Origin of the sequence: Kitasatospora sp. NPDC094028 (assembly GCF_049543595.1) — a bacterium.
Classification (GTDB): Bacteria; Actinomycetota; Actinomycetes; order Streptomycetales; family Streptomycetaceae; genus Kitasatospora.
Genome location: NZ_JBMVFA010000004.1, coordinates 30184 through 142882, shown reverse-complemented (window position 1 = coordinate 142882; position 112699 = coordinate 30184). Strand labels below are relative to the sequence as shown.

Genomic DNA, 112699 nt, shown 5'->3' with positions numbered 1-112699 from the left:
CGCTCGCCTGCGGACATCAGGTCCACCTGGCCGACGCGGCGCCCGGGCTGTTCGGCGACGGTCTCCAGGAGGCGCAGCAGTCGGGCCAGGATGCCCTCGGCCGCCGCCCGGTCGAAGAGGTCGGTGCGGAAGGTCAGGCGGACCTGCAGCTGCCGGCCCGGGATCCCGGTCAGGTGGAGCGGGTAGTGCGTGGCGGTGACGGCGTCGACGCCGCTGAGGCTCAGGCCGGTGCCGGGCAGGTCGAGGATCGTCGAGTCGAGGGGGTAGTTCTCGAAGACGGTCAGGGTGTCGAAGAGGTCCCCGAGGCCGGTCATCTGCTTGATCTCGGTGAGACCGAGGTGCTGGTGCTCCATCAGGTCGGCCTGCTGGGCCTGCAGGCGGGCGAGGAGGCCGCCCAGGGTCTCGGCCGGGTCCAGCCGGACCCGGACCGGCAGGGTGTTGATGAACAGCCCGACCATCGTCTCGACGCCGGGGATCTGCGGCGGGCGGCCGGAGACGGTCGCGCCGAACACCACGTCGTCCTGCCCGGTCAGCTGGCCGATCACCAGCGCCCAGGCGGCCTGGAGGACGGTGTTCAGGGTGACCCCGGCGCCGCGGGCGTAGGCGGTCAGGTCACGGGTGAGGTCCTCGGAGAGCTCGGTGGCGATCCGGTCCGGGGTGCCCGGCTCTCCCGCGGAGTCGGCGGCCGCGACCAGGGTCGGGCTCTCCAGGCCCGCGAGCACCTCGCGCCAGGCGGCGACGGCCGCGCCGCGGTCCTGCTTGGCCAGCCAGACCAGGTACTCGCGGTACGGGGTGACCCGGGGCAGCCCCAGGTCGTCGCCGCGCCGCTTGTACAGCTCGAACAGCTCGCCGACGAGCACGGGCATCGACCAACCGTCCAGCAGGATGTGGTGGTTGGTGAAGACCAGCAGGTGGCGGTCGGTGCCGAGCCTGATCAGCGTCAGCCGCAGCAGCGGCGGGCGGCGCAGGTCGAAGCGGCGGTTGCGGTCCTCCTCCAGCACCCGGGCGAGCTCGGCCTCGCGCTCGGCCTCGGGCAGGCCGCCGAGGTCCAGTTCGGACCACGGCAGCGCGACCTGGCGCGGGATCACCTGGACCGGGTCGTCCAGCCGCTCGTAGACGAAGCCGGCGCGTAGGTTGGCGTGCCGCCGCAGGAGTGCGGCGGTGGCGAGCCGCAGCGCTTCCGCGTCCAGCGCGCCCGTCAGCTCGAACACGAACTGGACGGTGTAGGCATCGGCTTCCCGCTCGTCGTAGACGGCGTGGAAGAGCAGCCCCTGCTGCAGCGGGGACAGCGGCAGAACGTCCTCGAACCCCGGCTTCGTCACTTAAAACATCCCCCACTCGGCTTCCAGCAGATTGATTTGGTCCTGGTTCAGACTCACCAGGGGGAGGTCGGACGGTGTGTAGCCGCCGGCCTGGGGACCTTCCGCGTGGTCCACGACGGCACGCAGGGCCCGGAACCAGGTCTGTGCCAGGTCCTCGATCTCGGCCTCGGTGAACAGCTCGCCCGCCCAGCTCCAGTTGGCGACCAGACGCGGGCCGTCCGGGTGGTCCTGGGTGATCGCGTTCATCACCAGCGCGTGCGCCGCCGGCATGCCCGGGTCGTGGCTGTCGCCCAGGTCCACGTCCGAGCGGACCGACCACTCCTCGCCGGGCCCGTCCGTCGACCTGGTGCGGCCGAGGTAGTTGAAGGCGATCTGCGGGGTGGGGAGTCCGGCTAGGGCGGCCGCGGTCTCCGGGTTGAGGTAGCGCAGCAGGCCGAAGCCGGCGCCCTTGTCCGGCAGTGCTTGCAGCTGTTCCTTGACGGCCTTGATCGCCCGGCCGACGACCGGTCCGCCGTCCCACACCTCGGCCCACTCGCCCGGTTCCACCCCCGGGTCCAGCCGGACCGGGAAGAGGCTGGTGAACCAGCCGACCGTACGGGACACGTCCGCGCCCGGCACCAACTCCTCGCGGCCGTGCCCCTCCAGGTCCACCAGCACGCCGGAGCCCTCGCCGAGGCCGCGGCGCTCGCGCCAGCCGGCCAGCGCCAGGCCGAAGGCCGTCAGCAGCACGTCGTTGACGCCCGCGTTGAACAGCGTCGGGACGCTGGTGAGCAGCGGATCGGTCACCTCGGTCGGCATGGTCAGCGACAGCGTCCGGGAGGCCCCGGACAGGTCCCGGGCCGGGTCCAGCGCCCGTGCCCCCAGCACCGGGTCGGCGGTGGCCAACACCTCCTGCCACAGGCCGAGTTCGGCGACGCGCCGCGGGTCCCGCGCCGCCTCGACCAGGCCCGAGGCCCAGCCGCGCAGCGAGGTCGCCACCGGCTCCAGCACCGGCTCGCGGCCCGCCGCGACGGCCTCGAAGGCCGCCCGCAGGTCCGGCAGCAGGATCCGCCAGGAGACCCCGTCCACTACCAAGTGGTGGACCATCAGCAGCAGTTGGCTGCCGCCGTTCGCACCGGCGTCGAACCACACCGCCTGCACCATCCGGGCCTCACCGGGCGCCAGCCGCGCCTGGGCGTGGCGCGCCTGCCGCGCGACCTCCGCGCGCCACGCCTCGCCCGCGAGCCCGGCCGCGTCCACCCGGTGCACCACGTCGGCGGCCCGCACCGAGCCCGGCGCCAGCACACGCATCGACCAGGCGTCGCCTTCGCCGCGGTCCAGCCGCAGCCGCAGCGCGTCGTGGTGGTCGAGCACCGCCTGCACCACCGGGACCAGCCGATCCTGGTCCAGACCGGCCGGGACCGGGGTGACGACGGCCTGGTGATAGCCGTCGACGGTCCCGCCCAGCTCGCGCAGCCAGTGCGCGATCGGGGTGAGCGGCACCTCGCCGACACCGTCGTCCGGGTCCGCCACCGCCGCGAGTTCGGCCACCGCGGCCACCGCGGCGAGCTCCGCCACCGTCTTGTACTGGAACACCTCGCGCGGCGTCAGCACCAGCCCGGCCTTGCGGGCCCGGCTGACCAGCTGGATCGAGACGATGCTGTCCCCGCCCAGCTCGAAGAAGCTGTCGTCGATGCCGACCGACTCCAGGCCCAGCACCTCGGCGAACAGCGCGGCCAGGGTCTCCTCGCGCTCGTTCCGCGCGGCACGGCCGGTCGAGGTGTACTCGGGGGCGGGCAGCGCCCGGCGGTCCAGCTTGCCGTTCACCGTCAGCGGCAGCACCTCCAGCGACACGAACGCCGAGGGCACCATGTACTCCGGCAGCGCGGCCGCGACGTGCGCCCGCAGCGCGTCGTGCGACAGCTCCGCACCCGCGGCCGGCACCACGTACGCCACCAGCCGCTTCACGCCGGGCTGGTCCTCGCGCACGATCACCGCGACCTGGCCCACCGCGGCCTCGCGGGCCAACGCCGCCTCGATCTCGCCCAGTTCGATCCGGAAGCCGCGCACCTTCACCTGGTCGTCCGCGCGGCCGACGTACTCCAACTGACCGTCCCGGCGCCACCGCACCACGTCGCCCGTGCGGTACATCCGGGACCCGTCCGCACCGAACGGGTTCGCCACGAACCGCTCGGCGCTCAGCGCGGCACGGTTCAGGTAGCCACGCGCCAGACCGGCACCCGCGACGTACAGCTCACCGGCGACACCCGGCGGCACCGGGTTCAGGCCCTCGTCCAGCACGTAGAGCCGGAGGTCCGGGATGGCCCGCCCGATGACGCTGTTGCCGCCGGACGCGGCCGCCGACTCCCGGTCGAGCGCGATGTGGGTGACGTGGACGGTCGTCTCGGTGATGCCGTACATGTTGACCAGCACCGGCGCGGTGTCGCCGTGCCGCGCGTACCAGTGCTCCAGCCGCCCCAGCTCCAGCGCCTCGCCGCCGAACACCACGTAGCGCAGGGCGAGTTCGCCGCCCTGGGTGGGGTTCTCGGCGTCCGCCTGGACCAGCTGGTAGAAGGCCGAGGGCGTCTGGTTGAGCACGGTGACCCGCTCCCGGACCAGCAGCTCCAGGAACTCCTTGGGCGACCTGGACACCGCGAACGGCACGACCACCAGCCGGCCGCCGTGCAGCAGCGGGCCCCACAGCTCCCAGACCGAGAAGTCGAAGGCGTAGGAGTGGAACAGCGTCCAGACGTCGTTCTCGTCGAAGTGGAACCAGTGCTGTGTCTGCCCGAACAGGCGGACCACGTTGGCGTGCTGGACCGCCACGCCCTTGGGCCGGCCGGTCGAGCCCGAGGTGAAGATCACGTACGCCGGCTGCGCCGGGTGCAGTGCCTGCCCGCGGTCGGCGTCGGTCAGGTTCGCGGCCGGGGCCTCGCGGCAGTCCCGGTCGGTCTCCGGGGCGTCGAGCACGAGCAGCGGCACACCCGTCCCGGCCATCCGGGACTCCGTGCCGCGGGTCGTGAGCACGCACACCGGCCGGGCGTCCTCCAGGATGAAGGCGATCCGGTCGGCCGGGTAGTCCGGGTCCACCGGCACGTACGCGGCGCCGGCCTTCAGCACGGCGAGCAGCGCGACGACCAGCTCGGCCGAGCGCTCCATCGCCACCGCGACCAGGCTCTCCGCGCCGACGCCGCGGCCGACCAGGACCCGGGCCAGGCGGTTGGCCCGCTCGTTGAGTTCCGCGTAGGTCAGCGCGACGTCCTCGTAGGCCACCGCGACCCGGTCCGGCGTCCGCGCCGCCTGGGCCTCGAACAGCTCCGGCAGCGTCGCCCGGACGGGCTCCGCGGCGGTGTCGTTCCACTCCACCAGCAGCCGGTGGCGCTCCACCGCCGACAGGACGTCCACGGCGCCGACCGGCAGGGCCGGGTCCGCGGTGACGGTCTCCAGCAGCCGGGCCAGCCGCTCGGCGATCAGCTCCGCCGACTCCCGGTCAAACAGGTCCGTCGCGTACTCGACCGTGCCGCGGATCCCGGCCGGCGTCCCGTCGTCCTCGTGGGTCTCGGCGAGGACGAAGGACAGGTCGAACTTGGCGGTCTCCAGTCGCACCGGCTGCTCGACCGCCCGGATCCCCGGCAGGTCCAGCACGGCCCGGGCGTTGTTCTGGAACGACAGCACCACCTGGAAGAGCGGGTGCCGGGCCAGCGAGCGCTCCGGGCTCAGGATCTCGACCAGGCGCTCGAAGGGCACGTCCTGGTGCGCGAAGGCCGCGAGGTCGGTCTCCCGCGCCCGGCCGACCAGTTCACGGAACGTCGGGTCGCCGGAGACGTCGGTGCGCAGCACCAGCGTGTTGACGAAGAAGCCGACCAGTTCGTCCAGCGCCTCGTCGGTGCGGCCGGCGATCGGCGAGCCGATCGGGATGTCCGTGCCGCAGCCCAGCCGGTTCAGCAGCGCGGCCAGACCGGCCTGCACCACCATGAACACGCTCGCCCCGCACTCACGGGCCAACTCCACCACCCGCCGGTGCGCCTCGGGCGAGAGCCCGAAGTCCACCGAAGCGCCGCGGTAGCTCAGCTCCGCCGGACGCTGCCGGTCCGCCGGCAGCGCCAGCTCCGCCGGCAGATCCGCCAACTCACGCTGCCAGTAGGCGATCTGACGCGACAGCTCGCTCGACGCGTCGTCCTCGCCACCCAGCACCCGCCGCTGCCACAGCGTGTAGTCCGCGTACTGCACCGGCAGCGGCTCCCACCCAGGGGCCGCACCGGCACACCGGGCCGCGTACGCCACCGACAGGTCCCGGGTCAGCGGCGCGAAGGACCAACCGTCCCCGGCGATGTGGTGGATCACCAGCAGGAGCACGTGCTCGGTCGGGCCGAGCACGAAGAGCTGTGCCCGGAGCGGGAGTTCACCGACGATGTCGAACCCGGTGGCGGCCGACGCCGCGAGCGCGTCGGCCAGCAGGTCGGGGCTGGTGGGGATCACCTGGAGGGTCGGCATGCCCGCCGCGCCGTCCAGGACCAGCTGCCGGGGGTGGCCGTCCGTGTCGGGGAAGACGGTGCGCAGGCTCTCGTGCCGGGCGACCACGTCACCCAGGGCCGCTTCCAGCGCCGCCACGTCCAACTCGCCGGTCAGACGGGCGGACTGGCCGATGTTGTAGGTGCCGCTGGGGCCGTCGAAGCGGTTGAGGAACCACAGCCGCCGCTGGGCGGCGGACAGCGGGATCTCCTCCGGACGCTCCATCGCGGCCAGGGCCTGGCGGGTCTCCCCCGCCTCGCCCAGCCGCTCGGCGAGCAGGGCCACCGTCGGCGTCTCGAACATCTGCCGGACGGGCAGCTCCACCCCGAGGACACTGCGCACCCGGCTGGCGAGCCGGGTCGCCAGCAGCGAGTGGCCGCCGAGCGCGAAGAAGCTGTCGTCGATGCCGACCGACTCCAGGCCCAGCACCTCGGCGAAGAGCGAGCACAGCTGCGCCTCGCGCTCGGTGCGCGGGGTCCGCCCACCGGCAGGGCCGTCGTACTCGGGGGCGGGCAGGGCGCGGCGGTCGAGTTTGCCGTTGGGGTTCAGCGGCAGCGCGTCCAGCACCATCACCAGGTTCGGCACCATGTACGCCGGCAGCGACGCACCCGCCGACGCCCGCAACCGCGCCGCGTCCACCTCCGCACCCGCGGCCGCGACCACGTACGCCACCAGCCGCTGGTCACCGGGCTGGTCCTCACGCACCACCACCGCGACCTGACCCACCGAGGCCTCGCGGGCCAACACCGCCTCGATCTCACCCAGTTCGATGCGGAAACCACGCACCTTCACCTGGTCATCAGCCCGGCCCAGGTACTCCAGCTCGCCCGCGGCGGACCAGCGCACCACATCACCCGTGCGATACATCCGCTCCGCCGAACCGAACGGGTTCGCCACGAACCGCTCAGCCGTCAGCGCGGACCGGTTCAGATAGCCACGGGCCAGGCCCGAGCCCGCCAGATACAACTCACCCGCCACACCCGGCGCCACCGGACGCAGCCACTCGTCCAGCACGAACGCCCGCGTGTTCTCCACCGGCCGCCCGATCGGCGGCACCCCGTCCACATCCGCGTCCGTGAACCACGCCGTCGCATACACCGTCGCCTCGGTCGGCCCGTAGATGTTCGCCACCCGCGCACCCGGCACCGCCGCCCGCACCGCGTTCACCGCATGCGCCGACAACCCCTCACCCGCGAACACCACCGAACCCGCGGCAAGCTCCACCCCACCCTGCGCCAGCACCGACGACAACGCCGACGGCACCGCACTGATCAGGCTCCCACTCCACCGCCCGCCAGGGACCTCCAACAGCGCCAGCACATCCCGCACCAGCTCGATCGACCCACCGCACAACAGCGGACCGAAGATCTCGAACACCGACACATCGAAGTTCAACGACGTCGCCGCCAGCACCCGCGACAGACCCGACTGGCCGAACTCCCGCCCGGCCCAGGCCGCGAAGTCCACCACGCTCTGCTGCGACACCACCACGCCCTTCGGGCGCCCGGTCGAACCAGACGTGTAGATCACGTACGCGGGGTTCCCCGGAAGCAGCTCACCCCGACGCTCGCCAACCAGCAGGTCCGCATCCGAAGACCCGGCCAACACGGCGGCCAGCGCCGGATCGTCCAGCACCACCCGGCCCGCCGCGACCGCGTCCCCCAGCACACCCTGAACATCACCGGACGTCACCACCAGCACCGGGCGGGCGTCCTCCAGCATGAACGCGATCCGGTCCGCCGGATACCCCGGATCCACCGGCAGATACCCGGCACCGGACTTCACCACCGCCAGCAACGCCACCATCAGGTCCACCGACCGCGCCAACGCCAGCGCCACCAGCGCCTCCGGCCCGGCACCCCGCTCCACCAGCACCCGCGCCAACCGGTTCGCCCGCGCGTTCAACTCCCCATAACTCAGCGAGACTCCGCCGCAGACCACCGCCACCGCGTCCGGCGTCCGCGCCACCTGCGCCTCGAACAACCCCGCCAACGTCCCCGCCGGCACCGCGCGCGCCGTGTCGTTCCAGTCGGCCAGCACCCGCTGCCGCTCGGCCGGCAGCAGCACGTCCACCGACCGGACCGCGTCGTCCGGGGCAGCCGTCACCGCCTCCAGCAGCCGCGCCAGCCGGACGCCGACGAGCTCCGCCGTCGCCGCGTCGAACAGGTCCGTCGCGAACTCGACGTGGCCGCCGATCCCGGCCGCGGAGCCGTCCGGCGCGAACTGCTCGCACAGCTGGAAGGCGAGGTCGAACTTGGCGGTGCTGGTGTCCAGGGTCCGCGCGCGGGCCGTCAGGCCCGGGAACTCCAGGACCGGGGCGGCGTTGTCCTGCAGGGCCAGCGTCACCTGGAAGAGCGGGTGGCGCGCGAGCGAGCGCTCCGGGTTCAGCACCTCGACCAGCCGCTCGAACGGCACGTCCTGGTGCGCGAACGCCGCCAGGTCCGTCTCCCGCACCCGGCCCACCAGCTCACGGAACGTCGGATCGCCCGACACGTCGGTGCGCAGCACCAGCGTGTTCACGAAGAACCCGACCAGCTCGTCCAGCGCCTCGTCGGTCCGGCCGGCGATCACCGTGCCGATCGGCACGTCGGTCTCCCCGGCGAGCCGGCCCAGCAGGGCGGCCAGGCCGGCCTGCAGCACCATGAACACGCTCGCCCGGCTCTCCCGGGCCAGCGTCACCACCCGGTCGTGGACGGCGGCGGGCAGCTCGAAGGGCACCCGCCCGCCGCGGTAGGAGGCCACCTGCGGGCGCGCCCGGTCCACCGGCAGCGCCAGTTCCTCGGGCAGGCCGGCCAGCGCCCCGCGCCAGTAGTCCACCTGCCGGGCCAGCATGCTGCGGGGGTCGCCCTCCTCGCCGAGGACCTCCCGCTGCCACAGCGTGTAGTCCGCGTACTGCACCGGCAGCGGCTCCCAGGCCGGCGCACCGTCGGCGCACCGGGCGGCGTACGCCGCCGACAGGTCCCGGGTGAACGGCGCCACCGACCAGCCGTCACCGGCGATGTGGTGCACGACGAGGAGCAGCACGTGCTCGTCCTCGGCCAGGCGGAAGAGCCGGGCCCGGACGGGGATCTGCACCGTCAGGTCGAAGCCCTCGCGGCCGGCCTCCGCCAGGGCCGCGTCGAGCGCGTCCGGGGTGGTCGGCAGCACCCGCAGGTCGGCCTGCGCCGGGTCGGCGGCCAGGACGAGCTGCTGCGGCTCGCCCGCGACGTCGGGGAAGACGGTGCGCAGGCTCTCGTGCCGGGCGATCACGTCGGCCAGGGCGGCGCGCAGGGCGTCCTCCCGCACCGGGCCGGTGAGGTGGACGGTCATGCCGTCGTTGTAGGTGGCGCCGTCCGCGGCCATCTGGTTGAGGAACCACAGCCGGTTCTGCGCGGGCGACAGCGGCAGGACGTCCGGGCGCGGCATGACGCCGAGGGCCTGGCGCGCGCCGTCCGCGATGCCCAGCCGGTCGACCAGCTCGGCGACGGTGGAGGCCTCGAACACCGAGCGCAGGGACACCTCGACCTTGACGACCCGCCGGAGCCGGCCGACGAGCCGGGTGACGGCCAGCGAGTTCCCGCCCAGCACGAAGAAGTTGTCGTCCACGCCGACCCGGTCGACGCCGAGGACGTCGGCGAACAGCCCGCACAGCAGCTCCTCCTGCGCGGTGCGCGGGCCGCGCCCGGTGGAGGACAGGGCCGCCTCGGGCTCCGGGAGCGCGGCCCGGTCGACGGTGCCGTCCGCGGCCTCGGGCAGCTCCGCGAGCCGCACGAACAGCTCGGGCACCAGGCCGTCGGGGAGCTCGGCCTCGGCGCCGGCGCGGACGGCGATGAGGTCCAGGTCGGTGCCCGGCGCGGGCACCAGGTAGCCGACGAGACGCTCCCTGCCGGACTTGTCCGCCCGCAGCGCGACGGCCGCCCGGGCCACGCCCGGCCGCCCGGCCAGGACGGCCTCGATCCGCTCGCCGTGTTCCGCCCGGTGGTCCCCGGTCCGGTCCTCGGCGGCCTCGGTGGCGAGCAGGGCCACGGCGTCCGCCCTGGTCCGGCGGGCCCGCGCCGACACCTCGATCGCGGCGAGCGGCTGCCCGGGGGCCGATTCGGCGAGCTGGTGCAGGAAGTCGACGAACCCTTCCTGGTAGGCGGCGAGTTGGTCGTCGTCGTAGAGCTCCGGGTTGGCGTCGAAGTCGATCTGCAGCCCGGCGCCGGTGCCTCGCTCGTACACGATGAACGAGATGTCGTCGGCGGGGCCGATCGACAGGTTGTGCGGCCGGGCGTGGTGGCCGCCGAACTCCAGGCCGTAGTCGAAGGTCATGATGTTGACGTGCGGGCCGACCAGGCGCCGCTCCTCGGCAAGCATCCGCAGGTCCTGGCGCAGGTCCTCGAACTGGTAGCGCTGGTGGCGCATCGCCCCGCGCATCTCGGCGGCGGTCCCGAGCAGCAGGTCGGCGACGGTGGCGCCGGGGTGGACGGCGATCCGCAGCGGCAACACGTTCGACACCATGCCGGGGACGCTGCGGGCGGTCCTGCTCAGCCGGGTGGACACCGGCAGGCCCAGGACCACCTCGTCCACCTCGGTCAGCGCCTGCAGGTAGGCGGCGACGGCGCAGACGAGCGCGGCCGGCCAGGTCACGCCGACCTCGCGGGCGAGGTCGCGGAGCCGGTCGGTGTCCTGCGGGGGCAGGTGGACGGTCTTGCGGGCCAGCGCGGCCGCCAGCGCGGGCTGGCGACCGGAGAGGCTGACGGGGCTCGGGCAGCCTTCCAGGTGGCCGACCCAGTAGTCCCGGTCGGACGCGAACCGCTCCGAGGCGCGGTAGTCCGCCTTCTCGGCCAGCAGCGCGGTGAGCGGCCCGAACGGGTTCTCCGTCGCGGCCCGGCCGGCGACCAGCGCCGAGTACACCTCGGCGGCCCGGCCGGCCACCGCGGCCACGGTGAAGCCGTCGACGAGCAGGTGGTGGTAGCGGTGCAGCCAGAGGTAGCGGTCGGCGTCGATCCGGAAGAGGGCGAACAGGAACAGCCGGTCGCTCGTCGGGTCCAGCGGCCGGGCCAGGTCCGCGTCCATCCAGGCGCGGGCGGCGCCCCACGGGTCCGGTTCGGCGCTGACGTCGACCCGGTGCAGCGACCAGTCGAGTTCGTCGGCGGGCACCACCCGCTGGGCCGGCCCGTCGGCCGTCTCCAGGAACTCGACGCGCAGTGTCTCCATCTCGCCGACCACCCGGCGAAGGGCCTCCTCGAACAGGTCCGGGTCCACCGGCCCGCCGATTTCGAGGAACTCGCCGGTATTGAAGATCGTGTTTCCCGGGTTCAGTCGCTGGGCGAACCAGACGCCGGACTGGGCAACAGTCAATGGCAGCACATTGTCGCGTCGTTCGGACACAACCAGTCACCCTCAATCAGAGTCAATTACCCGGGCTTCGGCCCATGGGAGGCGAGAGAGAAGCCCGGAATGCGACCCGGCGCCGTGCGTACTCACACGGCGCTGTCCGGGGCGATCGACAGGCGACACCGCTTCGGCATGTCTAACAGTGGCCGCGAGCCAGCCACAACTTCGTTTGCAGTAACTTGCCACCCCGCCCGTGGAGTTCGATTCGGGCCCCACGAAAGCGGCGGCTTCCCGGGAACGGGGCAGCAAGCTGTCACCTTTCGCGGGAGCGGAAACACGCAGGCGCCACGAGCGGGGTTCCGCCGTGGCGCCTGCGCGGGTCCGGTACGGCCGGGAGGGCTACCATCCGACCCCGCTCAGCTGCTCAACTCCCGCATCAGAGCGATGAACTGACTGGCAATCGAGTTTCGGTAGAAGTCCTGGGCCTGGACCTTCGGCAGGCCCCGCGAGCGCATCTCCCGGAGCACCCGGATGACGAGCAGGGAATTGCCGCCGAGTTCGAAGAAGTTGTCCTGCGGGCCCACCTCGACGTTCAGGACGTGGCTCCACAGCTTCAGCAGCTCCTCGGCCAGCGGGTCGTACGCCTCCTCCTCGACCGCCTCCCGGGCCCGGGCCTGCGCCGGGGCGCCGGCCTGTCCCGCCGGGGCGGGGGCCGGCAGCTTCGCGGCGTCCAGCTTCCCGTTGATGGTCAGGGGGATCGACGCGACCTCGGTGACCGCGGTCGGCATCATGTAGCCGGGCAGGACGCTCCGGGCGCGGGCGAGCACGTCCCGCGCCGTGGCGCCGTCGCGGAGCACGGCGTAGGCGTCGATCCGGGCCGTCGCGGCGTCCCCGGGGACGTCGTGGCTGAGCACCACGGCCGCGCCCGTCACGGCCGGGTCGGCGAGCAGCACCGACCGGATCTCGTCCAGTTCGATGCGGTGGCCGCGCACCTTGACCTGGCTGTCCAGCCGCCCGAGGTGGTCCAGGCTGCCGTCCGGCCGCATCCGGCCGTGGTCCCCGCTGCGGTAGATCCGCTCGCCCGTCAGCGGGTCGGTGACGAACCGCTCGGCGGTGAGCTCGGGCAGCCCGAGGTAGCCCTCGGCCACCCCGGCGCCGCCGACGTGGATCTCCCCGGCGACGCCCGGCGGCAGCAGCCGGCCGCGCTCGTCACGGATCGACAGCGACCACCCGGGCAGCGCCCGGCCCACCGACCTCGACCCGGCGACGACGTCCGCGGGCAGCACGGTCCGCTCGGTGACGTGCACCGTGGTCTCGGTGATGCCGAACATGTTGACCAGGCGGCAGCGGGTGTGCGAGTGCCGGGCGAACCACTTCGCCAGCATCCGCACGTCCAGCGCCTCCCCGCCGAACACGACCAGGCGCAGCGCGAGGTCCCCGCCCAGCTGCCGGTCCGCCTCGACGAGCTGCGCGAACGCGGACGGGGTCTGGTTGAGCACGGTGACCTGCTGCTCGACCAGCAGCTCGTGGAACTCGTCCACGGACCGGGTGACCCAGTACGGCACCACCACGAGGCGGCCGCCGGTGAGCAGGCAGCCCCAGATCTCCCAGACGGAGAAGTCGAAGGCGCTGGAGTGGAACAGCGTCCACACGTCCTCGGGCCCCAGCCCGAGGTTCCCGGCGGTCGCACCGACCAGGGCGGCGACGTTGCGGTGCGGCACGGGCACGCCCTTGGGCCGCCCGGTGGAGCCGGAGGTGTAGATGACGTAGGCGGTCGCCGAGGCGTCGCCGGAGGGCTCGGCGGCCTCCGCGCCCCGACCCTCCCCCAGCGCGAACAGCTCGCCGGGCTCGACCACCCGGGTGCCGTCGACGGCGGGGAACCGGCCGCCCACGCCGATGACCACGGAGACGGCCGCGTTGCCGGTCGTGTAGCGCAGCCGCTCCTCGGGGTAGCGCAGGTCCATCGGCACGTAGGCGCAGCCGGCCTTGAGCACCGCGAGGAGCGCCACCACGAGCTCCGCGTCGCGCTCCAGCGCCACGCCGACCTTGGCGCCGGGCCGCACGCCGAGCGCGCGCAGGCCGGCGGCCATCCGGCTTGCCCGCTCGTCCAGTTGACGGTACGTCAGACGTTCTGTGCCGGCGACCAGGGCCACCGCGTCGGGCTGCCGGCGCACCACCTCGGCGAGCAGTTGCGGGATGGTGCGGTCGCCCGCGCCCGCCTGGGCGTCGAGGGCCGGGGTGCTGCCGGCCCGCAGGACGTCGCGGGCCTCCTCCTCGGTCATCAACTCGGCGGCGGACAGCGGGGTGTCCGCCGGGGCCGCGTCCAGCCAGGTGGCGATCCGGGCGACGTGCGCGGCGAACCGGGCGGCGGCCTGCGCGGAGACCTCGCCCTCGTCGATCCACCAGGTGCCGCGCGAGGTTCCGTCCGGGAGCCGTTCCCAGTGCAGGGTGAGCGGCGCGAGCGGGGCCAGGCAGGGCCGGTGGCGCAGCTCGGCGGCGGCGTCGTCCAGCAGGACGGCGGCGGTCACCGGTTCGGTGGCGCCCGCGTCCGCACCCGGACGGGCCGGGCCGGCGAGCCGGTCCAGGTAGTCCTGGACGCTGCGCCCCTCGTCGACCTCGACGGTCCGCGCCGTGATCCGGTCGTCGGCGTCGGTGCGCAGGTCGCGCACCCCGACCCGGACGGTGGCGCCGGAGCCGTACCGGGTCAGCGCCAGGGCGACGGCGCCGACGACGAGCTGCTCGGGCGTCCGCCCGAGGGCGGGGAGTTCGAGCGGCAGGGCGGTGACCCGGCCCGCCCGCCGGGGGTCGCCGAGGCCCCAGTCGGGCACCGCCCGCTCGGCCGCCCGCGGTCCGGACGGGACGGGCGCACCGCTGCGCACGCCGGGCAGCTCGCCCGGGGCCGGGCCGGTGCCGGTCGTCAGCACGGCGGCCACGGCGGCCAGGACGGGCCTCGGGAGCGCCCGCCGCTCGGCGACCAGGACCAGGTCCGCGGCGCCGTCGCGGTAGCGCAGGAGCACCGCGCGGACCTGGCCGGCGGCCGCCCGCAGCGGGCGCCCGGCCTCCAGCTCCGCCCGTTCGCGCGCCTGGGGGGTGTCCGCGTCCGCGGGCACGGTCTGCTCCCAGAGCCGCAGCGACGCGAGGTCCGGCCAGGTCGCGGCGGCGAGGGCGAGGTTGCGCTCCAGCACGTCGGCCGGTGCCGCCTCCGCCATCCGTACGACCAGGCTGTGACAGGCCCGGGCCCGGTCGCGGGCCCGGGTGGTCCGCAGCGGGTGGTCGGTCGGCACCGGCGGTCTCCCGGCCCGGATCGGCGCTGCTGTCGCCATGGAAGGACTCCTTCGGAATGAGGTGGAGTGCGTCGGCACGGGTGCCCCGGGTCAGCGCGCGCTGAAGCCGCCGTCGACGGTGAGCACGCTGCCCGTGACCTGGCGCGAGTCGTCGCCGGCCAGCCACAGGGCCGCGCCGGCGATGTCCTCGGGTTCGATCAGGGCGTTCATCGGCTGGGCCTGCACGAAGATCTCCTCGTGCTCGTCGACCGCGACGTCCAGGGAACGGGCGATCTCCGAGAGCATCCGGCCCTCGTACACCGGGTCGTCGCGGACCGAGCCCGGGCACAGGGCGTTGACCCGCACCCGGAAGGGCGCGTAGTCGAGCGCGGCGGCCTTGGTCAGCCCGACGAGGCCGTGCTTGGCGGCGACGTAGCCGGCGAAGTTGCGGTACCCGACCAGCCCGGCGGTCGAGGAGACGTTGATGATGCTGCCCGAGTGCTGCTCGATCATCGACGGCGCGACGGCCTTGATCATGCGCCAGGCACCGGACAGGTCGATGTCGATCATGAGCGACCACTCGTCGTCGGTGATCTCGTGCGTCGCCTTGCCCGAAGGGGCGGCGATGCCGGCGGCGTTGAGCAGGACGTCGATGGTGCCGAAGCGGTCCAGCGCCTGGTCCACCACCGCTTCGGTGGCCGCGCGGTCGCGCACGTCCGCGTGCGCGACGACCACGGAGGCCCCGTGCGCCCGGCACAGTTCGGCGGTGTGCGCCAGCTGGCCGGCCGAGCCGAGCGGGTACGGCACCCCCGCCAGGTCCTCGCCGATGTCGACCAGCACCAGTTCGGCGCCCTCGGCGGCGAACCGCTCGGCACAGGCCCTGCCCAGTCCGCGCGCGGCGCCGGTGACCAGGATGTTCTTGCCCTGCAGCAACATGCTCCGACCTCTTCGTCCTTCTCCGGGTCCTCGTCTCGGGTCCGCTGCTCGCGCGGCGCCCGTCAGGCGCGGAGGGCCCGTTCGACCTCGTCCAGCAGCGGCACCGGGGAGTCCACCAGGTACATGTGCTCGCCCGGGAGTTCGACCCGGGCGAAGCCCGCCGCGGTGGCGGCCCGCCACTGCTCGGCCTCCTCGCCGGACACCAGCTCGTCGTCCGCCCCGCGCAGCGAGGTGATCGGGGTCCGCAGCGGCTGGTCGGAGACCGGCTTGTAGTCCTCGTGCATGGCGACGTCGGCCCGCAGGATCGGCAGCAGCAGCTCGCGCATGTCCGGGTCGGCCAGGGCGTCGTGCTGGTAGCCCGCGAACTCCCCCACCCGGGCCAGGAATCCCTCGTCGTCCAGGCCGGTCGCCCGGGCGGTGCGCCCGGTCCAGGGCCCCGGCGAGCCGCTGACGAACAGGTGGCGCAGTTCCTCGACGCCCCGGGCTTCGAGCTGGCGGGCGGTCTCGTAGGCGAGCACCGCGCCCAGGCTGTGCCCGAAGAGCGCGATCGGGCCCTGACCACGGGTCAGGTCGAGGACCTGGTCGGCGAGTTCCGAACCGGCGGCGACGGCGTCCTGGTACGGCTCGTCGATGAAGCGCTCCTCCCGCCCGGGCAGCTGGAGCGGGACGATCGCGAGGTCGTCGCGCTGGAACTGCTTCCAGGCCCGGTAGAAACTCGCGCCGCCGCCCGCGAAGGGCAGGCACACCAGGGAATGCTTCACAGCCGGATTCGCTTTCTTCGTGTGGGGAGTGGTCCTTGCGCCGGGGCGCGGGTCGCGGCCGCCGCGCGCCTGCGGGCAGCCGCCGGGAGGCGCGGGAGGCGGTCGGTCCTCCCGGCACTCGTCGGAGCCGCGGCCGGTGACCGACCGTCAAGCAGGGTTCGGGCTACGGAAGGTGGCGTCGTCGCCGGCAGGCACCGGAACCGCCGCCGGTCGATTCGCCGGTCGGTCCCGGGAATGCCGCGGACGAATTCCTCGGTATTCGAGGAACCCTCTTCGAACGCGCCCGTTCCGATCCAGCTCCCGTCTTCGGGCCATTCCCTCTATTGGGGATCGCGGCGTCTCGGTCGATCTTCGCCACCCCCCGAAAGCGTCGGCAAGGCGCTCCGCAGCAAGATGCCAACACTTCCGGGAGAGGACCGTCCAGGAATTTCACACCTGACAGGAAGCGGCCTTCCCCCCTGTCGCGCCCGGGACTTGGCGGCGCGGAGCCCAGGGGGGGTCCAGATAACCGGACATCACCGGCGGAAGCGGTCCAGACCGAATGACGGGTTCGCGTCACGCGACTCGGGCGCGAACGGGATGCCGGCGGCGAGCGCCCGCCCGCCGACCACCAGCGCCTCCCCCAGGAAGCCCACACCGATGGACAGTTGGACCGGCCGGGCGTCCGCGGCGAGGCCCTGGTGCTCGGCGAGCGCGGCGAAGCCGGCCATCGCGACGAGCGAGACCGCCGCCACCAGCAGGGTCCAGCCGCGGTAGCGCTGCCACAGCACGCCGTCCCGCTCGTAGACCCGGATGGTGGCGCCGCGGCACGCGCCGAACGCGGTGCCGAGCACGGCGCCCGCGCCCACCCAGCCGTAGTCGCCGGCGCCGAGCCCGTGGTGCTGAGCCAGGGCCCACACGCCGAGCCCGGTGAGCACCACCGGCGGCGCGAAGAGGTCCCGGGCGTTGAGCGGTTCGCCGCGCAGCCGCCGGATCACCACCACGACCACCACGGCGGCGATCAGTCCCACGTGCACCCAGCCGTTCATGTCCCACTCCCCGAGTTTTTATAGCTTGACCGTGCTAAATCAGCAATTTAGCCCGCCCGTGCTATAACGGCAACATGCCGAAGATCGTCGACCCCGTGGAGCGCCGCCAGGCCGTCGCCGACGCCGTCCTGCGCGTCGCCGCCCGGGAGGGCCTGGAGCACGCCTCCCTGCGCAACGTCGCCGAGGAGGCCGGGCTGGCCATCGGCTCGGTGCGGCACTACTTCGCGGGCAGCTCCGAGCTGATGCTCTTCGCCATGGGCGAGCTGGCCCGGCGGATCGACGAGCGCGTCCGCGACCACGCCCGCGCCCTGCTCGACCCGGCCGCCGGAACCGACCGGCGCGGCCGCACCCGGGACCTGCTCGCCGAGGTCCTGCCCCTGGACGCCGAGCGCCGGGAGGAGTCCGCGCTCTGGCTCTCCTTCGTCACCGCCGCCCGCACCCGGCCCGAACTGCGGGCCCGCTCCGCCGAGATGCAGGCCGGGCTGGACGACCTCGTCCGGCGCGTCCTGGTCGAGATCGAACGAGCCGGCGCCCTGACCCCCGGCCTGGACCTCGACGTCGAGACCCGCCGGCTCTCCGCCCTCCTGGACGGCCTCACCCTGCAGGCCGTCCAGCACCCCGACCTGGTCGGCCCCGACGAGCTGCGCGCGGTGCTCCGCCGCCATCTGGACACCCTGACCGCTTCCTGACACCGCGCCAACACTCTTGCCACAATGGCCGGATGACCCTCACCACCACCGAAGCGGACAAGATCCTCGCCGAGCACTTCGCCCCCTGGGTTCAGGAGCTCGGCCTGACCACCACCGAGACCGGCGCGCAGCACGCCGTCCTGCGGCTGCCGTGGACCGACCGGCTCGCCCGCGAGGGCGGCGCCCTCTCCGGGCAGGCACTGATGGCCGCCGCCGACACCGCCTGCGTGATCGCCGTCTCGGCGGCCCGCGGCGGCTTCGGGCCGATGACCACCGTGCAGCAGTCGACCAGCTTCCAGCGCGCCATCACGGACCGGGACGTCCTGGTGCGCGCCCGGATCACCAAGCTCGGCCGCCGGATCGCCTTCCTCGACGTCACCCTCACCGCCGAGGGCACCGAGGAGCCGGCCGCGCACGCCACCGCGGTCTACGCCCTGGGCTGACGACCGCGCCCGGGCAGGCCCGGAGGCCTCCCGGCCCTGCCCGGAAGGCCTCCCGCCCGCCCCGCTCAGGCCTGCAGCGCCTCCTTCCGGGGCGGCTGCTCCGCGGTCACCGCCGCCACGAACTCCGCGAGCCGCGCCTGCGGCAGCCCGCGCGCGATGTCCGCCTCGCTGATCATGCCGACCAGCTTGTGCTCGGGGTGGTTGATCACCGGCAGCCGGCGGACCTGGTACTGCTCCATCACCCGCAGCACCTGCTCGCAGTCCTCGTCCGCCTCCACCGTCATCGGCCGCCCCAGGGCCAGGTCGCCCGCCGTCACCCGCGCCGGGTCGAGCCCCTCGGCGACGCAGCGCAGCACGATGTCGCGGTCGGTCACGATGCCCAGCAGCTTGTCGTTCTCCCCGCAGATGGGCAGGGCGCCCACGTGCCGTTCCCGCATGATCCGGGCGGCGGCCGCGAGCGTCTCGTGCTCGCGGATGCACTCCGCGCCCGGGTGCATGATGTCGCTGGCTCTGGTCATGGTCCGCCTCCTGACCTTGCTTCGCCCCCTCGTCCATCCTGGTCCGGGCCGACGGCCCACGCCACCGGGCGCCCGTCAGGGCGCCGCCGCCGGCCCCGCCCGGTCGCCCGTCGCGCCGTCCGCACCGCCGCCCTCCAGGTCCGCGCCCTCCAGCGGCGAGTGGGACAACAGCTCGTCCAGCGGCGGGAGTTCGTGCTGCGGCGGCTCGCTGTCGAGCCGGGCCGCCGGGGCCTCGCCGGCCTCCACCGCCTGCTCCGCGGACTTCGCGGCGGCGGCGACCGCGGCGGCCGCCAGCAGGTCGCGCTGCTGGGACTCGGTCGCGCTGTCCAGGAACCGCAGCAGCTCCACCGGGAACGGCAGCACCAGCGTCGAGTTCTTCTCCGCCGCGACCTCCACCACGGTCTGCAGCAGCCGCAGTTGCAGCGCCGACGGCGTCGCGCTCATCACCGCGGCCGCCTCCGACAGCCGGGCCGAGGCCTGGTACTCGCCGTCCGCCGTGATGATCCGCGCCCGCCGCTCCCGCTCGGCCTCCGCCTGCCGGGCGATCGAGCGCTTCATCGACTCCGGCAGGGCGACGTCCTTGATCTCCACCCGGTCGATCTGGATGCCCCAGCCCAACGCCGGGCTGTCGATCATCAACTCCAGCCCCTGGTTGATCGGCTCGCGGTTGGCCAGCAGGTCGTCCAGCTCGCTCTTGCCGATGATCGACCGCAGCGAGGTCTGCGCCACCTGCGACATCGCGAAGTGGTAGTCCTGCACGTTGACCGTCGCCTTCACCGGATCGAGCACCCGGAAGTAGACCACCGCGTCCACCCGCACGGTCACGTTGTCCCGGGTGATGCCCTCCTGCGCCGGGATCGGCATCGTCACGATCTGCACGTTCACCCTGCGCAGCCGGTCCGCGATCGGCATCAGCGCGACCAGCCCCGGCTCGCGGATCTCCTCGCGCACCCTGCCGAAGCGGAACACCACGCCCCGCTGGAACTGCTGGACGACCCGGATGCTCAGCCCCGCCCAGATCGCCCCCAGCCCGGCCAGCCCCCCGAGCGCCCCCAGCACCGCATCGACGATCATCGCGGCCTCCTCGCGGCTCCGCGCACACCCGCACGCCCGGCCGCCGCCGACCCGACCGGGCCGCGGCCGCCGGAGCGACTGATTCCACGCTACGCCTGACCGGAAGCAGCCGGAACGAACGGCCGGAGCCCCTACCATCGTCGCCATGCCGCCGCAGTCCCCCGCCGACGACCCGGGCCACCCCCGCCACCCGGCCGAGGCCGCCGCCCGTGCGGCCGGCCTGACCGAACTCGACCACGTCGTCACCCACTGCCGGGCCTGCCCCCGGCTCGTCGAGTGGCGCGAGGAGACCGCCCGCACCAAGCGCCGCGCCTACCAGGACTGGGACTACTGGGCCCGGCCCATCCCCGGCTTCGGCCCGCCCGACGCCCCGCTCGTCCTGGTCGGCCTCGCCCCCGCCGCGCACGGCGCCAACCGCACCGGCCGGATCTTCACCGGCGACCCCTCCGGCGACCTGCTCTACGCCGCCCTGTACGAGCTCGGGCTCGCCAACCGCCCCGAATCCGTCCGCTCCGGCGACGGCCTGGAGCTCTCCGGCGTCCGCATCACCGACCCGGTCCGCTGCGCCCCGCCCGACAACAAGCCGAGCACCGCCGAACGCGACACCTGCCGCCCGTGGATCAGCCGCGAACTGCGGCTGATGCGCCCCACCGTGCGGACGGTCGTCGCGCTCGGCGGCTTCGCCTGGCAGGCCGTGCTCCCGGTGATCGCCGACGCCGGCTGGCAGGTCCCCCGCCCCCGCCCCGCCTTCGGCCACGCCGCCCGCGCCGACTTCCCCGCCCGCGACGGCGGCCCCGCCCTGCGGCTGTACGGCTGCTACCACGTGAGCCCGCGCAACACGAACACCGGCCGCCTCACCACGACGATGCTCCTCGACCTGCTCGGGGACGCGGCGCGCTCGGCCGGACTCGCCCCGACACCCCGATCGACCTCCGGAGGACCGACCCCTTGACCCCGCACTGCTGCGAGTCGATGACCGCCCAGCTCAACCGGCCCTGCGACCGGCACGAGGACCCCTTCGACTGCCCCGACGCCCTGATCCACTTCTCGCCGAAGTTCCAGGAGTACGGGATCGTCATCCACGACGGCGGCGCCTCGGTGTCCGTCATCGAGTTCTGCCCCTGGTGCGGTCACCGGCTGCCCGAGTCCCAGCGGGACCGCTGGTTCGAGGAGCTCGAACGCCGCGGCATCGACCCGTGGCAGGACGACGTCCCCGCCGAGTTCGAGGACGACCGCTGGCTGGCCGTGGGCTAGAACCGCGCGAGCCGCCGCTTCCGCGCCCCCGCCCACACCTGCGGCAGCCGGCCGCGCGCCGCCTGTGCGGCGGCGAGCTCGCGGGCGTACAGCGCGCCGTAGCCGAAGGGCTCGCCGCCGGCCGCCGCCTGCCCGGCCAGGGCCGCCGCCGCGACCACCGCATCCTGGTGCTCGCCCAGCACCTCCTGCACCGCCTTCATCCGCTCCGCGTACCGCTCGGCCCGCCGGCCGACCGCCGGGGCGGCGGTCTCGCCCGCGTACCGGGCGCGCTTGGCCGCCTTGCGGGCCTCGTGCAGCGCGGCGTCCCGCTCCTCGGCGGGCGCCGCCAACGCCGCCCGCACCCGGTCGCGGACCCGGCGCTGCTCGCGGGCGGCGACCCGGGCGAGCTCGGGGCCCGCGGCCCGGCCGGCCCGGCGGCGCAGCGGCGGGTCGGCGAGCAGCGCGCCGAGGTCGGCGCCGAGCGCCCGGCGGCGCGGGCTGTCCAGGGCGGCCACCACCTCGGGCCACACCGCCCGGTACTCCGCCCGCCCCCACCGCTCCAGCGCGGCCGCCACCCGCTCCGGCCCGCACTCGGCGGGCAGCTCCCGGGCCCGGCCGGCCAGCCGCTCGGCCAGCACCTCACGGTCCCGGGCCCCACCGAGGGCGGCGGCCAGCCAGCGCAGCTCGCCGACCAGGTGGTCGGCGGCGCCGGGGGCGAAGTAGCGGCGGAAGGTGCGCAGCGCGCTGCGCAGCCGCCGGCAGGCGACCCGCATCCGGTGCACCGCGTCCGGCTCGTCCGCCCGCACGGCCTCGTCGAGGCCGGCCAGCACCACCGCCTGCGCCTCGACCCGGGCCAGCACCACCTGCCCCACCGTGACCCTGCGCTCGGCCATGCACGCTCACCCCCTCGTCGGGGCCGCCGGGAACGATTTCCAGGCTAGTCGGCCCCCGCCCACCGGGCCCCTGCCGCGCGCCGTCCGGCGGTCAGGTGTGCCGGGCGAGGAAGGCGCCGGCGTGCGCCGCGGCCTCCTCCCGGCTCGGGTGGCCGCCCGCCGCCCTGCCGAGCGTCCCGTCCGCGCCGGTGGCCGTCCAGGACCAGCCGCCGGAGGCCGCGTCCTCGTGCAACTCGGCGATCCCGCCGAACAGCTCGATCGCCCCCGGGCGGGCCGCCGGGCGGCTCACCGCGTCCGGCCACTTCTTCCGGGCGCCCTGCCGGGTGATGCCCCAGGCGGCGCCGAGCTGCTCGTAGTTCGCGCCGTACGAACCGGCGGTGGCGGCCGCGACCGCGGTGAGCCGCTTGACCTCGGCGTCCAGCAGCTTCCAGGCGGACAGGACCGAGAGGGCGATCTCGGCCGGGTCCGCGTTCCACATCCGCTCCTCGGGCAGTCCGGTCGTGCGTGAGCGCACGACGGCGGCAAGGGGGTTGAGCGCGTCGAGCAGAGCCTGGGCGAGCTCGTCCTGCTCCGCGCGGGTGATCTCCACAGAAGTCATGCCGACAACTCTAGTTACCGATCCCCGTTTCGACAACCGACGTTACCGGCCGGGGCGGCCCGGCGAACGGAGTCCGCACGCGGCCTCGTGCGCGGTGTGAGGGCCATGGCATACTCCGGAGCGTGACGACCTCCAGCCATGCGATCAGGGCCCTGCGGGCCGCGGTGTTCACCGCGCTCGCCGTGCCGCTGTCCGCGCTGGGCCAGGTGGTCATCACGGGTCGTCCGCTGCCGCTGTCCCTGGTGGCGACCGCGACCGCCGTCGTCTTCCTGGTCTCGGCCGCGCTGGCCGGCGGGGAGCGGCGGCTGCTGCACATCACCGGCGTGATGGTGCCGGTCGAGCTGCTGCTCAACACGACGTTCAACCTGGGCCAGACCGGCTGTGGGCCGGCACTGTCCGAACAGGTCCCCACCCGCGGGGTGAACCTGCTGGTCTGTGGCGGCGGTTCGATGGACGGTTCGCTGCTGGGCGGCCCGCTGGGCCACGCCGGGCAGTTGGCCCCGGCCGTGACCCAACTGCTGCTCCTGCTGGCGCACCTGGCGATCGCACTGGCGGCCGCGACCTGGCTGCGGCTGGGCGACGCCGCGCTGTCCGGCCTGGCCCGGGCGCTGCGCGCGCTGGGCGAGGCGCTGGCGGGCCCGCTGCGCGCCCTGGTCCTGCTGCTGCTCCCGGCTCCGGTGCGCCCGGTGCTGCGGGTGCCGCTGCCGGTGTCGGACCACGAGCGGCCGCGCGTCGCGGACGTGGTGCTGAGCCCGGCGCCCCGGCGTGGTCCGCCGGCCTTCGCGCCTGCCTGCTGATCCCCTCGTACCCGGTCCCCGCGTACCGGATCCCCGCGTCCCCGGTCACCCCGTACCGGATCGCCGCGCACCGGCTCCCACCGTACTGATCACCTCCGTACGGCCCGCCCGTGCGCCCGCAGGCAGTGCGCCCGACTCCCGCGTCCGTCGAATCCCGACCGCACCCGGTGCGGTCTCCCGCGCGCATCCACGCGCGCCGCGTACAGGAGTTGACCCCATGGCTCAGACCACCAACAAGCAGGACAAGCGCATCAGCGCCCGGGAGCGGATCCAGGCCGCGCAGCTGCGCGAGCAGCAGGCCGCCAAGCGCCGTCGGCGGATCGTGACGGCCGTGTCGGCCGTGGCCGTGCTGGCCCTGGCCGGCGGGGTGACGCTGGCGATCACCTCGGCCTCGGGCAAGGACGACAAGGGCCGGACCGCGTCGAGCAGCGTGGTCGTCCCGGCCAACGCCACCGGCCAGGACGGCCTGGTGATCACCTACGGCAAGGCGGACGCCCCGCACACCATGGAGGTGTACGAGGACTTCCGCTGCCCGGTGTGCAAGCACTTCGAGGCGGCGAACGGCGCGGCCGTCGCGAAGCTCGCCGAGGACGGCCAGGTCAAGGTGGAGTACCACCTGGCGGCGTTCCTGGACAAGAACCTGACCGGCAAGGGCTCGCGCACCGCGCTGGCCGCCGCCGGCGCGGCGCTGAACGAGGGCACGGACAAGTTCAAGCAGTTCCACGACGTGCTCTACGCGAACCAGCCGGACGAGCGGGAGGACGGCTTCGGCGACGTCAACCACATCCTGGACCTGGCCGGCCAGGTGCCCGGGCTGAAGACGGACGCCTTCGTGAAGGCCGTCCAGGACGGCACCTACGCGCCCTGGGCCGCCAAGGTCGCGGCGGCGTTCAACGACAGCGGGGTGACGGGCACCCCGACCGTCAAGGTGGACGGCAAGACGGTCGACGTGTTCGGCGACAAGGCCCTGGTCTCCCCGGAGGAGTTCACCGCCCGGGTGAAGCAGGCCGCCGGCCTGCAGTAGGCACGGCACCGCCCCGGGGCCCCGTCCGACCGACGGCGCGGGCCCCGGGGGTCCCACCACGCACGGCACCACCGGCCAGGCCGACTACCCGGCCCGGCCGGCTCCTCCCAGCTTCCGGAGTGCAGCCATGTCCGCCGCCACCACCGTGCCCCTGTCCCGTCCCGCTCCCGACTCCGCCGGCGGCGCCCCGATCGGCGCCGGCCGGGTCTTCGCCCTGCTGCTGTTCCTCGGCGGCCTGGTCGGCCTGGCCGCCTCGGCCGTGCTGACCTTCGACAAGCTCCGCATCCTGGAGAACCCGTCCTACGTCCCGAGCTGCAACATCAACCCGGTGATCAGCTGCGGCTCGGTGATGCGCACCGACCAGGCGTCGGTGTTCGGCTTCCCGAACCCGCTGCTCGGGCTGGCCGCGTTCGGCGTGGTGACGGCGATCGGGGCGGGGCTGCTGGCCGGGGCGGCGTACCGGCGCTGGTTCTGGCTGGGCCTGCACGCCGGCCTCCTGCTGGGGCTGGGGTTCACGCACTGGCTGATCGTCCAGGCGCTGTACGAGATCGGCGCGCTGTGCCCGTACTGCATGGTGGTCTGGCTGACGGTGGTGCTGCTGTTCTGGTACACGACGCTGCACAACCTGAGCAGCGGCGTGATCCCGGTGGGCGGGCGGATGCGGACGGTCGTCCGGGAGGCGGCGCGCTACCACTGGGCGCTGCCGGTGCTGTGGGTGGCGGTGATCGCGCTGCTGGTCCTCAACCGGTTCTGGTCGTACTGGAGCACCCTGCTCTGACGGCGGCCGCCGGGCCGCTCACCCCAAGTACCCGGTGGAGTGCAGGAGTACGGGCGTGCCGGTGCGCCGCGCCTCCAGGGCGGCGGTGAGCCGGCGCGCCGCGCAGGGGTGCAGCAGGGCGGCGGCCCTGGCGGGGGTGTACCAGCCGTGGTCGGCGATCTCCTCGGCCTGCAGCCGGAGTTCGGCGCCGGCCGGGGCGGTGCCGCCGTCGAACATGAAGTGCACGGCGGGGTGGGCGTGTTCGCCCTGGTCGGGGATCGGGTCGCGCCATTCGACGACGAGCAGCCACAGCTCGCCCGCGGCCAGCCCGGTCTCCTCCGCCAACTCCCGCGCGGCGCACTGGGCCGGGCCCTCCCCCGGGTCCATCCCGCCGCCGGGGAACTCCCACTGCGGGCGGTAACTCGCCTTCAGCAGCAGCACCCGGCCGGCCGCGTCGGTGAGCAGCACGCTGCTGCCGACGTAGGCGCGGACCATCCGGGCCAGCCATTCCCCCTCCGGGAGTGCCCAGGTCCCCGCCACCGCCGCCTCCTCCGCCGAGCGCCCCGCCGGCGCCGCCGCCGTGGCCACTGTGCCGCGCTCCGGCTCCGGCGGAAGGTGGTTCGTGCCGAATCCACCCGATCGGGTGGCGCGCCGCGCTCAGCCGAAGACGGCCCGCCGGAAGGCGTTGCGCAGGTCGGTGAGCGGCTGGACGCCCCGGTCGTAGTGCACCTTGTTGGTGAGCAGCAGCGCCCAGCGGCCGAGCCGGCGGGAGACCCAGATGCCGGTGCCGGTGAAGCCGTAGTGGACGAAGGTGCCCTCGGCCGGCGTGGTGCCGGGGGCGTACAGCCAGGACAGGCCGCGGGCCGGGTCGAGCCCGCCGGTCTGCTCGCGCAGCGATTCGGCGATCCACGGTTCGCCCCACGCGAGTCCGGGCGGCGGGTCGAGCAGGGCGGTGAGGAAGCGGGCCAGGTCGCGGGCGGTGGAGAAGGCCCCGGCGTTGCCGGAGACGCCGCCGAGCAGCCGGGCGGAGGGGTCGTGCACGATGCCGCGCAGGTGGGCGCCGGTGTCCTCGTCCCACTCGGTGGGCGCGGTGCGCGCCGACTCGCCCTCGGGCAGCGGCCCGTAGCGGGTGTCGACCATGCCGAGCGGTACCCAGATCCAGCGTGCGGCGAGCTCGTCCAGCCCGGCGGCGCCGAGGTCCTCGACGACATGGGTGAGCAGCACGGCGGCCCGGTCGGTGTACTCGACGGCCGTCCCGGGCGGGCGGTGCAGCGGCGCGCCGACCACCCCGGCCCGGATGGCCGCGCGGTCCCGCCCGTAGAGCTGCGCGAAGCGGGTGTACGGGAGCATTCCGGCGGTGTGCGCGAGGAGTTGGCGGGCCGTCACCCCGCCGGCCGGCCGCCCGGCGGCGGGCTGCCACCAGCGGCCGAGGGGTTCGTCCAGCGGCAGCCGTCCGGCCTGCCGGAGCGCCCCGGCGCAGGGCCAGAGCGCGATGATCTTGGTGAGGCTGGCGAGGTCGTAGCGGGTGTCCGGCCCGGGGGCGAGCTCCCCGTACGGGCCCTGCCCGAGCGCGCCGTGGCTGCCGCCGCCGAGCGTGCCCCCGGCGTCGCCGACCGCCCAGACGGCGCCCGCGCCGACCGTCCGCACGCCGTCGCGGACCAGCCGGTCCAGCTCCCCGCCGGGCGCGGCCAGGGCGGGGAGCCGCTCGGCTCCGGGCGCTTGCGGGTCCATCCCGTCACCCCCTCAGGCTGACCGGACCCTACCCGGCGGGGCGGCCGCTCAGACCGCCCCCGCCCAGCCCGCCGCAGTCAGCTCCTTGCCAAGGCAGATACACAGCTCGCTGTCCCGGTATATGCCGAACTTCTCGATCGCGGCGTAGCCCTCGGACCCGTACAGCGCGACGGCCTCCGGCTGCTCGGTGCCGGTCTCCAGGATGAAGCGGGTGCGCCCGGCGTCGACGGCGGTCTCCTCCAGGCGGCGCAGCACCGCCCGGGCCAGGCCCCGGCCGCGGGCGGCCGGGACGACGAACATCCGCTTGACCTCGGCGTCGCCGTCGCGCAGCCCGTGCGGGCCGGCGCTCTTGGCCCGCCAGCCGCCGCACGCGACCGGGCGGCCGTCCAGGTAGGCGACCAGGAACAGCCCGGCCTCGCCCTCGAAGTCCTCGGGGCGCATGACCGTGTCGTCCGGGTCGCCGTAGCGGCGGACGTACTCCTGCTGCACCTCCGCCGACAGGGCCTGGGCGTCGGGGTGGGCGTAGCCGGTCACGCGGAACTCGACGGTGCCGGTGGCCTCGGGGGCGGTGGTGTCCATGACGGAAGAGCCTACGGCCCGGGCTCAGCGCGCCTCGAAGCGGGCGACCAGGTGTTCCTTGCCGAACATCCGGGCCGTGTCCAGCGCGCTCGGGGTGCCGGCCGCCGGGTCGGCGCCGCCGGCCAGCAGCGCCCCGACGACGTCGTCGGCGCCCTTGAAGACGGCGCCGGCCAGCGGGGTCTGGCCGCGGTCGTTGGCGCGGTCCGGGTCGGCGCCGTGCGCGAGCAGGGCCGCGACGGCGGCGGCGTGGCCGTGGTAGGCGGCGAGCATGAGCAGGGTGTCGCCGCGGTCGTTGGTGAGGTCGGCCGGGGCCCCGGCGCCGAGGGCGGCGCCCAGGGTGGCGGTGTCCCCGGCGCGGGCGGCGTCGAAGAGCCGCCCGGCGAGCGCGATCACCTCGGCGTCGGGGGCGTCGGCGGGCTGCGGGCTGGCGGCGTCGGTCATCGGGGCGGCCTCTCGTGGTCCGGGTCGGGCGGTTACGACACGCGGCCGCACCGGTGCGCGGCCATTGGAGCGAACTTCACCGACCCCCCGGAAACTTCCCGGCCACCGACCGGGAATGCCTCGGCGCGCCGGACCCGCACCGGAACCGTGCGGCACAAGGCGATCGCCCCGGGCCGGTTCGCATACCTCCGCCCGCCCCCCGGGGCGGTGCCACACGGCAGAACCACCCATTCGCGCCGTTCCATCATCTATGACTATTTGTCACGATTAGTGCACTTTGCGTGACACTGCCCCCTGTCCCCCTCCCCGAGGAGCAGACCGTGATCCTCTCGATTTCCGGCATCGTCCTGTTCGGCACCATCGCCTTCCTGTTCTTCCGCAGGGACGGACTGAAGGTCTCCCACGCCATCGTCTGCGCCCTGTTCGGCTTCTACGTCGCCGGCTCCTCGATCGCCCCGAGCATCACCGCGGGCGGCGCCAGCCTGGCGAGCCTGCTCGGCGGCATCCGCTTCTAGGCTCCGCCACTCCTCCGGTACGGGCCCGGGCGCGGATTCCCACCGCCCCGGGCTCCGTCGTACGCCGGACGAGCCCCACCCCCACCCGTCCCACCCGCCCGGGGAGTCAAGGAATGCCGCTCCACCGCCATCTCAGCAAGGGCCGCGAGATCGCCCGAACCGCCGGGGACCACGCCTCCGACATGTTCGCGCCGCTCACCGTGATCGGCCGCGGGCTGCGCCACCACGCCGACTGGGCCAAGGGCCGCTGGCAGGCCACCCCGAAGGACCGCCGCGGCCCGACGCTGTTCCTCACCGCCGCGATGCTGGTCGGCATCTACCTGCTGCCGCACGGCCTGCTGTTCGCCCTGATCGCCCTGATGGCCACCGCGGCCTGGGCCGGCCGGGCCCCCAAGACGCCGCCAGCCCCGCCCGCACCGGACGTCGCGGACGTCAAACTGGGCGCCCTCTACTCGGCGCTCACCCCCTACCTGTGCGGCCCCGAGGACGCCAACCCGCTGTACCACTTCGAGGGCAGCTACAAGAGCGCCTTCGGCTCCTGGGAGTTCGACGGCGAGGGCCGGCTCAGCCGGCTGGAGCTGGGCTACCCGGCCTACTTCACCGACACCGAGCCGGCCGCCCGGGCCCGGATCGAGCAGGTCGTGCAGGGCAAGGCCGGCCGGGCCCGGGAGTACCGCTTCGACTGGGACGAGGAGTCGAACCGGCTGCGGATCGCCGCGCTGACCCCGCTGCCCACCGACATCGCCGCCCAGCGCTTCGTCGCCGCGCCCGGCGAGATCGTGCTCGGCTTCACCGACGAGGACGGCAGCGCCCGGACCATCCCGGTCGGCCGGGGCGGCGCGACCGTCCAGCAGCCGCCGGTCGTCTGGCGCACCGGCCCCCGCTCCTCCGAGCCCCACCTGCTGGCCCTCGGCGCCACCGGCTACGGCACCTCCAGCCTGCTCCGCTCGATCGCCCTGCAGGCCCTGCCGTACGCCGACCTGGTGGTGGTCGACGGCGCCGGCACCGGCGAGCACGCCTGCCTGGTGAACCGCCCCGGCGTGCACACCGTGGAGACCAGCCTGCACGGCGCGCTGGCCGCGCTGCAGTGGGCCGCCCAGGAGACCGACCGCCGGCTCACCGCGCTGAACGCCGCCCGGCACGCCGGCACCGCCCCGCCGGAGGACGCCACCCGGCCGCTGTGGCTGCTGCTGGACCACCCGACCGAGCTGAGCGAACTGGCCCAGGCGGAGGGCCGGCCGGACCCGCAGGACCTGCTGGAGCTGCCGCTGCGGCACGGCCGGGCCGCCCGGGTCACGGTGGTGATCGCCGACGCGGTCGAGGCGCTGGACCGGCTCACCCCGACCGTCCGGGCCACCACCCGGGCCCGGGTACTGCTCGGCCCCACCGGCCCCGAGGACGCCTACGCCGCGCTCGGCGCGCCGCTGGACATCGTGCCCGCCGCGCACGCGCCGCTCGGCCGCGGCTACGCCCGGATCGGCAACGCCCCGCCCGTCCGGCTGCAGGTCCCGGCCACCGTCGACCCGCTGGACGAGGAGGCACCCGCCCAGCTGCGGGACGCGGTGATCGCCCTGCTGCCGCACCGGGACACCCGCACCGAGGCCGCCGCCGGGGCGCCGCCCCGCCCGGACCGCCCGCCGGTCGTCCCCGCCGCCGATCCGGCCGCGGCCCGGCCCGTCGACCTCGGCAAGGGCGAGCCGATGATCCGTTCCCGACCGATCTCCTGACCCCCGCATTCCGAAGGCGATCCGGGGCCGCTCCCGAGGATGTTCGGGGGCGGCGAGCCGCGCCGATTCCCTTCCCGGTACGCTCGTCACAGAAAGTACGCACGATCACCAGATGTGAAATAGGTGACACCTGGGGTGATATCACCGGCCAGATGTGACAAATCGGGCGCCGGTGGGTACAAACAGGGGCGGCACGACAGACGACGCATGTCCCGGGACGGGAATCTTCGTCGGAAGCCGAGCGTTGACCGAACGACGAAGAACAGCGACCACTAGTCCTGTGGGCCATGAGCCCGGGAGGCACGATTCATGAGCGAGCGAGCTCTCCGCGGCACGCGACTCGGGGCCACTAGCTACGAGACCGACCGTGGCATTGACCTGGCGCCCCGCCAGACCGTCGAGTACGCATGTCAGAACGGACACCGCTTCGAGGTTCCCTTCTCGGTCGAGGCGGAGATCCCGTCGACCTGGGAATGCCGCTTCTGCGGCCAGGAAGCGGCCCTCCTCGACGGCGACGAGCCCGAGGAGAAGAAGGCCAAGCCGACGCGCACCCATTGGGACATGCTGATGGAGCGCCGGACGCGCGAGGAGCTGGAGGAGGTGCTGGCCGAGCGGCTGGCCGTGCTCCGCTCCGGCGGGATGAACCTCGCGGTGCACCCGCGGGACACCCGCAAGAGCGCCTGACCCCGCCCCCGCCCCGCGCGGGAGCATCCGAAAAGGGACCCTGGTCACCAGGGTCCCTTTCGCGTTGTCCGCTTCCGGTCGGCTCCGTCTCGCCACCGCCCGCTCGTGACCGCACGCCGGGAGGCCGCGGCGAGCCGCCGCGGCCCGGGCGTTCGCTCAGCCGGCGAGCGGCGGGCGGTAGCCGGCGTCCGGGTCCTGCGGGTCGCGCGGGCCGGCGCCCGGCTCGACCACCTCGCCCTGGATGACCTTGCCGTCCGGGCGGTGGATGCGCAGCTGCTCCTGCAGCCGCATCGCGTCCGCGAACGGGTCGGCGCCGACCGGGCCGGCGGCGCGCATCGCCTTGCCCGCGACCCGGCGCCCGGCCGCCCGCCAGAGCGCCCGGGTCGGCGGGAACAGCAGGGTCAGCGCGACCAGGTCGGACAGGAAGCCGGGGAGGATCAGCAGCAGGCCGGCCAGCACGGTCAGGCTGGTGCCGGTCTGCGGCTGCTGCGACTGCGGGTTGCGGCTCTGCTCGATCGCCGCCGACAGCGCCTTCGCCCCGGCCCGCTTGATCAGCGAGCCGCCGATCAGCCCGCCGGCGACGAGCAGCAGCAGGACGGTGAAGCCGCCCAGCCACGAGCCCACCTGGACCAGCAGCCAGATCTCCAGCACCAGCCAGGCGGTGACCAGCAGCGGCAGTGCCCGGCGGAGCCTGCCGCGCGGAGCCGGACGGGTGGGGGTAGCTTGCTGCGTCACGGTACGGATCCACTCCAAGCGGTGCTACGGCGCGCCGCACGGGAGGTCCGGGCCGGCTACGGCACCACCTGGTCCAACGATTCCCCCTCGGCGGGTGTTCCAGCCGCCCGCTTCCGGGCGCGGCCGATCAGGACCGCCGCGCCGCAGGCCAGCAGGCCCGCGACCGCCAGCGTCCACTCCGGCGCGGCGCCCACCCGGTCGGCGACCGTGGTGCCGTCGCGCAGCGGGACGACCGCCGACAGCTCGGCGGGGGTCAGCTCCTCGGTGCGCTGCTGGACGGTGCCGTCCGGGCCGATCACCGCGCTGATGCCGCTGGTGGCGGCGATCAGCACCGACCGGCCGTGCTCGACGGCGCGCAGCCGGCTCATCGCGAGCTGCTGCTCGGGCTGCCCGGTCTTGGCGTAGGTCGCGTTGTTGGTCTGGACCACCAGGACGCGGGCGCCGCTGTCCACGGTGTCCCGGACGATCTCGTCGTAGGCGACCTCGAAGCAGATCACGTCGCCGATCTTCGCCGGGCCGAGCTGCATCACGCCGTTGTGGTCGCCGGGGTAGAAGTCCCGGGCGACCCGCTGGAGGCGGGTGATCACCTTCATCAGCTGGGCCCGGAACGGCACGTACTCGCCGAACGGGACGGGGTGCTGCTTGGTGTAGGAGGCGCCCGGGCCGGTGACCGGGTCCCAGACGATGCCCTCGTTCTGGACGTGCTGCGCGTCCGGGCCGTCCACCAGGGTGCCGACCAGGGTCGGCACGCCGATCGCCTTGACGGCCTCGTCGATGCGCTCGCGGGCCAGCGGGTCGCTGAACGGGTCGAGGTCGGAGGAGTTCTCCGGCCAGATCACGATGTCCGGGCGCTGGACCTTCCCGTTCGCGATGTCGAGGGCGAGGCGCTCGGTGGCCGCGGCGTGGTTGTTCAGGACCATCATCGGGCGGCCGAGGAAGTCCATGCCCGGGTTCGGCACGTTGCCCTGGACGATGGCGACCTTCACGGTGTCGTCGGCGGCGGTCGGCACCGGCACGGCGTAGCCGGCCAGCAGCGCGGCCACCGCGCCGAGCGCCGCCAGCGCGGCCGCGCCGCGCGCCCGCCCCGGCCCGCGCACGCGCAGCACGGCCCAGGCCAGCAGGGCGCCGGAGAGGGCGACCGCGAAGGTCACCAGCGGCGCGCCGCCGAGCGCGGCCAGCGGGGTGTACGGGGTGGCGGTGTTGGCGAAGGCCAGCCGGCCCCACGGAAAGCCGCCGAGCGGCAGCCGGTCGCGCGCCCACTCCTGGGTGATCCACAGGCAGGCCGCCCACAGCGGCCAGCCGGGCAGCCGGGAGGTCAGGGCCAGGGCACCGCCGAGCACGGCCAGGAACAGCGCCTCGACGACCGACAGGCCGACGGTGGCGTCCCAGCCGACCACCCGCAGCCAGCTGAGCAGCATCAGGAAGAACGGCAGCCCGAAGGCGAAGCCCGTCCAGGCGCCCTGCCGGACGGTGCGGCCCCGGGTGAGCAGCGAGAGCGCGGCCACCCCGAGCAGCGACAGCGGCCACAGGTCGTACGGTGGGAAGGCGAGGGCGAGCAGCAGGCCGGCCAGGGCGGCGAGGCCGGTCCGGGGCAGCCCGGCACGGACCTTGGCGAGCCCGCGGGCCGCCCGGCCGCGCCGGTGCGCCGGCTCCTGCGGCTCGGGGGCGGTCCCGGACCGCTCCTGGGTGACGGGCATGGCCACCGGCGCACCATCTTCCTGGGGCTTGCTTGTTCGGACGCTGTCCGAAGAAGGTACCCCGGAAGGACGGCCGGACGTGCGGTGAGGGTGGTAGGGAACGGACCTCAGCGCGCGGCGTACCGGAAGGCTCCGAGCGGCCAGTGCCCGGTGAGCCAGGCGGAGACGGCGCGGTGCAGCGGGGCGTCCAGCTCGGCCCGGTCGGCGCGGACCCAGGAGCTGACCGAGACGACGGACCGGTCCTCGCGGTCCGGGCAGATGTAGACGCAGCCGATCACCTCGTCGCGGTCCGGCTCCAGGACGGTGTAGGTGAAGCCGGTGCGGGCGGCGAAGTCGGCGGCGTGGCGGCTCAGGTCGGCGAGGTTCCGCTCCGGCGTCATCCCGCCGACCGGCGGCCAGTCGCGGCCGGCCCAGCCGGGGGTGGCGCGGATGTGGTCGATGCTGCTCGTCCAGGCCGCGAGGTCGGAGGCGTTGTGCTGCTCGCCCAGGGGCTCCAGGCGGAACCCCGGGGCGAGCAGTTCGCGCGGGACGGTGAACTCCGCGGGCACCAACGGGTCGGTCGTCATGGTGGTCAACCTAGGCCGTGGTGCCCGCCCGCCTCACCCGGTCTACCGCTGGTGGACGGTGCGGCCGCGGACCACGGTGCGCAGGCAGACCGGCAGGTCGCGGCCCGGGGTGAGGTCCGGCAGGCCGGGGGTGCCGGAGCGCGGGTCGGTGGACCAGCCGGCCACCCGGGAGTCCGGGGCCTGGACGACCAGGTCGTCGGCCGCCCAGATCGCGTAGCTGGCGACCGCGCCCGGGACCAGCACGCCGTCCTGGTCGCGGCCGATCGCGCGCCAGCCACCGCGGGTGTGCGCGGTGAACGCGGCGCGGACCGAGATCCGGTGCTCCAGGGTCCGGTGGAAGGCCGCGGCGCGGACGGTGCCCCACGGGTCGAGCGGGGTGACCGGCGCGTCCGAACCGAAGGCCAGCGGGACGCCGGCCCGCAGCAGCGCCGCGAACGGATTGAGGGCGGCGGCCCGCTCGGCACCCAGCCGCCCCACGTACATGCCGTCCGGGCCGCCCCAGGCGGCGTCGAACGCGGGCTGGACGGAGGCGGTGAGGCCCAGCTCGGCGAAGGCGGCGATGGCCTTGTCGTCCAGCGCCTCGGCGTGCTCGACGCGGTGGCGCAGCGCCCGGACCCGGGCGGCGCCGACCCGCTCGCCGGCCGCCCGGACGCCCTCGACGACGGCCGCGACGGCCGCGTCGCCGATGGCGTGGAAGCCGGCCTGCAGCCCGGCCTCGGTGCAGGCGGCGACGTGGTCGGCGATCTGCTCGGCGGTCAGGTAGGCGGTGCCGGTGTGCGCGGCGTCGGCGTACGGGGTGTGCAGGCAGGCGGTGCGCGAGCCGAGCGCGCCGTCGACGAAGAGGTCGCCGCCGGCGCCCGTCGCGCCGAGCCGGCGGGCGGTCTCGACGCCACCCAACTCGCCCCAGTAGCCGAAGACTTCGGGGCCGTCGCCCTCGGCCGCGAGGGCGAGCAGGGCGGTCAGGTCCGCCTCCGAGGAGATCTCCGGTCCGGCGCACTCGTGCACGGCGCCGATGCCGAGCTCGGCGGCGCGGGCCAGGGCGGCGCGCTGGGCGCGGCGGCGCTGCTCCGGGGTGAGGTGGGCGAGCGCGGTCCGCCGGACGGCGTGGTGGGCGTCCTTGGTGAGCGGGCCCTCGGCGTCGTAACCGGCGCGCTCGGGCAGGCCCTCGGTGAGGGCGCGCAGCGCGCTGGTGGCGACCGCGGAGTGCACGTCGGTGCGGGAGAGGTAGAGGGCGGCGCCGCGGGCGGCGGCGTCGAGTTCGGCGCGCGTGGGCGGGCGGCCCTCGGGCCAGCCGGACTCGTCCCAGCCGTGGCCGATCAGTACGCCGCCGGGCCCGTCCTGGCCGTCGACGAAGGCGGTGACGGCGGCCAGGGCGGCGGCCAGCGAGGGGCTGCCGGTGAGGTCGAGGCCGGTGAGCGCCAGCCCGGTGGAGGTGGCGTGCACGTGGGCGTCGACGAAGGCGGGGGTGACCAGCGCGCCGTCCAGCTCGACGATCTCGTCCGCGGTCGCGGCGTACGCCTCGGCGGCGCCGTCACTGCCGACCCAGGCGACGTGCTCCCCCTCCACGAGCATCGCGGTGGCGAAGGGGTCGGCGGGGCTGTAGACGGCGCCGCCGCGCAGCAGGACGGTCCGTGGGCCCCTCCTGCCCGAGGGCGGGCAAGGAGGGCGGGTGCTTTCGGTCATGCGCCCAAGTCTGCACCCCTAGGAGACCAGGTCGGAGCCCCGGGGCTGGATGCCGGGTCAGAGCTTCGGGGGTCGCGCCTCGTACGGGGTGGAGAGGACGACCGTGGTCCGGGTGGAGACCCCGGCGGCGCTGCGGATGCGGGCGAGCAGGTCCTCCAGGTCGCCGGGGGCGCCGACGCGGACCTTGAGGATGTAGTTCTCGTCACCCGCGACGCTGTGGCAGGCCTCGATCTCGGGCAGGCCGGCGAGCCGCTCCGGGGTGTCGTCCGGGGCGCTGGGGTCGAAGGGCTTGACCGAGATGAACGCGGTCAGCGCCAGATCGACGGAGTCCGGGTCGATGATCGCGGTGTAGCCGCGGATCACCCCGCGCTGTTCGAGGCGGCGCACCCGCTGGTGCACCGCCGAGGTGGACAGGCCGGTGGCCTTGCCCAGGTCCGTGTAGCTCATCCGGCCGTCCTCTAGGAGCAGCTGGACGATGCGTTGGTCGAGATCCTCCACAGCCGCCAACCTACCGGCTCCGGCGCACGGGGGGCGCACGCGGTGGCACCCCGTGCCGTCGCAGGTGCCGGGGCACATGCCGGGCGAACATGGCAGCCGGCCCGGCGGCCGGTGTGGCGAAGGACACACCCGGTGCATCACGGTGCGCCGGACCGCAGGATTATGAGTCCGAGTCGCAGGGAAGTGCTGGTTGTGGCCCTGGACGACCACGTCGGGCCCGATCCTAGGGGGATCTTCATGCCTGCTACTGACCAGCGCGCGCTGGGTGCCGACGAGACCGACGATATGACCGGCCGCGAGGACCTCGCGGCCGACCACGCGCCCGGCACCGACCCCGGTGAGGCCGAGACCTGGGACATCTTCCGGGTCAACTGCCCCGAGTGCCGGCGTCCGATCGCCCTGGTGGCGGACGAGGAGCGGCTTCCGCAGCACGCGCTGCTCCCGACCGCGTGGAACCCGTTCGCGCCGGCGATATGCCCCGGCTCGGGCACGCCCACGGACGACCTGGCCGAGGTGGAGACCCCGGCGGACGCCGACCCGGCCGGGCTGGCCGCGCTGTTCAAGCTCCCGAGCCAACTCGACTGGCGCACCCAGCCGTTCTCGCACGCGGTGCTGCACCGGCCGGTGCGCACCACCACCCAGGCCGCCCCCGCGCGACCGCAGCTGGGGGCCATCCCGGAGCAGCGCCGCCGCCTCGTCCGGCGTTGATTCCCGCGCCGCACGGGCGACTTGACGCCTCGTCAGGACAAACCTCCGGCCGCCACTCCGCACCCTGGAGTGGCGGCCGGAGGCCGTTCGGGGGAGGGAGGGCTTAGCCCTTGGCGCCCTTGGCGAGGTGGCGGCCGATGACCAGCCGCTGGATCTGGTTGGTGCCCTCGACGATCTGCAGCACCTTCGCCTCGCGCATGTAGCGCTCGGCCGGGAAGTCCTGCGTGTAGCCGTAGCCGCCGAGCACCTGGACGGCGTCGGTGGTCACCCGCATCACCGTGTCGGTGCAGAACAGCTTGGCCATCGCCGCCTCCTTGGAGAACGGCCGGCCGGCGTCCCGCAGACGCGCGGCGGACAGGTACAGCGCCCGCCCGGCCTCGATCTGCGTCGCCATGTCGGCGAGCATGAACGACAGGCCCTGGAAGTCGCCGATCGCCCGGCCGAACTGGCGCCGGGTGGCGGCGTAGTCGACCGCGAGGTCGAGCGCGGCCTGGGCGACGCCGATCGCGCACGCCGCGATGCCGAGCCGGCCCGAGTCCAGCGCGCCCAGCGCGATCTGGAAGCCCTGGCCCTCCTCGCCGATCAGCCGCTCGCGGGAGATCCGGGCACCGTCGAAGTTCAGCTGCGCGGTCGGCGAGGAGCGCATGCCCATCTTGTGCTCGGGCTGCGCGGCCGACAGGCCCTCGGTGACCCCGGGGATCAGCAGGCAGCTGATGCCCTTCGGCCCGTCGACGCCGGTGCGCACCAGGGCGCTGTAGAAGTCGGCCTGCCCGCCGTGGGTGATCCACGCCTTGGTGCCGTTCACCACGTACGCGTCGCCGTCGAGCTCGGCGCGGGTGCGCAGCGCGGCCGCGTCCGAGCCGGACTGCGGCTCGGAGAGGCAGTAGGCGCCGAGCTGCTCGCCGGAGAGCATCCCGGGCAGCCACTTCTCGCGCTGCTCCTCGGTGCCGAAGGTGGCCAGCGCGTGGCAGGAGAGGGTGTGCACGCTGACGCCGAGGCCGATCGCGAGCCAGCCGGCCGCGAGCTCCTCCAGGACCTGCAGGTACACCTCGTAGGGCTGCTCGCCACCGCCGTACTTCTCGTCGTACGGCAGGGACAGCAGGCCGGCCTCACCGAGGGTGCGGAAGACCTCCCGGGGGAAGCGGCCGGCGGCCTCGTCCTCCGCCGCGCGCGGCTGCAGCTCGCGCTGGACCAGCTCCCGGGTGAGGCTCAGCAGCTCGCGGGCCTCCTCGGTCGGCAGCTGGCGCTCCACGGCTTTCACAGGGGAGGGGGTCATGGCGGCGGTCGCCTCCTCGATCGGGCGCCGGGCCTCGGTGTCGGCGCGGTCCGGCGCGGGTGTGGCAGGTCGGCCCGACCGTCACCGGGTTGCGGTGAACGGCCGTTCACAGGCGTGGCGAAGGCGAGTATGCCTGAAACCCGGGCTGCCGTCACGACCAGCACGGATCAACTGTCCGCAGTGGCGGGATACGGCACCGTAGGGTTGCCGTTGTGGCTGCTTCCGGACCCTTTTCCACCCCTTCGACGCCCTCGACGCCCTCGGCACCTTCGACGCCCTCGACGCCCTCGACGCCCTCGACCGCCGACGACGGGCTGGGCGCGCTCGCGGCCGAGCTGAGCGCGCTGCCGCCCTCCTGCGGGCCGGTGCGGCTGGTCGCGGTGGACGGGCACGCGGGCTCCGGCAAGACCACCTTCGCCGCCCGGCTGGCAGCGGCGCTCGGCGGCGCCCCGGTGGTCCACCTCGACGACCTGGCGACCCACACCGAACTCTTCGAGTGGACCGACCGGCTGCGCACCCAGGTGCTGGAGCCGCTGGCGGCCGGGCGGGACGCGCAGTACCGGGTGTACGACTGGACGCTGCGCCGCTTCGCCGGCCCGGCCGCCGTGCCGGTCGCCCCGGTGGTGCTCGTGGAAGGCGTCGGCGCGGGGCGGCGGGCGGTGCGGCCGCGGCTGGCCCGGGTGATCTGGATGGAGCTGGACGCGGCGGCCGCCCGGCGGCGCGGGGAGCTGCGGGACGGGCCGGAACTGGCCGAGTTCTGGGCGGGCTGGGCGCGGGCCGAATCGGCGCATTTCGCCGCCGACCCGAGCCGACCGTACGCGGCGACGCGGGTCGACGGGGTGACCGGGAGAATCGTGCCGAGCACCCTGGGTGAATCTTAAACAAGCCCTTGACCTGCGGCGTTGTCAGGATCTAGGTTCTCCTCAGCCGCCGGAACGCGAGATTCCGGCCGCTGTGGACCCGGCGCCCCCGGCTTGTTCCCCCGTGAGCCGGGGGCGCCGTCCCCAGCCCTTCCGAAACTCGCCCCCCGCGCCGCCCGAGCCGCCTCCCGCCCGCTCAACGGCCGCTCGCGCGATCGCATTTGACCCCGTGCGACACCCTTCCGGATCAGCCCCGCGCCGGTACGATTCCTGACAGGCGCGGATGCGCCCCGGGGGCACCACGACCACCGGCCCGGCGGCGCGCAGCCGACCCGCAGGGCCGAGGCCCCGGGCCACACGGCGGGGGGCGTGAGTGACGACGGTGGACAGTTCCGACAGCACGGCGGGCGGCCCGGACCGGCTCGCCGACCGCGCCTGGCAGCGCGCGATGGACGCCTACACGGCCGGCGCCTACACCCGCGCCGAGGAGGAGTTCCGCTCCGCCGTCCGGCTCGACCCGGGGATGGCCGACGCCTGGCTCGGGCTGCACGCCCTGCGCAGCGACACCTCCGCCGCCCTGCTGGCCATGCACCGCAACCAGAAACGGTTCGGCGAGCAGCGGCAGCTGCACCGGCGCCCGCTCAGCTCCTGGTACTGGCTCGGCTGGTGGGTGCAGCCCGTGCTGGAGACCACCCGCGACCTCGCGCTCGCGCACGCCTCGCACTGGCTGGACGGCCGCCATCTGACCGAGCTGGACCGCGCGTTGGAGCAGTGCCCGCCGCCCGGCGAGGACCCGTCCGCGCAGTTCCTGTACGCCTGCCGCTCCTACCTGCTCAAGGACTGGGAGCAGCTGATCCGGGACACCGACCGGCTGCTGGACGACCCGATGCTCGGCATCGAGGCCGGCCTGTTCGCCGGGATGGCCCGGGTCCGGCTCGACATGTGCGCCCAGGCGCAGGCCCCGCTGGCCGCCTCGCTGGCCCGCTGCCGGTCCGAGCAGCCGCAGCGCAAGGAGCTGCGGTACTGGCTGGCGCGCGCCCACGAGGGCGCCGGGCGCAGCGCCGCCGCGCTGCCGCTGTACCGGGCGGTGCACCGGGCCGACCCGGCGTTCATGGACACCGAGGCCCGGCTGGCGGCGATCGCCGCCGAGGACGGGCTGGCGGACGGGCTGACGGACGGGCTGACGGCCGGCGGGCGCCCGGGCGGCCCGGAGGACGGCGGGCCGGAGCCGGCCGGCTACCAGGACCCGGCCTACCCGGACGCCGGGTACCAGGACCTGGGCTTCCCGGACGAGACCCTGCTCGGCTACGGCTTCCCGGAGCCGGCCATCCCACCGAACGAGCCGCTGTCGAACAGCGCCCAGCCGAACGCCGCGCCGCCGAACGGCGCGCTGCGGGGCGGCAGTCCACCGGAGGCGGCCCCGGAGCCCGCCGGGACGGACGGGACGGCCGCCGTCGACGCCGTCGACGCCGCAGCGCCGCAGGCCGCCGGGGAGCGCTCGGGCTCCGGCTCGGGCTCCGGCCCGGGTCCGGGCTCCGCCGGGACCTCGACCGGGCCCGCCGGGCCGCTGCCCGTCCGTGGCGCCGCGCAGCTCCGGGCCACCCCCGGAGCGGCCGCCCAACCGGCGGGCGACCACCGGGAGTTGGACGCCGCCCTGGCCGAACTCTCGCTGATGGTGGGCCTGGAGCCGGTCAAGCGCCAGGTGCGGGCGCTGTCCGCCCAGTTGCGGATGTCCCGGCTGCGGGCCGAGCAGGGTCTGCCGGTCCAGCCGCCGAAACGGCACTTCGTCTTCTCCGGCCCGTCCGGCACCGGCAAGACCACCGTGGCCCGCATCCTCGGCCGGGTCTTCCACGCCCTCGGCCTGCTCTCCGGCGACCACCTGGTCGAGGCCCAACGGGCTGACCTGGTCGGCGAGTTCCTCGGCCAGACGGCGGTGAAGGCGAACGAGCTGATCGACTCGGCGCTGGACGGCGTGCTGTTCATCGACGAGGCGTACAGCCTCTCCAACTCCGGCTACACCAAGGGCGACGCGTACGGCGACGAGGCGCTGCAGGTGCTGCTCAAGCGCGCCGAGGACAACCGGGACCGGCTGGTGGTGATCCTGGCCGGCTACCCCGAGGGCATGAACCGGCTGCTGGCCACCAACCCCGGCCTCAACTCCCGCTTCACCACCCGGGTGGACTTCCCGAGCTACCGCCCGAACGAGCTGACCGCGATCGGCGCGGCGCTGGCCGGCCGGGACGGCGACGGCTGGGACGAGGACGCGGCCGAGGAGCTGGCCAGCATCTGCACCCACGTGGTCCGCGAGGGCTGGATCGACGAGTTGGGCAACGGCCGGTTCATCCGCACCCTGTACGAGAAGTCCTGCGCCTACCGGGACCTGCGGCTCTCACTGCTGCGCGAGCCCCCGGGCCGGGAGGACCTGGCGACACTGCGGCTGCCGGACCTCGTCCAGGCGTACGGGGAGCTGATCGACGGCCGCGGCTGACCGGCTCCCCCGCCTCGGCGGCTACGTCAGCAGCTCCGCCTCCCGCTCCGGGTCGAGCCCGACGTGCGGCCGGTCGGCCCGCTGCGGGGCCTTGCCGCCGATCGAGCGCAGCCAGGCCCAGGTGTCCTCGACCGTCTCGGCCACCGGGCGGCAGCGCAGCCCGGTGGCGAGCGCGCGGTCGACCGAGCCGGTGTGCAGGAAGTCGTACAGCTCGCCGGGCGCCAGCCAGATCGGCAGGTCCGTCCACGGCGCGACGCCCGCCGACAGGATCTTCTCCGGGTCGGTCCAGCGCAGTTCGGCGTCCGAACCGGTGGCCCGGACGCAGGCCTCCAGCAGCTCGCCCATGGTGGTGTGGCCGGACGGGCTGACCGCGTTGTACGGGCCGGACAGCCGGGCGGCGGTGGCGTCCAGCAGCCAGTTCGCGAGGTCGCGGGCGTCGATGTACTGCAGCGGCAGCTCTCGCGGGCCGGGAGCGAGCACCGGTCCGCCGCGGGCGATCCGGTTCAGCCACCAGGGCAGTCTGCCGACGTCCTCTCCCGGGCCGAGGACCAGCCCGGCGCGGGCCAGCAGCGCGCTGCCGCCGAACTCCGCCTCCAGGGCCAGCTCGGCGCCGCGCTTGGCCTCGGCGTAGGGCACCTCGCCGGCCAGGTCGGGCGAGGAGTCGACGACGGGGGCCGCCTCGCCCGCCTCGGAGCTCAGCGGGTAGGCGTACACCGAGCGGCTGGACACGTACGCGTAGTGGCCGATCCGGCCGTTCAACAGCCGGGCGGTGTCGCGCACCGCCGCCGGGGCCCAGGACCAGGTGTCCACCACCGCGTCCCACTCCCCCGTGGCGATCGCCGCGAGGCCGCCCTCGGCGGTGCGGTCCCCGTGCAGCACCCGCACGCCCTCGGGCGCGGGCTGCGTGCCGCGGTTGAGGGCCGTCACCTCCCAGCCCCTGGCCAGCGCCGCCTCGGCGACGGCCCGTCCGACGAACCTGGTCCCACCCAGCAGGAGAAGTCTCATGCCGGCCACCCTGCTCCGAGAGTGGCCGGCATGGGAACCGTTGCACGCTGTGGGCGGAATCGCCGACAGCAGACAGGACGCCGGCGGGCTACGCCGAGGTGGACCGGTGGTCCGGGTCGTGCATCTCGCCGACCAGCTCCTCCAGCACGTCCTCCAGCATGACCACACCGAGCGTGCGGCCCTCCTGGTCGAGCACGGCGGCCAGGTGGCAGGCGGCCCGGCGCATCGCGCCGAGCGCGTCGTCCAGCGGGAGGCTGCCGCGCAGCACGGTGATCGGCCGCCACAGCCGGGCCGGGACGGGCGCGGACGGGTCGTCCACGTCGAGGATGTCCTTGAGGTGCAGGTAGCCCAGGTAGCCCTGGCCGGCCGGGTCGCCGTCGGTGACCGGGAAGCGCGAGAAGCCGGTGCGCAGGGCCAGTTCCTCGACCTGGGCGGCGGTCACCTTGGTGTCCACGGTGACCAGCTGCTCGGGCCGGAGCAGCACCTCGGTGACCGGGCGGTGGCCCAGCTCCAGGGCGTCCTCCAGGCGTTCCTGGCGGTCCTCGTCGAGCAGGCCGGCGTCCCGGGAGTCGACCAGCAGGTACATCAGCTGCTCGGTGGTGAACACCGACTCGACCTCGTCCTTGGCCTCCACCCGGAACAGCTTCAGCACGCCGTTCGCGAAGGCGTTCAGCAGCCGGATCACCGGGGCGAGCCAGCGGGCCAGCCGGTCCAGCGGCGGGCCGAGCCACAGCGCGGCCCGCTCCGGGCCGGCCATCGCCATGTTCTTCGGCACCATCTCGCCCATCACCATGTGCAGGAACACCACGAGGGCGAGCGCGATCCCGTACGAGAGCACGTGCATCAGGCCGGCCGGGACGCCGATCGCGTGGAACGGCCCCTCCAGCAGCGCGGCGATGGTCGGCTCGGCGAGCGCGCCGAGGCCCAGCGAGCAGACGGTGATGCCGAGTTGGGCGGCGGCCAGCATCGCGGAGACGTTCGACAGCGCGTGCAGCACGGTGCGGGCGCGCTTGTTGCCCGCCTCGGCGAGCGGTTCGATCTGGCTGCGGCGGACCGAGACGACGGCGAACTCGGCGCCGACGAAGAAGGCGTTGCCGAGCAGGAGCAGCAGCGCGACGGCCAGTTGGAGCACGGTCACCGGGCGTCCCTCCCGTCCTCGCCGAACGGCGAGGGCACGGCGGTGCGCTCCACCCGGACCTGGCTGGTGCGGTGCCGGTCGACGCCGGTCACGGTGAACAGCCAGCCGGGCAGCCCGGCCTGCTCGCCCACCTCGGGGAGCTTGCCGAGCAGGTCGGCGACCAGGCCGGCCAGCGTCTCGTACGGGCCGTCCGGGGCGTTGAGGCCGATCCGCTCCAACTGGTCGAGCCGGGTGCGGCCGTCCGCCTCCCAGGCGGGCAGGCCGTTCACCGGGGGCAGCGGGAGCAGGTCGGGGTGGTCGGCCGGGTCGTGCTCGTCCTGCACCTCGCCGACGATCTCCTCGACGATGTCCTCGACGGTGACGACGCCGGCGGTGCCGCCGTACTCGTCGACCACGATGGCCATCGGCTGGAGCTTGCGCAGCCGCTCCAGCAGCCGCTCGGCGGGCAGGGTCTCGGGCACCAGCAGCGGCGGCGCGGCCAGCTCGGCCACCCGCACCAGGCCGCGCCGGGCGGCCGGGACGGCGAGCGCGTCCTTGAGCGTGACGATGCCGGTGACCTCGTCCAGGCTGTCGGCGTAGACCGGGAAGCGGGACAGGCCGGTGGCCCGGGTCAGGTTGATGACGTCCGAGGCGGTGGCGTCGCGCTGCAGCGCGGCGACGTCGACCCGCGGGGTCATCACGGACTCGGCGGTGAGCTCGCCGAGGCCCAGGGTGCGGACGAACAGCGTCGCCGACTCCTCGTCTATCGCCCCGGCCTTCGCCGAGTGACGGGCCAGCGAGACCAGTTCGGCCGGGGTGCGGGCGTGGTCCAGCTCCTCCTGCGGCTCGACGCCGAAGGCCCGGACGGTACGGTCGGCGGCGCCGTTCAGGGCCCGGATCAGCGGGCGGCAGACGATCGAGAAGGCCATGTGCGGGGCGGCGACCGCGCGGGCCACCTGGAGCGGGCGGGAGATCGCCCAGTTCTTCGGCACCAGCTCGCCGATCACCATCTGGACGACGGTGGCCAGCACCATGCCGACGACCACGGCGACGCCGCGGGCGGCCGAGTCGGGCACGCCGAGGCCCGACATCACGGGCGACAGCAGCGTGGACAGCGCCGGCTCGGCGAGCATGCCGACCACCAGCGAGGTGACGGTGATGCCCAGTTGGGCGCCGGAGAGTTCGAAGGAGAGGTGCCGCAGGGCCCGGGAGACCCGGCCCGACTTGGCGTCGCCCGCCTCGGCGGCGCGTTCCACGGCCCCGCGCTCGACGGTCACGAAGGCGAACTCGGCGGCGACGAACAGGCCGTTGGCGAGGATCAGCAGGAGGGCCGCCAGCAACAGCAGCCAGGCGGTGATCACAGTGCCGCCTGCCTTCCGGTGGTCGGAAGTGAGGCGGCGCAGGTACTACCGGACGGATCGTCCATCGAGGGGGTGTGTCACTCCTCAGGTCGGATGCGGGCAGGGCGGAATTGCTTTGCCCTGTTTTTACCAGCGTAGACGATGGCGGGGCCCGGACGGGAGGCCGGTCCGGGAGGCCCGTCCGGCCTCCCGCGGCTGCCCGGGCGGTGCCGGGGGTCAGGCGGCGGCGTGGTGCTCGACCAGGTCGCGCAGCGCGCGGGCGTTCGCGATCGCCTGGTCCTTGCCGACGCCGGACTGGATGCCGACCGCGGCGAGCGAGGTGCCGTCCGCGAGGTCGAGGGTGGCCCACGGGTCGCCCTGGCGGAAGTTGACCCGGACGATCTCCGCCCAGGCCAGCCGGCGGCTGCGCACGAAGTTGACCACCGTCACACCGTCCGCGTCGGCGCGCACCCGCGGGCGGGCGAGCATCAGGCCGACGCCGGCGAACAGCATGCCGCTGGCCGTCATCATGATCCGGTCGTTGAGCTGCCAGTTCGCCGGAAGCAGCACGGCGAGCACCGCGAACAGCACCACCAGCAGCGCGCAGACCGGCAGCAGCACGGCGCGGGTACGGCGCGGCGCCCAGGTGACGGGGTACTCGACGGGCGGGGTGGACACGTTCGGTCTCCGGGGGTGGTTCGTACGGCGACGGGACGGGACGCCGGTCGGCGTCCCGCCCCGATTGAACCGTTCTTTACTTTGCGGCCCACTCGCGGGCCTGCTCACGGGCCCACTCGCGGGCCCGCGGGCGGGTCAGAGGCGGCAGGCGTGGATGTTGGTGACCAGGATGGCCCGGGCACCGATGCTCCACAGGTCGTCCATGATCCGCTGGGCCTCCTTGCGGAGCACCATCGCGCGGACGGCCACCCAGCCCTCGGTGTGCAGCGGGGAGACGGTCGGCGACTCCAGGCCCGGGGTGAGCGCCACGGCGGCGCCGACCTTCTCGGCGCGGATGTCGTAGTCCATCAGCACGTAGCGGCGGGCCACCAGCACGCCCTGCAGGCGGCGCAGGAACTGGTCGACGCCCGCGTCCTCGCCGGCGCCCTTGGGGCGGATCACGACGGCGTCCGAGATCAGGATCGGGTCGCCGAACACCTCCAGGCCGGCGTTGCGCAGGCTGGTGCCGGTCTCCACCACGTCGGCGATCACGTCGGCGACGCCCAGCTGCACCGCGGTCTCGACCGCGCCGTCCAGCTTGGTGACGGTCGCCTTCACACCGTGGTCGGCGAGGTGCTGCTCGACCAGGCCGGTGTAGGACGTGGCGATCCGCAGGCCCTCCAGGCCCTTGACGTCCTGCACGTCCACGCCCTCCGGGCGGGCGAAGCGGAAGGTCGACCCGGCGAAGCCGAGGGCGAGCACCTCCTCCGCGTTGGAGTGCGAGTCCAGCAGCAGGTCGCGGCCGGTGATGCCGACGTCCAGGCGGCCGGAGCCGACGTAGACGGCGATGTCGCGCGGGCGCAGGAAGAAGAACTCGACCTCGTTGTTCGGGTCGACCAGGACGAGTTCCTTCGGGTCCTTCCGCTGGCGGTAGCCGGCCTCATGGAGCATCTCCGCCGCGGGACCCGAGAGCGAACCCTTGTTGGGGACGGCGATGCGCAGCATGGGAGGTTGCTTCCTTACCTGTGGGACCTGGTGGGAGGGGGTGCGCTCGTACGGGAGCGGGTGTTCCGAGCGGGTGTTCTAGAGGTACTTGTAGACGTCGTCGAGCGTCAGCCCGCGGGCGATCATCATCACCTGAACGTGGTAGAGGAGCTGCGAGATCTCCTCCGCCGCCTGCTCGTCCGACTGGAACTCGGCGGCCATCCAGACCTCGGCGGCCTCCTCGACGACCTTCTTGCCGATCGCATGGACGCCCTGCTCGACGAGCTGGGCGGTACGGGAGGTCGCGGGGTCGCCGGTGGCGGCCTTCTGCTGGAGCTCGGCGAAGAGCTCCTCGAATGTCTTCGAAGCCATGATGGGACTCACCTTACGGCGTGCCGGCGGACGGGCGGTAAACGGTTCCGGACCGTGGACGGTCCGGTGGACGTCCACGGCCCGGAGGCGTGCACGGGTGGTCGCGGGTGGTCAGCGGACGTCGCGCAGCGTGACCGCGGTGGCGACGGCGGCGGTGACCGCCTCGTGGCCCTTGTCCTCGGCGGAGCCCGGCAGGCCCGCGCGGTCGAGCGCCTGCTCCTCGTTGTCGCAGGTCAGCACGCCGAAGCCGACCGGGACGCCGGTGTCGACGCTGACCTGGGTGAGGCCGGAGGTGGCCGCCTGGCAGACGTAGTCGAAGTGCGGCGTGCCGCCGCGGATCACCACGCCGAGCGCGATCACGGCGTCGTAGCCGCGCTCGGCGAGGCGCTTGGCCGCGACCGGCAGCTCGAAGGTGCCGGGGACGCGCAGCACGGTCGGCTCGGCGACACCGAGCTCCTTGAGCGCGCGGTGGGCGCCGTCCAGCAGGCCGTTCATCACGGTGTCGTGCCACTGGGCGGCGACGACGGCGACCTTGAGGTCGGCGGCGTGGTCGATGGTCAGCTCGGGGGCTCCGTGGCCGCTCATGGTTCCTACTTCCTGGGTCTTCGGTGGGGCGCTGGGACGCTGGAGTGCTGGGGCGCGCCGGTGCTGGGGGGACTTCGGCGCGCCGGCGCTGGGGTACTTCGGCGCTTCGGTGCTGGGGTGCTTCGCTTCGGTGCTTCGGTGCTTCGGTGCTTCGGTGCTTCAGGAGCCGAGGCCGGGCAGGTCGTGGCCCATCCGGTCGCGCTTGGTGCGCAGGTAGCGCAGGTTGTGCTCGCCGGGCGTGGTGGCCACCGCCTCGCGCCCCTCGACCTTGAGGCCGTGGTCGGTCAGCGCGGTGAGCTTCTGCGGGTTGTTGGTCAGCAGGGTGAGCGAGCGGACGCCGAGGTCCGCCAGCATCTGCCCGGCGATGCTGTAGTCGCGGGCGTCTGCGGGCAGGCCGAGGTCCAGGTTGGCGTCGACGGTGTCGCGCCCCTGCTCCTGCAGCTCGTACGCGCGCAGCTTGTGGGTCAGGCCGATTCCCCGGCCCTCGTGGCCGCGCAGGTAGAGCACCACGCCGCGGCCGGCCTCGGCGATCCGCTTCAGCGAGGCCTCCAGCTGCGGGCCGCAGTCGCAGCGCAGCGAGCCGAAGACGTCGCCGGTCAGGCACTCGGAGTGGACCCGCACCAGGACGTCCTCGCCGTCCGGCAGCCGCCCGTCCGGGCCGAGGCCGCCGGCCACCAGGGCGAGGTGCTCGACGCCGTCGATGGTGCCCTTGTAGCCGACCGCGGTGAAGTCGCCGTGCGCGGTGGGCAGCGAGGTGGTCGCGGCCCGGTCCACGTGCAGTTCGGTGCGGCGGCGGTAGGCGATCAGGTCCTCGATGGAGATGATCGCCAGGCCGTGCTCGCGGGCGAAGGCGACCAGCTCGGGCAGCCGGGCCATGGTGCCGTCGTCGTTCACCACCTCGGCGATCGCGCCGGCCGGCGCGAGCCCGGCGAGCCGGGCCAGGTCGACGGCGGCCTCGGTGTGCCCGGGGCGGACCAGCACGCCGCCCTCGACGGCGCGCAGCGGGAAGACGTGCCCGGGGCGGGTGAGGTCGCCGGGCTCGGTGCCGGCCGAGGCCAGCAGCCGGACGGTGCGGGCGCGGTCGGCGGCCGAGATGCCGGTGTCCACGCCGTCACGGGCGTCCACCGAGACGGTGTAGGCGGTGCCCTTGCGGTCCTCGTTGACCTGGGTCATCGGCGGGAGCTTGAGCCGGTCCAGCTCCTCCCCGGTCATCGGGGCGCAGATCACGCCGGAGCTGTAGCGGATGGTGAAGGCCATCAGCTCGGGGGTGGCGGCGGAGGCGGCGAAGACGATGTCGCCCTCGTTCTCGCGGTTCTCGTCGTCGACCACGATCACGGCGCGGCCGAGGGCGATGTCGGCGATCGCCCGCTCGACGGGGTCGAGGACGAGGTCCTCCCCGTCCGTGCCGAGGGTGCTGTCGTACGTCTGGTTCTCGGTCATGCCGGGACTCCCTGCGGAACGTTGGCGGAGGTGACTCGCGGCTCACGGGTGCTCAGCCACCAGGAGCGCAGGCCGAGCACCACCAGGACGAAGTAGACGGAGTAGGTCAGGCCGGAGAAGGTGTAGCCGCTGTGGAAGGCCAGCGGGACGCCGACGACGTCGACGGCGATCCAGGCGAACCAGAACTCCAGCCAGCCCCGCGCCTGGGCGACCATCGCGGCCAGGGTGCCGACGAAGATGTAGGCGTCCGCCCAGGGGCTCCAGGACAGGTCGGGGAAGGCCTTGAACAGCAGGGCCAGGGCGACCGTGCCGGCCGCGGTGGCGCCGACCAGGACGGCCCGCTCGGACCGATCGGCGAACCGGACGGCGACCGTGCCGGTGGCGCCGCGGCCGCGCCGCCACCGGGACCAGCCCCAGGCGGCGGTGGCGATGACGATCAGCTGCTTGCCCATCAGGCCGGGGACGTGCCCGCCGAGGTAGGAGGCGACCAGGACGGCGCCGGACAGGAGCTGGACCGGCCAGCTCCACACCGAGCGGCGCCAGCCGAGTGCCAGCCCGGCGAAGCCGAGCAGGTTGCCGATCATGTCGGCCCACTTCACCGCCTGGCCGAAGGCCGTGAAGGCTTCCGCGTTGAGCCAGTTCACCGGGCCTCCTCCGGGGTTCCGGTGCCCGGCAGGGTCTGGCCGGTCGCCGGACCGTGCGCGTCGGACCGGGGCGGGAGGGCCGGCAGCGACGGGAGGGTGCGCGATTCGAGCAGGCGCTCGACGTACTTCGCGAGCACGTCCACCTCCAGGTTGACGCTCTCGCCGACCGTCTTGGCGCCGAGCGTGGTCAGCGCGAGGGTGGCCGGGATCAGGCTGACGGTGAAGCTGTCCCGGGCGGCCTCCACCACGGTCAGACTGACGCCGTCGACCGTGATCGAGCCCTTCTCCACCAGGTAGCGGGAGATGCCCTCCGGCAGGCTGAACCGCAGGACCTCCCAGCGGAGTTCACCGGCCGCGTCGCGCTCGCCGGGCTCGCGGCCCAACAGCCGCCCGGTGGCGTCGACATGGCCCTGGACGAGGTGGCCGCCGAGCCGGGCGCCGAGCGCCATGGCGCGCTCCAGGTTCACCCGGGAGCCGGGCTTGAGCTCGCCGAGGCTGGAGCGGTGCAGTGTCTCGGCCATCACGTCGGCGCTGAACTCGCCGGTGCCGGCGGCCAGTTCGTCGGGGGTGTCGACCACGGTCAGGCAGACGCCGTTGACCGCGATGGAGTCGCCGTGCCGCGCGTCGGCACAGACCACGGGGCCACGCAGGCGGATCCGCGAGGAGTCGCCGATCTCCTCGATCGACACGACCTCGCCGAGCTCTTCGATGATGCCGGTGAACACCCGGGTCTCCTCGCGCTTGGGGCGCGGACTCCGGGGCGGCAGAAGGGAGATGACACGGACGGGCACCGGTGCGCGAAGCCGCGGGCACGACCGTCGCCGGAGTGCCGAGGCCGCCGGGGGATCGCTCTCCCGGCCCGGGAGACCCGCTCCCGCCGCTCACCTGACCGCGGTCCGCCGCTCGTCGATCCCTCGCGCGCCGGTGCTCGAAGCTTCTCGCTTCGAGGTTCGCCGCTCGTGTTCTCGGAGCTGGACCACGGGTACTGCTCTTCGTCCGCCCGCGCACGCCTCCCATCCGGACTTTAACCGTCGGTCCAGGAATTTCACCTGGTCAACCGGCCGCTGGCTGCGGACGGGTCGCGGACTGTAACCGCCGGTTCGGATTTTCACCGACCCCGGAGTGCGCTGAACGTCACTGCTGTTGGCAACATTGTGCCACGCGCGGCACCGGCGCAGGGAGGGGCTTCGGCTGTGGCCTGTTTCACGGCCGCGGCGGGAATGAGCGGCGGGCGCGGGCGGCGCGGTCGTGCGGCCGGCCGGGGCGTCGGGCCTGGTGGCGGGCTGCTGGAGGGCCTGGTGGAGAGCCTGGTGGCGGAGCCGGTCGCCGGGGGTGACGCTGGTAGCAGGGGCGTCGGCCGTCGCCTGCTCATGGCCCCGGAGGACGCTTCGGCAGGCGTCGTCGATAGGCATCGTCGGTAGGCATCGTCGGTAGGCATGGAGGCGAGGACGATGAAGTTCATGGACGTCCACCACGGGATGGCCGGGATCACGGCGGAGCAGCTGCGGCAGGCCCACATGGCGGACCTGGCGATCCAGGGCGACGAGGGCGTGCAGTTCGAACAGGCGTGGGCCGACCCGGACTCGGGCACGGTGTACTGCCTCTCCGAGGCCCCGTCCAAGGAGGCGGTGCAGCGGATCCACGACCGGACCGGGCACCCGGCGGACGAGATCCACCCGGTGCCGCTGTCGGTGTGAGGCGCGCGGCGGTGGAGCGCGTGGCCGTGGAGCGCGTGGCGGTGGAGCGCGTGGCGGTGGAGCGCGTGGCCGTGCGGCTCGCGGTCGTGCGCCGCGCGCCGCGCGCGGGGCGGCGCGGTGTTCAGGGGGTGGCGACGGACATGAAGTGGGTGACCTCCGGGGGGTGCGCGAGGTAGCTCAGCTCGCCCTCCGACCAGACCGGCCGGATCCGCCACATCGGCCCGGCGTACCCGCGCAGGGCCTCCTCGTCGCGCCAGCGGCTCAGCACGAGCACCCGGTGCCCGTCCTCGGTCACCGAGCGCAGCAGCTCACCGCCGAGGCAGCCGTCCGTCCGCCCGAGCTGCGGGAGCACCTGGGCCGCCAGGTGCGCGCAGAACTCCTCCAGGCGGCCGGCGACAACCTGCCCGGCCCAGATCCTGATGATCACGACCACCACCTCCGCGCGGTCCCGGGTGAGTCCCTGGCCCCATTATCAGCGGAAAACCGCTGGTGGCGAGGGGTACGGCCGGGGTTTCACGGAGGGCTACGGACGGGCACGACGGGCGGTGCGCGCGGCCGGGACCGCGAGGCCGCCCGGGGGCGGGCCCCGGGGCGCGCGGGACGGCATCCCGTACATTCCCGCCATGACCATCGAACCGGAATACACCGTTCCGTCAGCTGCCGCCCAGGCCCGTCCGGCCGACCTGTTCGCCGCCCTCAGCGCGGGCGCCCTCACCGACCCCGCGCAACTGCGCGAGATCTACGAGCAGCCCGGCGACCGCGCGCGGCGCAAGCAGGTGGACCGGCTCCACGACGTGGCGAAGCAGCTCATCGCCTGCTCCTCGCTGGTGTTCGTGGCCAGCGCGGACGCGGACGGCAACTGCGACGTCTCCCCGCGCGGCGGCCCCGCCGGCCTGGTGTCCGTGCTCGACGACCGCACCCTGGCGATACCGGACGCCACCGGCAACAAGCGCCTGGACACCCTGCAGAACATCCTGGCCAACGGGCGGGTCGGGCTGCTGTTCACCGTCCCCGGCCGGGACACCACGCTGCGGGTCAACGGGCGGGCCTGCGTGTCCGCCGACCCCGAACTGCTGCGTCAGCTCACCGCCGTGGGCAAGCCGCCGCGCAGCGCGATCGTGGTCGCCGTCGAGGAGGTGTACGCACACTGCCCGAAGGCCTTCCTGCGCGGCTCGGCCTGGCAGCCGGACCGCTGGCTCGCCAGGGACGCCCAGCCCAGCTCCGCCGAGGTGACGCTCTCGCACCTGCGGGACGACTCGCTGACCATCGCGATGATCGAGCAGGACGAACGGGACGCACTGCTGTACCGGTACGAGTGAGGCACCGGCACAGCAGCGGTCGGCCGGGCGCGCGGCCCCGGTCTCACGCGGCCTTGGGCAGGTCCACCACCGAGGCGTCGACGGCCGCCCGCTGGACCGCGTCGACGCCCTTGTGCGCGGCCTCCTTGCTGGAGTAGCCCTGGCCGGTGGCGACGATCTCGCCGTTGCCCGCCTTCAGCCGAAACCGGTATTTGCCGCCGGCGTCCTCGTAGACCTCGAACCTGCCCGCCATCCGGGCCACCTCCTCGGTGGGGCCGCGCCACCGCTCGACGGCGCGCTCGGGTACGTCCCCCGCCGGCACCGTGCACCCGGCCCCCGGGCGGACGCACCCGGCCGGGGGCCGTCCGGGTGACGTCCGGGCGGCGGGGGTTTGCGGAGGTGCCGGACCGGGCGCCGGTGGCTTCAATGGACGGATGGACTGCGTGTTCTGTGCGGTGGTGGCCGGCGAGGAACCCGCCCACCGGGTGCTGGACGACGGGGCGGCCGTCGCCTTCCTGGACCGCCGGCCGCTGTTCCCCGGTCACGTCCTCGTCGTGCCGCGCGCCCACCACCGCACCCTGGCCGACCTGCCGGCCGCCGAGGTCGGCCCGTTCTTCCTCGCGGTGCAGCGGGTCGCGGCGGCGGTGGAGTCGGCGGACGGCCTGGGCGCGGCGGGCAGCTTCGTCGCGGCGAACAACCGGATCAGCCAGTCGGTGCCGCACCTGCACGTGCACGTGGTGCCGCGCAATCCCAAGGACGGACTGCGCGGCTTCTTCTGGCCGCGGCGTCCGTACCCGGACGAGGCCGAGGCGGCGGCGGTCGCGGCCCGGCTGCGGACCGCGCTCGGGGACTGAACGGCGGCGCACGGGCGAAATCGTTCACCCGGACGACGAGTTCGCTGGTGGGGTGCTTAGGCTCGCCGGTATGAACGATCTCCTCCGCCTGGTGCAGCAGACCGCCGACCGACTCGCCGACCGGCACGTCGGAGCGGTCGTCGCCGGGCTCGCCGGCGGAGAGGTCGGGATCCGCGGCGCCGGACGCACCGGGCCGGGCGGCGGAGTGCCCGGCCCGGACACGCTGTTCGAAATCGGTTCCGTCACCAAGGTGTTCACCTCCCTGCTCCTCGCGCGGCTCGCGCTGGACGGCACGGTCGGGCTGGACGACCCACTCGCGGAGGTGCTCGCCGGGGTTCGGGGCGACGGGCGGGCCGGCGGGCAGGCCGCCGAGTCGGATTCGCGGGCTGGCTCGGGCTCGGGCGGGGTCGCGGTTCCGGCCAGGCGCGGGCAGCCGGTGACCCTCCGCCAGCTCGCCACCCACACCTCCGGTCTCCCCCGGCTGCCCCGGGGCCTCGCGGTCGGCGCGCTCATCGGCCCCAACCGGCCCGACCCGTACGCCCGTTGCACCACCGATTACGTCCTGGCCGGGCTCGCCCGGACCCGGCTGCGCGCCAAACCCGGGCACGCCTTCCGCTACTCCAACCTCGGCGCCGGACTGCTCGGCCTCGCCCTCGCCCACCGGGCCGGCACCGGGTACGGAGACCTCATCACCCGCGAAGTCTGTGAACCGCTGGGGCTGGCCGACACCTGCCTGCGGGAGGACGGCGGCCAGGCCGGACGGCTCGCCCGCGGCCACACGCCCGGCGGGCGGCCGGTGCCCTACTGGGACCTCGCCGCCCTGCCCGGCATGGGCGGACTGCGCTCCACCGCCGCCGACCTCGCCGTCCTGCTGCGCGCCCAACTGGCCGCCGGCCGCGCACCGGACGGCCCGCTGGCGGCGGCGATCGCCCTCACCCGGGAGACCCGACACCGCGTCAACCCCTTCGCCTGGACCCACCTCGGCTGGCTCGGCCACCGCCTGCACACCCAGCAGGGCGGCCACCTGCAGATCTGGCACAACGGCGGGACGGGCGGGTTCGCGTCCTTCATCGCCTTCGACCCGGACAAGCAGGTGGGGGTCGTGGTGCTCGCCAACACCCGCCGCTCGGTCGACGCGGCCGGGACCACCCTGCTGCGCCGCCTGCAGAACGGCCTCGGGGCGTAGCGCCCGGCGGGGCGGGGCGGGCAGGGCGTGCGGCGCGGCGCGGCGCTGCGCTGCGCTGCGCGAGCGGAATCGAGCCAACTACCGAGGCGCGCCGGGACCGTCCCGTGCCCGGCAGCCTTCCCCGTCACCGCGCCGCCCCGCCCGCGCCGCCCCGCCCGGCGGCGGCCGACCGCCCGGCCCGCTGTGCCGATCGGCAGGGGGGCGGTGGGGCCGATTCAGGCCGGAAGGTGTCGATTGGCACTGTTCGCGGGGGTGCCCGGGGGTTGACGCTGTGCACGTGGCAGCCGGGGCTCCGCTTGTGGAGTCCGTGAGTGGAGTGGGAGGTGGCCGAGGTGGCGGTGGTGTGGTCGCCCGCGACGGTGCGGGCGCGGTCCGTCGTGCTGAGCGGTGGCGCGTGGCCGCGGCTGGTCGGGCCGGCCGGGGCCGCGGGCCAGGGCCGGACGCCGACTCCGCCCGGGCCGCTCGGACGGGTGGTGCGGGTGTACCGGCGGTTCCGTCCGGTGCCCCGGCGGGCGCGGGGCTGGATCGGCGCGGGCGCCGCGGCCGTCGCGGTGGCGCTCTGCCTGGCGGTCGGGCAGTGGTGGCCCGCGCCGGTGGTGGCGGCCGTGGCGCTGGTGGTCGCGGGCGGGTACGGCCGGTTGCGGGCGGCGCCGGGCCTGCGGGCCGTGCGGGTGCACGAGGGCGGGTTGGTGCTGGTCGGGCCGGCCGGCGGCGAGCGGCCGGTGCGGTGGGAGGAGATCGAGGCGAGCGAGCACGTTCCCGGCGGGCCGCGCGGGGCCGGCGAGCAGGGGCGCATATGGCTGGTCGGCGCGGAGGAGCCCGTGCGGCTGGCACAGCTGCGGGGCTTGGAGGGGCTGTTCCGGGAGGTGGACGGGCACCTCTCCCCCCGGCTCCGGGCCGGCCTGCACGAGGCGCTGCGCGCGGAGGGGAGCGTGCGGTTCGCCCGGGGGCGGCTGACGGTGACCCGCGGCGCTCTGGTGCACCGGCCCGCGCACCCGGCGGGCACGACGGAGGCCTTCCGGTGGGCGGAGCTGCGGTCGGTGCGGGCCGCCGGGCCGGGCGAGCTGGAGATCCGGACGCGGTCGGCCGGGCTGCCGCTCAGCCTCGCCGTCACCAATGCCCGTGCGGCGGCGGAGTTCCTGGAGGAGGTGAGGGTCCTGGCCGGCTAGGACGGGCCCGGGGGCGCGGTCAGCACCTGCGGTGCCACCAGGCGAGTTCCGGGTCCGCCATCGGCTCGTGATGCGTGCGCGCGAGCAGGACCGCGTCCAGGCGTTCCACCTGTGCCCGGAGCTCGCCGGCGGCGCTCGGCGGAAGCATGAACAGGACCTCCCGCAGCTTGTCCCGGGCCCACCCCTCGCCGCAGCACCGGCAGGTGAACTCGGCCTCCCAGGGCCGCCACCGGCGTTTGGTCCCATGGACGCGCACGGACCACACGCTCAGCGCGACCGCGACGATGCCCGGGCACAGCCGGTCCCGTTCGAGCGCGCGGACGGCGGCGTTCGCCGCTCCCGACAGTCCCGGGACATCGCGGTACCGCACCCAGGGGCTTGCCCAACCGCGTTCCCGCGGCCGCAGTGAGGCTGGTGTTCTACGAGGCACGGCCCCTTCGGATGCACGTCATGGGCGGCATCCTCCCACAATCCAAGATCATCCGGCCAGGCCCAGGGGGTGGTCCGCCCCCAAGAAGGTTGGATTCTCGAACTCACCAGTCCTATAGTGAGTTTGCTTTTCCAACCACCCTCTCAGGAAAGGCGGCCCGCCATGCGCGACGCCGTGATCGTCGAAGCCGTCCGCACGCCGGTCGGCAAGGGCAAGCCGGGAGGCGCGCTCTCCTCCGTCCACCCGGTGGAACTCCTCGGCCGCGCGCTCCGGGCCCTGGTCGACCGCAGCCGCATCGACCCCGCGCTGGTCGACGACGTGATCGGCGGCTGCGTCGACCAGGTCGCCGAGCAGGCGATGAACACCACCCGGTACGCCTGGCTGGCGGCCGGACTGCCGGAGTCCGTCCCCGCGACCACCGTCGACCGGCAGTGCGGCTCCTCCCAGCAGGCCCTGCACTTCGCCGCCCAGGGCGTCATGGCGGGGGCGTACGACCTGGTGGTGGCCTGCGGGGTCGAGTCGATGAGCCGGGTGCCGATGTGGTCCAACGTGCCGGCGGGGGCGGACCCGTTCGGTGCCCAGGTCGCGGCCCGGTACCCGGGCGGGCTCCTCCCGCAGGGCATCAGCGCCGAGCTGATCGCCGCCAAGTGGTCGATCTCGCGGGCGGCGATGGACGAGTTCGCCGCCGGTTCGCACGCCAAGGCGGCCCGGGCCCACGCGGAGGGCCGGTTCGCGGACGAGCTGGTCCCGGTGGGCACCCCCGGCGGGCTGGTGACCACGGACGAGTCGGTGCGCCCCGGCACCACGCCCGAGGTGCTGGCCGGCCTGCGGCCGGCCTTCGCCGACCCGGCCTACGCGGAGCGCTTCCCGCAGATCGACTGGTCGGTGACCGCCGGCAACAGCAGTCCGATCAACGACGGCGCCTCGGCCGTGCTGATCGCCGGCAGCGAGACCGCCGCCCGGCTCGGGCTGCGCCCGCTGGCGCGGCTGCACTCCTTCGCGGTCACCGGCTCGGACCCGCTGATGATGCTCACCGGCGTGCTGCCCGCGACCGAGAAGGTGCTGCGCCGCTCGGGGCTCTCGCTCGCCGACATCGACCTGTTCGAGGTGAACGAGGCCTTCGCCAGCGTCGTCCTGGCCTGGCTCCAGGAGACCGGGGCCGATCCGGACCGGCTCAACGTCAACGGCGGCGCGATCGCGCTCGGCCACCCCCTGGGTGCCAGCGGCACCCGGCTGATGACCACCCTGGTCCACGAACTGCGCCGCCGCGGCGGACGGTACGCGCTGCAGACCATGTGCGAAGCGGGCGGCCTGGCCAATGCGACGATCCTGGAGGCCCTGGCCTGAGCCGCGCGAACGGGCCCGCCCGCCCGGCCCCCGGCCCCGCCCCTAGGGGGCCGGGGCACCACCCCCGGAAGGGATCACTACGCCGCTGAGCGGACGTCAACTCCCTTTCGGCCAACCTACGGTGACGACATGAGCCGACTTCGTCGCACCGCCGCCGCGGCAGCCCTGCTGCTCGCGCTGCCACTGTCCGTCGCCACCACCGTCCCGGCCCTGGCCGCACCCTCACCGGGCCCCGCCGTCACCGTCGCCGCCGACGCGCCGGCGACCTCCCCCGTCGAACTCCCCCGCCCGACCGGGCCGTACGCCGTGGGACTGGACGTCCTGCACCTCGTCGACGCGGACCGGCCGGACCCGTGGGTCCCCTCCGCCGGGCCGCGCCAGCTGATGGTCTCGATGTACTACCCCGCTCACCCCGGGACCGGCAGCCCGGCGCCGTACATGACGCCCGAGGCCGCACGGCTGCTGCTGGACACCAAGATCCCCGGCAACCACCTCCCGACCGAGGCGCTGACCGCCACCCGGACCTGGGCGCGGGCCGACGCCCGGCCGCAGGGCGGCCACTACCCGCTGATCGTCCTCTCCCCCGGCTTCACCGCGCCCCGTACCGAACTGACCAGCCTCGCCGAGGACCTGACCAGCCGCGGGTACGTCGTCGCGCTGGTCGACCACACCTACGAGAACAGCGGCACCACCTTCCCGGACGGGACGACGCTGCCGTGCACCGTCTGCGGCACGCTCCACGACCGGCCGGCCTGGGCGGGCCTGGACGCGAGCCGGGCGAAGGACGTCTCCTTCGTCCTCGACCAGCTCACCGACCGCCCCCACCCGGCCTGGCGCTACGCCCGCCTGATCGACCGCGACCGCATCGGCATGGCCGGGCACTCGGCCGGCGGCGCCGCAGCCGTCCCGGCGCTGGTCACCGACGACCGCATCAAGGCCGGGGCCGATCTCGACGGCAGCATGGACTACGCGGTGCCGGACTCCGGGATCGGCGGCAAGCCGTACCTGATGGTGGGCCACCCGCTGGACGGCCCCGAGGACCAGTCCTGGACCGACGCCTGGGCCCGGCTGGACGGCTGGAAGCGATGGGTCACCTTCCAGGGCTCCAACCACAGCAGCTTCACCGACCTCATGCTGTTCGCCGAGAAGTTCGGCCTGCCGACGCCGCCCGGCACCACGATGTCCGCGCAGCGCGGAGTGGAGCTCACCCGCGCGTACGTCGCGGCCTTCTTCGACCTCCAGCTCAAGGGGATCGACCAGCCGCTGCTGGACGGGCCGAGCCCTGCCAACCCGGAGGTGACGTTCCACTCCTGACCGACCGGTCGGAGCCCCAGGAGCGGGAGTGGGAAGTCGGCGAGGCCGACTTCCCACTCCCCGTGCGAGGATCCCCCTCATGACGCACACGAAGCAGGCTTGGCTGGACGGCACGGACAGCGGCTGGTACGTGCTCTGCCCCGAGGCGACGGTCGCCGGGTGGACCGCCGAGGCCACGGAGGTGTTCGAGGGCGGCTACGCCACCGTCCACCGGGTGGCCGGGCACGGCGACCTGCTCGTCCTCGGCGCCGAGCCGCTGCCGGTCCGCTGGCTGGCGGAGGAGCGGATCTTCGTCCGCCCCGTCGACCTCGGGCTCGACGACGACCTCCGACCCCCGGTGGAGGAGGCGCTGCGCGAAGGCGTCTGGGAGGACGGCCCGGTGGCCGAGTTGACGGCCGGGCGGTACCTGCTCGTCGACACCGCCGCCGGGGGCGGCGAGGCCGTCGAGTCCGGCGAGTACCTGACGGTCGACCTCCCGCCCGGCCGCTACCGGGTGCAGTCGCTGCTCGCGACGCCGGAGCGGCCCGCGCCCTGCTACCTGGAGCGCCTGGTCCCGCTGCCCTGAGCCGGCGATCAGGCCGTCCCGGCGGCCCAGGTCTGCGGGTCGGTCCAGGCGGCGAGGCTGCGGCCGGTCTCGAAGCGGCGCTCCAGGCCCGTCAGCGGGTCGGTGAACTCCACGGCGGAGGCAAGGAGTTGCAGCGGCCGACGGAAGTCGTCCGGGGCCGGCTCGGGCAGCACCTCGGGGTACACCGGGTCGCCGAGGATCGGCAGGCCGAGGCCGCTCATGTGCAGCCGCAGCTGGTGGGTGCGGCCGCTGTGCGGCAGCAGGCGGTAGTGGGCGAGGCCGTCACGCCGCTCCAGCAGCTCGATCCGGCTCTCGCTGTTCGGCGGCGCGTCGGTCTCCCGCGCGGCGATGACCCCGCGTTCCTTGACGATGTGGCTGCGCACGGTGCGCGGCAGCTCCAGGGCCGGGTCGTACCCGGCGACGGCCCGGTACTCCTTGCGCACCCGCCGGTCCCGGAACAGGCTCTGGTACGCGCCGCGGTCCTCCGGGCGGACCACGAACATGGCGAGCCCGGCCGTGAGCCGGTCCAGGCGGTGCGCGGGGCTGAGCGCGGGCAGGTCGAGGTCGTGCCGCAGCCGGGAGAGCGCCGTCTCGGCGACGTGCCGGCCGCGCGGGGTGGTGGCCAGGAAGTGCGGCTTGTCGACCACGACCAGGTGCTCGTCACGGTGCAGCACGACCAGCTCGAACGGGACGTGCACCTCCTCGGGGAGGTCCCGGTAGAACCACAGGTGCGCGCCGGGCAGAAACGGTTCCTCAGGGGCGATCGGGCCGTGCTCCCCGACGATCTCCCGCCCGGCCAGCGCCGCGTCGATCCGCTCGGCGCCGACCGCGGGCAGCCGCTCGACCAGGTACGCCCGGACGGTGGGCCAGTCGCCCTCGACCGGCAGGCGCAGGTGCGCCGGGTCCACGCCGTGGCGCTGCGGGAGGGGGGAGGCCGGGCGGCGGCTTCTGCGTCTCATCTCCCGGCCCAGCCTAGTGCGCCGGACGGAACGGCATTGTCAGTGCCGTGTGCAAGGCTTCCCCCAGGGTCGGCGAGCAGCCCGGCCGGGTTCGACAACGAGGGGACGGTGCCATGGGGTTCAAGGCTGCTGGGTCGTTCGAGCTGACCACGTTCGAGCCGGCGGAGACGGAGGAGCGCGAGGGCGCCTCGTTCGGGCGGATCAGGATCGCCAAGACCTTCACGGGCGGGCTGAGCGGCACGAGCGAGGTGCGGATGCTGTCGGTGGGCGGGCCGGACGGCTCCCCCGCCTCCTACGTCGCCGTGGAGCACGTGACGGGTGAACTGGACGGGCGCAAGGGCGGGTTCGTGCTCCAGCACACGGCCTGGGACACCTCGGGGACGACGATCCGCGTGGTCCCGGGCACGGGCTCCGGCGAGCTGGCCGGGATCACCGGGGAGTTCGACCTGACCGTCGACGAGGCCGGTGCCCACACCTACGTCCTGGAGTACGAGCTGGGCTGACCACGACCTCCGCAACGCGCCAGGGCCCCGGGCACCCGGGCTCCGGGTATCCCCGGGCGTCACCTCGACGGCCGTACCGCCGCGCCCACCGGGTGCCCGCGCCCACTGTCACGATGATGCGATCAGTGCACGATCGGCATCGGAGGGTGGCGCATGCCCGGGACGACGGTGGAGCACGAGCCGGTCACGGTCGACGAGGTCGTCGACCGGCTGCGCGGGATCGGGGCGGCGCTGCCGCCGACGGACGGGGTGGCGGTCTTCAACCGGCTCTACCTCACCGTGACGGAGGCCGTCCGCGACCGGCTCGGCCGCGGGTACTTCGCCGACCCGCCCGCGGTGGCGGAGCTGGACGTGGTGTTCGCCGGGCGGTACCTGCTGGCCGTGGCCGCCGACGCGGCCGGGCAGGAGCCGCCCGCCTGCTGGCGGCCGCTGTTCGCGCTGCGCGCCCACCCGGGCGTGCACCCGCTGCAGTTCGGCCTGGCCGGGATGGGCGCCCACATCCAGCACGACCTGCCGCTCGCCGTCGTCGACACCTGCCGCCGCCGGGGCTGCGCGCCGGCCGACGTCGAGGAGGACTACCACCGGATCAACGGGGTGCTGGCCGAGGTCGAGACGGCCGTCCGGGAGCAGCTGATGCCCGGGCCCGACCTGCTGGAGCAGGCCGAACCGCTCGCCCACCTGCTCGGCACCTGGTCGGTGGAGGCCGCCCGGGAGGGTGCCTGGGCAGCCGTCCAGGCGCTCTGGGAGCTGCGCGACCTGCCGGGCGCCGCGCAGGTGTTCGCCGCCGCGCTGGACGGCTCGGTCGGGCTGCTCGGCCGCGCCCTGCTGCTCCCGCTCGGCCGGTCGCACGGACAGCGGCCGGCCGACCAGGCGTCCGGCCGGCTCCCCGAGGCGAGGAACCGGCCGGACGACGACAACGGCGACGACAACGGCGACGGCGGCTGCGTCGGCGCGTCAGCCGAACCGGGCGATCAGGCCCAGCTGGATCAGGCCCAGCTGGAGTGCAGCGGCTTGCCCTCGGCGTAGCCGGCCGCGCTCTGCACGCCGACGATCGCCTTCTCGTGGAACTCCTCCAGGGTGCCCGCGCCCGCGTAGGTGCAGGAGCTGCGCACGCCGGCCACGATGGAGTCGATCAGGTCCTCGACGCCCGGGCGGGCCGGGTCGAGGAACATCCGGGAGTGCGAGATGCCCTCCTCGAACAGCGCCTTGCGGGCCCGGTCGTAGGAGGAGTCCTGGGCGGTGCGGTTGCTGACCGCGCGCGCCGAGGCCATGCCGAAGCTCTCCTTGTACTGGCGGCCGTCCGCGGTGGTCTGCAGGTCGCCCGGGGACTCGTAGGTGCCGGCGAACCAGGAGCCGATCATCACGTTGGAGGCGCCGGCGGCCAGCGCCATCGCGACGTCGCGCGGGTGGCGCACGCCGCCGTCCGCCCACACGTGCTTGCCGAGCCGGCGCGCCTCGGCGGCGCACTCCAGCACGGCGGAGAACTGCGGCCGGCCGACGCCGGTCATCATCCGGGTGGTGCACATGGCGCCCGGGCCGACGCCGACCTTGAGGATGTCGGCACCGGCCTCGACCAGGTCGCGGACCCCGGCGGCGGAGACCACGTTGCCCGCGACGATCGGGACCTGCGGGTCCAGGCCGCGCACGGCGCGCAGCGCGCTGATCATGTTCTCCTGGTGGCCGTGCGCGGTGTCGACGACCAGCACGTCGGCGCCGGCCTCCAGCAGGGCCTTGGCCTTGCCCGCGACATCGCCGTTGATGCCCACAGTGGCGGCGATCCGCAGCTTCCCGGCGGCGTCCACGGCCGGGGTGTACAGGGTGGCGCGCAGCGCGCCCTTGCGGGTGAGGAGGCCGACCAGGCGGCCCTCGCCGTCGACGACCGGGGCGAGCTTGCGGTGCGCCTCGGTGAGCTTGTCGAAGGCGGCGCGCGGGTCGATGTCCTGGTCCAGCACCAGCAGTTCGCGGGACATGATCTCGGCGAGGCTGGTGAAGCGGTCCACGCCCTGGCAGTCGGAGTCGGTGACGACGCCGACCGGCTTGCCGTCCTCGACCACGACGAGGGCGCCGTGCGCGCGCTTGGGCAGCAGGGACAGCGCCTCGGCGACGGTGGCGCCCGGGGCGAGGGTGATCGGGGTGTCGAACACCAGGTGGCGCTGCTTGACCCAGGAGATGACCTCGGCGATCACCTCGGTCGGGATGTCCTGCGGGATGGCGACCAGGCCGCCGCGGCGGGCGACGGTCTCGGCCATCCGGCGGCCGGCGATGGCGGTCATGTTGGCGACGACCAGCGGAATGGTGGTGCCCGTGCCGTCCTGGGAGGACAGGTCGACGGCCTGCCGGGAGCCCACGGCGGAACGGCTGGGGACCATGAAGACGTCGTCGTACGTGAGGTCGTACGAGGGCTTGAGGTCGTTCAGGAAGCGCATGAAGGGGGGCTCTCTGGCTGGGGGGAGGTACACCTCGGGTGCGGTGGCGGCGAGGCCGTCAGGGCGCACTCGGGCGCCCGGCACCCAGCATTCGATTCTCCGTGAGGGGCGGGGCAAATGCCAGTTCGAGGACGATTGCTGGGGCTGTGCACAAACCGTGATCAATGCTCCGCGCGTAGACATGGACGATCCTCCAAAGGGCCTGCTCGGAACCCTCGGAGCTCGGCTTTTCGCCCCGCCCCGGGCCGCTCCCGTAGCATTCACGCGGTAACGGTGAGGCGAATGGGAAAGCAGCGGGCGTGGACATCCAGCAGCAGGACATCGAGCAGGGCCAGACCGAGGAGGAGATCGACTACGGCCCCGGCCTCGACCCGGAGCGCCTGAAGCTCTGCCTCGAAGTGATCGCCGAGCTCGACGAGCTGCACGTGGACCACCCGGACGCGATCACCGTCCGGCAGGCGGTCGGCGGCATATTCCGCACCCTCAAGCAGCGCCGCCGCCAGGAGACCCGGGCCCGGAAGACCGCCAACGACCGCGCGGTGACCGCCCGGACCGCCACCGGCGCCCCCACCCGGATCGACGACGAGACGGCCGGCGCCTTCGGCCTGACCACCGTCACCACCACCGAGATCGCCGGCATCCTGGAGCGGCCCCGCTCCTGTTACACCTGCAAGCAGCGGTACGTCGAGGTCGACGCCTTCTACCACAACCTCTGCCAGCGCTGCGCGGCCCTCAACCGGGCCCGCCGGGACGCCCGCGCCGACCTCACCGGCAAGCGCGCGCTGCTCACCGGCGGCCGGGCCAAGATCGGGATGTACATCGCGCTGATGCTGCTGCGCGACGGCGCCCACACCACCATCACCACCCGCTTCCCGAACGACGCGATCCGCCGCTTCAAGGCGATGCCGGACAGCGCCGAGTGGATCCACCGCCTCAAGATCGTCGGCATCGACCTGCGCGACCCCGCCCAGGTGCTGGCGCTGGCCGACGAGGTCGCCGCGGACGGCCCGCTGGACATCCTGATCAACAACGCCGCGCAGACCGTGCGCCGCCCGCCGGAGTCCTACCGCGAGCTGGTCAACGCCGAGTCCGCCCCGCTGCCGGCCGGCGAGCTGCCGCAGTCGACCACCATCGGCCGCTTCGGCAGCGGCAGCGTCGACCTGCCCGCCCTCCCCCACCAGGCGAGCGGCGACCCGCAGCGCCTCGCCGCCGAGGACGTCACCTCGCTCGCCCTGGTCACCGGCTCCGCCACGCCCGCCCGGATCGCGGCCGGCACCGCGATCGACGCCGGCGGCCTGGTGCCCGACCTCGCCGACACCAACAGCTGGGTGCAGACCGTCCAGGAGGTCGGCCCGGTCGAGCTGCTGGAGGTCCAGCTCTGCAACTCCACCGCGCCGTTCATCCTGATCAGCCGGCTGCGCCCGGCGATGGCGGCCTCCGCCTCGCGCCGCAAGTACGTGGTGAACGTGTCCGCGATGGAGGGCGTCTTCTCGCGCGGCTACAAGGGCGCCGGCCACCCGCACACCAACATGGCCAAGGCCGCGCTCAACATGCTCACGCGCACCAGCGCGCAGGAGATGTTCCAGACCGACGGCATCCTGATGACCGCCGTCGACACCGGCTGGATCACCGACGAGCGCCCGCACCCGGACAAGATGCGCCTGGCCGACGAGGGCTTCCACGCCCCGCTCGACCTGGTCGACGGCGCGGCCCGGGTGTACGACCCGATCGTGCGCGGCGAGGCCGGTGAGGACCTGTACGGCTGCTTCCTCAAGGACTACGAGCGCTCCAACTGGTAACCGACCTGCAGGAGATGACGGCGAAGTGACGACCACCGCACCGATGCTCGGCGCCGGGATCATCGTGCCCACCGGCGACGGGCGGGTGCTGATCGGCCGCCGCACCACCGCCGGCGAGCCGCCCACCTGGAGCCTGCCGGGCGGCAAGGTCGACCCGGGCGAGTCCTTCGAGCAGACGGCGGCGCGCGAACTCGCCGAGGAGACCGGCATCGTGCTGCCGGCCAAGCTGATGCGGGTGCTCGCCGTCCACCTCGACCACGAGCTCGGCCGGCCCCGGCTGACCGCCGCCGTGCTCGCGCCGCCGAGCCTGGCCGAGGCGGTGGTCACCGAGCCGCACGCGTGCGCCGGCTGGGAGCGCCTGCCGCTGGACGCGCTGCCGCAGCCGATGTTCTACCCGTCCGGGCTGGTGCTCGGCAGCTGGCTGTCCGAGCCGGTCGTCGAGCGCCGGGCCAACGCGTTCGGTTACCCCGTCGCCCGATAACCGAGCCACGGGGTAACCGAGTCGACGCTACGTCAGCCGTTGCGCGCGGCCTCCGGCCCGGTGATCCGCCGCAGCAGCGGCAGCGTCGAGGCGATGATCCCGAGCGAGGCGACGATCCCGAAGGCCGTCAGCCCGTAGTACAGCAGGCCCGGCGACGCCAGGTCGTACTGCATCTGCGACTTGAGGAACATCGCCGCGGCGGCGAAGCCCGTCCCGATCGCGAGCGCCGCCACCACCAGGAGCGGCAGCGCACTCTCCAGCCCGATCACCCGGCGCAGCAGCTGCAGCGGCGCCCCGGTCAGCCGCAGCATCGCGAACGGGCGGCGGCGGTCGGACAGTCCGGCCACCACGCTCACCGCGAGGCCGCACCCGGCGATCGGCAGGGTGGTCAGCAGCACGACGTTCGCCAGCTGGCGCCAGCCCTGGAGCTTCTTCTGCCCTTCGGAGGCCCAGTCGTCGACCATCCGGGCCTCGTGCGTCGGGTAGGTGCGGGTGAAGACCGTCCGCAGCCGCTCCATGGCCTGCATGGAGCCGTCCGTGGTCGCGTAGATCATTCGCACCGGCAGCCGGTCGACCTCCTCGGCGGAGATCGGCACCGCCGGCCACTCCTTGTCCGAGCCCGCCTGGAGGTCCACGAACTGGAAGCGGTCGACCGCGGCGACGGCGGCGCCGGGCGCGCAGTGGCCGACCACCGGGATCTGCGCCAGTTCCGAGCAGCGCACCAGGACGGGGACGAGCGGCCGGTCGCCGCGCTTCACCGCGCCCAGGCGCGCCGGGTTCTCGTGCGCCAGCGCCATCCCCTCGAACCCGGGCACGGCACGGGCCCGCGCCGCCACGTCGGCGGAGACCGAGGGGATCGTGCCCACGAGGTCGCCGTCGCTCGCGCTGTCCCCCGCCCGCAGCGGGGCGTCCACGACCGCCTTGCGGACCAGCGCGTCACCGCCCAGGGTCCCCCGCTCTCCGTTGATCGTGCCGATGATCCCGACCGTCGCCGTGGTCACGAACAACGCCAGCACCAGGCCCGCCACCGCGCGGAAGCCCGTCTTCGGGTCGTCCGCCAGCCGGCGCATCGCGATCAGCGAGGCCGGTCGGCTGGTCCGCCGGGCCACGGCCTGGGCGGCCGCCATCGTCAGCCACGGCCCGCCGATCACCAGACCCAGCATCACCAGGACGAAGCCGCTCAGGTAGGCCGCCGACTGGCCGCTGGTGGTCGCCGGGTGGCGGTAGATGGTCCAGCCCAGCTCGGCCAGGCCCGCCACCAGCGGGATCAGCCGCCAGGCGCGCGGCGGCTTCGGCGTCACCCGGCGCGACACCCCGAGCGGGGAGATCACGACCCGGCGCAGCGCCAGCCGGGCGGCCAGCGCCGCCGCCAACGGCACGCCCAGCACCGTCCCGGCCACCTGAGTCAGGCTGAGGCCGAGGTCCTCGACGAAGAAGCGGTCACCGGTGAACGGCACGTCGGCGACCAGCGGCCGCAGCGCGAAGTACAGGACGAATCCGGCCAGGGTGCCGACCACCGCCGCGACGGTGGACTCCACCGCCGCGACCACCGAGATCTGCCCCGGCGTCGCCCCGACCAGCCGCATCGCGGCGAAGCGCTGCTCGCGGGAGGCGGCGGAGAGCCGGGTGGCGGTGCCGATGAAGATCAGCACCGGGAAGACCAGCGCCCCGGCCACCACGGTGAGGATCAGCACCATCCGGTCGCCGTGCACGCCCCCGCCGAAACAGGCGTGCTCGCACTCCGCGGGGACGGCGGTCGCGATGCTGGTCACGGCGGTGGCCTCGGGCAGCGCCCGCACCTCGTCCACCGTGCCGCCCACGACGGCCGACAGGCTGTCCGGCGAGGCCAGCGCCTCGTCGCCGATGGTGCCGACCAGGCGGCCTGGGAAGCGTTCCGCCAGTTCGGCGGCCGGGACGTCGCGCATCAGCTTCTGCAGCGCCGGCGAGGCGTAGTACTCGCCCGGGGCCGGCACCCTGGTCAGGCCGGGCGGCACCGGCGCGGTGGGCCCCGCGGCGGCGACCTCGGCCCGGAAGACGGACTTGCCGTCGTAGTAGTCCATCCGGGCCTGCCACCAGAGCTTGTCCACCGGCGCCGCGGCCGTCGCGCCCTCGACGCCGGTGTTCATCCACCGCTGGCGCTCTGTGACCCGGTCGAGCGCGTTGACGGCGGCGAACGTGGACAGCAACAGCCCCACGCCGATCGCCACCGCCGCCATGATCGTGACCAGCCGGGCCAGCGCCTCCCGGCCGCCACTGACGGCCAGGCGCAGTGCGAACGTGATCACGAGGCCACCGATCCGGCCGACAGCGTACGGGCCCGGCCGTCGCGCACGATCGCCTCGCGGTCCGCGTAGGCGGCGACCCGGGCCTCGTGGGTGACCAGGACGACCGTGGTGCCCTGCTCGCGGGCCGCGCCGACCATCAGCTCCATCACCTGCTCGCCGGTCAGCGAGTCCAGCGCGCCGGTCGGCTCGTCGGCGAACAGCACCTGCGGACGGGCCACCAACCCGCGGGCGAGCGCCACGCGTTGGGCCTGACCGCCGGACAGTTCGCCGGAGCGGCGGCCCTGCATGCCGTCCAGGCCGAGCCGGGCGAACCAGGGCCGGGCCTCGGCGAGGGCGGCGGAGCGGCGCACGCCGTTCAGCAGCAGCGGCAGAGCGACGTTCTCCTCGGCCGTCAACTCCGGCACCAGCTGGCCGAACTGGAAGACGAAGCCGAACTTGTCGCGGCGCAGGGCGCTGCGCTTCGCCTCGGGCATGGTGTCGACGCGCTGGCCGTTGAACAGCACCTCGCCCGCGTCGGGCACCAGGATGCCGGCCAGGCAGTGCAGCAGCGTCGACTTGCCGGAGCCGCTGGGGCCCATGATGGCGAGCACCTCGCCGGCCTGGACGGACAGGCTCGCCCCGCGCAGGGCGGGGGTCTCGCCGAAGGCGAGGGCGATGTCGCGGGCTTCTATCACCGTGGTCATGAGCGCACCTCCGCGGCGAGCACGTCGAGTCGGGCGACGGTCAGGTCGATCCAGCGCAGGTCGGCCTCCAGGTGGAACAGGCCGTGGTCGGCGAGCAGGGCGTCCACCAGCGGGCCGGAGCGGCGCAGTTCGGTGAGCTCGCGCATCCGGCGCAGGTGGGCGGCGCGCTGGGTGTCCAGGTACAGCTCGGCGTCCCGGCCGAGCATCAGGGCCAGCACGACCTTGGTGAACAGGACGGACTGCAGGGCGGGTTCGGGCGCGACCGGGTCCTGGAGCCAGGTCTCGAACTCGGTCGCGCCGGTCTCGGTGATGACGTAGCGCTTGCGGTCGGGTCCGTCGCCGGGCTCGGCCTCGCCGGCGACGATCTTGCCGTCCCGGGCCAGCCGGCCGAGCGTGGAGTACACCTGGCCGTACGGGAGGGGCTTTCCCCGGCTGAAGAAGGTGTCGTAGTCGCGCTTGAGGTCGTAGCCGTGACTCGGCTCCCGCTCCAGCAGCCCCAACAGGGTCAGAGGAACACTCATGAGAGGACCATACACCCGGAGTAGATACCGAGTGTATATCCGGCGAGAAGAATCCGCTGACCTGGAAGAACAGTTGACGGAACGACACGGGCGGGCGACGGCCCCCACGCCGTCGCCCGCTCCGCACCTCGGCCGCGACGGAGCGCGGGGAGCGCGGCCGGTCCCCAGCCTGCCCCCGGCCGGCGGGCCCTGCCGAGGGCCGAAGGACCCGGGCGACCGGGTCGGTCGTACCCGGCGGTAGCGGCGCGGCCACCGCGCTCTTGTGCGGGGACGGTCATCGGGTGGAAATTGGTGGAGATTCCACGCCGGGAGGCGGCGGAACGCGACGGAACCCCCGTACTCCCCCCGCATCCCGAGGAGCCCTCGACGTGTCCACCACCCCCGGCCCGGACCGGCCCGCCTCGCCCCCGCGGCGGATCGGGCGCGCGCTGCGGCGGGCCTGCGGTGCCCGGCACGAACCGCTCGCCCGCGGCCTCGACCGCTCCCGGTCGCGGGCCTGGCTGTTCACCCTCCTCGGGGCGGTGCTCGCCGCCGCCCTGGCCACCGGCGGCGCCCTGCTCGCCTACCGGGCCTCCACCGTGCAGGCCGACGCGGAACGGGCCCGCCTGCACCGGGTCGACGCCGTCGTGCTCGGCGCGTCCGACCGCCCGGGGGTGGGCGGCGGCCGGTTCTCCGAGGGCTTCGGCAACCGGACGGGCCTCCAGGCCACTTGGACGGACCCGCGGGGCATCCGGCACACCGGCGTCGTCGACGCCCCGCGCCGGGTCGCCGACGGCGGCATCCTCCCGATCTGGGTCGACGACGTCGGCAACGCGGCCGAGCCGCCGCTCGAACGGACCGCCCTCGCCGTCTCGGCCGGCTGCACCGGCGTCGGCGGCCTGCTCGTCCTGCTCGCCCTGCTCGTCATCGGCCTGCGGCTGCGCCTGCGCGTCCTCGACCGGCGCGCCGACCAGGTCTGGGCCGACAGTTGGGCCCGCCTCGAACCGCTGTGGAGCGGGCGGGCCGGCCACCGACGCGAGGACTGACCTCCCGGGCCGGCCGCCGGGCCCGCCGGGTCGCGCTCAGACCGGGTCGGCCCAGGCCGGGGCCGGGCGGGCCCGGGACGCCCGGCGGGTGAGGGCCGCGACGCCGACCAGCAGGGCCAGCGCGAGCGCCAGGGCCACCGGTACGGAGGTGTGCAGGACGAGGAGGGCGCCGAGCAGCGCGCCGGCGAACATCCAGACGGCGGAGGCGAGTCGGCGGGCGCCGGTGCGGTCGGCGGCGAGGGCGGTGATGGTCATGGTGAGCACGGTGGTGGTCAGGTCCGGCACCTTCAGCGAGCGGACCACCGCGTTCTGACCGCCCATCGCGAAGCCGAGCAGCCCGATCAGGGTGTAGCGGACCCCTTCGGCGCTGTGCCCGGCGACGGCCGCGAGCGCCGTGCCCGCCGCGACCAGCACCGCCTGGCCGGTGACGGCGGCGGTCAGCAGGTGGCCCCGGTGCCCCGGCAGCCGGCGGGCGAGGTGCCCGCCGGCGAGGGCGCCGAGGAGGAAGGCCGCGAGGGCCGCGAGCGAGGCGGTGGCGGACAGGCCGGCCGCCCCGGCCAGGGCGAACCCGAGGAACACCACGTTGCCGGTCATGTTGGCGACGAAGACGTGCCCGAGTTCGAGGTAGCTGACCGCGTCCACCACCCCGGTCACCACGGTGAGCGCCAGCAGCATCGGCACGAGCGGCCCGTGCTTGGGGTCAGGGGTTGCGAACCATCGACAGCTGAGCATTGTTGAGCGACCTTTGGCGTTCATGAGTGACTTTGCCGGTTTCTACTGAAGTGCTGTCGACAAACGTCCGATTCTCCCGTTTGGTGCTGCTGGTGCTGTTGGGCATGCCAGCATGCGTGTGGTCGAAGGATTCGCGTGGGCAGGGGGCCGGGGTGGCGGTGTTGCGGTGGATCGCTCGGCCGTTCGTCGTCGACGCCGCGTCGGGTGTGTGTATTCGGGACCGGCTCAAGGGCCTGACCGCCGAGGACGAGAAGGTGCTGCGTCTGGTCGGCGCACACCTCGGTTCGCTGGCCTCGCGGGATCTGGCCCGGCGCGTCGCCGACGCCCTGGAGCACTCCGCCCGGACGTGGGCCGTCCGTAAGCGGGACCTCACACCGGAGTCGTCGTCGCGCTGGGCCGGGTCCATCACCAAGGCCACGCACGACCAGTGGGGTCTGTCGTGGCGCGCCCAGTGGCGGCACCTGCGGGGGCTGGCTGCGGGGATCGCCGTGATCCGCCACCGCCTCGCGCTGCCGATCGGTGCCAAGGGCAGCAAGCGGCAGCCCGGCGGGTACCAGTCGTGCCGGGAGTGGCATGCCAAGTCGCGGCGTCTGGCGCACCTGGAGTGCGAGTACGAGCGGGTGAAGGCCGACCACGAGGCCGGCCGGGTGACGGTGGTGCGCGGCGGCCGCAAACTCCTCAACAGCCGGCACAACCTCGCGGCGGCTGGGAAGAGCGTCGAGCAGTGGCGCGGGGAGTGGGAAGCCGCCCGCTGGTTCCTCACGGCTGACGGCGAGTCCGGCAAGCGGTTCGGGAACGAGACGATCCGCGTCACCCCGGAAGGTGAGATCAGCCTCAAACTGCCCACGCCGCTGGCCCATCTCGGCAACGCCCCGAGCGGCCGGTACGTCCTCGCGGCGAGGGTGTCGCTCCCGCACCGGGGCGAAGAGTGGCGCGATCGGATCGAGGTGAACCGGTCGGTGGCCTACCGCATCCACCTCGAAACCAGGTCCGGGCGCTGGTACCTCGACGCCTCCTGGACCCGCAAAGACCTCCCCGTCGTCCCGCTCGATGCCCTCCGCTCCCAGGGCGTCATCGGCGTGGACATGAACGCCGACCACCTCGCCGCCAGGCGACTGGACGCCCACGGCAACCCGATGGGCGCACCCCGCCGCTTCGACTACGACCTCACCGGATCGGCCAGCCACCGCGACGCCCAACTGCGCCACGCCCTGACCCGCCTCCTGCACTGGGCGAAGGCCACGGGCGTTCAGGCCATCGCCATCGAAGACCTGGACTTCACCGATTCCAAGAGCCGGGAGAAGCACGGCCGCAAGAGGCGGTTCCGGCAGCTGATCTCCGGCATCTCGACCGGCAGGCTCCGCGCACGCCTTGTGTCGATGTGCGCCGAAGCCGGCATCGGCGTGATCGCTGTCGATCCCGCCCACACCAGCATGTGGGGCGCCGAGCACTGGCAGAAGCCCCTCAGCACCCCGCGACGGCCTGTCAGCCGCCACCAGGCGGCAAGCGTGGCCATCGGCAGACGCTCCCTCGGGCACCGGATCCGGCGACGGACGGCACCGCCCCCACAGCACCAGAGCGATGGTGTGGGGCATCGGACCGCCCAGGCCAGACCCGGCACCCGAGGGAACGAGGGAAACCGCCCCCGCGTACCCGGACCACGGACACGATCCGCTGGGACCGGACGCGGAAGGAACGCGGTCGACCAGAACGCCCAAGACCGTTCGGGGCGTTCGGCTGAGCACGGGTTCTGCCGACAGGACTCACTCCCGCTCAGTCTTAGGAACGGTGAGCATCGGGTCTCCCAGGGGGCTCGCAGCGGTTCAGTGACAACCCATCAGTTCTAATCAGGCCAGGGCCGGGCTGCCGGGATCGTCGGATTCGTCGTCCAGGTGCCAGTGCAGGTCGCGCACGCCCGGTTCCAGCGAGAGCCTGGTGACGACCAGTTCGAGCGCGGGGGCGACCTGCCCGGTGATGGCGACGGTGGCCCGCAGGCTGGTGGCGTCGCCGCTGTCGGTGCGGCGGGCCCGCAGACCGGTGGGGGCGAGGCCGGAGGCGGTCAGGGCCTGCAGCAGCAGGGCCCGGATGTGGGTCTCGGCCTTGCGGTCGCATTCGAGGTGCACGGTGGCGCGGCTGGTGGAGTCCGGGTCGCTGCCGGACTGCGGGGCCCGGTCGAGCAGCCGGCCGGCCGGCCGCAGCACCAGGTGGACGGCGAGCACGGCGAGCGTGCCGAGGACGGCGAGCTCCAGCTTGCCGGAGGCGGCCAGTACCCCGACCGCGGCCGAACACCACAGCGTGGCGGCGGTGTTGAGGCCACGGACGCCGGCGCCGTCGCGCAGGATCACGCCACCGCCGAGGAAGCCGATGCCGGAGACGACGTACGAGGCGACCCGGGTGGGGCTGCCGGTGTCGCCGACGGCCTCGCTGTACAGCACGAACAGGGTGGCTCCGGCGGCGACCAGGGCGTTGGTGCGCAGGCCGGCCATCCGGGCCCGCCACTGGCGCTCGATGCCGATCAGCGCGCCACAGGCGACGCCGGTGGCGAGCCGGACCAGGAATTCGACGGTGGTCAGGGTGTGCACGACGGCACCTCCTTCACGGGAACGTCCGTCCGCCGGGGGCGGAGCGGGCTTCGGGGAAACGACGGACGGGCGGCGAGCCGAGGCCCGCCGCCCGTCCGTCCGGGCTCAGATCGGTGGCTCAGTGGTTCAGGGCGGTCTGCACGATCTTGATGATGACCATGACCATCGCGATCAGCAGGTAGGCGCGCAGGGCGCCCATGCCGACCTTGCGGGCGGTCGACATGACCGGCTTGGCGAGGGTCTCCAGCGGCGGCATCCGCCAGTCCTCGCGGCCGGTGCGGTCGATCGGGTCCTCCTTGGTGCCCTTGCGGCCGAAGAGGAAGAAGTACCCGGCGACCAGCACACCGACGATCCCGCAGCCGGCCATGATCCCGAGGATCGCGCCCGAGGTGATGTCCGGCCACACGACGGCGGCGGTGAGGATGAGCGACAGCGTGACCAGGACACCGACGACCGCGGAGGTGAAGGCGTTGGTCCTGGGGCCGTTGACCCACGGGCCGAGCACGGCCTTGTCGTTGCAGAGCAGCAGCAGGAAGACCGTCGCGGAGGGCAGCAGCACACCGGCCAGCACCTGGACGAACTGCGTCATCAGGCCCTGCATGTAGTCGTTGGACAGCAGGGTGATCCCCGCGGCCAGCACGACCAGGCCGGCGTAGACCGCGTAGAAGCCCTTGGCGCCCTTGACCCCGCGGTGCAGCGAGTGCTTGATCCCGAAGACGTCGCCGATCGCGTAGGCGGTGGACAGCGACACGGCGAAGGCGCCGATGATCGAGGCGTCCAGCAGCGCGATCGCGAACAGCACGCCCACCAGGCGGCCGGCCTTGTCCTCCAGGCCCTGGGCGATCGCCGCGGCGTCCGAGAACTGGCCGAAGCCGTCGGTGCCCGCGAAGGCCGCGGCGGTGAGACCCATCATCGCGGCGGCGCCGACGACGACCACGGCGATACCGATCCACAGGTCGACCTTCTCGTACTTCATGAAACGCGGGGTGATCCGCTTGTCGATGACGTACGACTGCTGGAAGAACAGCTGCCAGGGGGCGACGGTGGTGCCGACGATCGAGATGATGACCATCATGACGGCGGCCAGCTGGCCGGCGCCGCCGGGCATGCTCGGCACCACGAAGTCGTGGGCCATCTGCGAGGTCTTCGGGTGGACCATGAAGTAGATCGGCACCAGCAGCAGCGAGCCGACGCACAGCGTGATGGCCACCCGCTCGAAGCGCTGGAAGGAGCCGGTGAAGGCCGAGGCGATGATGATCGCGGCCGCCAGCACCACCGCCGCGATCTTGGGCAGGCCCAGGTAGCCGGCCGCGAGGGTGACGCCGATGAACTCGGTGACCAGGGTCAGCGCGTTGAGCAGGAACAGGTCGATGACGCTGAACGCGCCCCAGAACTTGCCGAACCGGTCCAGGATCAGGCGGGCGTGGCCGACGCCGGTGACGGCGCCCAGGCGCAGCACCATCTCCTGGTTCACGTACAGGACGGGGATCAGCATCAGCAGCGTCCACAGCAGCCGGGTGCCGTAGTTCTGGCCGGCCTGGCCGTAGGTCGAGAAGGCGCCGGCGTCGTTGTCGCCGACCATCACGATCAGGCCGGGGCCGATGATCGCGAGCAGCGTCTTGAGCCGGGCGGACAGCCCGTGGCGCGGGGTGGTGTCGTCGAGTCGGATGGTGCCGAGCGCGCCCTTGATGTCGCCGACGTGGGCGTCGTCGAGGACGGCGCAGCGGGCGGCGGGAACGGTGGCGACGGCGGGAGCCTTCGGGTCCAGCATCACGTTGGTCATGGCGGGCCTCCCTGCCCCGGTGGGGGCGAAGGGGGCACGCAGCAGCGATCCTCCCTGCGGGCGCACGGCATCGGCTCCGCACGACGACGCTGAGCGGCGGCGGCCGTACGGGCATGACGATGCGTCAAGTGGCTTGCGTCCAGGCATGGATGAGCGCAGGACGAAGCACCGGATGAACGCGCAGGGAAGGTCGTTACCGCGTGCCGGAGGTGATCGAGAGCATGCGGGGGTAGGGGCTACTGTGGCCCGGACTATTGCAGTCCACGTCTCTCGCCTCCTCCCGGTCGGGGGCGCACACGCTGTGCGCCGCATCGCGACACGGCAAGGAGCACACCGGCCCGATCGGGACCGGTACACCCCAACTCGTCAGAGCTTTGGCACTCCACGGCGTGTCCAGCCTGTCGACCGGAAGCCACTTGGGGTCAACCCTTAACTCGGGAAGACCTGTCCTGAACCTGGGCGTCTCTCGACGTCGTCGGGTCAGTGGCCTGTGTCCGTGAAGACGCCTCACCGAACGAGGTGCCTTTTCAAACCTCGAACAGAATAGCGCCGCCATAGCCGGTCCGACCGACGTTTTCGGCCGATCCTCGACACCTTTGTAGAACCTTGACCAAACCGGGGCCGCTGGATGCACTCGCGCGCTGCATATATAGTTCACCGACATATGCAGCTGAACAGCTCACGAGGGGGAAGTGTGTCCTACACCGATCCGACCGGGCCCCGCCCCGTCCTGCACCTGGCCGGCGTCACCCGGGTGCACGGCCGCGGCGAAGCCCGGGTCCACGCCCTGCGCGGCGTCGAACTGACCGTCCGGCCCGGCGAGTTCGTCGCCGTCATGGGGCCCTCCGGCTCCGGCAAGTCCACCCTGCTGACCCTGGCCGGCGGCCTGGACACGCCCACCGGGGGCGAGGTGCTGGTCGAGGGCGTCACGCTCGGCGGGCTCAGCCGGCGCCGGCTCGCCGACCTGCGGCGACGCTCCATCGGGTACGTCTTCCAGGACTACAACCTGATCCCGGCGCTCACCGCCGCCGAGAACATCGCCCTGCCGCGCGAACTCGACGGCGTCCCCGGCCGCCGGGCCCGCCGCGAGGCGCTGGCCGCGCTGGAGGAACTCGGCATCGGCGAGCTCGCCGACCGCTTCCCCGACGACATGTCCGGCGGCCAGCAGCAGCGCGTCGCCATCGCCCGCGCCCTGATCGGCGAGCGCCGGCTGGTGCTCGCCGACGAGCCGACCGGCGCGCTCGACTCCGCCACCGGCGAGGCCGTGCTCGCCGTGCTGCGCGCCAGCTGCGACGCCGGCGCGGCCGCGATGATGGTCACCCACGAGGCCGCGCACGCCGCCTGGGCGGACCGGGTGGTCCACCTGCGGGACGGCGCGGTCGCCGCGGAGAGCCGCGGGCAGCGCTCCGCCGCCTTCCCGGCCGGTGGCCCCGGCGTCGGCCCGGCCGACGGCCCGTTCAACGCCTCGGCGCCGACCGGCGAGGTGGCCTGGTGAAGCTCGGAGCCTGGCGGGTCCCGCTGCGCATCGCCCGCCGCGACGCCCTGCGCGCCAAGGGCCGCAGCGCCCTGATCGTCGCCATGATCGCCCTGCCCGTCCTCGGCGTCACCGGCGCCGACCTCGTCCACCGCAGCGGCGAACTCACCCCCGCCGAACGGGTCGAGCGGGTGGTGGGCGGCGCGGACGCGCTGGTCACCGGCCTCGCCCCCGGCCGGGCCGTCGAGCAGGCCCCGCTCGCCGAGGACGGCGCCTTCGTCACCCCGTCCAAGCCCGACGAGCAGCCGACCGCCGAGCAGATCAAGGCCGCCTCCACCGACCCGGCCGCCCTGGTCAGCTCCCTGCTGCCGCCCGGCAGCGTGCTCACCCCGGCCCGGCCCGGACCGGAGACCGGCGCGACCTCCCCCGAAGGACTGGTCCGCACCCTCACCACCGAGGCCGACCTCGGCGACCCGGTCTGGCGCGGCCGACTGGACCTGGTCGAGGGCCGGGCGCCGGCCGCCGCGCACGAACTGGCCGCCACCCGGGCCTTCCTGGACCACGCCGGCCTCGCGGTCGGCGGCACCACCACCGTCCAGGGGCTGGAGGGCACCACCTTCACCGTCACCGGCGTCGTCGAGCACCCCGGCGAGCTCGGCCGGGCCGAACTCGTCGCCCGGCCGGGCGAGTTGCTCGACCCGCTGGCCGCCGCCGACAAGTCCGGCGGCACCCCGCCCGGCGGCGCCGCCGAACGCGCCGAGAACCAGCACAGCGCGTGGCTGGTCAAGCTCCCGGCCGGGGCCGCGCTCGACTGGGCCAAGGTCCAGGAGGTCAACCGGTACGGCTACACGCTCACCGCACGCTCCGTCGTGCTCGCCCCGCCGCCGGAGCGGGCCGTCCCCTACTACCGGGACTCCTTCAGCTACTCCGACCCGGCCAACGGCAACAGCACCAAGGTGGTCGTCGCCACCGTCACCGGCATGGGTCTGCTGGAGGTCGCCCTGCTGGCCGGGCCCGCCTTCGCGGTCGGCGCCCGCCGCTCCCGCCGCCAGCTCGCCCTGCTCGGCGCGGCCGGCGGCCGGCGCAGCCACGTCGGCGCGGTGGTGCTCGGCGGCGGCGTCGTCCTCGGCACCGCCGGGGCGGTGCTCGGCGTGGCGCTCGGCACCGGGCTGGTCGCGGCCCTGCGGCCGTGGATCGAAGAGGCCGGCGGCGCACGCTTCGGACACTTCGCCCTGCCCCCGCTCGACCTGCTCGCGATCGCCGGGGTCGGCCTCTCCACCGCACTGCTCGCGGCCGCCCTCCCCGCCCTCCAGGCCGCCCGGCGCAGCGTGACCGCCGGCCTCGCCGACCGGGACACCGTCCGCGCGCCCAGCCGCAAGGTCACCCTGCTCGGACTGCTGCTCGTGCTCGCCGGCGGCGCCGTCGCGGTGTACGGCGCCGGCGCGGTGACGCACGGCCGGCCGGTGGTCAGCAGTTACGACGCCCGCACGCTCACCGTGCTCGGCGGCTCCGTGCTCGCCGAACTCGGCCTGCTCGCCTGCACCCCGGCGCTGGTCGCCCTGCTCGGCCGGGCGGCCCGGCTGCTGCCGCTCGGCCCCCGGCTCGCCCTGCGGGACTCCGCCCGGCACCGCTCGCGCACCGCGCCCGCCGTCGCCGCGGTGATGGCCGCCGTCGCCGGCGCCGTCGCCATCGGGGTGTACAGCACCAGCACCGACGCCGAGAACCGGCGCGACTACCGGCCGCAGGCCCCGTACGGCGCCGTCCAGTTGTTCAGCCGCCTGAACGGCGGCCAGCTCGACCAGGTGCGCGGCGAGCTGGAGAAGCAGCTGACCGGGCTCGGGCCGCGCGCCGACCTCGCCGAGGTGACGTACAAGTTCTGCCCGAACTGCTCCAGCGTCGTCCAGCTCAAGGGGCAGGTGAACTGGCGCACCATGGCGACCATGCCGCACCTCGCCGCCGGGGACGCGACGCTGCTGCACAACCTGTTCGACCTGCGCGACCCGGCGGCCGAACAGGCCCTGGCCGCGGGCAAGCTGCTGGTCTTCGACCGGGCGATGATCGGCGCCGACGGCAAGGCCGTGCTGCAGCTGCGCGGAGGCGGCGGCGCGCCGCTCCAGCCCGGCGAGATCCCCAAGCCGGACCTGCAGGAGATCCCGGTGGACGCGGTGCTGGTCGACAACCCCGCCGCCGCCCGGTTCGCCCAGGGCCTGATGCTCCCCACCGCGCTGCCCGCGCTCGGCCTGACCGCCGAGCCCACCGGCGCCGTCTGGCGGCCCGCCACCCCGCCCGACCGCAAGGCGCAGCAGCGCGCCGAGGCCGCCGCCGTCCGGCTCGACCACCACGGCCGGCTGGAGGTCGAGCGCGGCTACCAGTCCAAGGGCGACGCGCTCACCCTGGCCCTCAGCGGCTTCGCCGCCCTGGTCGTGCTCGGCGCGGCCGGCATCGCCACCGGCCTCGCCGCCGCCGACTCCCGGCAGGACCAGGCCACCCTGGTCGCGGTCGGCGCACGGCCCGGCATCCGGCGCACCATGGCCGGTCTGCAGTGCGCGCTGATCGCCCTGCTCGGGGCACTGCTCGGCGCGGTCAACGGCTTCGTGCCGGCGGTCGGGCTGCTGAAGTCCCGCGCCAGCGGTTTCGGCGCCAAGCCGGCGCTGATCACCGCGCCCTGGGGCGAGCTGCTGCTCGTCGTGCTGGTGCTGCCGGTGCTCGCCGGGCTGCTCGCCGCGCTGTTCACCCGCTCCCGGGTGGCGCTGGCCCGCCGGCTGTCCTGACACCCTGGCTGCCGCGGCCCGCGTCGGATGCCATCCCCCGGAGACGCGGGCGGGCACCCGACGCGGGCCGCGGCCGTACCATGGGCGGGTTCCGCGGGCGGTCGGGTGCCAGCGGCCGGCGAGGGAGACAGGGTGGTACTGCGCGGGTTCGGCGAGCTGGAGGCCGAGATCATGGACCGGCTCTGGGGCTGGGGCCGCCCGGCCACCGTCCGCGAGGTCGTCGACGACCTCCAGCGGCACCGGCCCGTCGCGTACACCACCGTCACCACCGTCGCCGACATCCTGCACACCAAGGGCTGGCTGCGCCGCGACAAGGTCGGCCGCGCCTGGGTGTACGAGCCGACCTGCTCCCGCGAGGCGTACACCGCCCAGCTGATGCACCAGGCGCTGGAGACCACCCCCGACCGGGCCGGCGCACTGCTGCACTTCGTCGACGGGATGAGCGGCGACGAGGCCTCCGCGCTGCGCGCCGCGCTCGACGCCGCACTCGAACAGGTGAAGGCCCGGGACGGGGAGTGACGCTCGCGCTGCTGGGCCTCTACCTCGCCCTCACCGGCGTCCTGCTGCCCCGGCGCCTCGCCGGCTCCCCCCGGGTCCAGGCCCGGCTGCAGGCCCGGCCGGTGCTCGGCTCGGCGCTGTGGCTCTCGCTGATGGCCTCCTTCACCGTCGCCGTGGTGCTCGCCGCCCACCACGCCGTCGAGCCCTTCGCCCACGAGCCGGCCGGGCTGGTCGGCCTGGCCGGGCTGCTCGGACTGCTCCCCCGCGGCGCGCCGGCCGGGCCGGTCCTGCCGCACACCCACGACTGGTGGCAGCTGGCCGCCGCCGGCACGGCGCTCGCCGCCGCGATCGCCGCGGTCGGCCTCCGGGCCGGCCGGGCCCGGCGGCGGCACCGGGCCCTGCTCGACCTGGTCGCCGTCCGGGACGGGCGCTGGGGCGCACTGGTGCTCGACCACGCCCACCCGACCGTCTACTGCCTGCCCGGCCGCCGCTCCCGCGTCGTGCTGTCGCGCGGCGCGCTGCAGCTGCTGGACGAGCGGCAGCTCGCCGCCGCCGTCGCCCACGAGCGCGGGCACATCCGCGGCCGCCACCACCTGTTCCGGCTGCCCGCCGACACCTTCGCGCTGCTCCTCGGGCCGCTGCCGCTCGCCCGGCTCGGGCGAGCGGAGGTGGCGCTGCTGCTGGAGATGGCGGCGGACGACGCGGCGCTGAAGGAGGTGTCGCGGGGTGAACTGGCCTCCGCGCTCTGCGCGTTGGCCACCGGTCCGGGTCCGGGTCCGGGTCCGGGCCCGGCGCCGGAGGGGGCGTTGGGGGCCTTGGGGGCGGCCGGCGCCGGGGTGCTGGCCCGGGTCCGGCGGCTGGCCCGGCCGGGCGGCGGGCGGCGGCGCCGACTCGCCGCGTGGCTCGGCGTGTCGGCGCTGCCCGTGCTGCCGTACCTGCTGGCCTGCGCGCCGCACCCGTAACGGGCACCCGGGCGGTGACTCGGCGCGCCCAGGCCCGCCAGGACCACCGCGCCGACCAGCAGCCAGACGAAGCCGGGGCGCTGCGCCGCGATGTGGGCGTTCACGACGACGTACGCGAGGATCGCGAAGCCGAGCGCCGGGGCGACCAGGTGCCGCCGTCGCATCACCGCCCAGCGCGGCACGGCTTCGCTCGCCCTGGCCGGGCGCGACGCGACGCGACACAGCCTCAGCTCGGGCCGAAGGTCCGCCGGTAGGCCTGCGGGCTCACCCCGGTGGCGTCGTGCAGGTGGCGGCGGAGCGAGGCGCCGGTGCCGAGCCCGGAGCGCCGGGCGACCAGCGGGACGGGCCAGTCCGTGGTCTCCAGGTAGTGCCGGGCGAGGTCGAGGCGCTGGCCGGTGAGCCACTGGGCGGGGGTGGTGCCGGTCTCCTCGCGGAAGCGGCGGGAGAAGCTGCGCACGCTGGTGTGGGCGTGGGCGGCGAGGTCGGCGACCGAGAGCGGCTCGGCGAGGCGCTCCAGGGCCCAGGCCTGGGTGGCGGCGGTACCGGCGGCGGAGGGCTCCGGCACCGGGCGGCGGATGTACTGGGCCTGGCCGCCTTCGCGCCAGGGCGGGACGATGCACGAGCGGGCCACCTCGTTGGCGACCCGGCTGCCGTGGTCCCGGCGCACCAGGTGCAGGCACAGGTCGATTCCGGCGGCGACCCCGGCCGAGGTGAGGACGTCGCCGTCGTCGACGAACAGGACGTCCGGGTCGATCCGGGCCGTGGTGAACATCCGCTGCAGCCGGTCGGCCTCCCGCCAGTGGGTGGTGGCCCGGCGCCGGTCGAGCAGCCCGGCGGCGGCCAGCACGTAGCTCGCCGTGCAGATGCCCACGATGCGGGTGCCGGGCCGGATCCCGGCCAGCGCGGCGCGCAGCGGCTCGGGCAGGGTGCCGTGCTCGCGGATGCCGCCCAGCGAGTCCGAGGGCGGGATGACGACGGTGTCGACGGCGGCGAGCAGCCCGGCGTCCCGGGAGACGGCGAGGTCGAAGTCGGCGGCGCTGCGGACCGGTCCGCCGTCCAGGCCGCAGGTGGTGACGGTGTAGAGCGGGGCGCCCGCCTCGTCCCTGGCGGCGCCGAAGATCCGGGCCGGGATGCCGAGCTCGAACGGGAAGACGCCGTCCAGGGCGAGTACGCCGACATGGTGCATGGCCGGATCCTTTCACCACCTGGCCGTCGTGCCACCACCAGGGGCCCGCGTGCACCGGCACTCTGACGGTGTGCCCGATCGGCCGACCGGGCCGACGACCGGAGGAGGACGACATGCCCGACACCATGCGCGCGATCTCGCAGGACACCGCCGGAGGCCCCGAGGTCCTCCGGCTCGTGGACACCGCCCGGCCCGAGCCGGGCCGGGGCGAGGTCCTGGTCCGGGTGCACGCCGCCGGGGTCAACCCGGCGGACTGGAAGACCCGTTCGCGCGGCGTCTTCGCCAACGGCGCCACGCCCCCGTTCACCCTCGGCTGGGACGTCTCCGGGGTGGTCGAGGCGGTCGGCCCCGGCGTGGCGATCCACCGCCCGGGCGACGAGGTGTACGGGATGCCCCGGTTCCCGCACCCGGCGGGCGGCTACGCCGAGTACGTCACGGCTCCCGCCCGGCACTTCGCGCCCCGCCCGGCGGGCCTGAGCCACGTCGAGGCGGCCGGCCTGCCGCTCGCCGCGCTCACCGCCTGGCAGGCGCTGGTGGACACCGCCGACGTGCGGCCCGGGCAGCGCGTCCTGGTCCACGCCGCCGCGGGCGGGGTCGGCCACCTGGCCGTGCAGATCGCCAAGGCCCGCGGCGCGTACGTGATCGGCACGGCGAGCGCCGCCAAGCACGGGCTGCTGCGCGAGCTCGGCGCGGACGAGACCGTCGACTACCGCACGGTCGACGTCGCCGAGGCCGTCCGGGACGTGGACGTCGTGCTGGACCCGATCGGCGGCCCCAGCTGGGCCCGTTCGCTGCGCTCCCTGCGCCCCGGCGGCACGCTCGTCTCCATCGAGCCGCCGACCGAGGCCTTCCCGCTCGCGGAGGCGGAGGCCGCGGGGGTCCGCGCCGTCTTCATGCTGGTCGAACCGGACCAGCAGGGCCTGCGCGAGGTCTCCCGCCTCGTCGGGTCGGGCCGGCTGCGGGTCCTGATCGACACCGTCCTGCCGCTGGAGCGGGCCGCCGACGCCCACCGCCTGGGCGAGCTCGGCCGCACCACCGGGAAGGTCGTCCTGTCCGTGACGGACTGACCGACTGCCTCCAACTCGACTGCCGGTTCCGAAAGTTGGCCCCCAGTGCGGGGCGGGTAGGGTGGCCGCATGAATCTCAGCGGCTTTCCCTTCACCGCCACCGACTGGAGCCGGGTCGACGAGGAGCGCAAGCCCGGCGAGGCCGGCGAGGTCACCAGCCGGGTGCGGCAGTTCGGCGAGGTCCGCGTCCGCCGGGTGGACTACAGCCCCGGGTACGTCGCGGACCACTGGTGCCGCAAGGGCCACGTGCTGTACGTCCTGGCGGGCGAGCTCGTCACCACGCTCGACGACGGCCGCGTCGTGGTCACCGGCGCCGGCAGCAGCTACCAGGTCGCCGACGGCGCCGAGGCGCACCGCTCCAGCGCACCGACCGGCGCCAGCCTGCTGATCGTCGACTGACGCCCGGCCCGAGCGGGTCGCTCGACCGCCCGGGGTCAGGCCGGACGGACGGCGCCGACGTAGGGCATGGCGTCGATGGGGAGGACCTCGACGTTCTTGCCGGTGCGGGGGGCGTGGATCATCTTGCCGTCGCCGATGTAGATGCCGACGTGGTGGATGTCGCCGTAGAAGAAGACCAGGTCGCCGGGCTGGAGGTCGGAGCGGGCGACGCGGGGGCCGTCGTTCCACTGGTCCTGGGACATCCGGGAGAGCTTGACGTCGGCGGAGCGGTAGGCGGCGCCGGTGAGGCCGGAGCAGTCGAAGCTGTTGGGGCCGGTGGCGCTCCACTCGTAGGGCTTGCCGAGCTGCGCGTAGGCGAACTTGACGATGGTGGCGGCGCGGCCGCTCGCGGCGGGCGGCGGCGGGGCGTTGAGGTCGGTGCGCTGGGTGGAGCGGGAGGCGCGGTCGGCGTCGGCGGCCTGCTTGGCGGCGGCCCGGGCCTTGTCGGCGGACTCCTGGGCGTTGATCTTGGCGCGTTCCTCGGCGCTGAGCTTGTTGAGCATCCCCTGGGCCTGCGCGAGCTTGCTCTGGACCTGCTTCTTCTCGTCCGCCAACTGGTTGCCGACGGTTCCGAGTTCGGCGAGCTTGCGGGTGGCCTCGGTGCGGTCCTGGTCGAGCTTGCGCTGTTCGTCCTGCGCCTGCTTGAGCAGGGCCGCCTGGCTGCCCGCGGCCTGGTTCTGCGCCGAGGCGCGCTCCAGGTAGGACGCCGGGTCCGAGTCGAGCATCAACTGGACGGACGGGTCGATGCCGTTGGTGCGGTACTGGTCGGCGGCCACCGCGCCGAGCCGGGTGCGCAGTTCGTTCATCGCGGCCTGGCCGCGGACGACCTTCTCCTGGATCTGGCCGGCCTCGCCCTGGAGCTTCCGCTGCTTCTCCTGGAAGCCGTTGAAGCGCTCGATCGCCTGCTCGGCCTCCTCGTTGAGCTTGTCCACCTGCTCCTTGACGGTGCCGAGGCTGGGCGTGGGCTCGGCGTGGGCGGTGCCGGCGGCGAGCACGGCACCGCCGGCCACGGCCGTGGTGAGGACCGCCAGGCGGGCCCGGCTCGGAGGGCTGGGCTTGCGGCGCTTTCCGATGGCCATGGCGGCGGCTCCTTCGGCGAATTCCAGGGGAACTTCTGGCGCGACGTCCGGGGGAACGTCGGGGCCGCGGCGCGCTCCGGGAGGTTCCGGGCATGACGGGGCACGACGAGGGCGGGCCGGGGCCGCACGGGGGGAGGACGTCCCCGGCCCACCTTCTTCGAAGTAACTTAATAGATGAGTGGTGGGGTTCCGCAATCCCCCTGGTCCGAACCCGATCCGGACGTGGTCCAGACCTCCCCCGGGCAGCCGATCCCGCTCGCCGACACCCGCGTTGACCTCGGGTGTCATCCGTTCGCCCACCTCCCGCCCCTCCCCCGCAACGGCGGCCACCGCCCTGGATACACCCCGGCCCGGGAAAGTGGCGAGGGCAAGGTCACACAGGGTTCCCCTCCAAACCCGACGCGTGCGTTCGCTAACCTGCGCACATGAAGGTCCCGCCCGAAGGGCTCCCCCTCGCCGCCGAATTCCCGGCCGCGCATCGTGAGCAGTGGCAGCAGCTCGTCCAGGGTGTGCTGCGCAAGTCCGGCGCCCAACCCGAGGACGGCGCCGCCGCCGAGCAGGCACTCAGCACCTCCCTGCCGGACGGCCTGCGCGCCCGCCCGCTGTACACCGCCGACGACACCGCGGCCGAGCCCGGCCTGCCCGGCTTCCCGCCGTTCGTCCGCGGCAGCCGGCCGCAGGGCTCCTCCGTCGCCGGGTGGGACGTCCGCCAGCGACACGCCGACCCGGACCGCGCCCGCACCAACGAGGCCGTCCTGGCCGACCTGGAGCACGGCGTCTCCTCGCTCTGGCTGGAGCTCGGCGGGGACGGCCTGCCGGTCGCCGCGCTGCCCGAGGCGCTCACCGGGGTGTACCTGGACCTGGCCGCCGTCGCCCTCGACGCCGGACCCGAATTCGCCGACGCCGCCGAACGGTTGTTCAAGCTGTACGAGGAGCGCGCGGTCTCCCCCGCCTCCGCCGCGGGCAACCTCGGCGCCGACCCGCTGGGCCTGCAGGCCCGCACCGGCGACACCGACCGCACCGACGCGCTGCTCGCCGCGGCCGTCGAACTCGCCACCCGCTGCACCGCCGAGTACCCGCAGCTGCGCGTCCTCACCGTCGACGCGCTGCCGTACCACGAGGCCGGCGCCTCCCCCGCCCAGGAGCTGGGCTGCTCGCTGGCCACCGGCGTCGCCTACCTGCGCGCGCTGACCGCCGCCGGACTGTCCGTGGACGCCGCGCTCGGCCAGCTGGAGTTCCGCTACGCGGCGGACGCCGACCAGTTCCTGACGATCGCCAAGTTCCGCGCCGCGCGCCGCCTCTGGGCCCGCGTCGCCGAGGTGTCCGGCGCCTCCGCCGAGGCCTCGGCGCAGCGTCAGCACGCCGTCACCTCCCGGGTGATGATGACCTCCCGCGACCCGTGGGTGAACATGCTGCGCACCACGGTGGCCTGCCTCGCCGCCGGCGTCGGCGGCGCCGACGCCGTCACCGTGCTGCCCTTCGACTCCGCGCTCGGCCTCCCCGACGCCTTCGCCCGCCGGATCGCCCGCAACACCCAGTCGGTGCTGCTGGAGGAGTCGCACCTGGCCCGGGTCATCGACCCGGCCGGCGGCTCCTGGTACGTCGAGCAGTTGAGCGAGGAGCTGGCGCAGGCCGCCTGGGCCTGGTTCCAGGAGATCGAGCGGGCCGGCGGCCAACAGGCCGCACTGGCCGCCGGTTTGGTCGGCGAGCGGATCGCCGCGACCTGGGCCGAGCGGTCCGTGAAGCTCGCCAGGCGCCGCGAACCCGTCACCGGCGTCAGCGAGTTCCCGCACCTGGACGAGCAGCCGCTGGTCCGCGAGCCGGCCCCGGCCGGGCTCCGCGGCGGGCTGCCGCAGGTCCGCCGGGCCGAGGCCTACGAGGCGCTGCGCGACCGCTCGGACGCGGTGCTCGCCGCCACCGGCGCCCGCCCCACGCTGTTCCTCGCCTCGATCGGCACCGCCGCCGCGCACACCGCGCGCACCACCTTCGCCGCCAACCTGTTCCAGGCCGGCGGCATCGCGACCGTCGCCGCCGAGGGCACCGACCCGGCCGCGTTCGCCGCCGCGTTCCGGGAGTCCGGCGCGACCGTCGCCTGCCTGTGCTCCAGTGACGCCCTGTACGGCGAGCACGCCCCGGCCGTCGCCGAGGCGCTGAAGGCGGCCGGCGCGCAGCGCGTCCTGCTGGCCGGACGGCTCGGCGAAGTCCCCGCCGGAGTGGACGAGTTCATCTTCGCGGGCGGCGACGCCGTCGCCGTCCTCGGCTCCCTGCTCGACCAGATCACCGGCGCGGACGGCGCCGACCTCGGCGGTGCGCACGGCGCCGACGAGAACGCCGACGACACCGAGGTGGCGCGATGATCCCCGACTTCACCGGAATCGGGCTGACCGGCGACGCCCCCTCGGACGTCACCGAGGCCCAGTGGCGGGCCGCCTGGCAGGAGTCCACCGGCAAGGCCGCCGACGAGCAGGTCTGGGACACCCCCGAGGGCATCGGCGTCAAGCCGCTGTACACGCCCGCCGACCTGGCCGGCCTGGACTTCCTGGAGACCTACCCCGGCGTCGCCCCGTACCTGCGCGGGCCGTACCCGACCATGTACGTCAACCAGCCGTGGACCGTCCGCCAGTACGCGGGCTTCTCCACCGCCGAGGAGTCCAACGCCTTCTACCGCCGCAACCTCGCGGCCGGCCAGAAGGGCCTGTCCGTCGCCTTCGACCTGCCGACCCACCGCGGCTACGACAGCGACCACCCGCGCGTCACCGGCGACGTCGGCATGGCGGGCGTCGCCATCGACTCGATCTACGACATGCGCCAGCTGTTCGACGGCATCCCGCTGGACAGGATGTCGGTGTCGATGACCATGAACGGTGCCGTGCTGCCCGTTCTGGCGCTGTACATCGTCGCGGCCGAGGAGCAGGGGGTGCCGCCGGAGAAGCTGGCGGGGACCATCCAGAACGACATCCTCAAGGAGTTCATGGTCCGCAACACCTACATCTACCCGCCGCAGCCGTCGATGCGGATCATCTCGGACATCTTCGCGTACACCTCGCAGAAGATGCCGCGGTACAACTCGATCTCCATCTCCGGCTACCACATCCAGGAGGCCGGCGCGACGGCCGACCTGGAGCTCGCCTACACCCTGGCGGACGGCGTCGAGTACCTGCGCGCGGGCCTGGACGTGGGCCTCGACGTGGACGCCTTCGCGCCGCGGCTGTCGTTCTTCTGGGCGATCGGCATGAACTTCTTCATGGAGGTCGCCAAGCTGCGCGCGGCCCGCCTGCTGTGGGCCAAGCTGGTCAAGCAGTTCGACCCGAAGAACCCCAAGTCCCTCTCGCTGCGCACCCACTCGCAGACCTCGGGCTGGTCGCTGACCGCGCAGGACGTGTTCAACAACGTCACCCGTACCTGCGTGGAGGCGATGGCCGCCACCCAGGGCCACACCCAGTCGCTGCACACCAACGCGCTCGACGAGGCGCTGGCGCTGCCCACCGACTTCTCCGCCCGCATCGCCCGCAACACCCAGCTGCTGCTGCAGCAGGAGTCGGGCACCTGCCGGGTCATCGACCCGTGGGGCGGCTCGGCGTACGTCGAGAAGCTGACCAACGACCTCGCGGCCCGCGCCTGGCAGCACATCCAGGAGGTCGAGGCGGCCGGCGGCATGGCCAAGGCCATCGACGCGGGCATCCCGAAGATGCGCGTCGAGGAGGCCGCCGCCCGCACCCAGGCGCGGATCGACTCCGGCCGCCAGCCGGTCATCGGCGTCAACAAGTACCGGGTGGAGAGCGACGAGCAGATCGAGGTGCTCAAGGTCGACAACTCCTCGGTGCGCGCCCGGCAGATCGAGAAGCTGCGCCGGCTGCGCGAGGAGCGCGACGAGGCCGCCTGCCAGGACGCCCTGCACGCGCTGACCCGCGCCGCCGAGGCCGGCCCGCAGCGCGGCGGCTCGCTGGACGGCAACCTGCTGCACCTGGCCGTCAACGCGGCCCGGGCGAAGGCCACCGTCGGCGAGATCTCGGACGCCCTCGAAAAGGTGTACGGCCGCCACTCCGGCCAGATCCGTACCATTTCCGGTGTGTACCGAGACGAAGCGGGGCCCTCCGTGCCCCTCCAGCGCACCCGCGACCTGGTCGAGCGGTTCGAGCAGGCCGAGGGCCGGCGCCCGCGCATCCTGGTCGCCAAGATGGGCCAGGACGGCCACGACCGCGGCCAGAAGGTGATCGCCACCGCCTTCGCCGACCTCGGCTTCACCGTCGACGTCGGCCCGCTGTTCCAGACCCCGGCCGAGGTGGCCCGCCAGGCCGTCGAGGCGGACGTGCACATCGTCGGCGTCTCCTCGCTGGCCGCCGGACACCTCACCCTGGTGCCCGCGCTGCGCGCCGAGCTCGCCGAGGCGGGCCGCGAGGACATCACCATCGTGGTCGGCGGCGTCATCCCGCCGCAGGACTTCGACGCCCTGTACGAGGCGGGCGCCGCGGCGGTCTTCCCGCCCGGCACGGTCATCCCGGAGGCGGCCTACGACCTGCTGAAGTCGCTGGCGGCCGGCCTCGGCCACGAGCTGTGAGCCGCTGATCCCCGATGCCTCCGCGGACGATAGACCTCGACAGCTACGTGACGGGTGTCCTCGACGGCTCGCGCGCCTGGATCGCGCGGGCCGTCACCCTCGTCGAGTCCACCCGGCCCGACCACCGCGCGCTCGCGCAGCAGCTGCTGGTGCGGCTGCTGCCGCACGCGGGCGGGGCGGTCCGGGTGGGCATCACCGGCGTGCCCGGGGTCGGCAAGTCGACCTTCATCGACTCCTTCGGCACCATGCTGACCGGCCTGGGGCACCGGGTCGCGGTGCTCGCCGTCGACCCGACGTCCAGCCGGACGGGCGGGTCGATACTCGGTGACAAGACCCGGATGGAGCGGCTGGCCGTCGACCCGGCCGCCTTCGTCCGGCCGTCCCCGACGTCGGGCACGCTCGGCGGCGTCGCCAAGGCGACCCGGGAGTCGATGGTGGTGATGGAGGCCGCCGGGTACGACGTGGTGCTCATCGAGACGGTCGGCGTCGGGCAGTCCGAGACGACCGTCGCCGGGATGGTCGACACCTTCCTGCTGCTCAGCCTGGCCCGCACCGGCGACCAGCTGCAGGGCATCAAGAAGGGCGTGCTGGAGCTCGCCGACGTCATCGCCGTCAACAAGGCGGACGGCCCGCACGAGCGGGATGCTCGCGCCGCTGCTCGTGAACTCGCGGGCGCGCTGCGGCTGTTGCAGGCACCGGACGCGGCCTGGACGCCGCCGGTGCTGACCTGCAGCGGGCGCGACGGCGCCGGGCTGGACGTGCTGTGGGAGCGGCTGCAGCAGCACCGCAAGGTGCTGGACGCCACCGGCGCGCTGGCGGCGAAGCGGCGCGACCAGCAGGTCGAGTGGACCTGGTCGATGGTCCACGACCAGCTGTACGCGCGGCTGCACGAGCACCCCGAAGTGCGGCGGCTGGCGCCCGAGTTGGAGTCGCAGGTCCGGGCCGGCACCCTGCCGGCGGGGCTGGCGGCGCAGCAACTGCTGGACGGGTTCTTCGGAGCCGGCTGACCGTTTCACCACGGCGGGCGGTTCGGGTGCGGCCACGCGCCCGAACCGCCCTTTCCGTTGCCACCCCCGGAGGAGGACACCATCGCCACCATCGTGCAGGACGTCGTGATCGAGGCCGACGCGGACGACGTGTGGGCGGCCGTGCGGGACGTCGGGGCGGTGCACGAGCGGCTGATCCCCGGGTATGTGCTGGACACCCGGATGGACGGCGACGTGCGCTACCTGACCGTCCCCGGCGGGGCCGTCATCCGGGAGCTGATCGTCGGTGTCGACGACGGGCTGCGGCGGCTCGCCTACTCGGCCGTCGAGGGGTTCCGGCTCCCGCTCACCCACCACCACGCCGCGTTCCAGGTCGTACCCGAGGGCGCGGGCCGCTGCCGGCTGGTGTGGACCACCGACGTGCTGCCGCACGGGGCGGCGGAGCAGGTGCGGCCGCGCGTCGAGCGTGGCGCGCGGGTGATGAAGGAGACGCTGGAGCGGGCGGCCCGCCGGGTGGCCGGTTAGGGCGTGTCTTGTGGATCTTGTCGGATCAGGCCGCGGCGTTGGGGTGCGTGCATCGCAAGGCGGAGGAGGGAGCCACTGCGGTGGGGGCACCTCCCGGCCGAAGGCTGGGGGCCATTGGCGACCGACGACAACGCGGCGAGGTGCGTGCCCTGGGGGTACCTCCCGGCCGGAGGCCGGGGGAGCGTCGCGGACCCGGCAAAGATCCGCAAGACACGCCCTCGGGCCGCAGGCGATCGAGCAGCGCCGGGGCGTCGCCGGGTGGCCGGTCAGGGCCGCAGGCCGTCGAGGAGCGCCAAGGCGTCCTCGACCGAGCCCGCCGGGTCGGTGACCGGGTAGAGGACGCCCCGGACGGTGCGCCCGGCGTCGAGGACGAGGGTGAGCCGCTTGAGGCGCTCGGCGCCCGCCGCCCGGAAGGTGGGCAGCCGTAGCGCCGCGGCCAGCTCCAGCTCGGCGTCCGACAGCAGCGGGAACGGGATCCGCGCGTGTTCGCCGAACGCCGCGAGCTGGTCCGGGCGTTGGGTGCTGACGCCGTAGACGGCCGCGTCCCGGGCGGTGAACTCCCCCATCCGGTCGCGGTAGGTGCAGGACTCCAGCGTGCAGCCGGGCGCGCCCGGGATCTCGCCCCAGCCGGGCGGGTGGCCCATGCTGCCCGGGGCGTAGGCGCCGGGGTAGCAGTAGAGCACCGTCCAGGCGTGGTCCGCGGCGACCGGGTCGGCCCGGCCGCCGGAGGCGGCGGCGAGGTCGAGTTCGGGCAGCCGGTGGCCGACCAGCGCCGTCACCCGGCGGGTCTCGGCGGAGTCGGCGGTGCTGGTGCCGGAGAGCGTGCCGTCGCCCAGCACGTACCGGCCGCCCCAGTCCTGCAGGGCGACCAGGACGGGCAGCAGCGCGCGCCCGCGCCCGGTCAGGTGGTACTCGTAGCGCGGCGGGTGCGGGTGGTAGAGGCGCTTCTCCAGCACCTCGTCGGCGACCAGGGCCTTCAGGCGTTCGGTGAGCACCTTGCGGCTGATGCCGAGCGCGTTCTGCAACTCGTCGAAGCGGTGCATGCCGCCGGCGACGTCCCTGATCAGGAGCAGGGTCCAGGTGTCCCCGACGACGGCCAGGGCCTGGGAGATCGCGCAGTCCGGGTCCGCCGCTTGATTGTGCCGCATGAGTATCGATTATAGTGAGTTCCCTAAAGGAACTCACTTGTTCGGGCGACACGGGGGTGGACGTGGCAGGCGTGGCGACGAGAGCGGCGGGGAGCACGGCGCAGGACACGGCGGGGAGCACGGCGCAGGACACGGCGGGGAGCACGGCGCAGGGCACGGCGGAGGCGGCACGGCCGGACGGCGCCGGGCTGTTCTGGCGCTACTGGACGGCCTCGACGATCAGCCGGCTCGGCAGCCAGGTGACGACCGTCGCCCTGCCGCTGATCGCCGTGGTCGCCCTGCACGCCTCGGCGTTCGAGGTCGGCCTGCTCACGGGCGCCTCCTTCGTCGCCTGGCTGCTGATCGGCCTGCCGGCCGGCGTCCTGGTCCAGCGGATGCCACTGCGCGGCCTCCAGGTCGCGATGGACCTGCTCCGCGCCGCCGCCGTCGCCTCGGTGCCGCTCGCGGCCGCCTTCGGCGTGCTGGGCATGCCGCAGCTCGTGGCGGTGGCCCTGGTGGTCGGCCTCGCCAACGTCGTCTTCGACGTCGGCAACTCCGCCTTCCTGCCCGCCGTCGTCCCCAAGGAACAGCTCACCTCCCGCAACAGCCTCGACTCCGCCAGCCACGCGGCGACGGACCTCGCCGGGCCGTCCCTGGGCGGCGTGCTCGTCCAACTCCTCGGCGGCGCCGCCTCGATGCTGCTGGACGCGGTCAGCTACCTGGTCTCGGCCGCCCTGCTGCGCAGCCTGCCGCGCGGCGAACGCACCCCCGGCCCGCGCGCCGGCGGCGCCGGCATGCGCGAACAGATCCGCGAGGGCTGGCGGTTCGTCGCCCGGCACCCGCTGATCCGGCCGTGCGTCGCCTCCGCCACCGCCGTCAACTTCGTCTGCGGCGCGCAGATGGCCCTCACCCCGGTGTTCCTGGTCCGCACCCTCGACGCGCCCGCCGCCGCGGTCGGCGCCCTGATGGCCACCAGCGGCCTCGGCAGCCTGCTCGGCGCCGCCCTCACCCCGCGCGTCGTCTCCCGGCTCGGCGGCGCCGGCGCCGTCCGATGGGGCGCCGCGACCGCCGCCGCCTTCGCCGTCCTGCTCCCGCTGGCCGGTTCCGGCTGGGCGACGCTCGTCTTCGCCCTCGGCAACGCCGGGTTCTCGGGCGGCGTCGTGATCTTCAGCATCGTCACCCGCACCCACCGCCAGACGCAGACCCCGCCCGAGCTGCTGCCCCGGGTGATGGCCACCGTCCGCTTCGTTTCCTGGGGTGCCATCCCGGTCGGCGCCCTCGCCGCCGGCGCCGCCGCCTCGGTCTGGGGGACGCGCACGGCGCTGCTGGTGTTCATGCTCGGCAGCGTGGCGAGCCCCGCGATCCTGCTCGCGAGCCCGATGCGGCGGACGCGCGAGCTGGCCTGACGGGCGGGCCGGCCCCACGGGGGTGGGTCGGCCCGCCCGGAGGGGCCGCGCGGGGCGGTGGGCCGTCACCCACCGCCCCGCGCACGGTCGTTCGGCCCGGCGCGGTGTGAAGCGCCCCTGTTAACCTGCTTGACATGATCAGGAACGAACGCAGTCAACGGGTGCGCCGCGGGCCGGAGTTCGAGGCGGGGTCCGATTCGGAGTCCGGGCCGGGGTCCGGGCCGCAGCGGGCGCTGATCGCCGCCAGTTTCGTCAGCCGCGTCGGCAACGGCCTCTTCAACACCGCCGCGATCCTCTACTTCACGCTCGTGGTGCACCTGCCCGCCACCCAGGTGGGCGCGGGTCTGACGATCGCCGGCCTGTGCGGACTGGCGGCCGGCATCCCGGCGGGGAACCTGGCGGACCGCTACGGGCCGCGCGGGATCTGGCTGACCGCCCTCATCCTGCAGGCCGTCACCATGGCGGCGTTCGTCCTCATCGACAGCTGGCTCGCGTTCACCGTCGTCGCCACCCTCGACCGGCTCGCCGCCACGGCCGCCGGCGCCTCGGGCGGTGCGATCGTCGCGCGGATCGGCGGCGAGCGTCCGGCCGCCGCGTTCCGGGCCAGGCTCCGGACCTTCGTCAACCTCGGCGTCGTGCTGGGCACCCTGGGCGCGGCCGTCGCCGTCCAGGTCGACACCCGCCCCGCCTACACCGCGCTGATCCTCGCCAACGCCGCCAGCTTCGCCGGCGCCGCGCTGATCGCGTTCCTCGGCGTGCCCGCCTACCGGCCGCTGCCCCGGCCCGCGGAGCACCGGCAGTGGGCCGTCCTCGCCGACCGGCCGTACGTCACCTTCGTCGCGCTCCACAGCGCCATGGGCCTGCAGTACCAGACGGTTTCGCTGCTGCTGCCGATCTGGCTCAGCGCCCACACCGACGCACCGCGCTGGACGGTGGCGGCGGTCTACGCGGTCAACAGCGCCGTGTGCGCGCTGCTGCAGAGCCGGCTCGGCTCCCGGGTGGAGAGCCCGCGCCAGGGCGGCCGCGCGTTCCGGCTCGCCGGGATGCTGTTCCTCGTCAGCTGCCCGCTGATGGCGCTGACCGCCGACGTTCCGGCCTGGGTCGCGCCGACACTCGCCGCCGCCGCCGTGTGCGTCCACAGCGTCGGGGAGGTGTGGGAGTCCTCCGGCGGCTACGCGCTCGGCTACGGCCTCGCGCCCGACCACGCCCAGGGGCAGTACCAGGGCCTCCTCGGCATCGGCTTCAACGCTGGCCAGGCGCTCGCCCCGGTGGTGCTGACCGGGGTGGTCCTCGGGCTCGGACACGCGGGATGGCTGCTCCTCGGCGCCTTCTTCGCCCTCCTGGGCGCGGCGGGGCCGCCGGTCGCCGCCTGGGCCGAGCGGGCCCGGCCGGGGAAGCCGCTGCCGTGTTCCGACCCCATCGCAGCCCTGGACCCCGTTTCTGACCCGTCATAGGGTTCCGGTACCGGCGACCAAGGAGCGGCGTACGTGAGCAAGCACCAGGAGAAGGTCGAGAGCCGACTCGCGGGAGAGCTCCTCCCCGGTGAGATCGTGCGCGAGGCCGTGCCCGCCTTCCGCATCGGCGGGGTGCGCAACGTGATGGTCGCCGGCGCGGCCGGGATCGGCGGGCTCGCGGGCGCGGCCGGCTTGGCGTTCGCCACCCGGCGGGGCCGCCCCGAGGCCGCCCCGACCGTTCCGATCCGCACCCCGAGCCGCTTCTTCCTCGCGTCGACCTCCCGGCGGATCGCGCTGTTCACCCTCGGCGGGATCGTGAAGGCCGCACCGGGCAAGTTCCTGCAGTCGTGGCCCCTGGACCGGATCGCCTGGATCAGCGAGCCCGAGCTCGTCCCCGGCGTGGCCCAGGCGCTCCGGGTCCGGATCGGCATAGCCGACGAGGGCGTCCTCGGCGTCGAGTTCCCCCGGCTCCTCGTGCAGGACGGCCGGTACCTGATCAAGCGGCTGCTGCGCGACATCGAGGAACTGGACCAGGACGGCATCTAACACCTCGGTGTCACACCGGCCGGGCCGCCGCGACCGCATCGGTGTAGAGCTCTGTCGTCAAGTCACCTTCACCGATGCTCAGTTCGTTCAGGACGGCACGGACCGAGGCAAGCGCCGGAACGAGATCGGCCGCCATGGCGGCCACCGTCTCCACCTCGATGAACGTCGCGTCGCCCAGCTCCGGGACACGGACGAGCGTGGCCAGCATGCGCCGCCCGTCGTGCTCGAAGGAGTAGTTGCGGCACCGCTTCTCGAACGCGATGCGCGGAGTGAAGCCCAGGCCTCGGACGATCTCGCGCAACGCATCGGCGTCCTCGACCCGGGTCTCGGCCTCCGGCTTCGACCCGGAGGCCTCGTCCACCCGAGCGCCCTTGTAGGTCAGCACGGTGCGGGTGCTGTCGGGGCCGTGCACGGTCCGGATCCGCAGCTCCCGGTCCGACTGCATCAGACTGCCGTCCGGCGCGTCGTAGTACGTGTCCCGGTACACCTCAGCCCGCCCGGCGCCGTACCGCTCCTCCAGCTGCGCCTGCACACCCTCCGGGTCGCGGACAACTGCCTTGAGCTCCGCTTCGATCGCCATGTCAGCTGCTCGGCCGCTCGCCGAGCGCAGTCCGGAGCCAGTCGAGGGAGTCGGTCGCCAGAACGGCGTCCGCGAGAGCGATGGCGGTCTTGGTGGTGAGCCGCCCACGACTGTTGTCGATCCACCGCTGCGCATTGGCGTAGCCCTGCGCCTTGTACTCCACACCCTGGATCAGGCACTCCAGCTTGTCGGCGTCCCGGGCGCAGACCGCCTCCGGCGATTCCTTCGCCTCGTACTCCGCGACCAACTCTCGGACGGCCGAGGCCAGCACCTCGGGCATGCCCGCTACCTGGTCGGCCGTCACCGCTACCGGATCGGCACTGGGCGCGTACTTCTTCCCGAGGTGGTTGACGTCCCCGGTGCGGGTCTCCTGCGAGTCGTGCCACACCGCGAGGAATGCGGCCTGGGCCGGGTCGGCGCCTTCGAGCTTGGCGATGACGGAGGCGATCAACGCGGTCCGCCAGGAGTGCTCGGCGACCGACTCGGGATCACGCACGCCCGCCATCCACCACCCGGTGCGCTTGGTCTGCTTGAGCGTGCCGGCCTCGAACAGGAACCTCGCCACCGACGTCAGGTCGTCTGCCACCGTCTTGCTCCTCTCACGCCTCGGCGAGGCGGATCGCGTAGCGGATGCTGTCGAGTTCACGCCGCCCTCGTGGGGAGAGCTCCTTACTATCCAACATCACTGGCAGCCGATCTCGCAGGGCCCGAGCTGCGGATCCGGACCGCAGCAGGCCCGGCCGGACCTGAAGCAGCGACCACGCGGTGTGGATGTTGAGCTCGACGAACCCGTACTCGGGTTCGAGTCCACCAGCGAGATGCGCGAGGAGCCTATCGCCCGACCAGGGGCTCGGGGTTCCTGCGGCGATGAAGTCATCGGAGACTTCGAGGTTCGGGAGCTCGCCGATCCAGTAGGCCCAGTAGTTGAGGTTTGCGACGGCCCCGTCCTCGTCCGACAAGCCCCTGTCAATGAAGTGACACATATGGTCCCGGTCACCGTGCCGGGCGGAGACCATGGCGACCGAGCGGGAATTGAGCCACGCGTTCAACCGGCTACTCGGCTTCTCCTTCCGCTGCTGATGGGCCAGCCAGTCCTGGGTTTCAGCGCGGTCATCGTAGCCGGCGAGATAGAGCGCTTGGCGACGCATCAGGAACTCCTCCGCACCGCGCGCCTCTTCAGCCGCCTGCCTCATACAGGCGAAGAATCGGGCGCGGTCGACTGGAGCGAGCTCCGGCCCGGCCGGCGCAGGACCCCGGCGAGAGCGCCGAGGAACCGGCAGGTCCCGGACAGCCTTTGGCGCCACGCCGCAGAGTGGCCACACCAGGACCTCCACGAGATCGCGCTGCATCACCATCGACCCGAGCGGGCTGCAGCGAGACGCGGCACTCTCGTCAAGGGCGCCGGCGAGGACGATGTCCGCCTCGAAGGCGCATTCCAGTATCCGGAGGAGTGCGGGGGCCGTGCCCATGCGCATCAGCCGGTGCCGATGTGCAAACATCTGACCGATCGGCAGAGCTGTAAGTGGGCGCCGTCCACTTTCCCAGCCTGCGATGGTGTCCGACGAGACAGCCAGCCGATCGGCAAACTCCTCCTGAGTGTATCCATGCTGTTCTCGTATCACCCGGAAGACGTACCCCGAGATGACGCCCAAGCGGGGGCGAGAAGAAGAAGCCTGACTAATCGTCAGGGTTTTCTGCGAGTTCGACCGCACTGTGAACCCCACCTCGGCAATTCGCGCCAACGTACGTGTACCCGTGGTCACTTCAAGGTCTGATCTCGTGCTCCTACCGTCGTAGACACGCCGCTACCGAGGCTACTCGGACCGGCCCTCCCGGCGAGCCGCAACGCTCACCGGTCTCGATCGGAGGAGAACATTCATGGCCACTCCGCAACCCGAACCCCCGCCCGCTCCGCCTCCCCCGCCGCCGCGCCCGGCCCCGCCGCCGAGGCCCTGGCCCGGGCCGGTGATCCCGATGAGCACGTCCAGCACCGCCAGTACGACGACCAACACGATCAGGTAGGAGAATCCCATGGCTTGGGGAACCGGCAAGCACGGCAGCTCCGGCGGCGGCAGCGGGCCGAACGACGGCGGGAAGGGCAAGCACGACAGCGGCAACAAGGACTTCGGCAAAGACGCGCCGAACCACGACCACCAGTCCGGCAAGTCGACCGGCAAGCACGGCAAGGGTGACGACCGCAAGTGACCGACAGCCAGCACGGCCCGGAGCAGGCCGGCACGTCCGGCCTGCTCCGGGCGGTCTCCCAGTTCCTCGGCCATGAGGTGGCCCCCGAGTGGCGCCGGGCCGCCGAGGCGACCCCGCGCCACCGCTTCCTTCCGGATCGGATCTGGCTGAGTGGCGACGACGACGTTCTTGCGCCCGCTGATCGCCCGCAGGACCCGGAGCGGTGGTTCGCCGCCGCTTACGGGGACGTCGCCGTGGTGACGCAGCTCAACGATGGTCGGGAGTCGGACGATCCGAGCAACGCCCTGCCGTCCTCCTCCGCGTCCGCCCCGTCGATCGTCTTCCGGATGCTCGAACTCCTGCGCGTCGAACCGGGGATGAGGGTCCTGGAGATCGGTGCCGGTACCGGGTTCAACGCCGCGCTGCTCTCCCACCGGTTGGGTGACGCCAACGTCACCACAATCGAGATCGACCCCGCCGTTGCCGACCTCGCACGGGCCAACCTCAAGGGCTGCGGTTACTCCCCCGCTATCGTCTGCGGCGACGGCAGCCGCGGGTGGGACGCCGATGCGCCGTACGACCGGGTGGTGGCGACGTGCTCGGTGAAGGAGGTCCCGTACGCCTGGGTCCGCCAGGCCAGGCCCGGCGGCGTCATCCTCACGCCCTGGTACGACGACTGGAGCTGCGGCGGGCTGCTGCGGCTGACGGTCGGGGACGACGGGACGGCTACTGGGCGCTACTCGCCGCACAGTTCGTTCATGCTCATGCGGACGCAGCGCGACGATCTCCTCCTCTTCCGGGACGTGGTCATGGACGACCACGTCCCGGCCGAGTCCACGACCGCGCTCAGCCCCTGGGCGGTCGCCGATTCCCCGTTCGAGACCCAGTTCGCACTCGGCCACCGCCTGGGCGACCTCTGGCACGCCTGGCACCACGACCCTGACGTCCATGGTGTGAAGACCCGCCTCTGGGTGGCCACGGTCGACGGCGGCTCCTGGGCCGCCGTCGACTGGGACGGCATCGAGAACGCCGAGCGGTACGCGGTCTGGCAGCACGGCCCACGCCGATTGTGGGACGAGGTCGAGGGCGCGTACCAGTGGTGGCTCGACAACGGCCGCCCCGGGCCGGAGCGCTTCGGGCTGACCGTAACGCCAGACGGGCAGACGGCCTGGCTGGACGACCCGACGAACGGGTGGCCCCTGCGGTAGCCGGCGGCATTCGGCCCCGGGCCGGGCTTCCGGCCCGGGACCTAATGCCCTTGATCACTTCGAGGGGTACGGCGTCGATCCCGGACATCAGCGCCACGTCCTCCACGTACGACTCGCCGGCGATGAGCCGCTTGATGCGGTGCAGTTCCACGTCGTAACCGACGACCCGATGGCCCGGTTCGGCGGCGCGTACGGCGAGCGTCAGACCCACGTACCCTTGACCGGCGACAACAACGTCCATGACGACTCCCATCCGGGTGAGGAGCAGCGCGGTGCCCCTGGTTTCTGTGGTGATGCCGGTACACAACTCGGCGGCCACGCTCGGCGCGTCGGTACGCTCCGTGCTCGCGCAGACCCACACCGACGTGGAGCTCCTGATCACCGACGACGCGTCCACTGACGGCTCCATGGACCTGCTGCGGGACCTGGCCCGCCAGGACGAGCGTGTTCGCCCGCAGGCGGCGCCCGAGCAGGGCGGTGCGGCCAGGGCCCGCAACCTCGCCCTGGCGCGGGCGCGGGGGGAGTACGTGGCGCTGCTGGACAGCGACGACATGTGGCTGCCGGAGAAGCTGGAGCGGCAGCTCGCTTTCGCCGCCGAGGGCGATGCTCCACTGACGTTCACCTCCTACTACAAGGTCGACGGCGACCATGTCGGCGAGGCCTCCGACTTCGTCCCGAACGGGCGGGTGATCGAGGCGCGGGAGCGCGTGACGTACCGCGACATGCTGGTGCAGGACCACATCGGGGCCCTGACCGCCATGTACAACCGGAAGGTGCTGGGCACGCGGCTGATGCCGGACATGCCGAAGCGGCAGGACTACGCGCTGTGGCTGTCGATCATGAGGAACGGGCACCCCGCCCGGGGGCTGCGGGAACCGCTGGCGGTCTACCGGTCCGGCCGGGCAGGGTCGTTGTCGTCGAACAAGCTGTCCCTGGTGGAGCACAACTGGGCGCTGTACCGCCAGCACGAGCGGCTGTCGCTCGTCCGGTCGACATTGGCGCTGGCCGGGGCGACGCTGCACTCGGTGCGCAAGGCGCGCATCTAGCACCCGGTCACGAGCCGGAGATCCTGGTGCGCGGCCGTTTCCCGGCGATGGCCGATCGCCGAGGCCCTACGCGGCCGGGGCGGCCGGCGCGCGCAGGAACAGCTGCAGGAGCAGCCGCCGGTCAGCGGTCGGGATACTCTCCTGCCCGCTGTGGAGCGCCTCCCGGCCGTGCAGGAAGCGGCGCTGGTTCACGATGAGGTAGTCCCCGGCCTGGAGCGTGAAGGAGACCTGCCCCCGGACGAGTTCCTCGGCGAGCTCCCGGGCGGCATCGGCATACGCCCGGCCGAGCCGGGAGCGCTCCAGCATCTTGGCGGTGAACCGGACGAACCCCGCGCCGGGATCGGAGCCGTCCAGGACCGGGAACGGCTTGCACTCCTCGCCGACGCCGTGCAGGTCGAAGAAGGTCCCGTAGTGGTAGGCCCTCTCGGTCAGCAGGGCGCGGATGTCCTTCGGCAGGCGTGCCACCGCTGCGTGGGCGTCGGAGAGGATGCTTGGGCCGCCGCCGAGCGGGTCGGGGCGCACGCACAGGAGCGTGGTGTAGTCCGGGGGCAGGGTCCCGTTCACCAGGTCCATGTGGAACGCGTTGTACCCGATGCCGCTGGACTTGCCGGGGTCCTTGTCGATCTTGACCCCGATGTCCTTCCACAGGGGCCACCTCGGGAAGGGCGAGAACGGGAGGGCCACCTCGGCGGCGAAGGCCGTCGCCAGCCGCAGGAACCGGTCGCCGGTCCCCAGGGCCTTGGCGAGGTTCCCCAGGCGCAGCACGGCGTACCCGCCGCTCTCTCCGGTCAGCGCGTGGCGCAGCGTCGCGGCGGTCTCCTCGAACCGCGGAACGGCCGTCAGCTCGGTTCGGTACCGCTCCCCGGTCGGTGTCGCCAGGAACGGGCCGTCCAGCTCCCACGCCGGGAGCGGAAGGTCGATCAGAGCGGCTTCGAGTTCGCACGGGATGTCGATGAACATGCGCAGTTTCCTGTCTCTCGGGGATTGTGGGTGTCGTTCAGGAGCGCCGTCGTCCGGGCCGTCGACGGCACTCCGGCAACGGATCGGCTCCGGTCCGGCCCGGGTGGCGCCCGTTGGGCCCCGGGCTGGGCTTCCTGCCCGGGGCCGATGCCTATCCCGCCGTGAACCCGGCCATCACCGCAGCAGTGAACAGCAGCCACCACGCCAGGCGGGCGCAGGTGACCCAGGCGCCGGGGCCGGGAATCATGCCACTCCGGCGAGGGAGTCGAGGCCGGGCGCCGTGCCCCACCCGTGGGTGGGGCACGGCGATTTGGCGGTCTCCTCGTAGTCGAACCAGACCACCTTGCCCTCGCCGGTCTGGTGCCATCCCCAGGCGTGGGCCAGCGCCTCGACGAGCAGGAGGCCACGGCCGCCGGTTGCTTCGTCGTCGCGCGCTTGCCGTGGGAGCTCCGGGCAGCGGTCGGAGACCTCCACCCGCACCCGGTCGGCGCTGCGCCGGACGGTCACGGTGCAGCGCTTCCTCGTGTGCAGCAGGGCGTTGGCGATCACCTCGCTCGCGCAGAGTTCGAGTTCCTGGAGCGCGTCGGCGGACAGCGGCACACCCCACTCCCGCACGATCGCCACCACGAGCCGTCGAGCCGCCGGCACGGCATCGGCCCCCGGCGGCACGCCCCACTCCAGCGGGACCGGGAAGCGCGCGGTACTGAACGGGCTGTCCACCAAGGGCGCTTCCGAGCCGGTCAGGCCACACGGCAGATGCTGACCGTGGTTGTGCACGGCGGTCACCTCGATCTCCGTTCCTGGGAGTGGCGCTCTTCGAAAGAGCGCAAATCGGCTGGATGAACCGCCCGGTGCACGAACCTGCCAGGCCCAAGCGGCTGACTCTCAGTCAACCGCCGGGCACGCAGCGAGATAAGGTTCCAGAGTGTGGACCAGATGTGGGCCAGTTGTCGGCCACTGTGGGCCAGTTCTCTGCTCGAGGGAGGGCGCCGTGCCAGCGCGACCCGCAACTGTCGCACAGCTGATCAGGGCTGCACGAGAAAGGAAGGGATGGTCGCAGGCGCGGCTCGGCAACGAGCTGGGCGAGATCGAGGGCAAGAGCGGCTCGGGACCGGACCGGGGCCAGGTCTCCCGTTGGGAGCGCGGCGGGCGGGTCCCGAAGTACTGGATGCCGTACCTGATCTCGGTTCTGGGCATTGATCCAGCAGAAACGGTTTGCAGCTCGCCGGCTAATCAGGACGAGACCGGAACTGGCGATACCGTGGATTCCGTCATCGAGCTGAGCCGGAGGGACGTGGTGAATCGCCGGGGATTCGTTGCCGCCTCAAGCGCCTACGCGCTCGCGGCGCTGGGGTTGCCGGACCCGGATGCCGTGCTGCGGCGGGTGCGGCTCAAGGCCAGTGGGAAGGTCCAGGTCGGACGGGGTGAGGTCGCGGCCGTCCGGCAGATGACGAAATCGCTCGGCGACGCGGCGGCGGAACTGGGCGGTGGGCATGCCCGGCACCTCGCAGTCCGCTACCTCCACCACGACGTCGCCCCCTGGCTGGACGGGACCTGGAGCCAGGCGATCGGCCGGGAGCTGTTCGCCGCCACCGCTCAACTCGTGCACCTCGCCGGGTGGATGGCACAGGACGAAGGCAACCAGGACGCCGCCCAGCAGTACTACGCGCACTCCTTCCGACTCGCCTCCGAGGCCGGCGACGCCGAGTTGGCCGCCACCGCCCTCCGGGGCCTCGCCGTGCAGGCGATCGACCTCGGCTTCCGGCCCACCGCCGTTCGGATAGCGGAAGAGTGCGTCGACCAGGCCAGATCCCTCGATGCCCCTCGCGCCCTGGCCTACTACCAGGCCACCCTCGCCAACGCCGCCGCTCTGGACGGCGACCGTCGCACCGCCACCGTCGCACTCTCGGCCTCCCAGACCGCGATCGAGCGCGCCACCGACGCGCCGGGCGGGTCCTGGGCCTCGCACTACAGCATCGGCCGATGGGCCCATGAGTCCGGCATGATCCTGGCCCGGCTCGGCGACTACGCCGGCTCGCAGGAGCATCTTCACCACGCGCTCGATGTCCACGGTCTCGACCGCCGCCGGACCCGTGCGATCGTCCTCGCCGACCTGGGCACCGTCCGGCTTCGCCAGGACGATGTCGACGGCGCACTCGCCTCGTGGAGCGATTTCCTCGACTGTGCGGACGGCATCCGCTCGATCAAGGTCCAGGAGGCCGTTGACGATCTGCGGGCGCGGCTCTACCGCCTTCGTGACGTGCCCGGAGTCGAGGAGCTGGACGAGCGGGCAGCGGGCCTGGTGCCGCCACCGGGCCAGGGTGACGCCGTGCAGTGACGGCAAATCGGGTTGCGGGCGCGGTGTCAGGGCTGAGAGCGTGCGGGTCTCGTGACTGTCGCCGTGGGGGGCTCGGATGACGATCTACTTCTATGGGGCCGACGACGTGCCCTACGGCTGTTTCTCGAACTTCTCGGCGCACGAGGTGGAGCTCGACGGTCTGCTCTGGCCGACCTCCGAGCACTATTTCCAGGCGCAGAAGTTCCTCGGCACCCGGCAGGCCGAGCTGATCCGCCGAGCATCTACACCGCTGCGTGCAGCGGAGTTGGGGAGGGATTCCTCGAAGCCGCTGCGGCGGGACTGGGAGCGGGTCAAGGACGACGTGATGCGGCGGGCGGTCATGGCCAAGTTCCAAACACACGAGGACATCCGTGCGATCCTCCTGTCCACCGGGGACGAGGAGATCGTCGAGGACACCACCACCGACCACTACTGGGGCCGTGGCCGCACCGGGACCGGCAGGAACATGCTGGGCCGGATCCTGATGCGCACGCGCAGCCGACTGCGCGGCTGAACGGCCCCGGGCCCGCCCGACCGGGCCCGGGGCCGTTCTCGTCTCAGCTCACGCTCAGACGGTCCTGGCGGCCGCGAAGCGGGCCGAGACGTCCTGCCAGTTCACCACGTCCCACAGACGCGTGACGTAGTCCGGGCGGACGTTGCGGTACTGCAGGTAGTAGGCGTGCTCCCAGGCGTCGAAGGCCAGCAGCGGCGTGGTGTTCTGGCCGACGTTGCCGTGGTGGTCGTAGACCTGCTCGACGATCAGCCGGCCGCCCAGCGGCTCCCAGGAGAGGATGCCCCAGCCGGAGCCCTGGACGCCGGTGGTGGCGTTCGTCAGCTGCTTCTTGAAGGCGTCGAAGCTGCCGAAGTGCTCGGTGATGGCGTCGGCCAGTTCGCCCTCGGGGCGGTCGCCGCCCTCGGGCGAGAGGTTCTGCCAGAACAGCGAGTGCAGCACGTGGCCGGACAGGTGGAAGGCGAAGGTCTTCTGCAGGCCGACGAGGCCGCCGAACTGCTCCTTGTCGCGGGCCTCGGCGAGCTGGTCGAGGGTGTCGTTGGCGCCCTTGACGTACGCGGCGTGGTGCTTGGAGTGGTGCAGCTCCAGGATCTCGGCCGACATGGCGCGCTCAAGGGCGGAGTAGTCGTACGGCAGGTCGGGAAGCGTGTAGGTGCCCATCAGGACACGGCCCCTTTCGGCGGGTTGAACGATGGTGATCGTGCCGACGCAACACTATTGCGTATGACTTGCAGTAGCTAACAGCAGGCTCCTGCTTATTCCCGGCGTACGACCAACGCCTGACGGCGAATCCGCTTCTAGGGCTTCCCTTGACCAAGTGAAGTGTGCCATTTTACATGTCACACATTTCACACGTCCGTCAGCCGTGTCCCCAACCACACGGCCACGACCGGCCCCGGAGGCCCCCACCCATGCGTCCCTTCCGGATAGCGAAGGCGCACGCGCGCAGACTCCCTGCGCTCGGCGCCGCCTTCTTCCTCGCGCTCAGCCTGTACGCACCCCAGGCCGCCCACGCGACGACCCCCACCGCCCCCGCGCCCCAGAAGAGCGAAGCCCCGCGCGCGATCCCCGTCCCCAAGTCCCCCGACACCCCGCGCGACGCCCGTCCGCTCGCGTCCGAGGAGAAGGCCAAGGCCCCGGCGGCGGGCAGCGCCGCCGGCCGGACGGCGAAGACGCGCCAACTCACCGCCACCGCCTGTGACATCAGCGCCTTCACCACCAACTCCGGTGTCGCGCTGGTCCAGCAGGTCAAGGCCGCGAGCCTGGACTGCGTCAACAGCCTCTTCACGCTCACCGGCGACAACGCCAAGGGCGCCTTCAACGAAGCCCAGATGGCCACCGTCGCCAACGCCCTGCGCGACACCGCCGCCGCCTACCCGGGCGACGACTCCACCGCCGCCGGGCAGTTGGTGCTGTTCCTGCGCGCCGGCTACTACGTGCAGTGGTACCACTCGGACGTGGTCGGCCCGTACGGCGCGACCCTGCAGAGCGCGATCCGCGGCGCGCTGGACGGCTTCTTCGCCGCCCCGCACAGCAAGGACGTCACCGAGGCCAACGGCGCCACCCTCGCCGAGGCCATCACGCTGATCGACAGCGCGCAGGAGAACGCCCGCTACACCGGCGTCGTGAAGCGCCTGTTGGGCGACTACACCTCCGCCTGGACGGGCTCGATGGCCACCGCCGTCGCCAACACCAAGACCGTGATCGAGCGCGGCTTCGACCAGCCGGCCTTCGTCTCCGCCGTGCAGGCCGACCCGGCCTTCGCCACCACGCTGGCCTCCTTCGTCACCCGCAACGCCGGGCAGATGAACGGCGGCGACCCGGTGACGAGCATCGGCATCGAGCTCGGCAACTGGGTGGCCGTCGACAGCCTGCGGGCCCAGGGCCGGCCGCTGGTGAAGGACCTGATCAACCGCTACCCGCTGGTCGGCGCCACCGGGCCGCTCACCATGAACCTGCTCTGGTTCACGGAGAAGAAGGACGCGGGCAACTGCTCCTACTACGGCACCTGTGACGTGCCGGCCAAGCTCGTCCCGCTGGTGCTCACCAGCAACCACACCTGCAACACCAACCTGCGGATCCGCTCGCAGAGCATGACCGAGCAGCAGTTCGCCGACACCTGCACCAGCCTGACCAACCAGGACGCGTTCTTCCACAAGCTGGTCAAGGACAACGGCCCGGTGGCGAACGACAACAACACCAGCCTCGAAGTGGTCGTCTTCGACGACTACTACAACTACAGCCTGTACGCCTGGGAGATGTACAACATCGCCGTCGACAACGGCGGCATGTACGAGGAGGGCAAGCCGAACGTCCCCGGCAACCAGGCCCGCTTCATCGCCCACCAGGCCGACTGGCTGCGCCCGAGCTTCCAGATCTGGAACCTCAACCACGAGTACACCCACTACCTCGACGGCCGCTACGACATGTACGGCGACTTCGACGCCGGCATGACCACCCCGACCGTCTGGTGGGTCGAGGGCCTCGCCGAGTACGTCTCGTACAGCTACCGGGGCGTGCACTACGACGCCGCCGTCAAGCAGGCCGGCCAGGGCACCTACGCGCTGAGCACGCTCTTCGACAGCACCTACGACAACGCCGACTCGACCCGGGTCTACAACTGGGGCTACCTGGCCGTCCGTTACATGCTGCAGTCGCACCCGCAGGACGTCGACGCGCTGCTCGCCAAGTACCGCGCCGGTGACTGGACGGGCGCCCGCACCCTGCTCAAGTCCACCATCGGCACCGGCTACGACGCCGACTTCGCCACCTGGCTCAAGGCCTGCGCCGCCGACAACTGCGGCTCCCTGCCCACCAGCCAGGCCCCGCTGTGCACCGCCGCCGACGTCCGCCAGTTCGACAAGAACTGCCGCCGCGACGGCCTCGCCGCCACCACCGGCAACTACCGCTACAACTACGTCCTGCTGCCGGCCGGAGTGAAGCAGCTGACCATCACCAGCAGCGGCGGCACCGGCAACGCCGACCTGTACTACAACGGCGGCTCCTGGGCGACGACCGGCTCGTACCAGGCCAAGTCGACCAACAGCGGCAACGGCGAGACCCTGACGATCGCCAACCCGCCCGCCGGGTACGTCTACTTCAGCCTCTACGCCCAGCAGGGCTTCGACGGGGCGAGCGTCACCGTCAGCTACAGCTAGCAGGTCCGAAGGGCCCCGCGCGGCGGCGCGGGGCCCTTCGGCGTCTCCCGGCCCGACCGGGGGACACACCGGGGGCACAACGGCGGCGCAGCGGGGACACACCGGGGGCGCAGCGGGGGCGGATTCCGTTCGACTCCCGGTGACGGGCGGGGCAGGATGCGAGCATGCGACCCGACTCCCGACCGGCGCCTCCCGACCCCGAACCGCCCGTGCCCGAGCGGCCGGACTTCCGCGCCGCCCTCGCGCAGGGGCCGGAGGCGGCCGCGACGGCCGAGGAGGCGGTGGCGCTGATCGTGGCGAGCCTGCCCGCGGACCTCGGCGAGGTGTTCAACCACCCGGCGGAAGACGGAGATTAGCCGAGCGCCGACACGGCGGGCCCGGGGCGGACGGCGTCCCGGGCGAGCCGGCCGCCGGCGGTGCCGGCGTTCCCGGCCACGACGTCGTGCCGCCCGTCCTCGGCCCAAGGGCGCGCCCACTCCTGTGGCCGGGGCGACCGCCGGGGGCCAGGATGGAAGCCACCCGCCGGGCCCCGACCCCGGACCCGGACCCCGATCGGAGCGCGATGAGCGAGCAGCACAACGTCGTCCTGCTGACCTTCCCGGACGCCGCCGCCTGGCGCCCCGCCTTCGACGAGGCGCAGCACCTGCCGGGCCTGCGGTATGCGGCGGCCATGGAGCGCAGCGCCGAGGGCCTGCTGGAGGTCAGGGACACCTTCACCAAGGGCGCGGGCGTGGCCACCGTCGGCTCCGGCGTGCTGGGTGGCCTGGTCGGGCTGCTCGGCGGGCCGATCGGCGTGCTGCTGGGATTCGCGGCGGGCGCGGCGCTGGGCAACGCCGCCGAGGAGCGGGCGGCGGAGGAGGGCGGCGCCGCGCTGATCGTGCTGTCGCCCCGGGTGCCGGACGGCGGCGCGCTGCTCGCCCTGGAGGCGCGGGAGTCCTCGCCCGGCCCGGCGGACGAGCTGGCCGCCCGGCACGGGGCGTCGGTGGAGCGGATCGCGACGGAGGCCTTCACCGAGCAGGTCCGGGCGGCCGAGCGGAAGGCCGAGGAGAAGACCGGGAAGAAGGCCGGGGACGAAACCGCGGAGGACTCGTGAGCCGGGTCAGGTCCGCCGGTACAGCACGGGCATCGCGCCGACCCGGTTGGCCAGCAGGTTCGCCTGCACGTAGCTGCGGAAGCTCGGCTTGCTCACCTGCCGCAGCAGCAGCCGCATCGGCGTGGTGTCCCAGCGGGCGTGGTTGACGAAGACGTAGTCCGAGTCCGCGCCGTCGAGCGGTTCGAGCAGGGTGGACTCGCGCAGGCCGGTCTCCCGCACGTACCAGCCGGCCAGGTGCTCCCACAGTTCCAGGGCGATGTCCCGGTCCTCGGCGACGAAGTGGTTGAACAGGAACAGCCCGGGCCGGGACTTGTCCACGTCCATCAGCGCGCGGCTGCAGCGGGCGCGCAGCACATGGGTGTCACTGGCGGCGGCGGTGAGGGCGGAGGCCAGGGCCTGGTACGGCTCGCCCCCGGTGACCGGGCCGAGGTCCTCGGGGGTGTCGGTCTCGACCAGGACGGCGACGTCGAAGCGGGCCCGGTGGAAGCGCTCCTGCCGGGCGTAGCCGCCGGGCGGCGGGGCGAGCAGCGCGCGGTAGACGGTGGCCCGCCGCACGGCCGGCTCCGACTGGAGGGCGACGGCCAGCGGCTTGAGCCGGTCGAGCAGGGCGCTGCGCACGGCGTCGGTGCGGACGAACGGCGGCCCGCTGGGCGGCGCCACGGCGGCGGCGAGGTGCAGGTAGCCGTACGGGGGCGGCTCGGCCAGCCGCGCCCGGGGGTACTTGGGGTTGGGGTGGAGGAGTTCGAACTTCATGATCGCTCCACGGCGGAGAGGCGGGTGGGCGGCCCCCTCCAGTCCGCCTACCCGCCTGCGTCGCCGCCATGCACAGCGGCCCCGGTCACTCCGCCCGCAGCGCGTCCACCGTCCGCGCCCGGGCCGCCCGGACGGCCGGGAGCAGCGCGCCGAGCAGGGCGATCAGCACGCCGCCGAGGGCGAGCAGGGCCAGCAGCGGGGTGCCGAGGACGTCGAGGGCGGAGGCCGGGAAGTTCAGCCCGGCGCTGTGGCCCATCGCGGGCACCGTCCGGCCGTGCAGCAGCAGCCCGAGCGGCAGGCCGATCGCGCCGCCGACCGCCCCGACCAGGAGCACCGAGGCGAGCACCACGCCCACGGTCTGTGCGGGGGTCATGCCGAGGGCCTTGGTGACGCCCATGTCCCGGGTGCGCTCGCGGATCTCCAGGACGACGGTGTTGAACACGCCGAGCCCGGCGACCACGACGAGCAGCAGGGTGAGGGTGGCGGTGAGCGAGTTCAGGGCGGCGATGGAGTCGCTGGAGCTGTGCGCGGCGTCGGCCTCGGCGACCATGTGCACCGGGGCGAGCGCGCCGCTGACAGCGGTGGCGTACCCGGCGTGGTCGGTGCCGGGCTTGAGCTTGACGAACCAGAGGTCCGGCGTGGGAGCCGTCCCGGCGGGGAAGGTGGCGGCGTCGGTGAAGAGCTCGTTGGTCTGCGTGTGCGGGTCGAAGACCTCGCCGACGATCCGGACGGTGACCGGGCGGCCGTGGTCGGTGAAGGTCACCTGGTCGCCGAGCCCGACCCGGGCCTCGGTGAGGAAGGTGGCCGGCGCGACGGCCTCGCCCGGGCCCTGGTACCAACGGCCGGAGACCATCCGGTAGCCGGCCCAGCCGCTGTCGCCGGTGAAGGCGGTGACGCTGGTGGCCCCGGCGACTCCGGGGACGGCGACGTCGACGGCGCCGAGGCCGTAGTAGGCGGCGGTGCCGGGCTGGGCGGTCAGGGCGCGGGTGACGACGGCCGGGTCGGCGCCGGGCGGTGGGCCCGCGGGGGCGGCCGGGGGCGCGGGCGGGGCTCCCTGCGCCCCACCCGCCCCGGGTGCCCCAGCCCCTCCCGGTGCCCCGGGCGCCCCCGGCCACTGCGGGTGCACGAGCACGTCCGAGCTGTCGTGGTTCTTCGCTCCCTGCACCCAGCCCATCGTCCCGCCCATGCCGACCGCGAAGGTCGCCGCGGCCGTGCCGAACACCACCGCCGCGAGCATCCCGGCGGCGCGGGCCGGGCGGGCGAACGGCTGGGCGAGGCCGAGGGTGAGCGGCCGGGGCAGCGGCAGCCGGGCGGCCAGCGCGGCGATCCGGGCGGCGGCGACGTCCCGCCGGGTGCCGGCTGCCGTCCGTCCCACGGCCAGCGCCTCGACGGTGCGCAGCCGTCCGGCGCGAATCGCCGCTGCCCAGGCGACCAGCGCGACGGTGGCCAGGGTGCCGCCCGCGACCGCGAGGTCGACCCAGGGGGAGATGCCGGAGGTGTTGGTGCCGTAGGCATCACCGGTGGTGGCGAGGACGGGGATGGTGAGCAGGTCGCCGGCGACCACGCCGAGCAGAGTGCCGATGGTGGCCGGGATCAGCGCCTGGGCGAGGTAGGCGCGCACCACCTGGGCGGGGGTGCAGCCGAGTGCCTTGAGCACGCCAATCCGCCGCGTCGCGGTGCCGACCGCGCCGGCCACCACGTTGCCCGCGACCAGTACCGACATCGCCAGGCCGAGCACGCCGAAGGCGACCATGAACGGCAGGAACAGCGCGGTGTTGCGGTCCGAGCCCTCCTTGGCGGCGAGCCAGGACTGGGCGCCGGTGAGCGCCCCGGCGGGAGCGGCGGCCGCGACGGCGGCCCGGTCGGCGTCCATCGCGGCGGTGCTGCCCGCGTCGGCGAAGCGGTACAGCATCTCGTAGCCGGGGGTGCTGCCCGGCGCGGTGAGCGCGGCGAGGCCGTCCGGCGTCACCCAGGCGTCGGCGGTGCGGCTGACGGACCGGGCGAGGCCGACGATCTTGAGCGTGGGTGTGCCGGGCAGGCCCGGCAGGCGCAGGGTGTCGCCCGGCCGGACCATCGCCCCGTACCCGGCGGCGATCACCACCTCGCCCGGGTGCTTCGGCCAGCTGCCCTCCGTCACCTCGACGTTGTCGAGCCCGGCGGCGGTGTCGGCGCGGCCGACGACGGCCATCGGCGGCAGCGTCGCCCCGGCCGGGGTGGACTCGCCTGGGGTCGGCTCCGGGTCGACGGTGAGGGTGCGGAACGGGCCGGCGGTGGCCGTCACCCCGGCGGCGTGCGCGGTGGCGGCGAGCTGGTCGGCGCTCGTCCGGGCGCCGTCGAAGCGCGCGGTGAGGTGGGCGCCGTGCTGGCCGTCGAAGGCCTGGTCGAACGGCGCGTGGGAGGCGACGAGCAGCGAACCGCCCAGCACCGAGCAGGTGGTGGCGACCAGGGCGGCCAGGCCGACCGCGACCGACTGCGTCCGGCGGCGGCGCACGCCCGCCCGGACGACTCGTCCGAGAGCGCTCATGCGCCCACCTCGCTTCGCTCGGCGAGGGCATTCGCCCACGCGCACCTCGTGATGATTCGCTCTCCCCCAGCCTCCGGCCGGGGGTACCCCCATCGCTCACTCATACGGCCACCCCCGCCGCCGTGTCGGACTCGACCCGGCCGTCCCGCATCCGCACGGTGCGGGTGGCGCACTCCTCGGCGAGGGTCAGGTCGTGGGTGACGATCAGGACGGTCTGGCCGTCCTGGTGCAGTTCGCGGAACAGCTCCTTGACGTCCGCGCCGGAGGCCGAGTCCAGCGCCCCGGTCGGCTCGTCGGCCAGCAGCAGGGTCGGCCGGTTCATCAACGCCCGGGCCACCGCGACGCGTTGGCGCTCGCCGCCGGAGAGCCGGCCCGGGTGGGCGCGGGCGTGCCGGTCGATGCCGAGCGACTCCAGCAGTTCGGCGGCCCGCCGCCGGGCCTCGCCGCGCGGGACGCCGGCCAGTTCGCCGGCCAGCACCACGTTGTCGGCGACGGTCAGGTCGTCCAGCAGGTTGAAGAACTGGAACACCATGCCGATCGTGCCGCGCCGATAGCGGGCCGAACCGGCCTCGGTCAGCCCGTCGACCCGCACGCCGGCGACCGTCACCGTGCCCGAGCTCGGCCGGTCCAGCCCGGCGACCAGGTTGAGCAGGGTGGACTTCCCGCTGCCGGACGGGCCGAGCACGGCCACCGACTCCCCCGCCCGCACGGTCAGGTCCACCCCGTCCAGGGCCGCCCGCGCGCCCCCGTAGCGGCGGCTGACGCCGCACAGTTCGATCACCGGTTCGCCGCTCATGTCCTCGGCTCCTTCCCCTCGTTCGAGTTCGACGGGGACGAAGCTACGGACGGGCGGCGCGGGCCCGCGTCCGCCGCCCGCGGCAAGTTCCGTACCGCGTCCGGCGTACGGCGCGCGGCGTCATCCTTCCGAGGTAGTCGCCCGGCGTACAGGCGGCCGCCGCCCGCCGGGCTGTCCCGGACGCGCGGCGCCCGCCAGAATGTCCCGGTGATCAACCATCCGACGGTGCAACGGCTGCGCGCCGGGGGGGGCGGGGGGGGGGCGCCCCCCCCCCCCCCCCCCCCCCCCCGGCGGCCCGGCCCCCCCGGGCCCCCCCCCCGCGCCCGCCGCCCCCCCCCCCCGCCCCCCCCCGCGAAAACCCCCCGCCCCCCCCCC

101 protein-coding genes, 1 pseudogene and 2 riboswitches (1 of these 104 cut by a window edge) are annotated in these 112699 nt (G+C 73.9%); of the genes and pseudogenes, 48 read left to right on the top strand and 54 right to left on the bottom strand.

Annotated features, from left to right (window positions below):
* From ACPC54_RS08670 to ACPC54_RS08645, 6 genes are all read right to left on the bottom strand, one after another.
* Positions 1-1322, bottom strand: the beginning of a protein-coding gene (locus ACPC54_RS08670; protein ID WP_498962689.1) for an amino acid adenylation domain-containing protein. Its footprint begins 14302 nt before the window's first position; only the first 1322 of its 15624 coding nucleotides appear in the window; it begins with the start codon at positions 1320-1322; the stop codon falls past the left edge of the window.
* On the bottom strand, positions 1323-11135 hold the full coding sequence (locus ACPC54_RS08665) for an amino acid adenylation domain-containing protein (protein ID WP_498962687.1): 9813 nt from the start codon (positions 11133-11135) through the stop codon (positions 1323-1325).
* 392 nt (positions 11136-11527) lie between these two features.
* A complete protein-coding gene (locus tag ACPC54_RS08660) occupies positions 11528-14434 on the bottom strand; it encodes an amino acid adenylation domain-containing protein (RefSeq protein WP_498962685.1) in 2907 nt (968 codons plus the stop codon).
* Between the two features lie 51 nt (positions 14435-14485).
* Complete coding sequence (locus tag ACPC54_RS08655) at positions 14486-15310, bottom strand: mycofactocin-coupled SDR family oxidoreductase (RefSeq protein WP_498962683.1); 825 nt, start codon at positions 15308-15310, stop codon at positions 14486-14488.
* 62 nt (positions 15311-15372) lie between these two features.
* A complete protein-coding gene (locus ACPC54_RS08650; RefSeq protein ID WP_498962681.1) occupies positions 15373-16071 on the bottom strand; it encodes a thioesterase II family protein in 699 nt (232 codons plus the stop codon).
* Between the two features lie 515 nt (positions 16072-16586).
* Entirely contained in the window at positions 16587-17099 is a 513-nt protein-coding gene (locus tag ACPC54_RS08645) for a DUF1453 domain-containing protein (protein ID WP_498962679.1), read from the bottom strand.
* Between the two features lie 74 nt (positions 17100-17173).
* On the opposite strand from ACPC54_RS08645, the gene ACPC54_RS08640 reads away from it, so the two are divergent.
* Together ACPC54_RS08640 and ACPC54_RS08635 are read left to right on the top strand one after the other, a co-directional pair.
* On the top strand, positions 17174-17788 hold the full coding sequence (locus tag ACPC54_RS08640) for a TetR/AcrR family transcriptional regulator (RefSeq protein ID WP_498962677.1): 615 nt from the start codon (positions 17174-17176) through the stop codon (positions 17786-17788).
* Between the two features lie 32 nt (positions 17789-17820).
* Positions 17821-18231 (top strand): PaaI family thioesterase, encoded by a 411-nt coding sequence (locus ACPC54_RS08635; RefSeq protein ID WP_498962675.1) that lies wholly within the window; start codon positions 17821-17823, stop codon positions 18229-18231.
* 65 nt (positions 18232-18296) lie between these two features.
* Here the strand turns inward: ACPC54_RS08635 and ACPC54_RS08630 are convergent, their stop codons facing one another.
* Both ACPC54_RS08630 and ACPC54_RS08625 read right to left on the bottom strand, forming a co-directional pair.
* On the bottom strand, positions 18297-18749 hold the full coding sequence (locus ACPC54_RS08630) for a CBS domain-containing protein (RefSeq protein ID WP_498962673.1): 453 nt from the start codon (positions 18747-18749) through the stop codon (positions 18297-18299).
* Between the two features lie 75 nt (positions 18750-18824).
* Positions 18825-19823, bottom strand: a complete 999-nt coding sequence (locus tag ACPC54_RS08625; RefSeq protein ID WP_498962671.1) for a slipin family protein — start codon at positions 19821-19823, stop codon at positions 18825-18827.
* Positions 19824-19968: 145 nt separating this feature from the next.
* On the opposite strand from ACPC54_RS08625, the gene ACPC54_RS08620 reads away from it, so the two are divergent.
* Entirely contained in the window at positions 19969-20775 is an 807-nt protein-coding gene (locus ACPC54_RS08620) for a uracil-DNA glycosylase (RefSeq protein ID WP_498962669.1), read from the top strand.
* Entirely contained in the window at positions 20772-21077 is a 306-nt protein-coding gene (locus tag ACPC54_RS08615; protein ID WP_498962667.1) for a DUF6980 family protein, read from the top strand. Before ACPC54_RS08620 ends, ACPC54_RS08615 begins: the two co-directional genes overlap by 4 nt.
* Here ACPC54_RS08615 and ACPC54_RS08610 read toward each other — a convergent pair.
* Together ACPC54_RS08610 and ACPC54_RS08605 are read right to left on the bottom strand one after the other, a co-directional pair.
* A complete protein-coding gene (locus ACPC54_RS08610; protein WP_498962665.1) occupies positions 21074-21949 on the bottom strand; it encodes a CHAD domain-containing protein in 876 nt (291 codons plus the stop codon). The genes ACPC54_RS08615 and ACPC54_RS08610 overlap by 4 nt on opposite strands.
* Positions 21950-22040: 91 nt before the next feature.
* The gene (locus ACPC54_RS08605) at positions 22041-22547 is read right to left on the bottom strand and encodes a hypothetical protein (RefSeq protein ID WP_498962663.1); all 507 of its coding nucleotides are present in this window, start codon (positions 22545-22547) and stop codon (positions 22041-22043) included.
* Between the two features lie 122 nt (positions 22548-22669).
* Between ACPC54_RS08605 and ACPC54_RS08600 the strand changes: the two genes are divergently transcribed.
* The 3 genes from ACPC54_RS08600 (at position 22670) to ACPC54_RS08590 (ending at position 25146) form a co-directional block, all read left to right on the top strand.
* Positions 22670-23344, top strand: coding sequence for a hypothetical protein (locus ACPC54_RS08600; protein WP_498962661.1), 675 nt, complete (start codon positions 22670-22672; stop codon positions 23342-23344).
* Positions 23345-23561: 217 nt separating this feature from the next.
* A complete protein-coding gene (locus ACPC54_RS08595) occupies positions 23562-24368 on the top strand; it encodes a DsbA family protein (protein WP_498962659.1) in 807 nt (268 codons plus the stop codon).
* Between the two features lie 127 nt (positions 24369-24495).
* A complete protein-coding gene (locus ACPC54_RS08590; protein ID WP_498962658.1) occupies positions 24496-25146 on the top strand; it encodes a vitamin K epoxide reductase family protein in 651 nt (216 codons plus the stop codon).
* Positions 25147-25164: 18 nt separating this feature from the next.
* Here the strand turns inward: ACPC54_RS08590 and ACPC54_RS08585 are convergent, their stop codons facing one another.
* The 4 genes from ACPC54_RS08585 to ACPC54_RS08570 all read right to left on the bottom strand — a co-directional run bounded on the left by ACPC54_RS08585 (position 25165) and on the right by ACPC54_RS08570 (position 27876).
* Positions 25165-25665, bottom strand: a complete 501-nt coding sequence (locus ACPC54_RS08585; protein ID WP_498962656.1) for an NUDIX domain-containing protein — start codon at positions 25663-25665, stop codon at positions 25165-25167.
* 117 nt (positions 25666-25782) lie between these two features.
* Positions 25783-26856: a serine hydrolase domain-containing protein gene (locus tag ACPC54_RS08580; RefSeq protein ID WP_498962654.1), complete on the bottom strand. Its 1074-nt coding sequence runs from the start codon at positions 26854-26856 to the stop codon at positions 25783-25785.
* Positions 26857-26904: 48 nt separating this feature from the next.
* Positions 26905-27435, bottom strand: coding sequence for a GNAT family N-acetyltransferase (locus ACPC54_RS08575; protein ID WP_498962652.1), 531 nt, complete (start codon positions 27433-27435; stop codon positions 26905-26907).
* A gap of 24 nt (positions 27436-27459) precedes the next feature.
* Positions 27460-27876, bottom strand: coding sequence for an ankyrin repeat domain-containing protein (locus tag ACPC54_RS08570; protein ID WP_498962650.1), 417 nt, complete (start codon positions 27874-27876; stop codon positions 27460-27462).
* A 320-nt stretch (positions 27877-28196) separates the two neighbouring features.
* Here ACPC54_RS08570 and ACPC54_RS08565 point away from each other — a divergent pair, with 320 nt between their 5' ends.
* The 3 genes from ACPC54_RS08565 to ACPC54_RS08555 all read left to right on the top strand — a co-directional run bounded on the left by ACPC54_RS08565 (position 28197) and on the right by ACPC54_RS08555 (position 30802).
* Complete coding sequence (locus tag ACPC54_RS08565) at positions 28197-28391, top strand: hypothetical protein (RefSeq protein WP_097238968.1); 195 nt, start codon at positions 28197-28199, stop codon at positions 28389-28391.
* Positions 28392-28504: 113 nt separating this feature from the next.
* Positions 28505-30118 carry a hypothetical protein gene (locus ACPC54_RS08560; RefSeq protein ID WP_498962647.1) on the top strand — a complete coding sequence of 538 codons (1614 nt, stop codon included), beginning with the start codon at positions 28505-28507 and terminating at the stop codon, positions 30116-30118.
* Positions 30119-30427: 309 nt separating this feature from the next.
* Positions 30428-30802 carry an RNA polymerase-binding protein RbpA gene (locus ACPC54_RS08555; RefSeq protein WP_045694663.1) on the top strand — a complete coding sequence of 125 codons (375 nt, stop codon included), beginning with the start codon at positions 30428-30430 and terminating at the stop codon, positions 30800-30802.
* Positions 30803-30958: 156 nt separating this feature from the next.
* On the opposite strand, the gene fxsA is transcribed toward ACPC54_RS08555, so the two are convergent.
* The 5 genes from fxsA to ACPC54_RS08530 all read right to left on the bottom strand — a co-directional run bounded on the left by fxsA (position 30959) and on the right by ACPC54_RS08530 (position 35981).
* Positions 30959-31537, bottom strand: coding sequence for an FxsA family membrane protein (fxsA, locus tag ACPC54_RS08550; protein WP_498962645.1), 579 nt, complete (start codon positions 31535-31537; stop codon positions 30959-30961).
* A gap of 56 nt (positions 31538-31593) precedes the next feature.
* Entirely contained in the window at positions 31594-33234 is a 1641-nt protein-coding gene (gene lnt, locus ACPC54_RS08545) for an apolipoprotein N-acyltransferase (RefSeq protein WP_498963204.1), read from the bottom strand.
* Between the two features lie 107 nt (positions 33235-33341).
* The gene (locus ACPC54_RS08540) at positions 33342-33800 is read right to left on the bottom strand and encodes an N-acetyltransferase (protein ID WP_498962644.1); all 459 of its coding nucleotides are present in this window, start codon (positions 33798-33800) and stop codon (positions 33342-33344) included.
* 42 nt (positions 33801-33842) lie between these two features.
* Positions 33843-35483 carry an amidohydrolase gene (locus ACPC54_RS08535; protein ID WP_498962642.1) on the bottom strand — a complete coding sequence of 547 codons (1641 nt, stop codon included), beginning with the start codon at positions 35481-35483 and terminating at the stop codon, positions 33843-33845.
* A gap of 57 nt (positions 35484-35540) precedes the next feature.
* Positions 35541-35981, bottom strand: a complete 441-nt coding sequence (locus ACPC54_RS08530; RefSeq protein ID WP_030243361.1) for an Lrp/AsnC family transcriptional regulator — start codon at positions 35979-35981, stop codon at positions 35541-35543.
* A 237-nt stretch (positions 35982-36218) separates the two neighbouring features.
* On the opposite strand from ACPC54_RS08530, the gene ACPC54_RS08525 reads away from it, so the two are divergent.
* The gene (locus tag ACPC54_RS08525; RefSeq protein WP_498962639.1) at positions 36219-36689 is read left to right on the top strand and encodes a hypothetical protein; all 471 of its coding nucleotides are present in this window, start codon (positions 36219-36221) and stop codon (positions 36687-36689) included.
* A gap of 103 nt (positions 36690-36792) precedes the next feature.
* Here the strand turns inward: ACPC54_RS08525 and ACPC54_RS08520 are convergent, their stop codons facing one another.
* The gene (locus ACPC54_RS08520; RefSeq protein ID WP_498962637.1) at positions 36793-37965 is read right to left on the bottom strand and encodes an acyl-CoA dehydrogenase family protein; all 1173 of its coding nucleotides are present in this window, start codon (positions 37963-37965) and stop codon (positions 36793-36795) included.
* Positions 37966-38279: 314 nt separating this feature from the next.
* On the opposite strand from ACPC54_RS08520, the gene ACPC54_RS08515 reads away from it, so the two are divergent.
* Positions 38280-38846 carry a uridine kinase family protein gene (locus ACPC54_RS08515; RefSeq protein ID WP_498963202.1) on the top strand — a complete coding sequence of 189 codons (567 nt, stop codon included), beginning with the start codon at positions 38280-38282 and terminating at the stop codon, positions 38844-38846.
* Between the two features lie 427 nt (positions 38847-39273).
* Positions 39274-41313, top strand: coding sequence for an AAA family ATPase (locus tag ACPC54_RS08510; protein WP_498963200.1), 2040 nt, complete (start codon positions 39274-39276; stop codon positions 41311-41313).
* A 21-nt stretch (positions 41314-41334) separates the two neighbouring features.
* On the opposite strand, the gene ACPC54_RS08505 is transcribed toward ACPC54_RS08510, so the two are convergent.
* The 10 genes from ACPC54_RS08505 to ACPC54_RS08460 form a co-directional block, all read right to left on the bottom strand.
* Positions 41335-42318: an NAD-dependent epimerase/dehydratase family protein gene (locus ACPC54_RS08505; RefSeq protein WP_498962635.1), complete on the bottom strand. Its 984-nt coding sequence runs from the start codon at positions 42316-42318 to the stop codon at positions 41335-41337.
* A gap of 88 nt (positions 42319-42406) precedes the next feature.
* Positions 42407-43456 (bottom strand): hemolysin family protein, encoded by a 1050-nt coding sequence (locus ACPC54_RS08500; RefSeq protein ID WP_498962633.1) that lies wholly within the window; start codon positions 43454-43456, stop codon positions 42407-42409.
* Positions 43453-44796 carry a hemolysin family protein gene (locus ACPC54_RS08495; protein ID WP_498962631.1) on the bottom strand — a complete coding sequence of 448 codons (1344 nt, stop codon included), beginning with the start codon at positions 44794-44796 and terminating at the stop codon, positions 43453-43455. Before ACPC54_RS08495 ends, ACPC54_RS08500 begins: the two co-directional genes overlap by 4 nt.
* Positions 44797-45012: 216 nt before the next feature.
* Complete coding sequence (locus ACPC54_RS08490) at positions 45013-45453, bottom strand: PH domain-containing protein (protein WP_498962629.1); 441 nt, start codon at positions 45451-45453, stop codon at positions 45013-45015.
* A 135-nt stretch (positions 45454-45588) separates the two neighbouring features.
* Positions 45589-46437: an ATP phosphoribosyltransferase gene (gene hisG / locus ACPC54_RS08485; RefSeq protein ID WP_045694644.1), complete on the bottom strand. Its 849-nt coding sequence runs from the start codon at positions 46435-46437 to the stop codon at positions 45589-45591.
* 78 nt (positions 46438-46515) lie between these two features.
* A complete protein-coding gene (locus ACPC54_RS08480; RefSeq protein ID WP_498962627.1) occupies positions 46516-46788 on the bottom strand; it encodes a phosphoribosyl-ATP diphosphatase in 273 nt (90 codons plus the stop codon).
* 111 nt (positions 46789-46899) lie between these two features.
* Positions 46900-47373: a 6,7-dimethyl-8-ribityllumazine synthase gene (ribH, locus tag ACPC54_RS08475; RefSeq protein ID WP_498962625.1), complete on the bottom strand. Its 474-nt coding sequence runs from the start codon at positions 47371-47373 to the stop codon at positions 46900-46902.
* Between the two features lie 159 nt (positions 47374-47532).
* Positions 47533-48813 (bottom strand): bifunctional 3,4-dihydroxy-2-butanone-4-phosphate synthase/GTP cyclohydrolase II, encoded by a 1281-nt coding sequence (locus tag ACPC54_RS08470; RefSeq protein WP_498962623.1) that lies wholly within the window; start codon positions 48811-48813, stop codon positions 47533-47535.
* Positions 48810-49397: a nicotinamide mononucleotide transporter family protein gene (locus ACPC54_RS08465; RefSeq protein WP_498963198.1), complete on the bottom strand. Its 588-nt coding sequence runs from the start codon at positions 49395-49397 to the stop codon at positions 48810-48812. The genes ACPC54_RS08470 and ACPC54_RS08465 overlap by 4 nt, the downstream gene beginning before the upstream one ends.
* Positions 49398-49453: 56 nt before the next feature.
* Positions 49454-50182, bottom strand: a complete 729-nt coding sequence (locus ACPC54_RS08460) for a riboflavin synthase (RefSeq protein WP_498962621.1) — start codon at positions 50180-50182, stop codon at positions 49454-49456.
* Positions 50183-50458: 276 nt separating this feature from the next.
* A riboswitch (FMN riboswitch) is annotated at positions 50459-50586 on the bottom strand.
* 307 nt (positions 50587-50893) lie between these two features.
* Between ACPC54_RS08460 and ACPC54_RS08455 the strand changes: the two genes are divergently transcribed.
* Positions 50894-51154: an SCO4226 family nickel-binding protein gene (locus tag ACPC54_RS08455; RefSeq protein ID WP_498962619.1), complete on the top strand. Its 261-nt coding sequence runs from the start codon at positions 50894-50896 to the stop codon at positions 51152-51154.
* A 121-nt stretch (positions 51155-51275) separates the two neighbouring features.
* On the opposite strand, the gene ACPC54_RS08450 is transcribed toward ACPC54_RS08455, so the two are convergent.
* On the bottom strand, positions 51276-51581 hold the full coding sequence (locus ACPC54_RS08450) for an antibiotic biosynthesis monooxygenase family protein (protein WP_498962617.1): 306 nt from the start codon (positions 51579-51581) through the stop codon (positions 51276-51278).
* Positions 51582-51777: 196 nt separating this feature from the next.
* On the opposite strand from ACPC54_RS08450, the gene ACPC54_RS08445 reads away from it, so the two are divergent.
* Positions 51778-52473, top strand: coding sequence for an MSMEG_1061 family FMN-dependent PPOX-type flavoprotein (locus tag ACPC54_RS08445; RefSeq protein WP_498962615.1), 696 nt, complete (start codon positions 51778-51780; stop codon positions 52471-52473).
* Between the two features lie 43 nt (positions 52474-52516).
* Here the strand turns inward: ACPC54_RS08445 and ACPC54_RS08440 are convergent, their stop codons facing one another.
* Positions 52517-52705 (bottom strand): YegP family protein, encoded by a 189-nt coding sequence (locus ACPC54_RS08440; RefSeq protein ID WP_498962613.1) that lies wholly within the window; start codon positions 52703-52705, stop codon positions 52517-52519.
* Positions 52706-52886: 181 nt separating this feature from the next.
* Here ACPC54_RS08440 and ACPC54_RS08435 point away from each other — a divergent pair, with 181 nt between their 5' ends.
* The 3 genes from ACPC54_RS08435 (at position 52887) to ACPC54_RS08425 (ending at position 55661) form a co-directional block, all read left to right on the top strand.
* Positions 52887-53306 (top strand): HIT family protein, encoded by a 420-nt coding sequence (locus ACPC54_RS08435; RefSeq protein ID WP_498962611.1) that lies wholly within the window; start codon positions 52887-52889, stop codon positions 53304-53306.
* 70 nt (positions 53307-53376) lie between these two features.
* Positions 53377-54492 carry a serine hydrolase domain-containing protein gene (locus tag ACPC54_RS08430; RefSeq protein WP_498962609.1) on the top strand — a complete coding sequence of 372 codons (1116 nt, stop codon included), beginning with the start codon at positions 53377-53379 and terminating at the stop codon, positions 54490-54492.
* Positions 54493-54803: 311 nt separating this feature from the next.
* Positions 54804-55661 (top strand): hypothetical protein, encoded by an 858-nt coding sequence (locus tag ACPC54_RS08425; RefSeq protein ID WP_498962607.1) that lies wholly within the window; start codon positions 54804-54806, stop codon positions 55659-55661.
* A gap of 19 nt (positions 55662-55680) precedes the next feature.
* Here the strand turns inward: ACPC54_RS08425 and ACPC54_RS08420 are convergent, their stop codons facing one another.
* Positions 55681-56031 (bottom strand): hypothetical protein, encoded by a 351-nt coding sequence (locus tag ACPC54_RS08420; RefSeq protein WP_498962605.1) that lies wholly within the window; start codon positions 56029-56031, stop codon positions 55681-55683.
* A gap of 222 nt (positions 56032-56253) precedes the next feature.
* On the opposite strand from ACPC54_RS08420, the gene ACPC54_RS08415 reads away from it, so the two are divergent.
* The 3 genes from ACPC54_RS08415 to ACPC54_RS08405 all read left to right on the top strand — a co-directional run bounded on the left by ACPC54_RS08415 (position 56254) and on the right by ACPC54_RS08405 (position 59317).
* Positions 56254-57438: a thiolase family protein gene (locus ACPC54_RS08415; RefSeq protein ID WP_498962603.1), complete on the top strand. Its 1185-nt coding sequence runs from the start codon at positions 56254-56256 to the stop codon at positions 57436-57438.
* Positions 57439-57567: 129 nt separating this feature from the next.
* Complete coding sequence (locus tag ACPC54_RS08410) at positions 57568-58752, top strand: alpha/beta hydrolase family protein (protein ID WP_498962601.1); 1185 nt, start codon at positions 57568-57570, stop codon at positions 58750-58752.
* 79 nt (positions 58753-58831) lie between these two features.
* Positions 58832-59317, top strand: coding sequence for an Imm21 family immunity protein (locus tag ACPC54_RS08405; protein WP_498962600.1), 486 nt, complete (start codon positions 58832-58834; stop codon positions 59315-59317).
* A gap of 8 nt (positions 59318-59325) precedes the next feature.
* On the opposite strand, the gene ACPC54_RS08400 is transcribed toward ACPC54_RS08405, so the two are convergent.
* The gene (locus ACPC54_RS08400; protein ID WP_498962598.1) at positions 59326-60276 is read right to left on the bottom strand and encodes a pseudouridine synthase; all 951 of its coding nucleotides are present in this window, start codon (positions 60274-60276) and stop codon (positions 59326-59328) included.
* A gap of 113 nt (positions 60277-60389) precedes the next feature.
* Between ACPC54_RS08400 and ACPC54_RS08395 the strand changes: the two genes are divergently transcribed.
* Both ACPC54_RS08395 and ACPC54_RS08390 read left to right on the top strand, forming a co-directional pair.
* Positions 60390-60779, top strand: a complete 390-nt coding sequence (locus ACPC54_RS08395; protein WP_498962596.1) for a DUF3224 domain-containing protein — start codon at positions 60390-60392, stop codon at positions 60777-60779.
* A gap of 153 nt (positions 60780-60932) precedes the next feature.
* The gene (locus ACPC54_RS08390) at positions 60933-61805 is read left to right on the top strand and encodes a DUF5995 family protein (RefSeq protein WP_498962594.1); all 873 of its coding nucleotides are present in this window, start codon (positions 60933-60935) and stop codon (positions 61803-61805) included.
* Here ACPC54_RS08390 and ACPC54_RS08385 read toward each other — a convergent pair.
* Complete coding sequence (locus tag ACPC54_RS08385) at positions 61766-63205, bottom strand: GuaB1 family IMP dehydrogenase-related protein (protein WP_498962592.1); 1440 nt, start codon at positions 63203-63205, stop codon at positions 61766-61768. The two genes, ACPC54_RS08390 and ACPC54_RS08385, sit on opposite strands and share 40 nt — an antisense overlap.
* 305 nt (positions 63206-63510) lie before the next feature.
* On the opposite strand from ACPC54_RS08385, the gene ACPC54_RS08380 reads away from it, so the two are divergent.
* Positions 63511-65004 (top strand): SDR family NAD(P)-dependent oxidoreductase, encoded by a 1494-nt coding sequence (locus tag ACPC54_RS08380; protein WP_498963196.1) that lies wholly within the window; start codon positions 63511-63513, stop codon positions 65002-65004.
* Between the two features lie 25 nt (positions 65005-65029).
* Positions 65030-65485, top strand: coding sequence for a nucleotide triphosphate diphosphatase NUDT15 (locus ACPC54_RS08375; protein ID WP_498962590.1), 456 nt, complete (start codon positions 65030-65032; stop codon positions 65483-65485).
* Positions 65486-65517: 32 nt separating this feature from the next.
* Here the strand turns inward: ACPC54_RS08375 and ACPC54_RS08370 are convergent, their stop codons facing one another.
* From ACPC54_RS08370 to ACPC54_RS08360, 3 genes are read right to left on the bottom strand one after another with little or no spacing between them, the layout of a single operon-like run.
* The gene (locus tag ACPC54_RS08370; protein ID WP_498962588.1) at positions 65518-67770 is read right to left on the bottom strand and encodes an FtsX-like permease family protein; all 2253 of its coding nucleotides are present in this window, start codon (positions 67768-67770) and stop codon (positions 65518-65520) included.
* Entirely contained in the window at positions 67767-68453 is a 687-nt protein-coding gene (locus ACPC54_RS08365) for an ABC transporter ATP-binding protein (RefSeq protein WP_498962586.1), read from the bottom strand. Before ACPC54_RS08365 ends, ACPC54_RS08370 begins: the two co-directional genes overlap by 4 nt.
* Positions 68450-68974, bottom strand: coding sequence for a PadR family transcriptional regulator (locus ACPC54_RS08360; RefSeq protein WP_498962584.1), 525 nt, complete (start codon positions 68972-68974; stop codon positions 68450-68452). Before ACPC54_RS08360 ends, ACPC54_RS08365 begins: the two co-directional genes overlap by 4 nt.
* Before the next feature lie 368 nt (positions 68975-69342).
* On the opposite strand from ACPC54_RS08360, the gene ACPC54_RS08355 reads away from it, so the two are divergent.
* Positions 69343-69999 carry an Rv1733c family protein gene (locus ACPC54_RS08355; protein ID WP_498962582.1) on the top strand — a complete coding sequence of 219 codons (657 nt, stop codon included), beginning with the start codon at positions 69343-69345 and terminating at the stop codon, positions 69997-69999.
* Between the two features lie 36 nt (positions 70000-70035).
* Here the strand turns inward: ACPC54_RS08355 and ACPC54_RS08350 are convergent, their stop codons facing one another.
* Positions 70036-70731, bottom strand: a complete 696-nt coding sequence (locus ACPC54_RS08350) for a YoaK family protein (RefSeq protein ID WP_498962580.1) — start codon at positions 70729-70731, stop codon at positions 70036-70038.
* 83 nt (positions 70732-70814) lie between these two features.
* Between ACPC54_RS08350 and ACPC54_RS08345 the strand changes: the two genes are divergently transcribed.
* The gene (locus ACPC54_RS08345) at positions 70815-72578 is read left to right on the top strand and encodes a nuclease/transposase family protein (protein WP_498962578.1); all 1764 of its coding nucleotides are present in this window, start codon (positions 70815-70817) and stop codon (positions 72576-72578) included.
* Here ACPC54_RS08345 and ACPC54_RS08340 read toward each other — a convergent pair whose 3' ends face one another.
* Together ACPC54_RS08340 and ACPC54_RS08335 are read right to left on the bottom strand one after the other, a co-directional pair.
* Positions 72579-73313, bottom strand: a complete 735-nt coding sequence (locus ACPC54_RS08340; protein ID WP_498962576.1) for an MgtC/SapB family protein — start codon at positions 73311-73313, stop codon at positions 72579-72581.
* A gap of 118 nt (positions 73314-73431) precedes the next feature.
* The gene (locus tag ACPC54_RS08335; RefSeq protein ID WP_498963195.1) at positions 73432-75084 is read right to left on the bottom strand and encodes an NRAMP family divalent metal transporter; all 1653 of its coding nucleotides are present in this window, start codon (positions 75082-75084) and stop codon (positions 73432-73434) included.
* Between the two features lie 362 nt (positions 75085-75446).
* A riboswitch (M-box (ykoK) riboswitch) is annotated at positions 75447-75622 on the bottom strand.
* A 168-nt stretch (positions 75623-75790) separates the two neighbouring features.
* On the opposite strand from ACPC54_RS08335, the gene ACPC54_RS08330 reads away from it, so the two are divergent.
* The 4 genes from ACPC54_RS08330 to ACPC54_RS08315 all read left to right on the top strand — a co-directional run bounded on the left by ACPC54_RS08330 (position 75791) and on the right by ACPC54_RS08315 (position 80801).
* Positions 75791-76591 carry an ABC transporter ATP-binding protein gene (locus tag ACPC54_RS08330; RefSeq protein WP_498962574.1) on the top strand — a complete coding sequence of 267 codons (801 nt, stop codon included), beginning with the start codon at positions 75791-75793 and terminating at the stop codon, positions 76589-76591.
* Positions 76588-79341, top strand: coding sequence for an FtsX-like permease family protein (locus tag ACPC54_RS08325; protein ID WP_498962572.1), 2754 nt, complete (start codon positions 76588-76590; stop codon positions 79339-79341). The genes ACPC54_RS08330 and ACPC54_RS08325 overlap by 4 nt, the downstream gene beginning before the upstream one ends.
* Before the next feature lie 138 nt (positions 79342-79479).
* A complete protein-coding gene (locus ACPC54_RS08320; protein WP_498963193.1) occupies positions 79480-79860 on the top strand; it encodes a BlaI/MecI/CopY family transcriptional regulator in 381 nt (126 codons plus the stop codon).
* Positions 79857-80801 carry a M56 family metallopeptidase gene (locus tag ACPC54_RS08315; protein WP_498962571.1) on the top strand — a complete coding sequence of 315 codons (945 nt, stop codon included), beginning with the start codon at positions 79857-79859 and terminating at the stop codon, positions 80799-80801. Before ACPC54_RS08320 ends, ACPC54_RS08315 begins: the two co-directional genes overlap by 4 nt.
* A 226-nt stretch (positions 80802-81027) precedes the next feature.
* On the opposite strand, the gene ACPC54_RS08310 is transcribed toward ACPC54_RS08315, so the two are convergent.
* Positions 81028-81987 carry a GlxA family transcriptional regulator gene (locus ACPC54_RS08310; protein WP_498962569.1) on the bottom strand — a complete coding sequence of 320 codons (960 nt, stop codon included), beginning with the start codon at positions 81985-81987 and terminating at the stop codon, positions 81028-81030.
* A 113-nt stretch (positions 81988-82100) separates the two neighbouring features.
* Here ACPC54_RS08310 and ACPC54_RS08305 point away from each other — a divergent pair, with 113 nt between their 5' ends.
* Together ACPC54_RS08305 and ACPC54_RS08300 are read left to right on the top strand one after the other, a co-directional pair.
* Positions 82101-83054 carry an NADP-dependent oxidoreductase gene (locus ACPC54_RS08305; protein ID WP_498962567.1) on the top strand — a complete coding sequence of 318 codons (954 nt, stop codon included), beginning with the start codon at positions 82101-82103 and terminating at the stop codon, positions 83052-83054.
* Between the two features lie 69 nt (positions 83055-83123).
* Positions 83124-83453, top strand: coding sequence for a DHCW motif cupin fold protein (locus ACPC54_RS08300; RefSeq protein WP_498962565.1), 330 nt, complete (start codon positions 83124-83126; stop codon positions 83451-83453).
* 35 nt (positions 83454-83488) lie between these two features.
* On the opposite strand, the gene ACPC54_RS08295 is transcribed toward ACPC54_RS08300, so the two are convergent.
* Positions 83489-84571, bottom strand: coding sequence for a C40 family peptidase (locus ACPC54_RS08295; protein WP_498962563.1), 1083 nt, complete (start codon positions 84569-84571; stop codon positions 83489-83491).
* 425 nt (positions 84572-84996) lie between these two features.
* Between ACPC54_RS08295 and ACPC54_RS08290 the strand changes: the two genes are divergently transcribed.
* The 4 genes from ACPC54_RS08290 to ACPC54_RS08275 are packed head-to-tail and all read left to right on the top strand — an operon-like array spanning position 84997 to position 90640.
* Positions 84997-86928, top strand: a complete 1932-nt coding sequence (locus tag ACPC54_RS08290) for a methylmalonyl-CoA mutase family protein (protein WP_498962561.1) — start codon at positions 84997-84999, stop codon at positions 86926-86928.
* A complete protein-coding gene (scpA, locus tag ACPC54_RS08285; RefSeq protein WP_498962559.1) occupies positions 86925-89129 on the top strand; it encodes a methylmalonyl-CoA mutase in 2205 nt (734 codons plus the stop codon). Before ACPC54_RS08290 ends, scpA begins: the two co-directional genes overlap by 4 nt.
* Before the next feature lie 14 nt (positions 89130-89143).
* A complete protein-coding gene (gene meaB / locus ACPC54_RS08280) occupies positions 89144-90136 on the top strand; it encodes a methylmalonyl Co-A mutase-associated GTPase MeaB (protein WP_498962557.1) in 993 nt (330 codons plus the stop codon).
* A 57-nt stretch (positions 90137-90193) separates the two neighbouring features.
* Positions 90194-90640, top strand: a complete 447-nt coding sequence (locus ACPC54_RS08275) for an SRPBCC family protein (RefSeq protein ID WP_498962555.1) — start codon at positions 90194-90196, stop codon at positions 90638-90640.
* Positions 90641-90906: 266 nt separating this feature from the next.
* Here ACPC54_RS08275 and ACPC54_RS08270 read toward each other — a convergent pair whose 3' ends face one another.
* A complete protein-coding gene (locus ACPC54_RS08270; protein WP_498962553.1) occupies positions 90907-91788 on the bottom strand; it encodes a winged helix-turn-helix transcriptional regulator in 882 nt (293 codons plus the stop codon).
* Positions 91789-91859: 71 nt separating this feature from the next.
* Between ACPC54_RS08270 and ACPC54_RS08265 the strand changes: the two genes are divergently transcribed.
* The 3 genes from ACPC54_RS08265 (at position 91860) to ACPC54_RS08255 (ending at position 95173) form a co-directional block, all read left to right on the top strand.
* Positions 91860-93173 carry an MFS transporter gene (locus tag ACPC54_RS08265; protein ID WP_498962551.1) on the top strand — a complete coding sequence of 438 codons (1314 nt, stop codon included), beginning with the start codon at positions 91860-91862 and terminating at the stop codon, positions 93171-93173.
* A 134-nt stretch (positions 93174-93307) separates the two neighbouring features.
* Positions 93308-94627 carry an MFS transporter gene (locus tag ACPC54_RS08260; protein WP_498962549.1) on the top strand — a complete coding sequence of 440 codons (1320 nt, stop codon included), beginning with the start codon at positions 93308-93310 and terminating at the stop codon, positions 94625-94627.
* Positions 94628-94660: 33 nt separating this feature from the next.
* Positions 94661-95173 carry a hypothetical protein gene (locus ACPC54_RS08255; RefSeq protein WP_498962547.1) on the top strand — a complete coding sequence of 171 codons (513 nt, stop codon included), beginning with the start codon at positions 94661-94663 and terminating at the stop codon, positions 95171-95173.
* A gap of 10 nt (positions 95174-95183) precedes the next feature.
* Here ACPC54_RS08255 and cyaB read toward each other — a convergent pair whose 3' ends face one another.
* From cyaB to ACPC54_RS08240, 3 genes are read right to left on the bottom strand one after another with little or no spacing between them, the layout of a single operon-like run.
* On the bottom strand, positions 95184-95753 hold the full coding sequence (gene cyaB, locus ACPC54_RS08250) for a class IV adenylate cyclase (RefSeq protein WP_498962545.1): 570 nt from the start codon (positions 95751-95753) through the stop codon (positions 95184-95186).
* 1 nt (position 95754) lies between these two features.
* The gene (locus ACPC54_RS08245) at positions 95755-96339 is read right to left on the bottom strand and encodes an HD domain-containing protein (RefSeq protein WP_498962543.1); all 585 of its coding nucleotides are present in this window, start codon (positions 96337-96339) and stop codon (positions 95755-95757) included.
* A gap of 13 nt (positions 96340-96352) precedes the next feature.
* Complete coding sequence (locus ACPC54_RS08240; RefSeq protein ID WP_498962541.1) at positions 96353-97495, bottom strand: helix-turn-helix domain-containing protein; 1143 nt, start codon at positions 97493-97495, stop codon at positions 96353-96355.
* Positions 97496-97784: 289 nt separating this feature from the next.
* Here ACPC54_RS08240 and ACPC54_RS08235 point away from each other — a divergent pair, with 289 nt between their 5' ends.
* Entirely contained in the window at positions 97785-97958 is a 174-nt protein-coding gene (locus ACPC54_RS08235; protein WP_498962539.1) for a hypothetical protein, read from the top strand.
* Complete coding sequence (locus ACPC54_RS08230) at positions 97955-99145, top strand: methyltransferase domain-containing protein (RefSeq protein ID WP_498962537.1); 1191 nt, start codon at positions 97955-97957, stop codon at positions 99143-99145. The genes ACPC54_RS08235 and ACPC54_RS08230 overlap by 4 nt, the downstream gene beginning before the upstream one ends.
* A gap of 91 nt (positions 99146-99236) precedes the next feature.
* Here the strand turns inward: ACPC54_RS08230 and ACPC54_RS08225 are convergent.
* Positions 99237-99386, bottom strand: a pseudogene (locus ACPC54_RS08225) (nucleotide sugar dehydrogenase); the annotation flags it as partial.
* 31 nt (positions 99387-99417) lie between these two features.
* Between ACPC54_RS08225 and ACPC54_RS08220 the strand changes: the two are divergent.
* Positions 99418-100191, top strand: coding sequence for a glycosyltransferase family 2 protein (locus ACPC54_RS08220; RefSeq protein ID WP_498963191.1), 774 nt, complete (start codon positions 99418-99420; stop codon positions 100189-100191).
* Positions 100192-100257: 66 nt separating this feature from the next.
* Here ACPC54_RS08220 and ACPC54_RS08215 read toward each other — a convergent pair whose 3' ends face one another.
* A complete protein-coding gene (locus tag ACPC54_RS08215; RefSeq protein ID WP_498962535.1) occupies positions 100258-101151 on the bottom strand; it encodes a TauD/TfdA family dioxygenase in 894 nt (297 codons plus the stop codon).
* 243 nt (positions 101152-101394) lie between these two features.
* A complete protein-coding gene (locus tag ACPC54_RS08210) occupies positions 101395-101937 on the bottom strand; it encodes an ATP-binding protein (protein ID WP_498962533.1) in 543 nt (180 codons plus the stop codon).
* A 205-nt stretch (positions 101938-102142) separates the two neighbouring features.
* Here ACPC54_RS08210 and ACPC54_RS08205 point away from each other — a divergent pair, with 205 nt between their 5' ends.
* Both ACPC54_RS08205 and ybiA read left to right on the top strand, forming a co-directional pair.
* Positions 102143-103489 carry a helix-turn-helix domain-containing protein gene (locus tag ACPC54_RS08205; RefSeq protein ID WP_498962531.1) on the top strand — a complete coding sequence of 449 codons (1347 nt, stop codon included), beginning with the start codon at positions 102143-102145 and terminating at the stop codon, positions 103487-103489.
* Positions 103490-103565: 76 nt separating this feature from the next.
* Positions 103566-104003: a riboflavin biosynthesis intermediates N-glycosidase gene (gene ybiA / locus ACPC54_RS08200; protein WP_498962529.1), complete on the top strand. Its 438-nt coding sequence runs from the start codon at positions 103566-103568 to the stop codon at positions 104001-104003.
* Between the two features lie 54 nt (positions 104004-104057).
* On the opposite strand, the gene ACPC54_RS08195 is transcribed toward ybiA, so the two are convergent.
* Complete coding sequence (locus ACPC54_RS08195; RefSeq protein WP_498962527.1) at positions 104058-104660, bottom strand: superoxide dismutase; 603 nt, start codon at positions 104658-104660, stop codon at positions 104058-104060.
* 251 nt (positions 104661-104911) lie between these two features.
* Here ACPC54_RS08195 and ACPC54_RS08190 point away from each other — a divergent pair, with 251 nt between their 5' ends.
* From ACPC54_RS08190 to ACPC54_RS08180, 3 genes are all read left to right on the top strand, one after another.
* Complete coding sequence (locus ACPC54_RS08190; protein WP_498962525.1) at positions 104912-107158, top strand: M9 family metallopeptidase; 2247 nt, start codon at positions 104912-104914, stop codon at positions 107156-107158.
* Between the two features lie 164 nt (positions 107159-107322).
* Positions 107323-107514: a hypothetical protein gene (locus ACPC54_RS08185; protein ID WP_498962523.1), complete on the top strand. Its 192-nt coding sequence runs from the start codon at positions 107323-107325 to the stop codon at positions 107512-107514.
* A gap of 206 nt (positions 107515-107720) precedes the next feature.
* Complete coding sequence (locus ACPC54_RS08180) at positions 107721-108251, top strand: histidine kinase (protein ID WP_498962521.1); 531 nt, start codon at positions 107721-107723, stop codon at positions 108249-108251.
* Positions 108252-108257: 6 nt separating this feature from the next.
* Here the strand turns inward: ACPC54_RS08180 and ACPC54_RS08175 are convergent, their stop codons facing one another.
* The 3 genes from ACPC54_RS08175 to ACPC54_RS08165 all read right to left on the bottom strand — a co-directional run bounded on the left by ACPC54_RS08175 (position 108258) and on the right by ACPC54_RS08165 (position 112324).
* The gene (locus tag ACPC54_RS08175) at positions 108258-109004 is read right to left on the bottom strand and encodes a hypothetical protein (protein WP_498962519.1); all 747 of its coding nucleotides are present in this window, start codon (positions 109002-109004) and stop codon (positions 108258-108260) included.
* A gap of 85 nt (positions 109005-109089) precedes the next feature.
* Complete coding sequence (locus tag ACPC54_RS08170; RefSeq protein ID WP_498962517.1) at positions 109090-111528, bottom strand: ABC transporter permease; 2439 nt, start codon at positions 111526-111528, stop codon at positions 109090-109092.
* 100 nt (positions 111529-111628) lie between these two features.
* Positions 111629-112324, bottom strand: coding sequence for an ABC transporter ATP-binding protein (locus tag ACPC54_RS08165; RefSeq protein ID WP_498962515.1), 696 nt, complete (start codon positions 112322-112324; stop codon positions 111629-111631).
* Positions 112325-112699 lie beyond the last annotated feature (375 nt).

What these genes read in the sequence shown, in the direction of transcription:
- ACPC54_RS08660 (WP_498962685.1), bottom strand. Translation starts at nt 14,434, where the DNA reads ATGGCGACAGCAGCGCCGATCCGGGCCGGGAGACCGCCGGTGCCGACC.
- ACPC54_RS08655 (WP_498962683.1), bottom strand. Translation starts at nt 15,310, where the DNA reads ATGTTGCTGCAGGGCAAGAACATCCTGGTCACCGGCGCCGCGCGCGGA.
- ACPC54_RS08645 (WP_498962679.1), bottom strand. Translation starts at nt 17,099, where the DNA reads ATGAACGGCTGGGTGCACGTGGGACTGATCGCCGCCGTGGTGGTCGTG.
- ACPC54_RS08640 (WP_498962677.1), top strand. Translation starts at nt 17,174, where the DNA reads ATGCCGAAGATCGTCGACCCCGTGGAGCGCCGCCAGGCCGTCGCCGAC.
- ACPC54_RS08635 (WP_498962675.1), top strand. Translation starts at nt 17,821, where the DNA reads ATGACCCTCACCACCACCGAAGCGGACAAGATCCTCGCCGAGCACTTC.
- ACPC54_RS08630 (WP_498962673.1), bottom strand. Translation starts at nt 18,749, where the DNA reads ATGACCAGAGCCAGCGACATCATGCACCCGGGCGCGGAGTGCATCCGC.
- ACPC54_RS08625 (WP_498962671.1), bottom strand. Translation starts at nt 19,823, where the DNA reads ATGATCGTCGATGCGGTGCTGGGGGCGCTCGGGGGGCTGGCCGGGCTG.
- ACPC54_RS08620 (WP_498962669.1), top strand. Translation starts at nt 19,969, where the DNA reads ATGCCGCCGCAGTCCCCCGCCGACGACCCGGGCCACCCCCGCCACCCG.
- ACPC54_RS08610 (WP_498962665.1), bottom strand. Translation starts at nt 21,949, where the DNA reads ATGGCCGAGCGCAGGGTCACGGTGGGGCAGGTGGTGCTGGCCCGGGTC.
- ACPC54_RS08605 (WP_498962663.1), bottom strand. Translation starts at nt 22,547, where the DNA reads ATGACTTCTGTGGAGATCACCCGCGCGGAGCAGGACGAGCTCGCCCAG.
- ACPC54_RS08595 (WP_498962659.1), top strand. Translation starts at nt 23,562, where the DNA reads ATGGCTCAGACCACCAACAAGCAGGACAAGCGCATCAGCGCCCGGGAG.
- ACPC54_RS08590 (WP_498962658.1), top strand. Translation starts at nt 24,496, where the DNA reads ATGTCCGCCGCCACCACCGTGCCCCTGTCCCGTCCCGCTCCCGACTCC.
- ACPC54_RS08580 (WP_498962654.1), bottom strand. Translation starts at nt 26,856, where the DNA reads ATGGACCCGCAAGCGCCCGGAGCCGAGCGGCTCCCCGCCCTGGCCGCG.
- ACPC54_RS08575 (WP_498962652.1), bottom strand. Translation starts at nt 27,435, where the DNA reads ATGGACACCACCGCCCCCGAGGCCACCGGCACCGTCGAGTTCCGCGTG.
- ACPC54_RS08570 (WP_498962650.1), bottom strand. Translation starts at nt 27,876, where the DNA reads ATGACCGACGCCGCCAGCCCGCAGCCCGCCGACGCCCCCGACGCCGAG.
- ACPC54_RS08560 (WP_498962647.1), top strand. Translation starts at nt 28,505, where the DNA reads ATGCCGCTCCACCGCCATCTCAGCAAGGGCCGCGAGATCGCCCGAACC.
- ACPC54_RS08555 (WP_045694663.1), top strand. Translation starts at nt 30,428, where the DNA reads ATGAGCGAGCGAGCTCTCCGCGGCACGCGACTCGGGGCCACTAGCTAC.
- lnt (WP_498963204.1), bottom strand. Translation starts at nt 33,234, where the DNA reads ATGCCCGTCACCCAGGAGCGGTCCGGGACCGCCCCCGAGCCGCAGGAG.
- ACPC54_RS08540 (WP_498962644.1), bottom strand. Translation starts at nt 33,800, where the DNA reads ATGACGACCGACCCGTTGGTGCCCGCGGAGTTCACCGTCCCGCGCGAA.
- ACPC54_RS08535 (WP_498962642.1), bottom strand. Translation starts at nt 35,483, where the DNA reads ATGACCGAAAGCACCCGCCCTCCTTGCCCGCCCTCGGGCAGGAGGGGC.
- ACPC54_RS08525 (WP_498962639.1), top strand. Translation starts at nt 36,219, where the DNA reads ATGCCTGCTACTGACCAGCGCGCGCTGGGTGCCGACGAGACCGACGAT.
- ACPC54_RS08520 (WP_498962637.1), bottom strand. Translation starts at nt 37,965, where the DNA reads ATGACCCCCTCCCCTGTGAAAGCCGTGGAGCGCCAGCTGCCGACCGAG.
- ACPC54_RS08510 (WP_498963200.1), top strand. Translation starts at nt 39,274, where the DNA reads ATGGACGCCTACACGGCCGGCGCCTACACCCGCGCCGAGGAGGAGTTC.
- ACPC54_RS08505 (WP_498962635.1), bottom strand. Translation starts at nt 42,318, where the DNA reads ATGAGACTTCTCCTGCTGGGTGGGACCAGGTTCGTCGGACGGGCCGTC.
- hisG (WP_045694644.1), bottom strand. Translation starts at nt 46,437, where the DNA reads ATGCTGCGCATCGCCGTCCCCAACAAGGGTTCGCTCTCGGGTCCCGCG.
- ACPC54_RS08480 (WP_498962627.1), bottom strand. Translation starts at nt 46,788, where the DNA reads ATGGCTTCGAAGACATTCGAGGAGCTCTTCGCCGAGCTCCAGCAGAAG.
- ribH (WP_498962625.1), bottom strand. Translation starts at nt 47,373, where the DNA reads ATGAGCGGCCACGGAGCCCCCGAGCTGACCATCGACCACGCCGCCGAC.
- ACPC54_RS08470 (WP_498962623.1), bottom strand. Translation starts at nt 48,813, where the DNA reads ATGACCGAGAACCAGACGTACGACAGCACCCTCGGCACGGACGGGGAG.
- ACPC54_RS08465 (WP_498963198.1), bottom strand. Translation starts at nt 49,397, where the DNA reads ATGATCGGCAACCTGCTCGGCTTCGCCGGGCTGGCACTCGGCTGGCGC.
- ACPC54_RS08455 (WP_498962619.1), top strand. Translation starts at nt 50,894, where the DNA reads ATGGAGGCGAGGACGATGAAGTTCATGGACGTCCACCACGGGATGGCC.
- ACPC54_RS08445 (WP_498962615.1), top strand. Translation starts at nt 51,778, where the DNA reads ATGACCATCGAACCGGAATACACCGTTCCGTCAGCTGCCGCCCAGGCC.
- ACPC54_RS08440 (WP_498962613.1), bottom strand. Translation starts at nt 52,705, where the DNA reads ATGGCGGGCAGGTTCGAGGTCTACGAGGACGCCGGCGGCAAATACCGG.
- ACPC54_RS08435 (WP_498962611.1), top strand. Translation starts at nt 52,887, where the DNA reads ATGGACTGCGTGTTCTGTGCGGTGGTGGCCGGCGAGGAACCCGCCCAC.
- ACPC54_RS08430 (WP_498962609.1), top strand. Translation starts at nt 53,377, where the DNA reads ATGAACGATCTCCTCCGCCTGGTGCAGCAGACCGCCGACCGACTCGCC.
- ACPC54_RS08415 (WP_498962603.1), top strand. Translation starts at nt 56,254, where the DNA reads ATGCGCGACGCCGTGATCGTCGAAGCCGTCCGCACGCCGGTCGGCAAG.
- ACPC54_RS08410 (WP_498962601.1), top strand. Translation starts at nt 57,568, where the DNA reads ATGAGCCGACTTCGTCGCACCGCCGCCGCGGCAGCCCTGCTGCTCGCG.
- ACPC54_RS08405 (WP_498962600.1), top strand. Translation starts at nt 58,832, where the DNA reads ATGACGCACACGAAGCAGGCTTGGCTGGACGGCACGGACAGCGGCTGG.
- ACPC54_RS08400 (WP_498962598.1), bottom strand. Translation starts at nt 60,276, where the DNA reads ATGAGACGCAGAAGCCGCCGCCCGGCCTCCCCCCTCCCGCAGCGCCAC.
- ACPC54_RS08395 (WP_498962596.1), top strand. Translation starts at nt 60,390, where the DNA reads ATGGGGTTCAAGGCTGCTGGGTCGTTCGAGCTGACCACGTTCGAGCCG.
- ACPC54_RS08390 (WP_498962594.1), top strand. Translation starts at nt 60,933, where the DNA reads ATGCCCGGGACGACGGTGGAGCACGAGCCGGTCACGGTCGACGAGGTC.
- ACPC54_RS08385 (WP_498962592.1), bottom strand. Translation starts at nt 63,205, where the DNA reads ATGCGCTTCCTGAACGACCTCAAGCCCTCGTACGACCTCACGTACGAC.
- ACPC54_RS08365 (WP_498962586.1), bottom strand. Translation starts at nt 68,453, where the DNA reads ATGACCACGGTGATAGAAGCCCGCGACATCGCCCTCGCCTTCGGCGAG.
- ACPC54_RS08360 (WP_498962584.1), bottom strand. Translation starts at nt 68,974, where the DNA reads ATGAGTGTTCCTCTGACCCTGTTGGGGCTGCTGGAGCGGGAGCCGAGT.
- ACPC54_RS08350 (WP_498962580.1), bottom strand. Translation starts at nt 70,731, where the DNA reads ATGCTCAGCTGTCGATGGTTCGCAACCCCTGACCCCAAGCACGGGCCG.
- ACPC54_RS08335 (WP_498963195.1), bottom strand. Translation starts at nt 75,084, where the DNA reads ATGCTGGACCCGAAGGCTCCCGCCGTCGCCACCGTTCCCGCCGCCCGC.
- ACPC54_RS08310 (WP_498962569.1), bottom strand. Translation starts at nt 81,987, where the DNA reads ATGCACCATGTCGGCGTACTCGCCCTGGACGGCGTCTTCCCGTTCGAG.
- ACPC54_RS08305 (WP_498962567.1), top strand. Translation starts at nt 82,101, where the DNA reads ATGCCCGACACCATGCGCGCGATCTCGCAGGACACCGCCGGAGGCCCC.
- ACPC54_RS08300 (WP_498962565.1), top strand. Translation starts at nt 83,124, where the DNA reads ATGAATCTCAGCGGCTTTCCCTTCACCGCCACCGACTGGAGCCGGGTC.
- ACPC54_RS08295 (WP_498962563.1), bottom strand. Translation starts at nt 84,571, where the DNA reads ATGGCCATCGGAAAGCGCCGCAAGCCCAGCCCTCCGAGCCGGGCCCGC.
- ACPC54_RS08290 (WP_498962561.1), top strand. Translation starts at nt 84,997, where the DNA reads ATGAAGGTCCCGCCCGAAGGGCTCCCCCTCGCCGCCGAATTCCCGGCC.
- scpA (WP_498962559.1), top strand. Translation starts at nt 86,925, where the DNA reads ATGATCCCCGACTTCACCGGAATCGGGCTGACCGGCGACGCCCCCTCG.
- meaB (WP_498962557.1), top strand. Translation starts at nt 89,144, where the DNA reads ATGCCTCCGCGGACGATAGACCTCGACAGCTACGTGACGGGTGTCCTC.
- ACPC54_RS08270 (WP_498962553.1), bottom strand. Translation starts at nt 91,788, where the DNA reads ATGCGGCACAATCAAGCGGCGGACCCGGACTGCGCGATCTCCCAGGCC.
- ACPC54_RS08260 (WP_498962549.1), top strand. Translation starts at nt 93,308, where the DNA reads ATGATCAGGAACGAACGCAGTCAACGGGTGCGCCGCGGGCCGGAGTTC.
- cyaB (WP_498962545.1), bottom strand. Translation starts at nt 95,753, where the DNA reads ATGGCGATCGAAGCGGAGCTCAAGGCAGTTGTCCGCGACCCGGAGGGT.
- ACPC54_RS08235 (WP_498962539.1), top strand. Translation starts at nt 97,785, where the DNA reads ATGGCTTGGGGAACCGGCAAGCACGGCAGCTCCGGCGGCGGCAGCGGG.
- ACPC54_RS08215 (WP_498962535.1), bottom strand. Translation starts at nt 101,151, where the DNA reads ATGTTCATCGACATCCCGTGCGAACTCGAAGCCGCTCTGATCGACCTT.
- ybiA (WP_498962529.1), top strand. Translation starts at nt 103,566, where the DNA reads ATGACGATCTACTTCTATGGGGCCGACGACGTGCCCTACGGCTGTTTC.
- ACPC54_RS08195 (WP_498962527.1), bottom strand. Translation starts at nt 104,660, where the DNA reads ATGGGCACCTACACGCTTCCCGACCTGCCGTACGACTACTCCGCCCTT.
- ACPC54_RS08190 (WP_498962525.1), top strand. Translation starts at nt 104,912, where the DNA reads ATGCGTCCCTTCCGGATAGCGAAGGCGCACGCGCGCAGACTCCCTGCG.
- ACPC54_RS08185 (WP_498962523.1), top strand. Translation starts at nt 107,323, where the DNA reads ATGCGACCCGACTCCCGACCGGCGCCTCCCGACCCCGAACCGCCCGTG.
- ACPC54_RS08180 (WP_498962521.1), top strand. Translation starts at nt 107,721, where the DNA reads ATGAGCGAGCAGCACAACGTCGTCCTGCTGACCTTCCCGGACGCCGCC.
- ACPC54_RS08175 (WP_498962519.1), bottom strand. Translation starts at nt 109,004, where the DNA reads ATGAAGTTCGAACTCCTCCACCCCAACCCCAAGTACCCCCGGGCGCGG.
- ACPC54_RS08170 (WP_498962517.1), bottom strand. Translation starts at nt 111,528, where the DNA reads ATGAGCGCTCTCGGACGAGTCGTCCGGGCGGGCGTGCGCCGCCGCCGG.
- ACPC54_RS08165 (WP_498962515.1), bottom strand. Translation starts at nt 112,324, where the DNA reads ATGAGCGGCGAACCGGTGATCGAACTGTGCGGCGTCAGCCGCCGCTAC.